This is a genomic window from Chitinophaga sp. MM2321 (genome assembly GCF_964033635.1).
GTDB lineage: Bacteria > Bacteroidota > Bacteroidia > Chitinophagales > Chitinophagaceae > Chitinophaga.
Genome location: NZ_OZ035533.1, coordinates 3,921,654 through 4,036,996, shown reverse-complemented (window position 1 = coordinate 4,036,996; position 115,343 = coordinate 3,921,654). Strand labels below are relative to the sequence as shown.

Annotated in this window: 77 protein-coding genes and 2 tRNA genes (2 of these 79 cut by a window edge); 57 read left to right on the top strand and 22 right to left on the bottom strand. The window is 45.0% G+C overall.

The features are described from left to right. The 5 genes from ABQ275_RS15555 to ABQ275_RS15535 all read left to right on the top strand — a co-directional run. Positions 1–25, top strand: the final stretch of a protein-coding gene (locus ABQ275_RS15555) for a DUF5017 domain-containing protein (RefSeq protein ID WP_349314066.1). Its footprint begins 362 nt before the window's first position; the window shows 25 of its 387 coding nt (coding positions 363–387); the start codon falls outside the window, past its left edge; its stop codon occupies positions 23–25. Between the two features lie 118 nt (positions 26–143). After that, positions 144–2,099 (top strand): heparinase II/III family protein, encoded by a 1,956-nt coding sequence (locus ABQ275_RS15550; protein WP_349314065.1) that lies wholly within the window; start codon positions 144–146, stop codon positions 2,097–2,099. Between the two features lie 37 nt (positions 2,100–2,136). Next, a complete protein-coding gene (locus tag ABQ275_RS15545; RefSeq protein WP_349314064.1) occupies positions 2,137–4,377 on the top strand; it encodes a glycoside hydrolase family 2 TIM barrel-domain containing protein in 2,241 nt (746 codons plus the stop codon). 151 nt (positions 4,378–4,528) lie between these two features. Beyond that, complete coding sequence (locus ABQ275_RS15540; RefSeq protein WP_349314063.1) at positions 4,529–8,530, top strand: two-component regulator propeller domain-containing protein; 4,002 nt, start codon at positions 4,529–4,531, stop codon at positions 8,528–8,530. 114 nt (positions 8,531–8,644) lie between these two features. After that, positions 8,645–11,557, top strand: a complete 2,913-nt coding sequence (locus ABQ275_RS15535) for a polysaccharide lyase family 8 super-sandwich domain-containing protein (protein WP_349314062.1) — start codon at positions 8,645–8,647, stop codon at positions 11,555–11,557. 703 nt (positions 11,558–12,260) lie between these two features. Here the strand turns inward: ABQ275_RS15535 and ABQ275_RS15530 are convergent. Continuing rightward, positions 12,261–12,334: transfer RNA gene (locus ABQ275_RS15530), tRNA-Pro, on the bottom strand. A 185-nt stretch (positions 12,335–12,519) separates the two neighbouring features. Between ABQ275_RS15530 and ABQ275_RS15525 the strand changes: the two genes are divergently transcribed. The 7 genes from ABQ275_RS15525 (at position 12,520) to ABQ275_RS15495 (ending at position 23,931) form a co-directional block, all read left to right on the top strand. Next, a complete protein-coding gene (locus ABQ275_RS15525) occupies positions 12,520–14,511 on the top strand; it encodes a hypothetical protein (protein ID WP_349314061.1) in 1,992 nt (663 codons plus the stop codon). Between the two features lie 46 nt (positions 14,512–14,557). Then, complete coding sequence (locus tag ABQ275_RS15520; RefSeq protein ID WP_349314060.1) at positions 14,558–15,073, top strand: hypothetical protein; 516 nt, start codon at positions 14,558–14,560, stop codon at positions 15,071–15,073. Positions 15,074–15,119: 46 nt separating this feature from the next. Next, positions 15,120–16,004 (top strand): LytTR family transcriptional regulator DNA-binding domain-containing protein, encoded by an 885-nt coding sequence (locus tag ABQ275_RS15515; protein ID WP_349314059.1) that lies wholly within the window; start codon positions 15,120–15,122, stop codon positions 16,002–16,004. 154 nt (positions 16,005–16,158) lie between these two features. Next, on the top strand, positions 16,159–18,906 hold the full coding sequence (locus ABQ275_RS15510; protein WP_349314058.1) for a carboxypeptidase-like regulatory domain-containing protein: 2,748 nt from the start codon (positions 16,159–16,161) through the stop codon (positions 18,904–18,906). 25 nt (positions 18,907–18,931) lie between these two features. Further along, positions 18,932–20,221 carry a parallel beta-helix domain-containing protein gene (locus tag ABQ275_RS15505; RefSeq protein WP_349314057.1) on the top strand — a complete coding sequence of 430 codons (1,290 nt, stop codon included), beginning with the start codon at positions 18,932–18,934 and terminating at the stop codon, positions 20,219–20,221. 23 nt (positions 20,222–20,244) lie between these two features. Continuing rightward, positions 20,245–21,297, top strand: coding sequence for an SO2930 family diheme c-type cytochrome (locus tag ABQ275_RS15500; RefSeq protein WP_349314056.1), 1,053 nt, complete (start codon positions 20,245–20,247; stop codon positions 21,295–21,297). 285 nt (positions 21,298–21,582) lie between these two features. Beyond that, positions 21,583–23,931: a TonB-dependent receptor gene (locus tag ABQ275_RS15495; RefSeq protein WP_349314055.1), complete on the top strand. Its 2,349-nt coding sequence runs from the start codon at positions 21,583–21,585 to the stop codon at positions 23,929–23,931. 237 nt (positions 23,932–24,168) lie between these two features. Here the strand turns inward: ABQ275_RS15495 and ABQ275_RS15490 are convergent, their stop codons facing one another. Then, a complete protein-coding gene (locus ABQ275_RS15490; RefSeq protein WP_349314054.1) occupies positions 24,169–24,627 on the bottom strand; it encodes a hypothetical protein in 459 nt (152 codons plus the stop codon). Positions 24,628–24,697: 70 nt separating this feature from the next. Here ABQ275_RS15490 and ABQ275_RS15485 point away from each other — a divergent pair, with 70 nt between their 5' ends. Then, on the top strand, positions 24,698–25,633 hold the full coding sequence (locus ABQ275_RS15485) for a DUF6528 family protein (RefSeq protein WP_349314053.1): 936 nt from the start codon (positions 24,698–24,700) through the stop codon (positions 25,631–25,633). A gap of 47 nt (positions 25,634–25,680) precedes the next feature. Here ABQ275_RS15485 and ABQ275_RS15480 read toward each other — a convergent pair whose 3' ends face one another. Beyond that, positions 25,681–26,214, bottom strand: a complete 534-nt coding sequence (locus tag ABQ275_RS15480) for a sigma-70 family RNA polymerase sigma factor (protein ID WP_349314052.1) — start codon at positions 26,212–26,214, stop codon at positions 25,681–25,683. Positions 26,215–26,418: 204 nt separating this feature from the next. Here ABQ275_RS15480 and ABQ275_RS15475 point away from each other — a divergent pair, with 204 nt between their 5' ends. From ABQ275_RS15475 to ABQ275_RS15450, 6 genes are all read left to right on the top strand, one after another. Continuing rightward, the gene (locus tag ABQ275_RS15475) at positions 26,419–27,435 is read left to right on the top strand and encodes a FecR domain-containing protein (protein ID WP_349314051.1); all 1,017 of its coding nucleotides are present in this window, start codon (positions 26,419–26,421) and stop codon (positions 27,433–27,435) included. Between the two features lie 258 nt (positions 27,436–27,693). Continuing rightward, the gene (locus tag ABQ275_RS15470) at positions 27,694–30,954 is read left to right on the top strand and encodes a TonB-dependent receptor (RefSeq protein ID WP_349314050.1); all 3,261 of its coding nucleotides are present in this window, start codon (positions 27,694–27,696) and stop codon (positions 30,952–30,954) included. 22 nt (positions 30,955–30,976) lie between these two features. Beyond that, positions 30,977–32,629 carry a RagB/SusD family nutrient uptake outer membrane protein gene (locus ABQ275_RS15465; RefSeq protein ID WP_349314049.1) on the top strand — a complete coding sequence of 551 codons (1,653 nt, stop codon included), beginning with the start codon at positions 30,977–30,979 and terminating at the stop codon, positions 32,627–32,629. A 38-nt stretch (positions 32,630–32,667) separates the two neighbouring features. Beyond that, complete coding sequence (locus tag ABQ275_RS15460; protein ID WP_349314048.1) at positions 32,668–33,945, top strand: IPT/TIG domain-containing protein; 1,278 nt, start codon at positions 32,668–32,670, stop codon at positions 33,943–33,945. Positions 33,946–33,985: 40 nt separating this feature from the next. Next, positions 33,986–35,125: a family 20 glycosylhydrolase gene (locus tag ABQ275_RS15455; protein ID WP_349314047.1), complete on the top strand. Its 1,140-nt coding sequence runs from the start codon at positions 33,986–33,988 to the stop codon at positions 35,123–35,125. Between the two features lie 183 nt (positions 35,126–35,308). Continuing rightward, positions 35,309–36,640 carry a DEAD/DEAH box helicase gene (locus ABQ275_RS15450; protein WP_349314046.1) on the top strand — a complete coding sequence of 444 codons (1,332 nt, stop codon included), beginning with the start codon at positions 35,309–35,311 and terminating at the stop codon, positions 36,638–36,640. A 144-nt stretch (positions 36,641–36,784) separates the two neighbouring features. Here the strand turns inward: ABQ275_RS15450 and ABQ275_RS15445 are convergent, their stop codons facing one another. Further along, entirely contained in the window at positions 36,785–37,372 is a 588-nt protein-coding gene (locus ABQ275_RS15445) for a TetR/AcrR family transcriptional regulator (RefSeq protein ID WP_349314045.1), read from the bottom strand. Between the two features lie 54 nt (positions 37,373–37,426). Further along, positions 37,427–38,134 carry a dipeptidase PepE gene (gene pepE / locus ABQ275_RS15440; RefSeq protein WP_349314044.1) on the bottom strand — a complete coding sequence of 236 codons (708 nt, stop codon included), beginning with the start codon at positions 38,132–38,134 and terminating at the stop codon, positions 37,427–37,429. A 289-nt stretch (positions 38,135–38,423) separates the two neighbouring features. On the opposite strand from pepE, the gene ABQ275_RS15435 reads away from it, so the two are divergent. The 6 genes from ABQ275_RS15435 to ABQ275_RS15410 all read left to right on the top strand — a co-directional run bounded on the left by ABQ275_RS15435 (position 38,424) and on the right by ABQ275_RS15410 (position 46,205). Next, positions 38,424–40,091 (top strand): ribulokinase, encoded by a 1,668-nt coding sequence (locus ABQ275_RS15435; protein WP_349314043.1) that lies wholly within the window; start codon positions 38,424–38,426, stop codon positions 40,089–40,091. Between the two features lie 6 nt (positions 40,092–40,097). Continuing rightward, on the top strand, positions 40,098–40,799 hold the full coding sequence (locus tag ABQ275_RS15430) for an L-ribulose-5-phosphate 4-epimerase (protein ID WP_349314042.1): 702 nt from the start codon (positions 40,098–40,100) through the stop codon (positions 40,797–40,799). A gap of 53 nt (positions 40,800–40,852) precedes the next feature. After that, complete coding sequence (gene araA, locus ABQ275_RS15425; RefSeq protein ID WP_349314041.1) at positions 40,853–42,343, top strand: L-arabinose isomerase; 1,491 nt, start codon at positions 40,853–40,855, stop codon at positions 42,341–42,343. A 49-nt stretch (positions 42,344–42,392) separates the two neighbouring features. Next, a complete protein-coding gene (locus ABQ275_RS15420; RefSeq protein ID WP_349314040.1) occupies positions 42,393–44,075 on the top strand; it encodes a sodium:solute symporter family transporter in 1,683 nt (560 codons plus the stop codon). Between the two features lie 67 nt (positions 44,076–44,142). After that, complete coding sequence (locus ABQ275_RS15415) at positions 44,143–44,841, top strand: NUDIX hydrolase (RefSeq protein ID WP_349314039.1); 699 nt, start codon at positions 44,143–44,145, stop codon at positions 44,839–44,841. Positions 44,842–45,047: 206 nt separating this feature from the next. Beyond that, complete coding sequence (locus tag ABQ275_RS15410) at positions 45,048–46,205, top strand: aldose epimerase family protein (RefSeq protein WP_349314038.1); 1,158 nt, start codon at positions 45,048–45,050, stop codon at positions 46,203–46,205. Between the two features lie 136 nt (positions 46,206–46,341). On the opposite strand, the gene ABQ275_RS15405 is transcribed toward ABQ275_RS15410, so the two are convergent. From ABQ275_RS15405 to ABQ275_RS15395, 3 genes are all read right to left on the bottom strand, one after another. After that, positions 46,342–47,820 (bottom strand): RagB/SusD family nutrient uptake outer membrane protein, encoded by a 1,479-nt coding sequence (locus ABQ275_RS15405; RefSeq protein WP_349314037.1) that lies wholly within the window; start codon positions 47,818–47,820, stop codon positions 46,342–46,344. Between the two features lie 26 nt (positions 47,821–47,846). Then, positions 47,847–50,915 (bottom strand): TonB-dependent receptor, encoded by a 3,069-nt coding sequence (locus tag ABQ275_RS15400; RefSeq protein ID WP_349314036.1) that lies wholly within the window; start codon positions 50,913–50,915, stop codon positions 47,847–47,849. Positions 50,916–51,278: 363 nt separating this feature from the next. After that, the gene (locus ABQ275_RS15395) at positions 51,279–52,739 is read right to left on the bottom strand and encodes an MFS transporter (RefSeq protein WP_349314035.1); all 1,461 of its coding nucleotides are present in this window, start codon (positions 52,737–52,739) and stop codon (positions 51,279–51,281) included. 130 nt (positions 52,740–52,869) lie between these two features. On the opposite strand from ABQ275_RS15395, the gene ABQ275_RS15390 reads away from it, so the two are divergent. Next, entirely contained in the window at positions 52,870–55,146 is a 2,277-nt protein-coding gene (locus tag ABQ275_RS15390; protein ID WP_349314034.1) for a patatin-like phospholipase family protein, read from the top strand. A gap of 101 nt (positions 55,147–55,247) precedes the next feature. Here ABQ275_RS15390 and ABQ275_RS15385 read toward each other — a convergent pair whose 3' ends face one another. Beyond that, positions 55,248–55,844 (bottom strand): tRNA-(ms[2]io[6]A)-hydroxylase, encoded by a 597-nt coding sequence (locus ABQ275_RS15385; RefSeq protein ID WP_349314033.1) that lies wholly within the window; start codon positions 55,842–55,844, stop codon positions 55,248–55,250. A 77-nt stretch (positions 55,845–55,921) separates the two neighbouring features. On the opposite strand from ABQ275_RS15385, the gene ABQ275_RS15380 reads away from it, so the two are divergent. From ABQ275_RS15380 to ABQ275_RS15370, 3 genes are all read left to right on the top strand, one after another. Next, entirely contained in the window at positions 55,922–57,028 is a 1,107-nt protein-coding gene (locus ABQ275_RS15380; RefSeq protein WP_349314032.1) for a pyridoxal phosphate-dependent aminotransferase family protein, read from the top strand. Positions 57,029–57,183: 155 nt separating this feature from the next. Beyond that, on the top strand, positions 57,184–58,497 hold the full coding sequence (locus ABQ275_RS15375) for a glycoside hydrolase family 2 TIM barrel-domain containing protein (protein ID WP_349314031.1): 1,314 nt from the start codon (positions 57,184–57,186) through the stop codon (positions 58,495–58,497). Further along, positions 58,494–62,288, top strand: a complete 3,795-nt coding sequence (locus ABQ275_RS15370; protein ID WP_349314030.1) for a glycosyltransferase family 2 protein — start codon at positions 58,494–58,496, stop codon at positions 62,286–62,288. The genes ABQ275_RS15375 and ABQ275_RS15370 overlap by 4 nt, the downstream gene beginning before the upstream one ends. Before the next feature lie 9 nt (positions 62,289–62,297). Here the strand turns inward: ABQ275_RS15370 and ABQ275_RS15365 are convergent, their stop codons facing one another. Beyond that, positions 62,298–62,999 carry a DUF2461 domain-containing protein gene (locus ABQ275_RS15365; protein ID WP_349314029.1) on the bottom strand — a complete coding sequence of 234 codons (702 nt, stop codon included), beginning with the start codon at positions 62,997–62,999 and terminating at the stop codon, positions 62,298–62,300. 77 nt (positions 63,000–63,076) lie between these two features. After that, positions 63,077–63,940, bottom strand: a complete 864-nt coding sequence (locus ABQ275_RS15360; RefSeq protein ID WP_349314028.1) for an AraC family transcriptional regulator — start codon at positions 63,938–63,940, stop codon at positions 63,077–63,079. 127 nt (positions 63,941–64,067) lie between these two features. Between ABQ275_RS15360 and ABQ275_RS15355 the strand changes: the two genes are divergently transcribed. The 6 genes from ABQ275_RS15355 (at position 64,068) to ABQ275_RS15330 (ending at position 73,623) form a co-directional block, all read left to right on the top strand. Next, the gene (locus ABQ275_RS15355) at positions 64,068–65,618 is read left to right on the top strand and encodes a beta-N-acetylhexosaminidase (protein ID WP_349314027.1); all 1,551 of its coding nucleotides are present in this window, start codon (positions 64,068–64,070) and stop codon (positions 65,616–65,618) included. Between the two features lie 119 nt (positions 65,619–65,737). Continuing rightward, positions 65,738–68,950, top strand: coding sequence for a TonB-dependent receptor (locus ABQ275_RS15350; protein ID WP_349314026.1), 3,213 nt, complete (start codon positions 65,738–65,740; stop codon positions 68,948–68,950). 12 nt (positions 68,951–68,962) lie between these two features. Then, entirely contained in the window at positions 68,963–70,708 is a 1,746-nt protein-coding gene (locus ABQ275_RS15345) for a RagB/SusD family nutrient uptake outer membrane protein (protein WP_349314025.1), read from the top strand. 23 nt (positions 70,709–70,731) lie between these two features. Beyond that, positions 70,732–71,544: a sugar phosphate isomerase/epimerase gene (locus ABQ275_RS15340; protein ID WP_349314024.1), complete on the top strand. Its 813-nt coding sequence runs from the start codon at positions 70,732–70,734 to the stop codon at positions 71,542–71,544. An 11-nt stretch (positions 71,545–71,555) separates the two neighbouring features. Further along, positions 71,556–72,335, top strand: a complete 780-nt coding sequence (locus ABQ275_RS15335) for a phytanoyl-CoA dioxygenase family protein (RefSeq protein ID WP_349314023.1) — start codon at positions 71,556–71,558, stop codon at positions 72,333–72,335. 10 nt (positions 72,336–72,345) lie between these two features. After that, positions 72,346–73,623: a sugar MFS transporter gene (locus ABQ275_RS15330; protein WP_349314022.1), complete on the top strand. Its 1,278-nt coding sequence runs from the start codon at positions 72,346–72,348 to the stop codon at positions 73,621–73,623. A gap of 64 nt (positions 73,624–73,687) precedes the next feature. Here the strand turns inward: ABQ275_RS15330 and ABQ275_RS15325 are convergent, their stop codons facing one another. Then, positions 73,688–75,031 carry an amidohydrolase gene (locus ABQ275_RS15325; protein ID WP_349314021.1) on the bottom strand — a complete coding sequence of 448 codons (1,344 nt, stop codon included), beginning with the start codon at positions 75,029–75,031 and terminating at the stop codon, positions 73,688–73,690. 178 nt (positions 75,032–75,209) lie between these two features. Here ABQ275_RS15325 and ABQ275_RS15320 point away from each other — a divergent pair, with 178 nt between their 5' ends. From ABQ275_RS15320 to ABQ275_RS15310, 3 genes are all read left to right on the top strand, one after another. Then, positions 75,210–75,932 (top strand): hypothetical protein, encoded by a 723-nt coding sequence (locus ABQ275_RS15320; RefSeq protein ID WP_349314020.1) that lies wholly within the window; start codon positions 75,210–75,212, stop codon positions 75,930–75,932. Positions 75,933–75,985: 53 nt separating this feature from the next. After that, entirely contained in the window at positions 75,986–77,251 is a 1,266-nt protein-coding gene (locus tag ABQ275_RS15315; protein ID WP_349314019.1) for a hypothetical protein, read from the top strand. A 169-nt stretch (positions 77,252–77,420) separates the two neighbouring features. Continuing rightward, a complete protein-coding gene (locus ABQ275_RS15310) occupies positions 77,421–78,152 on the top strand; it encodes a DUF1080 domain-containing protein (RefSeq protein ID WP_349314018.1) in 732 nt (243 codons plus the stop codon). Between the two features lie 88 nt (positions 78,153–78,240). Here ABQ275_RS15310 and ABQ275_RS15305 read toward each other — a convergent pair whose 3' ends face one another. After that, positions 78,241–79,728, bottom strand: coding sequence for an FAD-dependent oxidoreductase (locus ABQ275_RS15305; RefSeq protein ID WP_349314017.1), 1,488 nt, complete (start codon positions 79,726–79,728; stop codon positions 78,241–78,243). 75 nt (positions 79,729–79,803) lie between these two features. Then, positions 79,804–80,292: an SRPBCC domain-containing protein gene (locus ABQ275_RS15300; RefSeq protein WP_349314016.1), complete on the bottom strand. Its 489-nt coding sequence runs from the start codon at positions 80,290–80,292 to the stop codon at positions 79,804–79,806. A gap of 123 nt (positions 80,293–80,415) precedes the next feature. Here ABQ275_RS15300 and ABQ275_RS15295 point away from each other — a divergent pair, with 123 nt between their 5' ends. Beyond that, complete coding sequence (locus ABQ275_RS15295) at positions 80,416–81,393, top strand: helix-turn-helix domain-containing protein (RefSeq protein ID WP_349314015.1); 978 nt, start codon at positions 80,416–80,418, stop codon at positions 81,391–81,393. A gap of 7 nt (positions 81,394–81,400) precedes the next feature. Here ABQ275_RS15295 and bla read toward each other — a convergent pair whose 3' ends face one another. Further along, positions 81,401–82,246 (bottom strand): subclass B3 metallo-beta-lactamase, encoded by an 846-nt coding sequence (bla, locus tag ABQ275_RS15290; RefSeq protein ID WP_349314014.1) that lies wholly within the window; start codon positions 82,244–82,246, stop codon positions 81,401–81,403. Positions 82,247–82,563: 317 nt separating this feature from the next. On the opposite strand from bla, the gene ABQ275_RS15285 reads away from it, so the two are divergent. From ABQ275_RS15285 to ABQ275_RS15265, 5 genes are all read left to right on the top strand, one after another. After that, complete coding sequence (locus ABQ275_RS15285) at positions 82,564–83,115, top strand: RNA 2'-phosphotransferase (protein WP_349314013.1); 552 nt, start codon at positions 82,564–82,566, stop codon at positions 83,113–83,115. Positions 83,116–83,160: 45 nt separating this feature from the next. Beyond that, entirely contained in the window at positions 83,161–84,267 is a 1,107-nt protein-coding gene (locus ABQ275_RS15280; protein ID WP_349314012.1) for a two-component regulator propeller domain-containing protein, read from the top strand. Positions 84,268–84,343: 76 nt separating this feature from the next. Continuing rightward, the gene (locus ABQ275_RS15275; RefSeq protein ID WP_349314011.1) at positions 84,344–85,267 is read left to right on the top strand and encodes a Dyp-type peroxidase; all 924 of its coding nucleotides are present in this window, start codon (positions 84,344–84,346) and stop codon (positions 85,265–85,267) included. 19 nt (positions 85,268–85,286) lie between these two features. Then, positions 85,287–85,823 (top strand): DUF488 domain-containing protein, encoded by a 537-nt coding sequence (locus ABQ275_RS15270; RefSeq protein ID WP_349314010.1) that lies wholly within the window; start codon positions 85,287–85,289, stop codon positions 85,821–85,823. A 92-nt stretch (positions 85,824–85,915) separates the two neighbouring features. Next, a complete protein-coding gene (locus tag ABQ275_RS15265; protein WP_349314009.1) occupies positions 85,916–86,755 on the top strand; it encodes a maleylpyruvate isomerase N-terminal domain-containing protein in 840 nt (279 codons plus the stop codon). Positions 86,756–86,893: 138 nt separating this feature from the next. Here the strand turns inward: ABQ275_RS15265 and ABQ275_RS15260 are convergent, their stop codons facing one another. After that, on the bottom strand, positions 86,894–87,586 hold the full coding sequence (locus ABQ275_RS15260) for a hypothetical protein (protein ID WP_349314008.1): 693 nt from the start codon (positions 87,584–87,586) through the stop codon (positions 86,894–86,896). A gap of 277 nt (positions 87,587–87,863) precedes the next feature. Here ABQ275_RS15260 and ABQ275_RS15255 point away from each other — a divergent pair, with 277 nt between their 5' ends. From ABQ275_RS15255 to ABQ275_RS15240, 4 genes are all read left to right on the top strand, one after another. Continuing rightward, positions 87,864–88,304 (top strand): cupin domain-containing protein, encoded by a 441-nt coding sequence (locus tag ABQ275_RS15255; RefSeq protein WP_349314007.1) that lies wholly within the window; start codon positions 87,864–87,866, stop codon positions 88,302–88,304. Positions 88,305–88,870: 566 nt separating this feature from the next. Next, on the top strand, positions 88,871–90,493 hold the full coding sequence (locus ABQ275_RS15250) for an Eco57I restriction-modification methylase domain-containing protein (protein ID WP_349314006.1): 1,623 nt from the start codon (positions 88,871–88,873) through the stop codon (positions 90,491–90,493). Between the two features lie 192 nt (positions 90,494–90,685). Beyond that, complete coding sequence (locus ABQ275_RS15245) at positions 90,686–92,137, top strand: AAA family ATPase (RefSeq protein ID WP_349314005.1); 1,452 nt, start codon at positions 90,686–90,688, stop codon at positions 92,135–92,137. A 4-nt stretch (positions 92,138–92,141) separates the two neighbouring features. Then, the gene (locus ABQ275_RS15240) at positions 92,142–92,834 is read left to right on the top strand and encodes a hypothetical protein (RefSeq protein ID WP_349314004.1); all 693 of its coding nucleotides are present in this window, start codon (positions 92,142–92,144) and stop codon (positions 92,832–92,834) included. Between the two features lie 121 nt (positions 92,835–92,955). Here ABQ275_RS15240 and ABQ275_RS15235 read toward each other — a convergent pair whose 3' ends face one another. The 3 genes from ABQ275_RS15235 to ABQ275_RS15225 all read right to left on the bottom strand — a co-directional run bounded on the left by ABQ275_RS15235 (position 92,956) and on the right by ABQ275_RS15225 (position 94,631). After that, a complete protein-coding gene (locus ABQ275_RS15235; RefSeq protein ID WP_349314003.1) occupies positions 92,956–93,696 on the bottom strand; it encodes a hypothetical protein in 741 nt (246 codons plus the stop codon). Positions 93,697–93,877: 181 nt separating this feature from the next. Continuing rightward, the gene (locus ABQ275_RS15230) at positions 93,878–94,138 is read right to left on the bottom strand and encodes a hypothetical protein (RefSeq protein ID WP_349314002.1); all 261 of its coding nucleotides are present in this window, start codon (positions 94,136–94,138) and stop codon (positions 93,878–93,880) included. Then, complete coding sequence (locus ABQ275_RS15225; protein WP_349314001.1) at positions 94,131–94,631, bottom strand: hypothetical protein; 501 nt, start codon at positions 94,629–94,631, stop codon at positions 94,131–94,133. Before ABQ275_RS15225 ends, ABQ275_RS15230 begins: the two co-directional genes overlap by 8 nt. Before the next feature lie 450 nt (positions 94,632–95,081). On the opposite strand from ABQ275_RS15225, the gene ABQ275_RS15220 reads away from it, so the two are divergent. Next, entirely contained in the window at positions 95,082–95,309 is a 228-nt protein-coding gene (locus tag ABQ275_RS15220; protein WP_349314000.1) for a helix-turn-helix transcriptional regulator, read from the top strand. A 553-nt stretch (positions 95,310–95,862) separates the two neighbouring features. Continuing rightward, positions 95,863–96,012 carry a hypothetical protein gene (locus ABQ275_RS15215; RefSeq protein WP_168771487.1) on the top strand — a complete coding sequence of 50 codons (150 nt, stop codon included), beginning with the start codon at positions 95,863–95,865 and terminating at the stop codon, positions 96,010–96,012. A 1,496-nt stretch (positions 96,013–97,508) separates the two neighbouring features. Here ABQ275_RS15215 and ABQ275_RS15210 read toward each other — a convergent pair. From ABQ275_RS15210 to ABQ275_RS15200, 3 genes are all read right to left on the bottom strand, one after another. After that, positions 97,509–97,584, bottom strand: a tRNA-Lys gene (locus ABQ275_RS15210). A 75-nt stretch (positions 97,585–97,659) separates the two neighbouring features. Further along, positions 97,660–100,086: a penicillin acylase family protein gene (locus ABQ275_RS15205; protein WP_349313999.1), complete on the bottom strand. Its 2,427-nt coding sequence runs from the start codon at positions 100,084–100,086 to the stop codon at positions 97,660–97,662. Positions 100,087–100,509: 423 nt separating this feature from the next. Next, complete coding sequence (locus ABQ275_RS15200; RefSeq protein WP_349313998.1) at positions 100,510–101,205, bottom strand: FCD domain-containing protein; 696 nt, start codon at positions 101,203–101,205, stop codon at positions 100,510–100,512. Between the two features lie 538 nt (positions 101,206–101,743). Between ABQ275_RS15200 and ABQ275_RS15195 the strand changes: the two genes are divergently transcribed. The 7 genes from ABQ275_RS15195 to ABQ275_RS15165 form a co-directional block, all read left to right on the top strand. Beyond that, complete coding sequence (locus ABQ275_RS15195; RefSeq protein ID WP_349313997.1) at positions 101,744–104,956, top strand: TonB-dependent receptor; 3,213 nt, start codon at positions 101,744–101,746, stop codon at positions 104,954–104,956. 24 nt (positions 104,957–104,980) lie between these two features. Beyond that, positions 104,981–106,474, top strand: coding sequence for a RagB/SusD family nutrient uptake outer membrane protein (locus ABQ275_RS15190; protein ID WP_349313996.1), 1,494 nt, complete (start codon positions 104,981–104,983; stop codon positions 106,472–106,474). A 65-nt stretch (positions 106,475–106,539) separates the two neighbouring features. After that, positions 106,540–108,168, top strand: coding sequence for a hypothetical protein (locus tag ABQ275_RS15185; RefSeq protein ID WP_349313995.1), 1,629 nt, complete (start codon positions 106,540–106,542; stop codon positions 108,166–108,168). Positions 108,169–108,214: 46 nt separating this feature from the next. Beyond that, the gene (locus tag ABQ275_RS15180) at positions 108,215–109,792 is read left to right on the top strand and encodes a hypothetical protein (protein WP_349313994.1); all 1,578 of its coding nucleotides are present in this window, start codon (positions 108,215–108,217) and stop codon (positions 109,790–109,792) included. Between the two features lie 8 nt (positions 109,793–109,800). Then, positions 109,801–110,595, top strand: coding sequence for an SGNH/GDSL hydrolase family protein (locus ABQ275_RS15175; protein WP_349313993.1), 795 nt, complete (start codon positions 109,801–109,803; stop codon positions 110,593–110,595). Positions 110,596–110,636: 41 nt separating this feature from the next. After that, positions 110,637–112,538, top strand: coding sequence for a family 20 glycosylhydrolase (locus ABQ275_RS15170; RefSeq protein ID WP_349313992.1), 1,902 nt, complete (start codon positions 110,637–110,639; stop codon positions 112,536–112,538). A 10-nt stretch (positions 112,539–112,548) separates the two neighbouring features. Further along, a protein-coding gene (locus tag ABQ275_RS15165; RefSeq protein WP_349313991.1) for a hypothetical protein crosses the window boundary here: on the top strand, positions 112,549–115,343 show its 5' portion. It continues 157 nt past the right edge of the window; only the first 2,795 of its 2,952 coding nucleotides appear in the window; the start codon lies at positions 112,549–112,551; the stop codon falls past the right edge of the window.

Genomic DNA, 115,343 nt, shown 5'->3' with positions numbered 1-115,343 from the left:
AGAAATAAATATTACCGTCCAATAACGATTGGACACCTTATTGAAGATAAAATATGGGACAGGCGCGCCGGAGTGATCCTACAAGCCTGTTCCATATTTTTTTGTGCGGTAGCCATCATAGCTTATTTGTTAAAAAAATACATATGCGGAATTTATTGAATCGCTCAGTTGTTCTCCTGCTTTCTTCTCTCAGCATCCTGCATTCTTTTTGCGCGGACGCGCAGATCGTTCAACGTGATATCCTGCGAAAAGCCACGCAGCAGGAGCTTCCTGGCTCGCTTATTCCCCAGGGGCAGTTCAAGCCGTTCCCACAGACACCCGGCGAGTGGAAACAGTTGCTGCCGGATTCTGTCATCTCCTCGATCATCAGCGCCGGGAGAGCCGAGCTGAAAAAAAATTTCAGGAACATTCCCGCGACGATCGCTTTGGAATATGTGCGCAACGGCAACCGTACGGATTACGAGGAAATTTCCTTTGCGAACCGCAGGCAGTTATGGAATATGGTGTTAGCCGAAACCATGGAGGGCAAGGGCCGGTTTACAGATCATATCCTTGATGGGATATGGGCGATATGCGAGGAAACTTTTTGGGGTATCAGCGCGCACGTTCGTTATCAGAAAGCCGGCGCGGGCTTGCCGGATGTGGAAGATCCCATAGTTGATCTTTTTGAGGCAGAAACGGGAGGCTTACTGGCATTAACCGATTATTTCATCGGCGCTGAACTCGATAAAACGTCCAAACTGATCCGCCGCCGCATCCGGTATGAAATCAACAGGAGAATGCTGGCGCCCATGACAACCGCGCAATACGGCTGGATGGGTGCAGGTAAGCCCAATGCCAAACTCAATAACTGGGCTCCCTGGATCGCTTCCAACTATATACTGGCGAATTTACTGATCGAAAAAGATGAAACTAAGCGGGTGGAGGCGTTACATATTGCCATTAAAATTATTGACCGCTACATCAATGGGCTGGGGGCTGATGCAGGTTGCGACGAAGGCCCCGGTTACTGGAGTGCTGCCGGGGGCTGTGTATTCGACGCCTTAAACCTGTTGTACGATGCTACGGGCGGAAAAGTGAATGTGTATAAGGATCCCTTCATCCGAAAAATGGGCGCTTATATCCAGAAAACCCATATTGCCGGAAAGTATTTCATCAACGTAGCCGACGCGCATCCTGAAATAACGCCGGATGGTCTGATGATCTACCGGTTTGGTAAAAATGCCGGCTACGAACCCATGACGAATTTCGGCAGCCTGATGTATAATTCGTATGGCCAAACCGATGGCGTAGGTGTTTTTCACAGCATGCGGCGGGTCTATAATCTTTTGGCCATAAAAGATTGCGCGGCGTATGCTTACCACGAAAACACCTCCCCCGACGTATGGTACAGCGATGTTCAACTGATGGCAGCCCGCTCGGAAAATGGCATGTTCCTGGCCACGCACGCCGGTCACAACGGCGAAAGCCATAACCACAACGATGTAGGCGATTTTATCGTGTATGCCGATGGTTTCCCCGTGATCATAGATGTGGGCCCAGGTACCTATACCTCAAAGACTTTCTCAAAAGACCGATATACGTTATGGTTCAATACTTCTCCCTACCACAACCTGCCCACCGTAAACGGGCAGGAGCAAAAGGGCGGCACAGCCTTTACCGCCAGGGAGGTGGACTACCGCAAAACTGCGAATTCCGCGCAACTGACGATGAACATCGCGGACGCGTACCCCGCAGAAAGCGGCATAAAAAGCTGGCGGCGCAAAGTGGAAATGAATAAACGAAGCGGTGCTATCAGTATCAACGATACGTATGCAATGAATGCAAAACCTGCCAGTATCGTGCAATCGTTCATGTCGGTGTGTGACATCGATATTTCCATTCCCGGGAAAATAATTTTCAGCTTGCCCAACCAGGGTACAGTACACCTCGATTATAATAAAAAGTTGTGGGATGCAAACAAGGAAACAGTATCGCTCACCGCTCCTGAAGATCAGACCCTGAAAACATCCTGGAAAGGCCGGCCCGTATGGCGTGTGCTGCTCACGGCTAAATCGCCTGCTGCCAGCGGGTCGGTCACTTACAGCATTCATAAATAAGGGGCAACTTCCTTCTGATCAATTTAAAAACAATTGAATGAAATTAAATTTCGAAATACCACATAAAAATAAAACGGCATCCGTTGCAATTATTTTATTGCTTGCTTTTATCTCTTTCTCATTTACGCCTTTTCAATCAAAAGAGGGGCCGCGCACGGAAGTGCTCCTTGGCGGTAAGTGGAGTTTTGTGACGGTCGATAAAGACTATCCAAAAGACAAAGCGCCTGGGGATTCCGCGGCTTGGGAAATGATCAGCATTCCGCATAACTACGGCTATCTGGAGGCGGAGGCGGGAAAGGAAAATTTTCGCGGGCCGGCATGGTACCGGAAGATGATCGACATCCCGAAGGACATAAAGGGCAAACGCATCTTCGTAAAATTTGAAGCGGCTTCACTCGTTGCGGATGTCTGGATAAATGGAAAATATCTTGGGCAACATCGTGGCGGCTTTAGTGCTTTCACTTTCGAGATCTCCAATTTTGTAAAGCCGGGGGAAGAAAATAAACTGGAAGTCCGCACCGACAATGCGCCCAAGCCTGACGTTGCGCCGCTTGCCGGCGACTTCACGATCTTTGGAGGTTTATACCGTCCCGTACATCTTATCATTACTGATGAAGCCTGCATCACACCGCTCGATCACGGTTCGCCGGGCGTTTCCATCCTTCAGACAAAAGTAACAAAGAACGAAGCGGTGCTTGATATTTCCACACAGGTTTCATACCTGGCTGCGAGAACAGACCTGCGCACTCCCCGGCCGGATATCGGAATACTGGAAGCCATCACGGATGCCGCGCCGAATTCGGCCAAACGCACGCTCAGCTTTACGCTTTTTGACGCTGAAGGAAATATCGTGGTATCAGATGAACGGCCTATCGTCATCCAGCGTTTAGTGACGCCGATGTATACACAACACGTTACGGTCAGGCGCCCACATTTATGGCAGGGCCAGTCCGACCCTTATCTATACCGTGCTGTAATCGAATTAAAAAATGAGGGAACCGTTACCGATTGTGTAACGCAGTCCGTTGGCCTTCGCAATTTCCGCGTCGATCCTGAAAAAGGTTTTTTCCTGAATGATCAATACCTCAAACTTCAGGGGGTTTGTCTTCACCAGGGGCAGGACCACAAAGGCTGGGCCGTTACGGCGGAAGATGAACAGCAGGATGTAGACCTTATTGCTGAAATGGGGGGGAACGCTATTCGCGCCGTACACTACCAGCATAGCGATAACTTCTATACCATCTGCGATAAAGCTGGCATCCTGGTGTGGGCGGAACTTCCCGTCGTTAACCAGGTAAGCCTTCCCGGTACTGACCCCGGCCTTTCTTTCGCACAAACTACCACCGAACAGCTCCGCGATTTGATCCGGCAGAATATCAATCACGCCAGCATCTTTACCTGGTGCCTTTTTAACGAAGTGCAGCCCGGCGGCAAAGATCCGCATCGTGACATCCGCGACCTCAATATGCAGGCACATGGCGAAGATCCTACCCGGCCTACCATCGTTGCCGCATCGCATAACTGGTGGCCCGAGTTAAATCGCATCTCAGACTGGGTAGGCTTTAACACTTATCCTTTCTGGTACACCGGCAACGAAGCAGGAAAAAGTTTTGACGCCCGCCGCCCTATCCCGCTGATACCCGCATTTTGCATCAGCGAATACGGCGCCGGCGCCAGCATGATACAACACCAGCAGCACCTTACGCTTAAAGACAAGCCGGTAGCCACAGCCGGCAGGTGGCATCCCGAGGAGTGGCAATCGTACGCCCATGAACGCATCTGGAAAGACATTGCCGACAGGCGTTATATATGGGGCTCCTTTCTTTGGCAGATGTTCGAATCCTGCACCTGGAACCGCAGGGAGGGCGACCGTGATGGTATCAACGATAAGGGGCTGATGACCTATGACCGCCAACGGAAAAAAGACACCTACTTTTTCTACAAGGCAAACTGGAACCCGGAGCCGATGGTCTATATCACCAGCAGGCGGCATGTTCGCCGTGGACAGGCCATTACGCCGGTGCGGGTATATTCCAATGCTTCTTTGGTGGAGTTAAAGGTAAACGGCAAGTCAATCGGCGCGCGGAAAACCAACGACATCCGCATTGCGGAATGGCAAGAGGTTAATCTCGCCCCGGGAAAAAACACGATAGCAGTTTCAGCGAAATGGGGTAGCAAAGTGGTTACGGATTCGTGTGAGTGGGAATATGTTCCGGGCCTGAAAGAAGTTTATCCGACGCCGGGTGATAAAGACGGAAAACCGGTTGTTGGGAAGTAGTAGGTTTTTGATATAATTAAAATCGTAAACGGATAGGGAAATATCCTAATCCCGTATTAATGATTTGATTACCGATCAGATGAAAAAAAGATATTCTGAAAATTCCTCTCTTATTTCCGGAAATAAAATATCCGAGTGCTTATATGTATGTATGATTTTCAGGCAGGTGGTGTGCTTATACCTGGTAATTTTACTTGCTTTTACGTCAACCAAAGGACAGAATATTGCATTTAACCACCTGACAGTGGAAAACGGCCTGTCCCATAATTCTGTAATCTCCATTGCGCAGGATGCAAGAGGTTTTATCTGGTATGGCACCCGTTACGGTCTCAATCGTTACGATGGTCTGCGGTTCAAAATTTACCAACAGCGCGAGGGAGATTCCACCGGCCTTCCGGGAAACACTATCCCCGCCATTTACGCTGATTCCCGGAAAGTCCTTTGGATAGGCACCTCCGTGGGCCTCTGCCGGTACGACCCCGAAAAGGACTCGTTCGAACGCATCCCACTCACACCCGGGATGCATGAAAATGTGAACACCATTTTCGAAGACCGTAAAGGGCGGCTATGGGTAGCGACCAACAGCGGATTGTATCTGGAAACCGATTCGCTCTTCCACTTCCGGAAATTCACGCACGCACAGGGCCAACTGGCCGGATATAGGGCGCGTAGCATCTGCCAGGACAAACGGGGCGACATCTGGGTGGGTACCAATAACGGCCTCAACCGCATCCGCGGAACTGGTGGTCAATTCCGCTTCGAGACCTTCCGGCACGAAGAAGGCAACGCCGCCAGCCTCGGTATGAACTACATCACCTCGCTTGCGGAAGACCCGGCCGGTCGCATCTGGATAGGTACGCAATATGCCGGGATTGACATTTACGATCCGATCACCAGTACCTTCACCCACCTCACCGAGCCAGGGTTGGCGCACAATTTCGTGCGCAGCATCATTAGCGATAAAGCGGGCAAAATGTGGGTGGGCACGCAGGAAGGACTCAACGTGATCGATCCCGTTAAGCTGGAAGCGGCTACCTACCGCTACGATCCCGGCAACAAAAACAGCCTTTCCCAAAATTCCATCCATTCCCTTTTTGAGGACAACAACGGCACCGTTTGGATCGGCACTTATTTTGGCGGGGTGAACATGGTGCATTCCTACAGTACCTTCTTCACTACCTGGCAGAACAGTAAGGTACAGCCCGGCATCAGCGATGATGTGGTAAGCTACATCCTTGAAGACAGGCAGCAGAACCTTTGGATCTGTACCGAAGGTGGCGGCCTGAATTACTACAACCGTAAAACCGGCGCCTATACTTATTATAAGCATGCTCCCGATGATCCCGGCTCCATTGGTTCCAATCTTGTGAAGATCGTATACGAAGACGCCGATCATAACATCTGGACCGGCACACATGGCGGCGGGTTGGACGTAATGGCAAAAGGCACAGGGCGTTTTAAAAGATATTTCTACGATCAGCAGGACCCGAACGCTTTCCCGCGCGAAATCACTTCGCTGATGGAGGACAACGAGGGCCGCTTCTGGATCGGTTCAAACACCGGCCTGCACATTATGCAGCGCAAAGGAACTGAATTGTTTCCCCTGAACGATTCCGCGCTTACCGGGCCAACCGCCAAACAGTCTATCCGTTATCTTTTCCAGGATTCGCGCGGCAGATACTGGGCAGGCGCTACCAGGGGGTTGTACATGAGCCAGGGTGGGAAGATGAAGGCTGTCCTCAAGAAATACATCAATGCCGTGCAGGAAGATTCGCGGGGCAACATCTGGGTGAGCCTGTATTACGGCGGCCTGGTGCGATACAGTCCGGATTTGCGGCAACATACCATGTACACGGAAAAAGACGGGCTCCCGCACAACAATGTGATGGGCCTGCTGGAAGACGAGCATCACCAGTTCTGGATCAGCACAGGCAATGGCCTTGTGAAGTTCGACCCGGAGAAAAAATCCTTCCAGACATACACCATCAGCGATGGCATAGCGGCCAACACTTTTAATTACAATGCCTTCCTGAAAGACAGCCGGGGCGAAATGTACTTCGGCGGGTTCAACGGCATCACCAGTTTCTTCCCTGGCAGGATAGCGGCGAATACCTACTCCGCTCCCGTACTTTTCACCGGCCTGCAGCTGTTCAACCAACCGGTGAACATCGGCGGGAAAAATGGCCTTCTGAAAAAAGATATCGGTTATCTGCGCAAGCTCAGTTTCCGGCACGACCAGGAAGTGTTCACCATCGAATTCGCCTTACTCAACTACATCAAAAGCGGCAAAAACCGCTATGCATACAAGCTGGAAGACGCAGACCGCGACTGGATAGAAACCAGCACCCCGTCTGTGACCTATGCCAACCTGTCGTCCGGCAGCTACACACTTTGGGTGAAAGGCGCCAATAACGATGGCGTATGGAGTACGCCTGTGTTTATGGACATTACCGTTCAGCCGCCGTTCTGGCGCACCTGGTGGGCATATTGCCTGTATGCGGTGTTGCTGGCGCTGCTGTTCTTCGTCGTTACCCGGTACTTTTTCATGCGGGCATTGCTGCTGAAGGAAGAAGACCTGCACCAGGTAAAACTCAACTTCTTCACCCATGTATCCCACGAAATTCGCACCCACCTTACGCTGCTGATGGCGCCGGTGGAAAAGATGATCCATACACTTAAACATGATGACCCGATGCGGCCGCAGCTGTCCACCGTGCGCAACAATGCGGACAGGCTACTGAAGCTCGTCAGCGAACTGATGGACTTCCGCAAAGCGGAAACCAATCACCTCAAACTGCATGTGGCGGAGCAAGACCTTATTCCTTTCCTGGAAAACATCGGCGGTAATTTCAGGGAATTGTCGCGGCGCAGGCGGATCAAAACGGCTTTCAGTTATGATATACAACAAGCTCCCGCGTATTTCGACCGCGAGCAGCTGGACAAGGTGTTCTTTAACCTGTTAAGCAATGCGTTCAAGTTCACGCCAGATGGCGGTTGCATCAGCCTGCATGTGGCGCAGCATAAAAACACGTACATCATAACGGTCACGGATAATGGTCGCGGCATAGCCCCGGAATACCTGGGCAAGCTGTTCACCAATTTTTTCCAGGTGGCCGATCACGGGTTCCAGAACACCGGTTACGGCATTGGGCTGGCGCTGTCCAGAAATATTGTGGAGCTGCACAAAGGCACGCTGACCGTGGAAAGCGCGCCGCTGGCAGATGGAAGGGAAGGCAGAACGTGCTTTACCGTTACCCTGCAACTGGGCAGCGCGCATTTTGAAGGCACGCAACATGTGATCGGCAAGCATGAAGCGATGGAAATACCTCCTGTCCGCGTGATGGAAGAAGACATCCAACCGGCGCAGCCGGAAGAAAACCACCCGCTCACGGTGCATATCGTGGAAGACAACCCGAAACTGCGCGAACTGGTAAGGGAGACCTTCAGCGGACAATACCTCGTGCTGGAGAGTGAGAACGGCGCCGAAGGGCTTGCGCTCGCCACCTCGCAAATACCAGACATCGTGATCAGCGATGTGATGATGCCTGAAATGGACGGCCTGCGCTTCTGCTATCTGTTAAAAACCGATGAACGCACCAGTCACATCCCCGTGATACTGCTCACTGCCAAAAGCTCGCAGGAAGACCAGTTGAGCGGCCTGGAAACCGGTGCAGACTTGTATCTTACCAAACCATTCAGCACCCGCGTGCTGGAGTTGAACGTGCGTAACCTGCTGGCTTCCAGGGAAAAGATGCAGCAGAAATACGGACGGCAGCTAAAGGCCGAACGGCCGGACGTTCCCGCTGCCGCGCTTCCCAATTCGCTGGACAACGCCTTCCTCGAAAAGCTGGTGGAGCTCGTACACGAGCATATGGACGACCCGGAATTCGGTGTAGACATGCTGGCCCGCAAGGTAGCTATGAGCCAGCCAGTATTGTACAAAAAACTGAAAGCCCTCACCAATATGTCCGTAAACGATTTCGTAAAATCCCTCCGCCTCAGAAAAGCGGCCGAGCTGCTCCGGAAAAAACAGCATACGGTGTACGAAGTGGCGTATATGGTTGGGTATAACGACCGGAAATATTTCAGCCGGGAGTTCAAAAAACAGTTCGGCAAGACCCCTACAGCCTATGCAGGCGAGCCGGATTTATAAATTTCCCCCCTTTTAGTTATAAAATTCACCCCCCACCTCCGGAGTGCTCGCTTAGATTTGTTTATACATAGACTATGAAAATTTTTCACCTAATTCTACCAAAATCATACGCATATGAAATGCAGACTGTTACTCTTTATTTTTTTCTGTACCTGTTCGCTGGCATCCATCGCCCAAACGGATTACACGCTGGTGATGGATCGCGTCCGCGAGGAACAGCTATCCTCGGCGGGGTCGATTACCACGCTGAATAGCAATGTGGCGGCTACGCTGGCCACCCTTAAAACGAATGGCTCCTGGCCGGACATCATCTATAGCAATGTCTCCAACTACCAGGCGGCCACCCACATCAACCGGGTGAAAACTTTTGCGCTTGGATATATGCACCCCAGCAGTGCCTACTATCACAACGACACCCTTTTTGACGCCATTACCCGTTCGCTGGACTACTGGGACACCCGCGATCCGATAAGCTCGAACTGGTTTCACAACGAGATATCCAACCCGCAGCGGATCGGGGAAATACTCATCACGCTGGAAACCGCGCCTCTCTCCCTGCCCTCCACCCTGCGGAGCAACCTGATATCGCAGATGAACCGGGGCAATCCCGCCAACCAAACAGGCGCGAACAAACTGGACGTTGCCACACATTTCATTTACCGCGCCTGCCTCACCGCAAACGCCACGCTCATGAACACGGGGGTCACACAAGCGTTCCAACCCATCGTCATCACTACCGGAGAGGGCATCCAGCCAGACATGACCTTCCAGCAGCATGGCCCCCAGCTGTATATGTCCGGTTATGGCCAGGGATTTTTAGCCGGCGAGGTAAAAGTTGCCACCTATCTGCGCGGTACAACCTGGGCATTGTCCAGCACCAAGCTCACCCTCCTCAGCAATTTTGTGCGCAATGGATTTTTGAAGGTCCTGCGCGGCAGGTATATCGATTTCAGCGTAAGCGGCCGCAGCATAAGCAAGGTCAATCATCTCTCCCAGCCAAACACCGGCACGATTACGAAGATGAAGGCGCTGGATACCACACATGCGGCAGAATACGATGCAGCCATTGCCCGCCACGGCGGCAGCCAGCCGCCCTCTTACATGATAACGCCCCTGCATAGACATTACTGGCATTCCGATTATACGGTGCATCACCGCCCGGGTTATTTCTTTGGTCTGCGGAACGTATCCACGCGTACCGCCAAGTCCGAGAACGGTAACAAGGAAAACCTGAAAGGGTATTATCTCTCTGAAGGCGCAACCAGCATCCAGGTGAATGGCCCGGAATACTATAATATTTTCCCCGTGTGGGACTGGGCGCGGATACCCGGTACTACAGTACCTGTTATCACTACGTTCCCGCTTCGCGCGGAATGGGGCGATGATATTGATAATCGCGGCAAGGCATCCTATTCCGGCGGCGTTTCCGATTCTGTATACGGCGCAATAGCGTTGGCTTTTAACGACTACAACACACAGGCACGCAAATCCTGGTTCTTTTTTGACAACGAAGTGGTTTGCCTTGGCGGGAACATAAAGTCCACCGCCTCGCAAGCCATCAATACCACCGTGAACCAGTGCCTGCTCAACGGCAATGTGACCGTATTCGAGGGTGGCTCGCAAAGCACACTGGCTACCGGCTCGTACACTTATAACAATACGCTGAAATGGGCATCGCACGACGGTGTCGGGTATTATTTCCCTTCGGGTGGCAACATACGCCTGACCAACCAGGCCCAGTCCGGCACCTGGAATAGCATCAACAACAACGGCGGCTCCACCGCCACACAAACCATGAACGTATTCAAGCTCTGGTTCGACCATGGCACTGCCCCCACGAACGACAGTTATGCATACTATGTGGTGCCCGGGCAGGATATGGCCACTTACGACACCTCGCAGGTGCGCATACAATACAATACCAGCGGTATACAGGCAGTGCGCCATGTGGGTCTGAATGTCTGGCAGATGATGTTTTACACAGCCGGTACTTTCACCAAAGACTCCGTAACCATTACGGTGGACAGGGCTTGCGCCATTATGCTGAAAGGCGTGGGAACTACCAATGTGACCATGCACATAGCAAGTCCTTCGCAGTCCTCCACCGCGGTAAAGGTATATCTTGATCTTCCGAACATTCCGCAGACAAGGCTTCTCAACTGCACCATGCCTTCAGGTAACTCAGCCGGCTCTTCGGTCGTTTATAACGTCAATCTTTCGACACCGATACACGGAACGAGCGGTTCGATACCCGCGATTGCGGACTCATATGTGCGCGACGGCGCTACTTACGAAAATGCGAACTTCGGCACCGTCACCTCACTGATGGTCAAAAAAGACGGGGTAGGTTATACGCGCGAAACCTTCTTCAAGTTTAATGTATCCAGCTTACCTTCCAATACACAACAGGTGAAATTGCGGCTGCGTGTGAACTATGCAAACACCGACATCACTACCGTGCCGTGGATAGCCCAGTACGTAAGCGACGACAGCTGGACGGAAACCGGCATCACCTGGAACAATATGCCCGCCGTTACTTCCAACCTCGATACCATACAGGCATTGGCCGCAGGCAACTATGCAGAATGGGACGTGACCGATATCGCGATAGCCCAGCAATCGGCGGACGGGATACTTACCCTCAAGGTCGTTTCCAATGGTACCGGCGCTTTGACGGACGCAAACTTCAGTTCAAGAGAAACCACCGAGACGGACAGGCGGCCTTCGCTGGTATACACTTCCAGTCCTCCTCTTCAGCTCAGGATGCAGTCGGCAATATCCAAAGAAACAATTTACCAGGGCACAAAAGTATTCCCCGTTCCGGCAGGAAATTTTGTGCGGGTACAAACGGATCGCGTGTACAATAAAGCGGAATTGAGAGACGTTTCCGGACGTGTAGTAAAACTGGAAATATTAGATGGTAGTCAGCAGTTCGAGATCAATCTTCAGCAGCTGCCGGCAGGCTTGTACTTCCTGCAGCTGAGCGGGCCGGAGAGAAATGAAACCAGGAAGGTGGTGAAGAAGTAAAAGCTGAATTGTTTTTTCTAATGAAATTCCCATAAACTATGCCCTCTACTTTTTTAAAATGAGCGTAGATAATCTATTTCCTTGCGATGTAATTTCAATCCTGATGGTATAAATATATTTACCATAACATGACGTAAGACGCAATACGGCCGCTTCCTGAGAGCGGCCGTATTGCGTCTTACGTCATGTTGTGTTTTTCTGTATATCTTTCCCTCGATATCTTTTTTACTCAGCAATGCGGAGCTGCTTATAAACCTGTCGGTTGTGAATGGAGATTATTTTTTGCAATTCCTTAAGCATGAAGAATTTCAAAGGCAAAAGAACAAATTATGCACCGGTGCAATTCAATCAGCAATTTCAAACACAGGGATTAAAAAATACTCGTTCCTATTCCTGAATATAATGACCAACTCCGCATTGCCAATCTCTTAAGCAAAGCCGAAAACCTGATAATCCAACGTAAGGAGAGCATCCGATTGCTCGATGAATTTTTGAAAAGCAGTTTCTCTAACTTCTTTGATAACCCTATTACCAATAGAGCAAAACTAAAAGTTGTTAAATTAAAAGAGTTGACTACTTTTTTAACCAGCGGAGGCAGAGGTTGGGGAGAATAACATATTTTAGAAATTACCAAAAAACACAAGTAGGATCGAATTAAAAAAACCGCTACTAGAGCGGGTTTTAAAAAATGAGCTAAAAATAGTCGGGATGACAGGATTCGAACCTGCGGCCTCGTCGTCCCGAACGACGCGCGCTACCGGGCTGCGCTACATCCCGATTCTTTTAGTAGCTATTCAAATGTAAGAAGGATTTTATTTATTTGCCAACATTTTACCCGGAAAATTCTTTTCAGACCAATTTCCGCAATGCGTGATAGTGTAGTCATTCCCGTTGAATTAAATGATAATTTAAAAGGGGAAAACCGTAGTTTTAAAAGATCTACGCTTTATCAAAATAAAAAAATGGGAAGAACTTATTTAATCGCTTCACTGCTCTTATTACTTTTGGTACAAAGCCATTTATCTGCCCAGAACCGGTGGGAGCTGGTACTGGATCGTGGTATTTCCTGGAAAGTTGGAAATAATGATGTGCATACCGATCATATAGAAATGAGCGGAAAACAGGTCTCCGTCATTCTTACTTATGGTACAGATAAAGATGGGATGCTGGTCAGTAGTAAACAACTGATCTTCCCTATGCTCAGAACGATCCCCAATAATACACATGCACACACCATGTACACGTTCGGGACAGAAATAAGCCCGATAATAAAAATTAACGGCAGGATAATAAAGGAGAAAGTAAAGGAGTGCTATCTGAAAGGATGGCTGCGCATGGATTCCGATGCCGGTAATAAAGTACAGATCTCCCGGATATTTGCGCCTTCCGTTGACCAGGCATTTGCTGTTGAGCAATTTATATTAACCAACAACGGGGAAAAGGAGATAGCAGTAGAAGTAGAGGACTTTGAAAAGAATTCCAGAAGCAGTGCAGAGAAAAGTGTGTACGGTGTATATGAACTGAAGGCCGGATCACAGCACAGCGGTGTGTATAAACTAGCGTCCGGTGATTCCATTAAGTTTTCGATGGTTTATTCCGGCAGAAAAATAACAGCGCCCGCATTTGGTGAGGTGGATGTTACTGCTGAAATCGGAAAGCGACAGGCATTTGTTGAAAAGATGTTTGGCAACCTGCGTTTTAGCAGCCCCGATCCTGTAATTAACAGGATGTTTGATTTCGCCAAGATCCGGGCGATGGAAAGTATCTTTGCCACCAAGGGAGGACTGGTACATAGTCCTGGCGGTGGCAGCTATTATGCGGCTATCTGGGCAAATGATCAGGCAGAATATGCCAATCCCTTTTTTGCGTATTCCGGCTACGAAACAGCTATTGAAAGTGGGTTGACTTCCTGGAGGTGGTTTTCAAAATGGATGAACCCCGCTTATAAGCCCATTCCCAGTTCTATTATTGCCGAAGGCGATGGTTACTGGAACGGCGCCGGCGACCGGGGCGATCAGGCTATGATAGCTTATGGTGCCTCCCGGTTTGCCCTGGCGCTTGGCGATAAAGCCAAAGCAAAGGAAATATGGCCCCTGATAGCCTGGTGCCTGGAATATTGTAAAAGACAGATCAATAAAGATGGTGTGGTAACTTCCGACAGTGATGAACTGGAAGGTCGCTTTCCTGCGGGGAAGGCCAATCTGAGTACCTCTTCCCTGTACTACGATGCCCTGATCCATGCTGCGAAGTTAGGAAGGGATCTGGGGGTTGATAAAAAACAATTGCTTGAATATGAACATACCGCTGCACAGTTAAAACAGCATATCAACACTTTCTTTTCAGCAAATGTAGAGGGCTTTGATACCTACCGGTATTACGCCGGCAATACCAAACTCCGCTCCTGGATTTGTGTACCGCTGACAATGAATATTTTTGACCGTGCCAAAGGAACACTTGATGCTTTGTTTTCTCCTTTATTATGGACGGATGACGGATTGCTCACACAATCCGGTGATAATACTTTCTGGGATCGATCCACGCTTTATGGTTTACGGGGAGCCTTTGCGGCAGGCGCCACGGAGAAAGCCCTTTTGTTTTTAACGAAATATTCCAACCGGCGGTTGTTGGGAGCGCATGTACCATATGCGGTAGAAGCCTGGCCGGAAGGGAATCAGCGGCATTTGTCTGCTGAAAGTGCGCTCTATTGCAGAACCATCACAGAAGGGTTGTTTGGCTTTGAGCCGGAAGGGCTTTCGCAGTTTTCTGTAACTCCACATTTGCCGGAAGAGTGGAAGGGGATGTCGCTCAAAAACATGGTGGCATTTGGTGGTAAATCTATTGATATACTTATTGAAAGAGCGGGTAAAAATATTCAGACCAATGTATATGTGAATGGTAAACTACATAAGTCTGTCACCCGCAAACCGGGTACGCCCGTACAGATCAGCATGTAATTACCCGGGCAGGTAGTGATTTATTGATAATTTGTATCTTCCCGGTATGAAAATGAGTCACTACCTGCGACAGGGGAAATCCGAAAACTATCAGGATGCAGAAGAGAAAGGGCTGCTGAAGGCAGGGGCAGTAGCTACGTTATTGTCAAAGCAATTGGGAATGAAGATTACGGCAAAGGAGCTGGAAGTATTTGCAACGGAATGGCATCATGCCGGTGTGTTCAAGCGGGGCGATGGCCAGTCTTTCCAGGGAAGAAAGGTATATTTCTTTTCACCTGCCGGTATAGAGAAAATAACACGGGAGAAAATTCAGGCCAACCGGGATAAAGCGGCTAAGAAAGCACCACCCGATACGCGACATGTGCAGGGCTGGTACACACAGTATTTTCGTATAACCGACCCCGTTAGCCGCCGGAGCTATAATAAACCTTTTATTGGCATCTATACCGGCCCGGTAAATAAGGCGCCTAAAGGATTCAGGGCATTGGCTGATGAGGCCTTTGCTGCGGCTGAGAAACTGCGCGGAAAAGAACTGAAGGCAGGAGAGATCCCCCGGTTTTAATATTCCGGCTTTTTGCTTACCTTAAATGAGGAAAATTACCGATGGTATGAAAAGCTTACATACGTTGCCACTTATATTAAAATATACTTCGGAACAACCCCGGTTTAGTTTGCTGGACTCTGTAAAGAACAGGATCACCTTGATAGCATTCTGTAGTGCTTTCAGTTTTCTGTTCATGTATATTTTTCTGCCGTTTAATATTAACATGTGGTATGAAGGTCAGCAGATAGCACTGGCGCAATTATTCGGGATCTTTACCTTATGCGGCGTTGTGGCTATGTGTATCTCACAGTTCCTGCTGGTCCGGATAAAATGGCGGGAAAAGCTGACCAACGCCACCTACCTGTTCTGGTTCCTGGGGGAAATTGTGCTGATTACCACTATTGTGACGATAGTAGATGTGATGGTAACAGATACCCTTTTCCTCTCCTGGGCCGAGTTTGTCAGTACACTCCGTTATACCGCCCTTATTATACCCCTTCCTTATTTTATTGCCCTGCTCTGGTTTTATACCCGGGAGAAATGTGCCCTGCTGAAAACACTGGAAGAAGTACAGCAGTCTGCCGATAAAACCGGCACCGGCAAAGATACCTGTCTGCTGATCCGGGATGAACATGATAAGCCGGTGCTTACCCTGCACCCCGCAAGATTATTGCTCATCAAAGCAGAAGATAATTATGTGCACATATTTTATATGTCGGGTAGTACAGTCAGCAAAGAACTGGTACGCACTTCCCTGAAAAAACTGGAAGCACAGTTAGCTGCTTCCGGCTTCACCCGTGCACATCGTTCCTACCTGGTCAATATCTCCAAAGTGGTACTTTTTAAGAAAAATGCAAAAGGACATTACCTGCACATTGAAGGATTGGATGATGTAGTGGTGCCGGTATCCAATACCTGTTTACCTGTTTTCCAGGAACACTTCCGTTAATTCTTCTGACTTTCGCCCCTCATAACCCTGTTTTCACCCCAAATACGCTGTCATCGCACATGTAGCTGGTTGGTTTTTGTTAATATCGCCGTAGTACTTAGCACAATTTCACGGTGTAAAACAACCATCAACCAGTCTAAAATTTTTGCTGCCGATGATCAGAACCATCCTTTTAAGTGCATTATGTGTTGTTGCTATGCATACCCTGCAGGCACAAAGTATCCTTTCCGGGAATGTCCGTAACAGCGTGACCAAAGAAGTGGTACCTGCTGTATCGGTGACCATGAAAGAAGCACCCAATGGTGACTATACCAATGACCAGGGGAATTTTAAATTCTCCACAAAAAAAAGTTATCCTGTTATCCTGATCTTTTCATCCCTTGGATTTGAAACAAAAGAGCTCACCGTTACGGCTGCCGGATTTCAGCGGATAGAGCTGTTACCCGCTTCTGTACTGGGTCGGGAGGTGGTGGTATCCGCCAGCCGCAGCGTACAGAAAAAAATTGAATCCCCTGTTACCATTGAAAGAATCAGCACCAAAGACATCATCAATTCACCCCAACCCAGTTATTACAATATGTTGCAGGGGCTGAAAGGGGTGGACATTACTACTTCCAGTCTCACTTTTACCACAGTCACTACCCGCGGTTTCAATACCAGCGGCAACACCAATTTCACACAGATCGTGGATGGGATGGACAACCAGGCGCCCGGTCTTAACTTCCCCCTGGGCTCGGCTATCGGACTAACAGAGCTGGATGTAGATAACCTGGAAGTGCTATCGGGTGCATCTTCCGCCTTGTATGGTTCCCGTGGCCTCAATGGCACCCTGGTAATGACCGGCAAGGACCCTTTTAAATACCAGGGACTAAGTGCACAGATCACCCAGGGAGTGAACCACGTCAGCAAGGGTGTGTCCAATGACCCGTTGGGACCTTCACCTTATTACGACTGGACTGTGCGCTGGGCTAAGAAAGTAAATGAGAAATTCGCCTTCAAAATAAATGTACAGTACACCCAGGCAAAAGACTGGATTGCTACAGACACTTCCAATACCAATGGCCCGGGTGGCCCCCTCACGGACCCCAACTACAACGGGGTAAATCTTTATGGCAGCAAAACTTCGGTAGACATAAATCCTTTCCTGCAGGGCGCACTGGCAATGGTGCCTGAGCTGGCACCGATCATCGATCCATTACTGGAAAACGGCAGCAACTATGTGGCTCGCACCGGCTACCCCGAATATGGGTATTTAAGCAGCGATGCCAAACTCTTTAAAGCCAACATAGAGTTGCGGTATAAGATAAGGCCCAGGCTGGAAGCGATCCTCTCAGGTACTTTCGGCAAAGGAAATGCTGTATACAGTAATGATACACGCTACGCCTTAACAGGTTTCCGGCTTGGGCAATACCGCGCCGAACTGAAAGCGGAGCATTGGTTTGTCCGCGCTTATACCAGCCAGGAGAATTCCGGTAACACCATTATCGCCAGTCCTACTGCGCAACTGCTCAACGAAGCCTGGAAGGAAAGCTACAATGCCAATACCCAGGATGGCTGGTATCCGCAATATACTGGCGCACTGCTGGAGGCAATGGCTGCCGGTAAAAGCTATCAGGAGGCCAGCGTTATGGCCCGCGGTTTTGCCGACCAGGGCAGGCCGGAAGCTGGTAGTCCGCTTTTCCTGCACCTGAAAGATAGTATCGCTTCCCGTCCCACCTCGCAGGGAGGTACGCTATTCCTGGATAAAAGCAAACTGTATAATGTAGAAGGACAATACAACTTCTCTCATCTTATCAAATTTGCAGAACTGATTGCGGGGCTGAACTATCGCCTGTACCGGCTGGATTCAAAAGGGACCCTTTTCCCGGATACGGACGGCCCTATCGATGTAGCTGAATATAGTGCGTATGCCCATCTCTCTAAAAAAATTATCAGTGATAAACTATCCCTGAGTGCAGCTTTTCGTTATGATAAAAATACCCTGTTCGAAAAAGCCCGCATCACTACCCGGGTATCGGCAGTAGCGGAGGTGAACAAGGAAAGTTTTATCCGCTTCTCTTATCAGAATGCTTACAGCTTCCCGTCTAATATCCAGTCGCTGCAAAGCACGCCGATAGACTATAACAGCTACGCTTCCGGAGGCTCTGCGCGTTTGCTGGACGGGGTCTATCATTTTAATCAGTACCCCGCGTATACACTCAACAGCGTAAATAAATACCAGCAAAGTAATAACCCTGCTGACCTGGAAAAATTTACCCTGAACGATATCAAACCACAATCCGTAGATGCGTTCGAGTTAGGTTACTCTTCCCTGATCGCCAAATGTGTACTCATCGATGTATTGGGATATTATTCTACCTGGAAAAATTTTATCGGCTATGTAAATGTGGCTAATACCCCCGGTACGGATGACGTAACGGCTTTCAAAGATCACAGCACTTATGTGGCCTATAACATCGCTTACAATGGGGCGGAAAAAGTAAATACCTACGGGTATGCTGCCAGCGTGAGCGTAGATCTGTCGCATAATTTCCTGGCAAAGGTCAATTTCTCTTCTGACTTTCTGAAGAACAGGAACAACAGTCAGGTGAATAATTTCAACACGCCGAACTATAAGTTTAATATCGATTTTGGTAACAGCGGATTTGGAAAAAAAGAACGATATTCATTTAACACAACTTTCCGCTACAGACCGGGTTATTATTACCAGATAGGCTTCGGCAGCGGCACAGTGCCGGCTTCTGCTGTCATCGATGCACAGGTTAGTTACCGCCTCCTTCAGGCGCATTCAACAATAAAACTAGGCGCTACCAATATCACCAATAAGTATTACAGGACCGGCTTCGGAAGCCCGGCTATTGGCGGTATGTATTACGTAACCTATGCCTACAACGTATTTTAATTTGTCAAACAAAAAAAACATGTATATGAAAGTACTTGGCAGAAATTATTTTTATCTGCTCCTGATCGGCCTGGGATGCTCACTGGCGGCTTGTTATACGCCGGTGGAAGAAAACAGTGGGGGATATAAAACAAAGCTGACCTTTGGCCCCGGCGATGAAACCAAAATAGCCGAAGCCTTTCTGTCGCTGACAGACAGCAGCAGTATTTCCTTAAAAGCAGGTACCTATAAGTTCGATAATCTCAGTATAGCACAGGTAAAACATATCCTGATCCAGGGAGAAGGTGCTGATAAAACTATCCTGGATTTTTCCGCTCAAAGTCAGGGTGGTGAAGGTATCCGGGTAACAGATGTAAAGGGTTTCAGTATTGATGGCATGACCCTGCGCGACTCCAAAGGTGACCTGATCAAGATCAATAAAAGTGAAAATGTGGTGATCACCAATCTCCATGCTATCTGGACGGTATCTGATTCTACCAGCGGCGGTTATGCGATCTATCCCGTGCTGTGCAAAAATGTGCTGGTAGAAAACTGCTACGCACAGGGAGCTTCTGATGCCGGTATTTACGTAGGACAATCAGACAGCGCCATCGTCAGAAAATGCAAAGCCTATAAAAATGTGGCCGGCTGCGAAATTGAAAATACCTCCAATGCAGAAGTGTATGACAACGAATTTTATGGCAATACGGCCGGCTTCCTGATCTTCGATCTGCCGGACCTGTCAAAACGTGGGGGACATGTAAAAGCATATAACAACAACTTTCATGACAACAATGAAAAGAATTTTGCCAAGTCCGGCAGCTTCGGATCTACGTGGGGAGTGGGCAATGCCGCACCTGGCAGCGGTGTAGTGATCCTGGCAGCATCGGATATCGAGATATATAATAACAAGATCACCAACAATAACTCAAGCGCAATTTCTATTGTATCAGGATTTTTTATAGATGAGAATGCCGGCGCCAAAATGAATGAACATTATTTCCCTATACCTAAAAATGTTCATATCCACGACAATATACTGGAAGTGGGTAGCGCCTTCCCGGAAGTGATGTATGAACATCATACCGGTAAATTACTGGCAGGAATCCAGCAAAAATTAAATGCGCTGGACCCCTCCCGCAAAAACGAACGGCTGCCGGCTATCATCTATGATGGTATTTCTACCAACATCCTGACTAAAGGTACTACTGCCAACCCGGATTCCATCTGTATTCAGCAACAGGGCACCAACCTGTTTGTAAATGCAGATGCATTGCACATGATGTCAAAAGACTGGCGTCCAAATACGGATATCACACCTTTTGTTTGTAAGTAAGTTTTTTTTAATTTTTTAGAGAGATGAGGAAGTCTTGTTTAATATTAGTGTTGGTTGTTCTTTTTATTGCCGGTATGCACAGCTGCAAACAGAAACCAGCGAAAACCAGCCAGCAAACAGCTTTTCAGTTTAAAGATAAATTATCTGCTTATGGGTTTTTTACAGGGGTATTAAAAGAATTGTTACCCCGGAAAGGAGTAGTCAACTATGAGTTGACTACTCCCTTATTCACCGACTATGCAGTAAAAGACCGCTTCATTGCGTTGCCGGAAGGTAAGGTCATTAATTATACGGAGCATGGTTCGCTGGATTTTCCGGATTCGACATTCATCATTAAAAACTTCGCCTATACCAATCCTGCTCATCAGAAAGTGATGATCGAAACCCGGTTGCTCTTTAAAGATCCGGCGGATCAGACCTGGAAAGTAATGAACTACCTCTGGAATGAGCAGCAAACGGAAGCCGTGAAGTGGATCATGGGAAAGAAAATACCTGTCACCTTACTGGACGACCACGGAGAAGAGGTATCCACCGTTTACCAGGTGCCCAATACAAACGACTGCAAACGCTGTCACATCAATAACAGTGTCCTGACACCTATCGGCCCCAAAGCGCGCAACCTGAATTTTGTGCGCGCCGGCCAGTCTGAAAACCAGTTGATGCAGTGGGCTACCAGCGGCATCCTGCATGGGTTGCCGGTTATTGAAAAGGTACCGCGGCTACCGGATTGGCGGGACAGCACCCATTATAATGTGGCAGAACGCGCCCGGGCTTACCTGGATGTCAACTGCGCCCATTGTCATACCAAAGGGGGCGATGCCTTTAATACGGGTCTGTTCCTGGAATACGAACAAACCAACAGGGACCATATCGGTATCATGAAATCGCCTGTTTCCGCAGGTGGTGGCGCCGGTGGTCTCGACTACGACATTATCCCCGGCGATGCCATCCATTCCATCCTGTTTTACCGGATGAACAGCACCGAACCCGGCACCGCGATGCCGGAACTGGCCCGCACCCTCATCCATAAAGAAGGTGTGACCCTGATCAAAAGATGGATTGACGAGATGAAGTAAAGCGAAATATTATTAATAAAACATATTCATTGCTGCAATCGGTCCCGGAGGGACCGCACCTTGGTAAGCCGGGGTTTTAACCCCGGCACATAATACTGGTAGCGGGTTTCAGCCTATATCCCCCCTGGTGGGAATTAAATTCCTGTTAAAATTTTCCCGATTTCGCAAATCGTTTTCCCGATCCGCGCGCATTTAAAGTTCAGCCCGGTGTTCCTTTGCGTAAAATTTATAGGGTTGAAACATATATACTTAATCATCAGTCTGGTCTTGGTAAATCTTTCGGTAATGGCACAAAATGGTGCCATCAAAGGTAAGATCAGTACGGCTGACGGCGAGCCCGCAGCATTTGTGACCATCGGTCTGAAAGACACAAAGAAAGGAACATTAACAAACGAAGACGGTGTTTTTACCTTGAAGAATGTAAAACCCGGTTCATATACACTGGTAATATCATATACAGGTACCCAGACTATCAATAAAGAGGTGTCTGTAACAGCGGATCACGCAACAGACGTTGCTTTTTCCCTGCAGGCTACTTCCAGCCAGCTGAATGAAGTAGTAGTGGATGGTACCAGAACAAGGACCATTAACAGGAAACCGGTTACCATAGGCAAAATGCCGGTACCGGTGATGGACTTACCGCAAAGCGTGGCTATCATTGGTCATGAAGTACTGGAAGATCAGCAGGCACAGCGCATGAGCGATGTGGTGAAAAATATCAATGGCGTGTACATGGCCTCTCAGCGGGCAGGTACACAGGAAACCTTTAACGCACGTGGTTACGGGTTCTCCAGCACCAATATGTTTAAAAACGGTGTTCGTGTTAACTCTGGCGCCATGCCGGAAATGAGCTCACTGGAAAGGGTAGAAGTACTGAAAGGCAGCGCCGCTATTTTATATGGTAACGTAGCTCCCGGTGCAGTGCTGAATATGGTGACCAAACAGCCTAAGTTTACTTCCGGTGGGGAAGTAAACCTGAGAGCAGGTAGCTATGGTCTTTTAAAGCCTGCGGTAGATTTCTACGGTCCTCTCTCTTCAAAAATAGCTTACCGCGTAAACGGTACTTTTGAAACAGCTGACAGCTACCGCGATCAGGTGCATTCAAAACGTTATTATGTAAATCCTTCCCTGTTGTTCAAACCGAGCGATCGTACCGAAATACTGTTGCAAGCGGATTACCTGAAACATGATTTTACCCCTGATTTTGGCATTGGCTCTATCGCAGATACCAGTATTATCAAGGTGCCCCGCAATACATTCTTTGGCGCGCCCTGGCAGTATGCTCATACACAGCAAACGACCGCTTCTGCCAATATCAAACATAAACTGAATGACAACTGGAGCATCAATGGTATCGTTTCCTATTCAAAATATGACAGGGACTACTATTCCCTGGAAAGAATCCAGGCTAAAGGCGATAGCACCTGGCAGCGCCCTTTGGGAAGAAATGCTACCAACGAAGATTATTATGCAGCACAGATCGACCTGACCGGTAAATTCAGGACCGGTTCCCTGGAACATACTGTGCTGGCTGGTGTTGATGCCGACAGGTACCTGACAGGCAGCTATGCTTACGGTCTTCCTTCTATCAACAAAACTGCCGGTATCTACGATATCGTAAACGTATATGACCTGGATAAATTACCCCGTCGTACAGATATGCCTGTTGATACCCTGAAAACCAGGACCAACGCTCCTATTAACCGTTTTGGCGCCTACATACAGGACCTGGTAAGCATCTCTGAAAAACTGAAATTACTGGCGGGTGTTCGTTTCTCTTACCTGGAAACAGCATCACCGATGGCATATGATTTTGCGTCAGGAACCAGTAAAGCAAACAGTGTTGCCAAATATGACCACGCATTTTCTCCCCGCGTAGGACTGGTATACAAGCCGATTGCTTCAACCGCCATCTTCGCCAGCTATTCCAACTCCTTTACGCCGAATACAGGATTTGATATCGATAGCCAGGCACTGAAGCCTTCTATTATTGAGCAATATGAAGTAGGTGTTAAGAATGATTTCTTCCACGGACTGTTGTCAGCTAACCTGACCTTATACCGTATCAGGAATAATAACTTTTCTCAGACTGCACCGTTTGCAAAAGACGGATCACAGAACAATAACACCAGCCTGAAAGCATTGATAGGTGAAACCCTCAGCCAGGGTGTGGAAGTGGATATCGCCGGTCATCCGTTACCAGGACTGGATGTGATTGCAGGCTACAGCTATAACAGCATGACCATTGAAAATACACCTGATGTAAAAGGTGCGACCATTGCGGGTCAGCGTTTGGTAGGAAACCCTAACCATACTGCTAATGCCAGCGTATTCTATACTTTCCAGGAAACGAAAGTGAAAGGGCTGAAACTGGGCGCCGGTTTCTATTACATTGGTCAGCGTTTCTCCGGTTGGAACAATACGATTGGTCAGACACAGACCTACGACAGAATGATTTCTATTCCTGGTTATTCCACCCTGGATTTCTCCGCAGGATATGCTTTCAAACGTTTTGCTGTATTGGGTAAAGTTTCCAACATCACCAACACATACAGTTATTATGTGCATGAAAACTACAGCGTAAACCCGATTCCTCCTACACAGTTTGTAGGCACGGTATCGTATAAATTTTAGGATTTAAATTGCCCCCTCCCAGCCTCCCCCGAAGGGGGAGGAGAAAGGAAATTGGTCTTATTTTGACCTTTGATTACAATCATTTTTCGGATAATACGGGAGTATCTTATTTGACCAGATTGACATAATATTACCTACCTACATTAGATAGCCACCTCTACGACGAAAATAAGCCCTCGCTTCCTTTCTCCTCCCCCTTCGGGGGAGGCGGGGAGGGGGCAATTTAATAGCACATCTCTAAATACATTCCCCTTCTACCAACGGTGTCGTATCAAATTTAAGAGCCTTGTCGTCACTGTTAAATACCGGGATTCCTTCGCTATTTACACTATCTGTTAGTGCTTCAAATGCCTGGTTGCCGGAAATCCTGAATACCACTGGTCGTGTGCTGAGGGTGCCTTCACTCATAAACTGGTAAGCGGCACGTAGAATACCATCGTGGATGCTGCCGTTGATCTCTCCCGTATTTTTATCTTTCTCAAAATAATTATATATTAATTTACCGCTAACGGTGGTGTCCTGTATGTTTACATGCAGGCTGACAGAGTCTTTGCCGGTAACTTTTATATAACAGGCGTTGGTATTTGTACTGACGGTTTTTATAGTGTCAGTATTTTTATTAGTTTGGGTGCCCGTCTGGTTGCAGGACATAACAGCAAAAACAGTGAGTGATGAGAGCAGGTGTAGTGTTTTCATATACTGAATATAACGAAAAGCGGTAAATACGGCAGCCGGTATAAGGATTAAATTGATAAAAATTTCCAGGATGAAGTTCCCATTGATTGTATTAACGGGCCTGTTGTTATATACAACAGCCTGTTCAGGTAAAGCTGGCATAGCGATATCACAACCCGTTGAAAAGCCCGATACACCTACAGTAGCCGCCTGTAACCGTTGCGTGGTGGTAGCGGAACAGTCGCAACACCGCATTACCATTGCAGACCTCTCTTCCGGCGCTGTCATATGGGAGTGGAAACCGTCTGCATCCAATGTGGATACTGCGCATATAAAATGGTTTAATAATCCCAGCGATGTGAAGCCGGTATATCATAATAAATTTATACTGATGACTGCCTCCGGTGGGGCGGTAGCACTCATTCGTATTGCTGACAAGAAAGTAGTGTTTTATGCCTATGCGGGCGGGAATACGCATTCCGCCGAGATCCTGCCGGATGGTAATATTGTGAGTGCCTCCAGTACCGGCAATCACCTGACCTTGTTCAGAACGGACACCACAGCCTTTCCCGGTAACGTATATACGAAAACGGTACCGGTAGATTTTGGGCATAACGTGGTATGGGATGCGGATCATCAGCGGTTGTGGTCTGCCGACAGACATAAAATGTGGTCTTTCAAATACAATTTCAACCGCGAAGCGCCCGATCTGATCGTGGATACCTCCTTTACTTTACCGGGTGAGGAAGCGCATGACCTGTACCCCGTGTATGGTGAAAAAACATTGTGGCTTACCAATACTACCCATGTTTATAAATTTGATATAAATACCCTGCAACTCAAACCGGCAGGAATTATACAGGATAACATCAAAAGTGTGTCTTCCGGCCCTGCGGGTTATCCTACCATCGTAGCAAAGCCCAATGAATCGTGGTGGACAGACGAAATACTGGATGGAAACGGGAAGCGTATATTTAAGCAAAAAGGCTGGAAGATATATAAAGTTCGTTGGCTGATTCCTGAATAGCTCGGATGATGCCCCATAAAATGCAGCTCCTTTGGGGCTGCATTTTTTTAATGCCAGAAAACGGCTGTCAGGGCAACAATTAGCCCATAATCCTTAAACTCCTGGCGCATTACCTGCAACGACTTACCCATATGTTTTTCCACTGCTTTAACGGAGATGCCTAAACGATGGGCAATTTCCTTGTTGGAAAGGTTATCCCGCCGGCTGAGCAGAAAAACCTCCCTGCTGCGTGCTGTTAGTCTGTCGAGGGCTGCCGCAAATCTTTTCTCCAGTAATTTGAAGTCGTAGCCATTTTCGGTTTCGGATATTTGCGCTACGGGGAGCTGTTTATGGTGTTGTTCATGGATCAGTGAATTTCTCAGTTCATTCAGGATCCTGTTCCGGAGTGCACTATGGAGATATGCTTTGATGTTTTGTATGTCTGTGAGGGTAGAACGTTTTTTATAAAGCGCAATAAATATCTCCTGTAGCATATCTTCCAGCAGGTGGGGGACCGGAAATTTTTTGTATGCGCTGCCATACAGCGCAGGTGCATGCCGCTGGTACAAGGTTTCAAAGGCCTTGTTATCATTGTTCGCCATCAATTTTATCAGAGCCTGATCCTCTAGTGCGGTATACTCAGTCATGCTATCCACTTATGGCGGCGCTGGTTGATTTCCGCCTTGCTTTAAACCCATAAGATAGGTAAAAACCGACTTTTCTCATAAACCGGGCGAAAAATAAATTTACAGGTGGGGGTAGGGTTAAAGAAAATTGGTGTGTCTTAGTATCAGACAAATAGTAAAATGAGCGACCAACAACTGATTCGGTTACTGGAAAAATACCTGGAAGGCGATTGTACGGCGGAAGAAAGAGCAGCGATGGAATCCTGGTATGATAGATTTAAATCTTCGAAAGCATCGGACGAGGGGGCTCAGTTGCCTGACCTGATGCAGGTATATAACGATATTACCGATAAACTGAAAAAAGAAGGGGAGTGGCAGGAAGCGCCAGGGGAGCCGGTTGTACATAACATAAAGAGAGGCTGGTGGCGCGCCGCCGCTGCTATAGTTATACTGCTAACAGGCGCCGGTGTGTGGATGATGCTGGCCCGTCCGGCCAAACAGTTGGTGCTGGATACCCCAAGTGGTGTCAGGAAAAAGATCCTGCTGGAAGACGGCACCCGGGTATGGCTGAATGTGAGCAGCGAGCTGACCTATCCTGCTGATATTGCTACCCGCAAGCGGGAAGTATATCTGAAAGGGGAAGCTTATTTTGAAGTAGCGAAGAAAGATGCCCACCCCTTCATTATACATACTGCCGACATGAGCGTAAAGGTGCTGGGCACCCGCTTCAATGTGAAGGCTTACCAGGGCGATGCAACCATCGAAACAACTTTGTTGGAAGGTAAGGTAGCAGTGGGCATGAACAAACAGCCCGATAAAAATCTATTGCTGGCACCCGGCGAAAAACTCACACTCAAAAGAAAAGACAAGACTGCAACTGATCCGGCTACAGCGGGGCGGATCATCGATTGGGGCGAATTCCTGGCTATTGTACAACCCGTAAAACCGCAGGTGCCCGCCGAAACCGTATGGATGGACAACAGGTTGGAATTTAAGGATAAATCCTTCCAGGAGCTGGTAAAGCTCATGAGCCGCTGGTATGGCAAAAAAATAGTTTTGCAGGATAGCACCCTGAATGATAACATCTTCACCGGTACTTTCAAACGGGAAACTGTGGAAGAAGTGCTGAAAGTGATGCAGTTAACTGCCGATTTCAAATACACGATCAAAGGAGATACTATTTACATACACAATTAATCAACCAAGTCAAAAGCTAATAATTATGAAGAAGTTTACCAGGGTTATCACTGAACCCGTATAACCACACTTTCCGCTAATAAAAAAAGGGAAGTGCGGCAACACTCCCCTTTAAAGCCAAACATGGAACGAAACAAGTAGTCCGTGCGGGATTTCCTTTGTTTCAAATGTCTAACGTTCAATACCAAAAGTATGAAAAAAAAGCTGTGTTTAAAAACAGCCCTTTCCAACGATTTCCTGAGAAAAACATTCATGTGTATGAAGCTCTGTTTAATTCTTATTGCTGCTTCAATTTTACAGGTGCGTGCTGACGTCTATTCACAAAGCAAATTTACGCTTACCAGCAAGCAGATAGCCCTGCATAAGCTGCTTTCGTGGGTGGAAACAAAAAGCGACTACAGGTTCCTGTATAACGACAAAACCTTTCCGAAAGAGGAAAGGGTAGATGTTAATTTCCATGATGCTACCCTGCCGGAAATCCTGGACAAAGTACTGGATAAAGGTTTTAAGTATAAGATCCTGGATGACGGTCTGGTGGCTATCTCCGAAAGGTCCGCCGATATCCCCGTTACGGGTAAGGTAACCGGTGAGAACGACCTGGAACTGCTGGGGGTGAGTATACAACTCAAAGGTACCAGCAGGGGAACTACCACCGATGTTGATGGCAACTTTAAGATCACGGTACCTGAAAACGGGGTGCTGATTATTTCCTATCTGGGATATGAAGCACAGGAAGTACCCGTGAAAGGTAACGGCCAGCTGCCTGTTATCAAACTGAAACCGTCTGATGCCGGTTTGAATGAAGTAGTTGTATTAGGATATGGACAGAAGCAGACGAAACAGAGTATTACCGGTGCTGTATCCAGTATTCAGACGAAAGAGCTGAAACAGAGTCCTGTAGGTAACCTGACCAATGCGCTCGCAGGAAGGCTGCCAGGGCTTATCACCGCGCAGTATTCCGGCCGGCCGGGTGATGACTATTCGCAGTTATTTATCCGGGGATTGAATACCACCGGGTATTCCGATCCATTGATTGTTATTGATGGCTTGCCCCGTGGAAATGCTAATCTCGGGCAGTTGGATGCCAACGAAATTGAATCGGTGACCATTCTGAAAGATGCTTCTTCTGCTGCATTATACGGGATCCAGGGCGCCAATGGTATTGTACTGGTAACCACTCGCCGTGGTAGAAATGGCCCGCCAAATATCCAGGTAAATATGCAGTATGCCTTGCAGCAGCCAACCAATTTTCCACGTTTCCTGGATTCTTACCAGTCAGGACTGCTGGAAAATGAAGCCGCCAGGAATGACGGTCTCCCGGTTGTATTTACCGATCAGGAACTGGAATATTACAAAACAGGACTTAAACCATATGATTACCCCAACACCGATTGGTATAAAGAGTCCATCAGGAAAAATTCACCGCAGAAAACGGCGAACATCAATATCAGTGGCGGTTCCAAATTCATGCGATACTTTGTATCCGGTTCTTACCTGCGGCAGGAGCCGGTATATAATCATGCCAATGACAATGTGTATGGAATAAAGTATAAGTATGACCGTTATAATTTCCGCTCCAATGTGGATATTACTTTAGATAAAAATACAGACCTGCAGGTAGATCTGGCTTCCAGGCTGGAAGACCGTACCAGTCCTTCTCTGGACAGGGCAGGTGGTGAATTTTTCTGGGTACTGTTGTCGCAGATGAATAACCATCTTACACCTGTAAAAAATCCTGATGGCAGCATCGCTTCCGGGAATATGCGGGAAGATTTTTATAACCTGTACGGTGTACTTACACAGAATGGTTTCCTGGATGCCTATTGGCACAGTACCAACGGTAGTGTGGCCCTTTCCCGTAAACTGGATTTTATTACACCGGGGTTAAAAGTAAAGGGACTGTTTACTTTTGAAAACTATGGTGCTATCAATGTTGCAGAAGACCAGGATTTTGATTCTTACCGTTACAAATCCGTACCGGGCGGTGAAGGTACCTATACACAACACAGGGCAGCCACCAGCTTACAATACTCAGGCTCCAACAGCGGAGAAAGATATTATTACTATGATGTGAAATTAATGTATGACCGCGATTTTGGTAAACATGCCGTGAGCGGCTTATTCCTCTTTAACCGCAACTACCGTTCCCAGTCGGGCTATCTGCCACGGGTATACGAAGGTTATGTAGGACGCGTAGCCTATAATTATGCCGCTAAATATTACCTGGAATTTAATGCAGGTTTTAATGGTTCAGAAAACTTTCCTCCGGGCAGACGTTATGGATTTTTCCCGGCATTGTCTGCTGCATGGATGGTCAGCAATGAGGACTTTATGAAAAAACAAGCCTTGTTCAGCTTCCTGAAACTACGTTTCTCTCACGGTTATGTAGGAAATGATCAGATTGGTGGTAACCGTTGGTTGTATTTGTCCGATTACTCCAAAGGTGATGGTTTTGTATTTGGTAGTGTAGGCGCAAGCGTTGGTGGTTACTCCGAAAACAGGGTAGGTAATACCGCTATCACCTGGGAGAAGGCTGCCAAAACCAACCTGGGGATTGAAACCGGCTTCCTGAAAGACAAGATAAAATTTAACCTGGATGTGTTCAATGAACTGCGTACCAACATTCTTACGGCTGCGGGCACCATACCTGCGTACCTGGGTATAACAGCGTCGCTCAACAGGAACCTGGGTAGCATCCGCAACAGGGGTGTGGAACTGGAACTGAACGTGAATACCAATGTAGGTGCAGTAGGCGTATTTACAAAAATGAACTATCAGTATGTAAAGAATAAAATACTGGAAATGGATGAACCTGAGCTGGCCTACCAGTATCAGAGTGCTGTTGGATATCCTATTGGCTACTACCTGGGATATGAGTCATTGGGACTTTTCCAGAGCCAGGATGAAATCAATAAGAGTGCGAAGCAAACTTTTTCGCCGACGATACCGGGAGATATCAAATATAAAGATATCAACGGGGATGGGCTGATAGATGAAGTAGACAGGGTCAGGTTACCGATGTTGAATGTACCTACCAGTTATTTTGGCGCCACCTTCGGGCTTGACTATAAAGGAATAGATGTAAGTGTATTGTTTCAGGGTGCCGGCGGCGGACGTCAGATCTTTTCTTCCCAGCTAACCGCCAATTACAGGGAGAGCTATCGTCCGTTTATGCAGGACAGGTGGACACCGGAAAATGCTGCGAATGCGAAGTATCCGGTACTGCATCTCTCGGAAAGTAATATGGGTAACAATGCTGTCAGCTCCAGTTACTGGATCAGGAAAACAGATTACGTAAAATTAAAGAATGCTGAAATAGGTTATCGTTTACCGGTATCCCTGCTTAAACCGCTGAAGATAAAGAATGCCCGTATTTATGTAAATGCGATGAACCTCATCAGCTGGGATAATGTAAAAGAGCTGGGGATAGATCCTGAGTCAAATACCGGTGGCCGTTGGGGTTGGCAGCCTTATCCTATTATGCGCGTGTATAACGTCGGTATTACTATCAATCTTTAATCATCTGTCATAAAATATAAAAATGAGAACTTTCTTTTTAAGGACAGGTACGGCAGCATTACTGATCTTGTGTGCAACTGCCTGCAAAAAAAACTACCTGGACAGGCAGCCCAGTGATCTGATAACAGATAAAGAAGTATTTGGCAAAATTGAAAATGCAGAGAAATTTGTCAACGTTATTTACCAGAGTTTGCCCAACATGTTCCAACCCGGTTCGGGGTGGATGCTGAGCAGTGCAACAGATGAATCTAACCAGGCAGCTGATAACTCGGCAGCTTACCCTGATGCGGGTAATTTTAATACGGGTTCTATGAGCCCGTCTAACTTCCCTATGCAAAGCCTGTGGACAGATTATTATGGCAAGATCCGCTCCTGCAATAAATTCCTGGGCAACTATGATATGATAAAGGAAGATCCTAACTATCCGGCGCGTCGCACCCGGTTGAAAGGGGAAGTATTGACATTGCGCGCCTATTACTATTTTGAATTGCTGCGTACCTGGGGTGGCGTGCCATTGGTGCTCACAGAAAAAAATCCTTTCGATGATCCTGCGGGCATCTATTTTAAACGTAACACCATTGAGGAAGTAGTAGCCAGTATCCTGAGCGATCTGGACGAAGCGTCAACCCTGTTGCCCGTTAATTACAGCGACCGCCCGGCCAACTGGGGCAGGGCTACCAAAATGATTGCTATGGCATTGAAAGGAAGACTGCTGTTGTACAATGCCAGCCCGCTTTTTAATACAGCCAACGATAAAAGCCGGTGGCAAACGGCAGCTGTGGCTTGTAAGGCAGCATTAGACACTGCTATCGCCAACGGATATACGTTGAATGATAATTACGGTGATATATTTACGCAATACTTTAACCGGGAAGTCATCTGGAGCCGCCCGGCCCCCGGTGCTTTTGGTGATGGTGGTATAGACCGGGAAATGAATCCCCGCAGCGCCAACGGTTACGGAAACATAACACCACTGCAGGAACTGGTAGATGATTATGAAATGCAAAGCACAGGTTTGCCTGTTACCGATCCTGCATCCGGGTATATTACTGATCAGCCCTATAAAGGAAGAGATCCGCGCTTTTATGCTACCATCCTGTATCCCGGTGCCAGCTGGAAAGGAAAAGTATTAGATCCCAATGGTGCGGATGCACCACGATCCGGACAAATATCTACCAACTACTGGCCGCGCAAATTCCTGTTACCTTCTGTTGACCTGTTTGCCTCCAGTGGCGCAACAGATCGTAAATGGATACTGATCAGAACAGCAGAATTATATCTCAATTATGCAGAAGCACAAAATGAAGCTGGCGGCGATGATGCCGGCGTGATCAGTGCAGTGAATGCTATTCGTAAAAGGGCTGCCATGCCTGATATCAGCGGTGGATCACCCGAAGTCCTGCGCGCAAAGATCCGTCATGAAAGGAGGATTGAACTGGCGCTGGAAGGCTACCGTTTCTGGGATGTACGTCGCTGGAAAACAGCTGAAATAGTGGACAACAAAGAGGTACATGGAGTAACAGTATCTGGTACCGGAAATGTTACCTATACCTATCCGGTAATTGAAAAGCGGGCATTTGATCCGAAAAGAAACTACTGGTTACCAATACCACAAAGCGAGATGGATAAGGTAAGCAGCCAGAATGAAGGGTTTACACAGAATATTGGCTGGTAAAAGTATTACAAACCCCATATGGGCATAAATAAAAACAAATGAAAACTATCATATATAGTCTGCAACTTTCATTGCTCTTGTTCGCAGCGATGGGTTGTAAAAAAGATAAAGGCTTTGTGCATGATAATAATGCGCCGGTTGTTATTGACAAATTTACACCGGAAGCCGGTGCTGCCGGCACGGAAGTGTTGATCTATGGCAGTAATTTCAGTACCGATACCACGGGCGTTACGGTAACGGTGAATGGTGTAAAGGCACTGATCACGGGTATCATCAGTGATCATATACTGGTAGTGATACCGGTAAAAGCAGGTACCGGTAAAGTAATGGTGTCCATCAACGGGAAAACAGCGGAGGGCGCAAAAGATTTCCAATACCAGGCCTCTTATAAGGTAACCACCCTGGCAGGTAATGGTACTGCGGGTTTTGCCGATGGTATAGGCACAAAGGCGTTGTTTAATTTTGAAGACAGATGTGGGTTGGATGTAGATGATGAAGGAAACCTGTATGTAGCAGACAGCAAAAATTATAGTGTGAGAAAAATAACACCTGATGGAACCGTCACCACTTTGGCCGGCAACGGAGAATTTGGCTACCAGGAAGGAAAGGGAGATGCCGCAAGGTTCCAGTTGCCAACAGATGTTGCCGTAGATAAAGATGGAAATGTATTTGTATCAGATCCTTTTTCATGGGCGCTCCGGAAAATTTCACCGGATGGTACTACCACACTGATTGACTGGGTACAGGCCTGGGGACTGGGGGTGGACAAAAGGAACGGTACATTATACTGTGTAAATTCAACAAGCGGTAAAATCTACCAGGTGCCGCCGGGAGGAAGCCCACAGGAGATTATCTCCGGCCTCAATAATCCTGCAGATGTGGCAGTAGATGACCAGGGAAATTTATTTGTAACAGAATCCGGCAGTTCCCTTATCAAAAAATTTACAGCAGGAACCTGGGAGCCGGCTGTTATTGCCGGGGATGCCAGTGGCACCGGTCTGGTGAATGGAGTGGGTAGTGCGGCGCGGTTTGAATATCCATGGGGAATTGCTATAGATGCGCAAAACAACCTGTTTATTGCCGGTAATGGCAGTAAAGATGCGCCTTCTTCAAACAGTAATCAATGTATCCGCTTTATCACTGCCAATACCTGGAATGTAAGCACCTATATTGGTGGCACCACTGCCGGCTTTGCTGATGGCACCGGAGCAGCAGGGCTTTTTAACGTACCCACCGGTGTAGCGGTAGACAAAAACAACACCGTATACGTAGTGGATAGGGTTAATAACCGTATCAGGATGATCACATCGGAATAGGAACAATAACGCTGGACATCAAACAAAATTTATTTTTCTCATGAAATATTTAATAGGCCGGGCAGCTGTATGCATGCTGCTGTTGCTGGTAAGTACCGCAACGATGGCACAACATAATAAGGATTTCAAATGGAATGTACTGCCGGTAAAGGGGTTGTTGCTGAGTGTACCGAAATCGCAGGATGTACCATTGTTATGCCGTTTTATAAAAGAAGCACTGGTGGCGGAAGGAGTGAATACACTGGCATTAAGGATTGAGTACGTATACAAATTTAAATCGGACCCTGAGCTGGCAGATAATAATGCCATTTCAGAAAAGGAACTGAAGCAGATTGCGAAAGCCTGTAAGGAGGCGGGCATACGGCTTATACCTACTATGAACCTGCTGGCGCATCAATCCGAACAAACAGAGATGTTACCCCTGTTGAAAAAATATCCACAGCTGGATGAATCACCGGATTTTAATCCGCCGGTACCCTGGAAAGATGGGGGGATGTTTGACTTCTACAGTAAAAGTATCTGTCCTTTACATCCTGATCTGTTTAAGATCATATTTCCTTTAATGGATGAACTGATTGATGTATGTGGTGCAGATGCTTTCCATGTAGGACTGGACGAAGCATGGATTCTCGGCTATGATAAATGCCCACGTTGCGGTGGCAGGGATAAGGCGGAAATATTGGCCGGCTATATAACTGCATTACACAATCATCTGAAAGAGAAAAAGTGCCGGATGTGGATGTGGAGCGACCGGCTGATAGATGGTAAGGAAACTAACCTGCTGGGATGGCAGGCCAGCATGAATAATACCGCCAGAGCCATCGACCTGATACCGAAGGATATCATGATCTGTGACTGGAAGTATGAAGATGCACCGCCCACACCGGCCTATTTTGCTATCAAAGGGTTTAACGTGCTACCATCTGCCTGTGCCAAGGAAGAAGTAGCACTGGCCCAACTGGAGCAGGTATATGCCGCCCGTAAGAATGCTGCCCGCGCGGATTTCTCTCTTACTTTATCTGAACGCATGCCAGGTGTATTTGAAACCATGTGGGTAAATACCCGCGAGTTTATTGATGCCTATTATAACCGCCCAGGTGTGCGTAAAGGGGTACAGGATAATGCAGATACATTTAAAGCATTGTTTAAAGAAATCAGGAGAAATGAACAGTTAAATTAGATTTTGAGATTTTGGGATTTTGAGATTTGTAAATGCAGCGGAGGTAATGGTCTTTATTTAGGTAAAGGTTGATCTCCACTGCATTTACAAATCTCAAAATCCCAAAATCTCAAAATTCGTAAATCTAATCCGGTCCAAACCCTGTTGGATAGCCCAAATTTAATTTCCGTATTTTCGCGTCAAATGCATAAAGAAAAATACTCATTAGGAAATATTCTTTCCAATCTCAAGATCGATTCACTCAATGAAATGCAGCTGGCATCGGTAGAAGCAAACAAGCAACACCAGGACGTGATCCTGTTGTCTGCTACCGGTTCCGGCAAAACGCTGGCCTTCATGTTGCCGGTATTGTCACAGCTGGACCCTGCCAATAAAAGCACCCAGGCCCTGATTGTTGTGCCTTCCCGCGAGCTGGCCCTGCAAATAGAAAAGGTGTTCAAGCTGATGGGAACAGGCTATAAGATCACTGCCTGTTATGGCGGACATCTGAGAGAAACTGAAGAAAATAATCTCGTTCAGCCACCAGCTGTGATTGTAGGTACCCCCGGCCGTTTAGGGGATCATATTCGCCGTGGTAATATTACTGTGGCCGCTATCGAAACGCTGGTACTCGATGAATTTGATAAAACACTGGAACTGGGCTTCCAGGAAGAGGTGTCATTCATCGTGGAATCCGTGCCTAACGTTAAAAAGCGCATCCTCACTTCCGCTACGGAATCTGTGGACATCCCTGCTTTCCTTAAACTGGACAACCCGGAGAAGCTCGATTTTCTGCCTGAAGAAGGTACACCGCCTGCCAGGTTGACTATCAAACAGGTTTTATCTCCCGAAAATGATAAAGTAAATACCCTGTTCCGCCTCATCTGTTACCTGGGTAACCGTTCTACCATTGTGTTCTGCAATCACCGCGAAGCAGTGGAACGTACCAGTGTGCTGTTGTCGGATAAAGGGATCATCAACGAATTCTATCATGGCGCCATGGAACAGCAGGAACGCGACAGCGCCCTCTGCAAGTTCAGAAATGGTACCGTGAACGTGCTGGTAACCACCGATCTGGCCGCACGTGGCCTGGATATTCCCAATATCCGCTATATCGTGCACTTCCACCTGCCACATACAGAAGACAGCTGGACACACCGCAACGGCCGTACAGCCAGAATGGAAGCGAGTGGTACCGCCATCGTGATCCTGTCGCCGGATGAGAAGCTGATGCCGTACATCGTCGATGAAGTAGTGGAAGACATTAACCTCCCCGAAACATCCACTTTGCCCGATAAGCCCAAATGGACAACCCTGTTCATCGCCGCGGGTAAAAAAGATAAAGTGAATAAGGTAGATATTGTCGGCTTCCTCACCAACAGGGGCATGCTGAAAAAAGAAGATATCGGCTTGATCGAGGTAAAAGACTTCTTCTCATTCGTAGCCGTGGTGAAATCCAAAGTAGGTAATACTTTAGAGATGATCAAGGAACACCGGATCAAGAACAAGAAAGTGAAGATAGAGGTAGCAAAATAAAACCAGGATTAAAAGATTACAGGATTTGCCAGGATGGGTGCAGTAGATATAAAAGGAGATCAACAATTATTTTATCTTAATAATTACTCTTCTTATATATCTACTGCACCCATCCTGGCAAATCCTGTAATCCTTCAATCCTGGTCACGGTTTTAGTGCTTTCATTACCCGCTCAAATGTTTGTTTCATTTTCTGCTCACTCAGCGAAAATGGTTTGCCTGACATCGCGCTGTTATCCAGGTGGAATTTAACCAGTATATAAAAGGGGCCGTAGGCCAGCGACCAGAATATTTCTGCGGGCAGGTCTGCCAGTTGCTTTCTTTGTACGGCTTGTTTTACAAACTTGTGCATGGCGGTACGGAAGGGGTCTTCCCGTGCTTCCTGTTGCCGGATCAGGGGAGAGTTGCGGAATTGCTCTGAAAAATGGTAGTGCAGGGGATATTGAAGGATGTAACGATAACGGTTATTCCATTGCAGCCATAACCCCGCTTCAAAGTCCATTTCCGGGTCAAAATTTTGGAGTGTTTCTTTCACAAACAGGTCTGCCACCGCTATGTACAGCTGGTTCAACAGATCTTCCCTGTTTTTAAAGTAGATGTAAATAGTGGAAGCAGATATATTGGCTGCTTTGGCCAGTTTATGCATGCTCAATCCGTCAAAGCCTTCATTTACGATCATCTCGATAGCTTTCTCGCGGATGGCGATTTCTTTATTTTCGTCTCTTATACGCATGATCTTATAAAGATAAACGAATACTTGTTCGTTTAATCAGCCGGGCGGGATTTTTTAGCGGAGGTAGGTGAGACTGGTACCACTTTCTATTTCGTAAGCCGCTTTGCCGGCTTCAAAAATGCGGGCAGGTAAAGACCCCTCCAGGGTTATTGCCTGATCTTTTACATAGATCCAGCTGCCTTCCCGCAGGCCCACAACGGGTGTGGAGTACTGTGTATGGTATTCCCTGATGCGTGCTTCCCTGGTTTCTCCCATATGAGGCAGATCGGGAATAGGATCGAGGTAGTGGGGGTTCAGGTTGAACGGGACCAGCCCCATAGTCTGAAAACCGGGCGGGTATACAATGGGCATATCATTGGTGGTTTGCATGGACACACCGCCTATATTACTGCCGGCGCTGCAACCCAGGTAAGGACGGCCCATTTCAACGGCCGCCTTTAAAACATCCATCAGTCCCTGTTCTTTCAGTTCCTTTACCAGGAGGAAGGTATTGCCGCCGCCGGTGAAAAACGCCGCCCCCGTTTGTATCGCCGCCGCCGGATTTGCAAAGGTATGCAACCCCCGCACCCGGATATTTAAGGGCGCAAATGCGGCTGCCGCCCGTTCCGTATAATCGTCGTGAGAGATGCCGCCGGGCCGTGCATACGGCACAAATATCATTTCATGGATTCCGCTGAATAACGGTTTTATTACCGGCTGCAAGTAGGCCAGGTAAGCGTCTCCGAATAGGGTAGACGTACTCGCCAGTACAATATGCTTCATGCGCAATTTTTTAATCTGCTGAAAATCAAAAGTAAATCATCTTCCTCAGAAAAATTTAAGGGAACAATATACAGACAGGATATTAAAAAAAACAGCCTACGGGGGATACCTTGTTTTATTTTAAAAATTTTAATTGTAATTATGACAATTATTTTGTTCTTTTGGATTACACACCGGGAAATACGGTTTGCTATCCACGATATATGAAAGCTTTTATTTCAGGCTTCCCTCCGGGAAGATTTGAAAGGCCGCTGTTATTCTTTTTAAATAAGTGTCAATCATACAATATATGAGCTATGTTATAGGGGTGGACTTTGGTACAGACTCCGTACGTTCCATCATCGTGGATGTTCGCAATGGTAAAGAAGTGGCGGCGGCTGTTTTTTATTATCCCCGCTGGAAGGATGGTCTTTTCTGTAACCCCGCGCAGAGTCGTTTCCGGCAACATCCGCTGGATTATATAGAAGGATTGGAAGCAACGATCAGGGAATGTCTGCAACAGGCCGGTGCAGCAGTGACGGCAGAAATAAAAGCAATATCCGTTGATACCACCGGATCTACACCTGTAGCGGTAGATGAAACAGGTACGCCACTGGCATTGTTGCCTGCTTTCAAAGACAATCCCAACGCTATGTTTGTGCTGTGGAAGGATCATACGGCTCTGAAAGAAGCGGCAGCAATCAATGCTACAGCGGCCACTTTCAAAGAAAACTACCTGCGCTTCGTAGGTGGTATCTATTCTTCCGAATGGTTCTGGGCTAAACTGCTGCATATTCTTCGTGCAGACGAATCCGTTAGAGGAGCAGTCCATTCCTGGGTAGAACATTGCGATTGGATCCCGTTCCTGCTTTCCGGTGGAAAGCAGGCCAGTCAGCTGAAACGCGGCATTTGCAGCGCCGGTCACAAAGCATTGTTTGCGGCGGAATTTGGTGGATTGCCACCGGATCATTTCTTTACCGCCATTGATCCTTTGCTAAAAGGGTTCACCAATCGATTATTTACACAAACCTATACTGCCAGCGAAGCCGCCGGCCACCTTTGCCCGGAATGGTCAGAACGACTGGGACTCCCTGTCAGCGTGGTGATTGGCATCGGCGCCTTCGACGCGCACATGGGCGCCGTAGGCGGACAAATAGCCCCTTACCATCTCAGCAAAGTAATGGGTACTTCTACCTGCGATATGCTGGTGGCGCCCATGGAAGAAATGAAGGATACACTGGTAAAGGGCATCTGCGGACAGGTACCCGGTTCCGTTATCCCCGGTATGATGGGCATGGAAGCCGGTCAGTCGGCCTTTGGCGATGCCTATGCCTGGTTCAGCAGGATCCTGTCGTGGCCACTGGAACAGCTGTTGCCCGCCTCTGCACTCATTGATGCAGAGCTGGCCGCCCGGCTGACCAAAGAAGCGACCGGTAATATGATCCGGGAACTTAGCCGGCAGGCAGCAGCGATCCCGCCGGAAGAACACACAGAGCTGGCCCTGGACTGGCTCAACGGAAGGCGTACACCCGATGCAGACCAGTCGCTCAAAGGCGCCATCACGGGTCTTAACCTGGCAACGGATGCGCCACGCCTCTTCCGCACTATCGCTGAATCTACCTGTTTCGGCGCCAAAGCCATCGTAGAACGTTTTAACCGCGAAGGCGTACCGGTAAAAGGGTTGATCGGTATCGGCGGTGTGGCAAAAAAATCACCCTTCATCATGCAGATGATGGCAGACGTGATGAATATGCCCATCCGCATCCATCGCTCCGAACAAACCTGCGCACTCGGCGCGGCCATGTTTGCCGCTACGGCCGCAGGGTTGTTTGAGAAAGTGGAAGATGCCATGGAGGCTATGGGACAAGGATTTGAAACAACCTGGTATCCTGATGTACAACGTACATCTATATACGAAAAAAGGTATGCTGAATATAAGGCACTCGGTGCTTTCACTGCTTCTATCACCATTCATTAATTCGTTATGCAGCAATATCAAGATATCCGGCAGGCGGCCTATGAAGCCAATATGCAACTGCCCGCACTGGGGCTGGTGCTCTTCACCTTTGGCAATGTAAGCGCAGCAGACAGGCAACTCGGTGTATTTGCCATCAAACCCAGCGGGGTGCCTTACACGGAACTATCTCCTGAAAAAATGGTGATCGTGGATTTTGAAGGTAAAACCGTTGACGGCTCCCTGCGCCCATCTTCAGATACCCTCACCCATGCCGTACTATATAAGCACTGGCCCAACATCGGAGGCATTGTACATACTCATTCCACTTACGCCACTGCATGGGCCCAAAGCCAGCGGGATATTCCCATTTATGGCACCACACATGCAGATCACAATACCACCGACATTCTCTGCGCACCACCCATGTCTGATGAGATGATAGCAGGTGATTATGAATACCAGACCGGTTTTCAAATCATGAATGCCCTGAAGGAACGCGGCCTGAGCTATGAAGAACTGGAGATGATCCTCGTAGGAAACCATGCCCCGTTTACCTGGGCTGCAACACCCGCCAAAGCAGTGTACAACAGTGCTGTACTGGAATCGGTGGCGCAAATGGCCTATCTCACAGAAATGCTCAACAACAATGTACCACGACTTAAAGATGCTCTCATCAGGAAGCACTTTGAACGTAAACACGGCGGCAACTCCTACTACGGTCAGGAATAAACGAATTCAAAACCCCATTCAAATCAACAATCAACAATCGAAATATTGCCTTTATGTCGGACCTGAAAAAATTAGAAATCTGGTTTGTTACCGGAAGCCAGCACTTATATGGTGATGAAACATTGCGACAGGTAGCTACCCACAGCACAGCGATTGCAGCATTCTTCAACAGTCATGAACGTATGCCCGTTACCGTTGTATATAAGCCTACTGTTAAAACACCGGAAGAAATTTATGCGGTATGTATGGAAGCGAATGCCATCCCGAATTGTATCGGCATCGTTACCTGGATGCATACTTTTTCCCCCGCTAAAATGTGGATCGCTGGTCTGAAAGCATTACAGAAACCGGTATGCCACCTGCACACGCAGTTCAACCGGGATATTCCGTGGAGCGAAATAGATATGGACTTCATGAACCTGAACCAGAGCGCGCATGGCGACCGGGAGTTTGGATTTATGATGAGCCGCATGCGGTTGAACAGAAAGGTAGTTACCGGTCACTGGCAGGATCCGGAAGTACTGGCTGAAGTGGCCATGTGGACAAGGGCGGCAGCTGGCTGGCACGACTGGCAGGGTGCACGTTTTGTGCGTTTTGGTGATAACATGCGGTATGTAGCGGTTACCGATGGTGATAAAGTGGAGGCAGAAAGTAAGTTCGGGTTCTCTGTAAATACTTACGGTATCGGTGATTTGGTGCAGGTGATCAACGGTATTTCCGATGCAGCAGTAGCAACACTCGTAAAAGAATACGGCGACGCCTATACGATGTCGTCCTCCTTGTTACAGGACCCTGCGCTGAAAGATGCGGCCAGGATAGAACTGGGTTTGAAAGCATTCCTGGAAGACGGCAACTTCAAAGGATTTTCTGACACCTTTGAAGACCTGCACGGAATGACGCAGTTGCCTGGAATTGCGGTGCAGCGGCTGATGCAGGCGGGCTATGGTTTTGCCGGCGAAGGCGATTGGAAAACAGCCGCACTGGTACGGGCCATGAAAGTAATGGGCAGCGGCCTGCCGGGTGGCAACTCTTTCATGGAAGATTATACTTATCATTTTGATCCGCAAAACCCGATGGTACTGGGGGCGCATATGCTGGAAATATGTTCGTCCATTGCTGCAGGCAAACCTTCCTGTGAAAAGCATCCATTAGGGATTGGTGGCAAATCCGATCCGGTGCGGCTGGTGTTCAATGTAGGCGCAGGCCCGGCTATCAACGCCTCCGTAGTGGATATGGGCAACCGTTTCCGGTTGATCGTAAATGAAGTGGAAGCAGTAGCGCCGCCACAGGACCTACCCAAACTACCCGTGGCCCGTGTATTGTGGAAACCTTACCCGGATATGAAGAAAGGTTGCACCGCCTGGATTCTGGCGGGAGGAGCACACCATACCTGCTTCAGTCAGAACCTCAGCGCAGCGCATATGCAGGACTTTGCAGATATCGCCGGCATAGAACTGGCCCTGATAGGAAAAGACACAGACCTGCGGCAGTTCAGGAATGAGCTGCGCTGGAGTGAAGTGTATTATAAACTTTATCAATCCTGAGATAACAATTACGGCTATACGCGTTTATAACCATCCAACTTTCCCCGTTATGCATACAACACTTTCCATCGGAGATATCATCGTCTTCGTGATCTATTTTGTAATAGTAGCCGGTTATGGCTTCTGGATCTATCAGAAAAAGAAGAAAGATAAAACGGATACCAAAGATTTTTTTCTGGCGGAAGGATCGCTCACCTGGTGGGCTATAGGCGCATCGCTGATCGCCTCAAATATTTCGGCGGAACAATTTATCGGGATGAGTGGAGATGGTTTTTTTGTGGGTATAGCCGTAGCAGCCTATGAGTGGATTGCAGCCATCGCACTTATTATTATCGCGGTATGGTTTATTCCTATCTATCTTAAGAATAAGATTTATACCATGCCGCAATTCCTGAAAACCCGCTACAATGAAACGGTGGCATTGATCATGGCGGTTTTCTGGTTATTTCTTTATGTGTTTGTAAACCTTACCTCTATTTTATATCTCGGCGCCCTCGCTATCAACGGCTTGCTGGGCGGCGATTACCTGCATGTGGTGATGATTGCCTTGTCGGTTTTCGCTGTCATTATTACCCTGGGTGGTATGAAGGTGATTGGCTATACGGATGTGATCCAGGTGAGTGTGCTGATCATTGGCGGCCTGGCCACCACTTATATGGCCCTCACATTGGTGAGTGAGAAGTTTGGGCTGGGACGCGATGCCATCGCTGGTTTCAACGCCCTCCTGAAAGATGCGCCGGATCATTTTCATATGATCCTGGATAAGCCGGATGCCGCTTCTCCACAGGAGTACATCAATAAATACCTGGTACTTCCCGGTATCCTGATGTATGCAGCCGGACAGTGGATCGTTAACCTCAACTACTGGGGTTGTAACCAATACATCACGCAACGTGCACTGGGAGCCAACCTGGAGACGGCACGCAAGGGCATCCTCTTTGCCGGCCTCCTGAAAATTATGATGCCGCTTATCGTGATGCTGCCAGGTATTGCGGCGTATGTACTGCACAAGAACGGGCATTTGCCTGGTCTCACGAGCAAGGATGGCGCTTACGCGGCCATTCTTGGTTTTTTGCCATCGGGCCTGAAAGGGTTGTCTATAGCGGCTTTGACGGCAGCCATCGTGGCTTCGCTGGCGGGAAAGGCCAATAGTATCGCGACTATTTTTACACTGGATGTATACCGTAAATATATCAGGAAGGGCGCCTCCGAAGCCAGCCAGGTATGGACAGGCCGCATCACCGTAGTGGTAGCCATGTTGCTGGGTATCCTTTTTACCTGGAACGATCTCCTGGGAATAGGCGGTGAGGGCGGGTTTACGTTTATTCAAAAATATACCGGTTTCATAAGTCCAGGTGTATTTGCGATGTTCCTCCTGGGTATGTTCTGGAAACGTACTACCGGTGCGGCGGCCGTAGCGGGTATTATCACCGGTTTTGGACTATGCGTGTTCTTCAACCAGTTTGCGCCACAGGTATTGGGTCATGAAACGTTTTTCTATACAGCCTATCCCAATGGGAAGGGTGGATATGAAATTCCGTTCCTCATCTGTATGGGGCTGTCCTTTATGTTCACTATGATCGTGATGATCGCTATCAGCTTTACGGGTCCTAAGGTGAATCCGAAAGCATTTATACTGGATAAGGCTATGTTTAAGATCTCGCCGGCTACTACGGTACTCATTGTAATTACCCTGTTATTACTATCGGCCTTGTATATACGTTTTTGGTAGATCGCAGGTTTGACCCATGATAAATGGCGTGTTTTAAATTTGTACATTTGACCAATAACATTCCATTATGAAAAGATATTCGCAGCAGACCCGATTGCTATTTGCCGTTGATTGTATCATATTCGGGTTCGACGGGCTGGAACTCAAACTGCTGCTGATACAAAGAGGATTTGAACCTTGCAAAGGGCAATGGAGCCTGGTGGGTGGCTTTGTGCAGGAGGACGAAAGTGCCGATGAAGCTGCCGCCAGGGTGCTAAGGAACCTGAGTGGACTGGATGGCGTGTACATGGAACAACTGCATACCTTCAGCTCACCACAGCGGGATACGGTAGAGCGCACTGTATCGCTGGCATTTACCGCCCTGATAGATATTCAGAAATATAAACAGCAGCTCAATGAAGATTTTCATGCGGTATGGTTTCCCATCAACCAGCATCCTGATCTGATCTTTGATCATGTGGCCATGGTAGAACAGGCCAAAGTGCGGTTGCGGTATAAGGCTGCGCTGCACCCGTTATTGCTGGAGTTACTACCGGGTAAATTCACGCTCCCGCAGTTGCAGCACCTTTATGAATGTGTGTACAATATCAATTTCGATAAGGGCAACTTCAGCCGTAAGATCCTATCTACAAAGCTGCTGGTGAAGCTGAACGATAAAGACAAGCTCAGCTCCAGGAAGGGCGCCTTTTATTATAAAGTAGATAAGAAAAAGTATAACGCCAATATCCATTCCTTCCTCAACTTTGTGCCGGACCCGCATGTATAATTGTGAAATCCTTTGAAGCAGCGCCTGATAGTAACCCGCTCTTAAAATCAAATCCGGCATTCGTGTTTTCCTATATCCGTACCGGATTCAACAGCTTGATTAAGTGTTGCTTTGACAATAAAATAGTAAAAAAATATATTTGTGTTTAGCTGGATTATCCCGATATTTAGAGATACTTTTCACTCAACTTAAAATACGTTATGGAAATGAATTTCAGGGCAATCACGGCTCTTATGATCTCTGGCGGCGTTACGCTGGCCTCGTGTAACGGTAATACGTCTCCAAAACAGGAAGGTGCGGAAGGTGCACAGGATACTGCGTCCACTACGCCTGCGACTGCACGTAGTTTTGGGCAGGTAGACGGGCAGGAGGTATTGCAATATACGCTTACAAATGCCAGTGGGATGCAGGTGAGGATCCTCAATTATGGTGGCATCATCACGGATATTATCACCGCCGATAAACAAGGCAGGAAAGGTAATGTGGTATTGTCATGCAATACACTGGCCGGTTACCAGCAAAAAGGCATGCCTTATTTCGGCGCACTGGTAGGCCGTTATGCCAACCGTATTGCAAACGCTACATTTAAACTGGACGGCAAAGAATATACCCTCGCTGCCAATAATAATGGCAACAGCCTGCATGGCGGTCTTAAAGGATTTGATAAAGTGGTTTGGGCCGCTACGCCTGTGGGCGACAGCGTGCTGGAACTGAAATATACCAGCAAAGACGGAGAAGAAGGCTATCCCGGCAATCTGCAGGTGACCGTTGTATACACGCTTACACCGGACAACGCCCTGGAGATCTCTTATAAAGCTACTACTGATAAAGCAACACCAATAAACCTGACGAATCACACCTATTTTAATTTATCTGCCGGCAATGATAGCACCATCCTGGGGCATATCGTATCACTGAAAGCTGATAAATATACACCGGTAAATGATAAACTGATTCCTATCGGCACTCTGGCGCCGGTAAAAGGAACACCAATGGATTTTACTTCTCCCAAAAAAGTAGGGGATGATATCGCTAAAGTAAAAGGCGGTGGCTACGATCATAACTATGTACTCAATAAAAAGGAAGGTGCATTGGAAACAATAGCTACCCTGTATGACCCAACCAGCGGTCGTTTCATGGAAGTGTCCACTACGCAACCCGGTATCCAGTTCTATACCGGCAACTTCCTCGATGGCACTTTAACAGACACCCATGAAGGTAGAAAATACATCCAGCATGGTGCGCTTTGCCTGGAAACACAGCACTTCCCTGATTCTCCGAATCAACCCAACTTCCCAAATGTAATCCTGAAACCAGGAGACACATTTGCGGAAACAACAGTGTATAAGTTTTCCACTAAATAAAATATTTAGGGATTTACGGATTTTTTGATTTACGAATTTTGGGATTTGAAAATGAGCAAAGATTATATGATATATCACAATCTTTACTCATTTTCAAATCCCAAAATTCGTAAATCAAAAAATCCGTAAATACTTATTAATAGTTCGGATTCTGTATCAGCGTCCCCTTGCTTCTATCTATTTCCTGTTGGGGCATAGGGAAATAGTAATGTTTCGGGCGGGTGAATGTACGTGGTGCACCGCCTCTTGTTACTACTTGTCCGTCGAAAGCCAGTTTAGGCTTGCTGTACAGGGCAGCAATATCTACCAGTTTGGCTTTATCCCAACGCAGGAGGTCCTGGTGACGCTCATTTTCTCCACACAATTCTATACGACGTTCATGCATCAGCTCTTTCATGCCGGCACCTGAAACGGACGGCAGCGTGAGGGAAGCACGGTTGCGTACAGCATTTATTTCTGTGTCACCAGCACCGGTGCCATTCAAGCGGATCTTCGCTTCTGCTACCAGCAGGTATATATCTGCTGATCTCATCAACGGTGTTTTCAGGGAGTAGTCTAAACCGCCGGAAGGTTTCCAGCTGCAAAACTTATTGTAGTGATAGCCTGTCCAGGAAAGGTCTGCGGTATAAGTCGCTATTTCTGTTCCGATGTTGATCTTGTCACCGGGTTTCATGATGCAGATATCCTTGCGGGGATCGCCGGTTTCGAATTCATCCACCAGCCCTTTGGTAGGGTAGAAGAAGCTCCAGCCATTCCATTTGCGGGGGGCATGGTAGGTGATGAAGTCGGAATAGCCGTTGCCATCCACTGTTTGTACAGCCAGCAGCATTTCGGAATTATTACCAGTGGCAGTTTTGAAATTGTCTTCGTAGTGCGTGGCTAATTTATAATTAGGATTACTGACTACTTTACTGCCGTATTCGATTGCTTTGTCCAGCTTTTCCCAGTTCATATACAATTTGCAGAGCAAACCCCAGGCGGTGCCTTTGCTGACACGTCCTTTGTCGCCGCTGCCGTAGGTTTCCGGCAGTTCATCGGCAGCTGCCAGCAGGTCTGTTTCAATTTGCTGACGTAGTTCATCCGCACTTACTTTAGGTTTGTTATAGGAAGATTTGGCTACATCGTCTTCTGTGATGATAGGTGCTTCTCCATATACCAGCAGTAACCGCCAGTAAGAGAAGGCGCGGAAAAAATGCGCTTCACCAAGACAACGGTTTTTGATGTCTGCATCTATGTCTGTGATTTTGGGGATATACATCAATGCATTGTTAGCACGGTTGATGGTTTCGTATTTCCATCTCCAGCCTACTCTTACGCTGTAGGTAGAAGCATCATAGGTGAAATCTTCTATCATGGCATCATAATCATGATCGCCACCACGCACCTGGTCATCGGAGCAGTTATCGAATACAAATTCATTGAAGCCGGTATAATCTTCTTCCAGCAGTACATTATAGACACCGGTAATACCATCTACGGCATCGCTTTGGTTGCGCCAGTAGTTGCCGGTGGTGTAGTTACCCTGTGGTTTTACATCCAGTACGCTTTTGCACGCTGTGAGAGACAATGCAGTGCTGATACCCAGTAACAGCGTTATATTTTTGATCTGTTGCATAGTAGTTTGTTTTAGGTCCGCCTGAATTAAAAATTGAGTGTAGCGCCAAAAGTGAAGCTCCTGGCCTGCGGATAGGCCGCCACATCCACGCCGCGTTGCCGGTTGCCGTCCGGGGTACCGTTGTAACCCAGTTGCGGTGTTAATCCGGAGTAGTTGGTGAGGATGAACAGGTTCTGCGATGCTACATATACATGCACATCAGAGATCCCGGAACGGCCCCATACTTTTGCGGGGATGGTGTAACCCAGCGATACATTTCTCAAAGAGAAATAATCGCCGCTTTCTACAAAGCGGTCTGACGTGCGGTTGTTCTGATTGGCATTACCCAATGTCATGCGGGGAACACTGTTGCCCGTGCCGGGTCCATGCCAGCGGTTCAATGCATCTGCATACATATTATAGGGGTAGTTGGCATCCATACCCTGCATCTTGTCGGCATTATATAATTTTATACCGCTTACACCGGCAAACGAGAGGTTCAGGTCAAACCCTTTGTAGCCGGCACTTGCCTGGATACCATATACTACTTTGGGATTGGGGTTGCCCAGGTTTACACGGTCCTGTTCATTTACAGCGCCATCGCCGTTGGTATCGAGGAAGCGTACATCTCCCGGTTTTATATTGATCTTGTTGGGATCTTTGGAGATGTTGATATCATTGTTAATCTCCTCCTGCGTTTGATAGATACCACCTGTTTTCCAGCCATAGAAAGATGCCAGTGGCTCTCCCTCGTAGGTGCGTGATATTTCCTGCTGTTGCCTGCCATAGAGGGTGGAAGAGATGTAAGAACCGCGGTCATATAATTTCGTTACTTCATTTTTTATGAACGATGCATTGGCGCCAATACTGTAATGGAACTTGTCATTACCGCCCTGGTAGTTGGCTTCCAGTTCCCAGCCTTTGTTATTCAGTTCGCCGATATTGCGGTCGGGGATGGCGGCGGTGCCATGAAGATCCATTTCCGGCGCGGGTACCAGCATGTCGCGCGTGTTCTTGTTAAACCAGGTGATGGTGGTCGTCAGTTTGTTCTGGAAGAATCCTGCTTCGACGCTGATGTTGGTCATTTCTGCTTTTTCCCAGGTGATGTCTGGGTTAGCGAGACGGGAGTTCCACACACCGGTGTAAGAAACGTCACCGAAGTTGTAGCGTCTGTCTTTATTCACAGGTGCGAGGTATTGGAAATCATTTACGTTCTGATTACCCAGTTGTCCCCAGCCACCGGTTACTTTCAGGTTGCTGACAAATTTTACATTGTCTTTGAAGAAGCTTTCGTCAGAGATGCGCCAGCCGGCAGAGACGGCAGGGAAGTAACCCCAACGGTTTTCGGGAGCAAACCTGGAAGAGCCATCTGCGCGGAAGGTGAGGGTCAGCAGATATTTATCTTTAAAGCCATAAAAGCCTCTCACAAACCCGGAAGCGAGTGCCTGCTGCGGTTTAAAGTTGCCCGATGCATTGTGAATATCATTGCCGTTATCCAGCACGCGCTGATCAGGTGCTTCATCATTATATCCCCAGCGGTCGCCGCGGAAAAAATAACCGTTCCATGTTTGTTGTGAGTAACCGCCTGTTACGGTGATGTGGTGTACCTGCGCCAGTACCTTATTATAGGTAAGAAATATTTCACTGAGCTGCGAGTTGTTGGTTTCGCTGCGGTTCCATAGTTCTGCGTGATCGGTGGCCCGTGTTTGATCCAGCACTTTTGGAGAGAAGCTGTATTGATTATTCAGGCTGCCGTCAAATCCGTAGTTGGCGCGGAGTGTTAAGCCGTCCATAATTTCCAGCTCTGCATATGCGTTGGCGAGCATGCGGTAGTTCTTATTCCAGCCATCCAGCGATTCAGCCGTAAATACGGGGTTGTTGATGTCTCCCAGTTCATTGCTGGCTTTGGAAGAGCCATAACTGCCGTCGGGATTATGAACAGGGATAGCCGGGTTGAAGCGCAGGGCGCTGAAAATAAGACCGGTTTGTGCAGAGTAAGTGTCGAAGCCATTACCCTGACGGTAAGTGAGCTGCAGGTTTTCGCCTATTTTGAGTCGTTTGCCCAGCTTATGTTCTGAATTGATGCGTACTGTATATCTTTTAAAATAACTGTTTTCGATGATCCCTTTTTCATCATAGTAGCCGGCACTGAACATGTAGTTGGAACTGCTACTACCGCCACGCAGACTTACATCAGCATTGGTCACCTGGCCGGAGCGGAGTAAAGCCCGCTGCCAGTCGGTACGCTGTACAGCATAGTAGGGGTCCTGCCAGAAGGCATCTACCGGTACGCCGTCGTTGGTATAACGTTCCTGTTTCAGTTTCACCAGGTCCGGTGCTGTAAGCATGGGGATATAACGGAGGGTATTGGAAACGCCGCGGTATACGTTGGCAGATGCTTTGAGCTTCTCCCCGTAATTACCTTTTTTGGTGGTGATGATAATCACGCCATTGGCGGCCCTTGTACCATAGATGGCAGAGGACGAGGCGTCTTTCAGTATTTCCATGGAAGCGATGTCGTTGGGATTTACATCGCTGATTCCCTCGGCTGGTACACCGTCGATAATGACAAGCGGTTCCGCGTTATTGATGGTGCCGGTACCGCGGATCCTGATACTGGGTGCTGTTCCCGGTGATCCGTCGGAGCGAACGATGTCTACGCCGGTTACACGGCCCTGCATGGCCTGGGCGGCATCGCTGACGGGTAGGTTTTTAATGTCGGCGCCTTTCAGGGAGGAGATGGTGCCGGTTACGTCCCGGCGGTTCTGTACACCATAACCTACCACTACTACTTCGCCCAGCCCTTTGGTGGTGGCTTGCAGGGATACATTGATTGTAGTTTGTGTGCCGATGGTAATGGTTTGGGGCTGATAGCCCAGGAAAGAGAAGCTCAGCGTGGTGCCGGCTGCCGGTACCTGTACGCTGAAATTGCCTTTGGCGTCTGTGTTGGCGCCGCTGTTGGTGCCGGGTACGGTGACGGTCACCCCTGGAAGGGCGGCTCCGTCTTCGGCGGCAGTTACCTTTCCGGTAATTGTTTTTTGAGCTATAGCTGCGCTGGTGACCAGGCACAGGCCGAGCATCAAGGAGCATAGCTTGCTTGGTAATGAGTTCCTCATAATGAAAAAATGATACGTGAGCTGAATAAATTGTTCTGTTCCTGTTGCGATGTGATGATTCTTTTGCTAAATCGTTATAGCATTACAGTCTGATTTTGGTTGTTAATTTGGTTTCAAAAAAGATGTTCGACGGATACTTAATACGATGTTTTAAATGGATTTGCCTAACATGCTGTTTGTAATATAGTGAATATTATAAAGGTAAGATAGTATTTTGCGCGCGTTGATTAATTGTATATTAACAATTCAGAAAATGGGGAAATCGCGGCTCATTAGGGGTAAGAATATCAGTATATAAAAGTAAAAACCCGCCCGGTATATTACCAGGCGGGTTTTTACTTTTATTTCCGGGTTTCGCTATAGCTACATAGCTACTTCCTTTTTCTCTTTGATATATATCATCCCGACTACAAAACAGATCAATGCCACCGCAATGGGATATACCAATCCCGCCAGGTGGTTGCCGGTGCTGGTAACCATGATGGTGGATATGGCCGGTAGTAAGCCACCGAATACGCCGTTGCCGATATGATATGGCAGCGACATGGAAGTATAGCGTATCCGTGTGGGAAACAGCTCTACCAGGAAAGCGGCGATAGGTGCATATACCATGGTTACAAACAACACCTGTATAAACACAAGGATGACAAGGTATGCCATACGTGTGCGGCTCACCGTTAGTTCCTTTTTGTCGCCGGTTTCTTTGAGGATACTGCCATCTGTATAAGCATGTACACGGGTAGTATGTGTAATGGTTTCGCCCGCATCATTTTTAGACTGGTCGGTTTCTATCCGGTACTGGTCGGTGACTTCCGTCTTCTGTTTGATATCACCGATATTATCCATGGCCTTGTAAATAGGATAGTAGGCGAGCGCAGCGAAGAGCATACCGGCCATCATGATCTTTTTACGGCCGATGCGGTCAGACAGCGATCCGAAATAAATAAACAGCGGCGTGCCCAGCAGCAAGGCAATAGCGATGATGATATTGGATTGCACAAATTCTATGTTCATGGTCTTTTGCAGGAACGAGAGCGCATAGAACTGACCGGTATACCATACTACGCCTTGTCCCATGGCAGCTCCGAAGAGAGCTATCATCACCAGCTTCAGGTTTTCTTTATTACCGAAACTTTCCTTGATAGGGTTGGTGGAGGTTTTTCCTTCCTTTTTCATTTGCAGGAAAAGAGGAGATTCGTGCAGCCGTATCCGTATGTAATATGACATGATCACCAGGACCACAGATAAGAGGAAAGGTATACGCCAGCCGTAGTTGCTGAAGTTATCAGGTGTCATAACAGACCGGGTAATGAGGATTACGCCCAGCGATACAAACAGCCCCAGTGTGGCAGTGGTTTGAATAAAGCTGGTGTAGTAGCCACGGCGGTTATCCGGCGAATGTTCGGCCACATAGGTAGCAGCGCCGCCATATTCGCCACCGAGTGCCAGCCCTTGTAATAAACGCAGAATCAACACCAGTATAGGCGCCACAATGCCAATGGTATGATAGCTTGGAATGAGGCCTATGGCGAAAGTAGAGCCACCCATGATCAACAGGGTGAGGAGGAAAGTGTACTTTCGTCCAACCATATCTCCCAGTCTTCCGAATACAATAGCGCCGAAGGGGCGTACAATGAATCCTACCGCGAAAGTGGCCAGGGTAGCGATATATGCCAGCTGTGGATTGCTGGGTGGAAAGAATTTTTCAGCAATGATAACAGACAAGCTGCCGAAGATATAGAAGTCATACCATTCTATGAGGGTACCGGCCGACGAGGCCATGATCACTTGCCAGATATTTTTTGTGGCGCTTGAGTTTTGCATACGTGGTTTTATAGTTAATGCGAAAAAGATACAGAATAAATATTATGAGTGCAACTTCCTCTTCTTTCAAAATCTCAAAATCTGTAAATATTTAAAAGCCTTATCTTTAATAACGGGGTAATTTTATACCATGAATCCAGGACAGTTACTTTATATCGGCAGGGTTACGTGCTTAATATTATTAAGCATCCTCCTTTTGCATCAGCAGGCGGCAGCGCAGCAATCCGGTCAGGGGCGGCCTAAGATCGGGCTGACACTCAGTGGTGGCGGGGCCCGCGGGTTAGCGCATATCGGTATCCTGGAGGCGATAGACAGTGCCGGGCTCAAGATAGACTACATAACGGGTACGAGTATGGGAAGTATTGTAGGGGCCTTGTACGCAATGGGATATGCCGGTGATTCCATTGAAGCCATCGCCCACAGGCTCGACTGGAATAGCCTTTTCAGTAATCAGCCGGTGCTCACAGATATATCTTATGAAGAAAAAAACGAGTACAACAAATACATTATTGAAATCCCATTTGAATATGGCAAGCCGAAACTGGCTTCCGGCGTGATTTCCGGCGAAGCCCTCTGGCTGGAACTGGCGAGATTAGGATGGCCGGTAAGAGATCAGAAGGACTTCACCAAATTCAACATCCCCTTTAAATGCATCGCTACAGACGTGGCCACCGGCGAAATAGTAACGCTCGACAGCGGCGAGATCGTAACGAGTATGCGTGCCAGTATGGCCATACCATCCGTTTTTACCGCCGTGAAAATTGGCGACCGTAAACTGGTAGATGGTGGTGTGGTACGCAATTTTCCGGTCATCACCGCCAAGGAAATGGGGGCCGACATTGTGATCGGCTCCAATGTGAGCGGTGGATTACGGAAAGCGGACCAGTTGATAACACCCATTGATATCCTTTACCAGCTGGGATTTTATAAGGACGCGGAAGATTTTAAAGAAGCGCGTAAACAATGCGATATTTATATTTCGGTTAATAAATACCTGCGGAATTATTCAGCGGCCGCCTTTGGCAGCGTGGATTCTATCATCGAAGCCGGCCGCCGGAGAGGGCGGGAGTTTTACCCTGTCTTCAAACACCTGGCGGATTCCCTGAATGCCCTTTATCCTACCACACCATTTGTTGCCAACAGGTTGCCTTTTGCCGCAGACGTAGAACTCAGCGGTATCAACGTTTCGGGGCTGGTACATGCTGACAGGAAGTTTTTTCTGCAACGCCTGCATCTGAAGCCAGGCGGTTGTTATTCAAGAGAACAATTGCGCAATGCTATCCTGAAGGTATACGGTACCCGCTTTTTCAACCTGATTACTTACAACCTTGTTCCTGAAGGATATGGTAAAAGCAGGATGGATATTACAGCCGTGGAAAACCCGCTCACCTATGTAAAATTTGCGTTGAACTATAACACCTTCACCGGCGCCAGTGCTATCCTCAACCTGACGCAACGTAATTTTATTGTGCCTAACTCCCGTTCATTTGTAACGGCCGCCATTAGCGAGAACCCACGCCTGGAAGCACAATACTTTAAGTATATGGGGCGTAGCCGCGATTTCGGCTTCGGACTAAGCACCTATTATGAAAATAGCGGGCTTACTTTTTATGATGAAGATTTTGGCAAGATGCAGCAGTATCGTAATAAATATGCCAATGTAAACGTGAACTTTCAGTATAGCCCTGGCCGTAATATGTCGATGGGTGCCGGCACCCGCTGGGAGTACATCAAATATAAACCGCAGTTCTCTCCCTTCATGGAGGTGAGCGGCAGTACCAATCAGCTGAATAGCTATGTTTATTACGGAATAAATTCGCTCAACCGTAAAATGTATCCTACCAGCGGGCTGTTGCTGAACCTGGAAGGCGGTTATATCTACAATCAACATCCGGGTATCAAGGTAAATACGAACGGGCAACCGCTGGACCTGGATAGTGCCGGTGTAAAGTTTAACGATTATCAGCGTATTATGCTGATGACGAAATACTACATTCCTTTGGGTCAAAGCCATCGATCGGCGCTGGAACTGGATGGTGGACTGGGTTTGAACCTCGGCTACAATGAATCTGCTGTGAATGCATTTGTTGTAGGGGGGATGACCAATGTAACCCGGAACCAGATCCCCTTTGTCGGGCTATACGAAGGAGAGGTGATTTCATCCAGTGTGGGTGCATTGCAGGTGGCCTGGCAGTATGAAGTGATCAGAAATATATTTGCGATTCCGCGTATAGGCGCTGCCGTTTATGATGCTGATGTATTCAACGCGGGACGATTTAAATACCTCAGTGGTTATGGCCTGGGAGCCGGCTACAGCAGCCGCCTCGGACCTATAGAAGCTACCATGATGTACAGCGACCAGTCAGGGAAATTGAAGTTCTATGTAAACATGGGATTCAATTTCTGATTTTCTGATTTACGAATTTATGAATTTTGAGATTTTATTTTCGCGTATATCTTCCAGAAAATAAAATCTCAAAATTCATAAATTCGTAAATCAAAAAATATTTAGTGCATTCTGTCTCCTCTGACTTCTATATTTTGTAGGATTTTGGCTTCCATTTTGAGCCATTCCTGCCAGCGTGTTTTTACTTTTTCTTCGGGGAAATATTCATTGGCAAGATCGATGAACAGGCGGTAATGTCCTGCTTCTGAAATCATGAAGCGGCGATAGAATTCGCGCATGTATTCATCTTCCAGTCCTTCGCTTAACAAGCGGAAACGCTCGCAGCTGCGCGCTTCGATCAATGCAAAAATGAGGAGGGCGTCGAGGAAGGCATTGTCTGCATGACCACCTTTTACACGGTTCTCCATTAATGCATTCACGTAGTCATCTTTACGCTGCCGGCCTAATGCCAGTCCGCGCTTTTTCATTTCAGCCAGTACCTGGCGGAAATGCCCCCATTCTTCCGTTACAATAGGCGCCAGTTCCTCCACCAGTCTTTCCCTTTCAGGGTTGCGCTGGATCAGGGAGATAGCGGAGGAAGCAGCCTTTTGTTCGCAATAGGCGTGGTCGGTGAGGATCTCCTGTAGAGAGATCTCTGCGAGATTAACCCAGCGGGGATCTGTGGGCAACTTTAATCCGAGTATAGATACTTTGCTCATGTGCAGTGGGCGCTTAGCTTTTTTTGCGAAGATAAGGGGGAATGATTTAATTTGCCAAAAGCTAAGGTATACAGCTTATGTCAGTACATTTTCTAGCACAACACCTGTTGCAACGCCGGGAGCAGCACGCTTTCCGGGAGTTGCGGCTACCGGGGCAGCAAATTGATTTCTGTTCCAATGACTACCTGGGACTGGCCCGCAGCACAGCTTTGCAGGAAGCAGTACATACACTGTTACAGGAAAGGCCCGTGATGCATGGCAGCACAGGGTCGCGGTTGCTGGCAGGTAATTATGAATGGATAAATTCGGTAGAAAGTGATCTGGCGGCGTTTCATCATGCCGCTGCTGCATTGATCTATAATTCCGGCTATGATGCCAATGTGGGTTTATTTTCCTGCGTGCCGCAAAAAGGGGATACCGTGATCTATGATCAGCTGATCCATGCATCTATCCGTGATGGAATGCGGTTGTCGCGGGCGCAGACATTTTCTTTTTTCCACAACGACGTACAGGATCTGGAGAAGAAGCTGCAACATGCTACCGGCAATATTTTCGTTGCCGTGGAATCTGTTTATTCGATGGATGGAGATATGGCGCCGGTGGCGGCCATAGCGGATATTTGCAGGCAACATGGTGCGCATCTGATTGTAGATGAAGCGCATGCCACCGGTGTGGTGGGCAACAGGGGAGAAGGACTGATCCAGCACCTGGGACTGGAACACGCCTGTTTTGCCCGTGTTCATACCTTTGGTAAAGCAGTGGGCTGTCATGGTGCCGTGATATTAGGCGATAGCGTGCTGCGTGATTTTCTCATCAACTTTTCCCGGCCATTTATTTATACCACTGCATTGCCACCTACCGCTATTGCAGCCATAGAAGCCAGTTATAGCCTGTTCCCCTATATGCAGGAAGCGCGTACACAGCTGGCCGCATTGATTTATCATTTCAGAACCGGTGTGCAAAAGCTGGAATTGTTGCCCAGTGAAACGCCTATCCAGGTGGTGCTGACGCGCGGTAATGAACATACCCGCGCTGTTGCAGCGGCCCTGCAGCAGGCTGGACTGGACGTGCGGGCCATCCTGCACCCAACAGTAGCAAAAGGACAGGAGCGGCTGAGGATCGTCATACATAGTTTTAATACCACGGAAGAAATAGACTTGCTGATAAAAGTTTTATTGCAATAAACAGGAGCGTATAATTAATTTTTTATGGCAGATCTTATAAGCAGATGTTAACTGAATTATCAACAATAATATATCAATCGTTCATTTGAAAATTATCAATGCTCTTTATATATTATATTTGATGTAGGATAGTGATTTTATTATATCTCTGATGAATGATTAAGAAATCCTGGTTCCATATCCATATAGCTGCTTTGCTTGTAATTCTTGCGGGGTGTACTTCTTCACCCACACCCAACCATAACCGGAAAGTCTTTATCAGCAAGGAGGGCGCGCAGTATACACTTTACCGTGATGGTAGCCCATATATGATAAAAGGCGCAGCCGGTTTTGAAGATCTGCGGAAACTGCATGATGCGGGCGGCAACACTATCCGTACCTGGGATACCTTAAACCTCGGCAAGATCCTGGATGATGCTTACGCAAATAATATTGCCGTCATCGCAGGTTTCCCCATGCCTGTCAGCAACTTCCTGTTTTTCTACCAGGATACGTCGAAGGTAGCAGCGCAATATGCTGCTTTCAGGGATATTGTGAACCGGTATAAATCTCATCCGGCGTTATTAATGTGGTGCCTCGGAAACGAAGTGGATTTCCCGTACAAACCCAGCTTCAGGGACTTTTACAAAGCGTATAACCATTTGCTGGAAATGATCCATACCATAGATCCCGACCATCCCGTGACCACTGCATTAATAAATCTCAACAGAAGATGCATTTATAATATACGATGGAAAGTGCCGGACCTGGATCTGATCTCTATAAATATCTTCGGAGAACTACAACAGCTGCAAAACGATCTTAAAAAGTTTTCATGGTTCTGGGACGGTCCGTTCCTGATCACGGAATGGGGCATCAATGGACCCTGGGAATCAGAATTTACTGCATGGGGCGCTCCAATTGAGAATACGAGTACGAAGAAAGCAGCACAATACCAGCAGCTGTATGAGCAGTTTATGCCGGTTAAAAACCCACGTTTCCTTGGTTCCTGCGTTTTCTATTGGGGCAATAAGCAGGAAGTGACACATACCTGGTTTAGCATGTTTACGAAAGAAGGCGCTGCATCAGAAACAGTAAACGTAATGCAGTATTTGTGGACCGGCAAACGACCGGCGATAGAGGCGCCGGCACTAAAGTACATGCTGCTGGCAGGTAAAGGTGCCAGGGATAATATCATGTTCAATCCCAATAGTGTGCAGACAGCTGAAATACTTTTTCAAAACGTTACCAGTGATTCTTTACGTATTCAATGGGAAATTCTGGAAGAAGACTGGCATGCAAAGAAAATGTATGAAACCAATACAGAAAAACCTGCGTCTTTTGATAGTCTAATCCTTTTCAGCGGAGAACATAAAGTAACATTCCGTTCCCCTGCAAAGGAAGGCCCTTACAGGATTTTTGCAACAGTTTTCGACAACAACGGGCATTTTGCCTCCACCAATACACCTTTTTATGTAGTCAGTAAATGATAGGATCAACGCCCATTTCCCCGCCATCGCGGTTGGAACGTTTTACTTTACGGCTGATGATCGTGCTGGGCACGTGCAGTATGGCCTATCTGTTGTATTGTCTGTTTGACGATGCACAGATCGGTTATGCGCCCTTTTACTGGATATTAATGGGAAGTCTTACTTTCAACTGCCTGCGGATATTGCATGAATGGTATCATTACTTCTCCATTTCCATTCCTGCTACACCTGCACTACAACATCCTTTTACAGTTGATATCTTTACTACTTTCTGTCCTGGTGAGCCATACGCCATGATAGTGGAAACACTAACAGCTATACAGGCAATCAGGTATCCGCATACTACCTATCTCTGTGATGAGGCGAACGATCCTTACCTGGTAGCGGTGTGCCGCCAACTGGGCGTACGGCATGTAACACGTCATACCAGGGAAAATGCGAAAGCCGGCAACATCAATAATGCGTTGCGGCATGCTACTGGTGAGCTTTGTGTAGTAATGGATCCTGACCATGTTCCCGCTCCGGATTTCCTGGATGTGATCATTTCTCATTTCAATAATCCGGAAGTAGGCTTTGTACAGATTGTGCAGGCATACAGCAACCTGGGTGACAGCCTGGTAGCCAAGGGCGCGGCACAACAAACCTTTCAGTTCTATGGCCCTATCATGGCCACGATGAATAGTTATGGCACCGTACTCGCCATTGGTGCGAATTGTACTTTCCGCAGAAGTGCACTGGATTCCATCGGAGGACATGCCAGCGGTCTGGCGGAAGATATGCATACGGCCATGCAGCTACATGCCAAAGGTTGGAAATCTGTGTATGTGCCCGCAGTATTGACGCGGGGACTTGTACCCGCAACGATGTCTGCCTATTATGCGCAGCAACTGAAATGGGCGAGGGGCACGCTGGAGTTGCTGGTGACTGCCTATCCCAGGCTGTTCCGGCATTTTACATGGAGGCAGCAGTTGCACTATGGCACTATTCCGCTTCATTATCTTTCCGGTGTTGTCTTCTTCATAAATTTTCTGATCCCTGTACTTTCGCTGTTAACGGGCCGGATACCCTTTCATGTGGATATGATAGATTTTGCCCTGTTGGGATTGCCCACTATCACATCCATCATCGTGATCCGTCATTTTGTGCAGCGATGGGTGATGGAAGAAACAGAAAGGGGCTTTCATGTAGTAGGAGGACTGCTGCTGATCGGTACCTGGTGGATCTATATACTCGGACTCATTTATACGCTGATCCGGAAAAAAGTCCCTTACATTCCAACACCCAAAGATGATAGCGGACCGGATAACTGGACTTTGAACATCCCCAATATTATGGTGATACTGGTGTCGCTGGGAGCGATCATTTATGGGTTGTCATACGACTGGAACCCTTATTCGCTGGTGATGGCCGGCATAGCCGGTATTAACTGCCTGATCATGGCTTTCAATATTGTTGCAAGCCTGAGACTCCGCCGCTTATCTATGCGCTTTCCCTGGATAAGTACGATACTCGTATATCCGTTACTGTTAAAAAAACAATTCTGGCTGTTCCGGCATCTGCATTTGTATACCGTTTTCCGTAAACTGGCATTACCCTTACTTTTGATAGCTGTTTTTATGACATGGTATACCATGGGTATTAACCCCGAACCTGTTACCCGGCTCCATGAACCGGTAGGCAGACAAAGGGCATTTTATAACGGTATATACAGTCCCGATGAAACAGATGGTCTTACTTCTCTTGAACAGGTAAAAGATTACCAGCAGCAGTTTAATACCCATTTCAACATTATATCGCTCTATATACCATGGGGAGATGCACAACAGTGTTATTTGCCCGACTCCCTGATGCAGGCTATTTACCGCAACGGATCATTGCCTATGATCACCTGGGAACCCTGGACCTCTTTATTTGGTAGTGCTGCTGCTGACAAAGAATTAAGAAACGGGCAAAAGGTTTTCGCCCATATCAGTGCCGGTTTTTTTGATCATTATCTCCTCCGGTTTGCCGGCCAGATAAAATCATTGAATCGTCCGGTATACATTCGTTTTGCACATGAGGCGGATAATCCTGCTTATCCCTGGTCGCAGGCGGGTAATAATACTGCTGAAGAATTCAAAGCTGCCTGGAAATATGTATACAACTTCTTTAGTCATCATGGTGTCAATAACGCCATATGGGTCTGGAACCCCTGGCAGCCTGCTGCGGCGGCAGACTACTTTCCCGGTACGGCATATGTTGACTGGATGGGTGTTACCAGTTTGAATTACGGCCCGCAAAATGAAAATGGGGAATCGTTTTCCTTTAAAGCATTATACACACCTTTCCATCGCCTGCCGGTTTTCAGGTCGGGGTTACCGGTTATGATAGCTGAAATGGGTTCGCTCGCCATGGCGGGGAACCAGGATCTATGGCTGGAAGACGCATTCAACGTGATCAATAAGGACTTCCCTGAAATTCATGCATTCGTATTTTTCAACAGCAGCCAGGATAAAAATATTCTTCGTCCGCTTGCGGGGAATACACTGGACTGGAAACTACAATACCCGGGAAAAGTATTTGCTGCTGAAGAGAAATATGCCCGTATCAGTAAAAAAGAAGATGCAGTGAACTATGGGGATGTTATGGTTGCCAACACACCTGTTCAGGAAGCAACGGGGAGGAAACAGCTTGCGCTGCCGGATACTATCAGAGGACTCAACTATCATACTGGCGAGAACTGGTTCAGAAATTTACACGCACTTACAAGACGGAAGATTACACAGGATTTCACAGGTATGAAAGCACTTGGCGTGAATACTATCCGTCGTTTTGGCCCGGGTGTGTATGACAGGAATATCCTGCGTGTTGCAGCAGAACAAGGTATGAACATCCATTATGGTTTTTGGATACCACAGATTACAGATATGAATAAGGACGCGGAAATGCTTGCCACACTGGAGAAAACAATTATTCAAGGTGTGCGGGAATTGAAACAAAACCCTTCTATTGTAGCCTGGAATATCGGTAATACTACCTGGCAGCAACTCGGTAAGCAATACTTTAAACCGCGCCTGCTCTATCAGCAAAGAGATTATCTCCTTTGGCTGAAAAAGCTGCTGACAGCAATTAAAGCCATTGATACTACCAGGCCATTGACAATTGATGTAGACCTTACCGGTAATATTGCCAATACCTTGCAGGTACTACAGCAGGAATTACCACAGGCAGATGCTTTCGGTGTGATTGTAGGAAAGGATACAACCGGTTTAGCACAACTGGAGGAAGTAACCATTCCGCATTATATCAGTCAGATCCCGGTAGCAGCTTATGCACATTTGAAAGATAGCCGGGTATCCGCTTTCATCACTACCTGGCAGGACCTGGAAACGAGAGATTATGTAACCTTTGATGGCCTGACTGATCATTGGGGCCGCTACAAACCATCCTACTACCAGTTGGAATATCTTTGGGGTAAAACCAGCCATCAGTCAGACATTCCCAACATTCATATATTACGGCCGGCCAGAATGACTTATCCCAACAGCCTGCTGACCTATCATGCACTTGTTTACAGCAACGATGCATGGAAACTGGCAGGTGCAGCCAACAATGATTTGAAGTTTGAATGGTATCTTATAAAAACAGATAACTATGGTGACGACATATTCTTAAAGAAACTGGGTACCGGAACTTCCATCACTATCAGTATACCCGAAAACCCGGATCGCTACAGGCTTTATCTGGAAGCTGTAAAAGGTGACCACGTGGCTACTGCGCATGCTGTCTTGAATATACCGCTGTCAGACTAACTTTATCTGCTATCCGGCCTGCCCATTGGTATCTGTTGTTAATACTTCGCTCATGTAATCGAAAAAAGGCCGCATTTCCTGAAAGGTCTGGCTAACCTCTTTTAAAAAATGGTTACTTAAAACTTCTTCATCCGAAAACGGTCTTACGAGCAGGAATTGTTTATAACGCAACAGATCAATGGCCTCGTGAGCTGTATCGAAACCTTTGGGGGCAGTTTTTAATTGTTCTCCCTTCAATGTTTTAAAGGTGGATATAAATGATTTGTTGTTCAGTATTTTTCTTAGGGGGGTAGCATCAAAAGAGATATCATCCCTGATCCGTTTCAGATCTTGTGGAACGGGACCCCAAAAGCCGCCTGAAACAAAGCTGTTGCCCGGTTGAATATGGAAATAGTATCCGCCCCTGCGATATTTGGTGGCACGTTTAAAGCTGCCGCTCCAGTATGTTTTATAAGGTGTTTTATCGTTGGAGAAACGCGTGTCCCTGTAAATGCGGTACAGACTTTTCTTTCCTGAAGGTGTTTCTATCAGATCATGTGCCGAGAGTTGCGCTAATAGTGCTTCCGCAAAGATTTCTATATGATCCAGTTCTTTTTGATATGCTGTTTTATGTGCGTTGAACCAGTCCCTGTTATTGTTTTCTTTTAATGAATTTAAAAAGTCAAACCCAGCCTGATCTATCCGCGGATGTGCTGTATGATCGCTTGTCATGGAGTGTTATGGTAGTTATTAAGTATTAAGAAATCTGATATTAATATAAATACTTTAGTGAATCAAGATAAGCTCTTTTAGCTTCTTAGCTCGCCGGGAGATTTTCCCGTAAATTTTTTCACCACTGTTGAAAAATATTGCTGCGAGGAAAAATTCAATTCATAGGCGAGGTCCTTGATACTGGTAGATGGCGATTCCTTTAATTTCTGAATCGCATAATCTACTCTCTTTCGCTGCACGTAATCTACGGGCGTAAACCCGGATAATTCTTTAAACCAGTTTTTGAAGCGCGACTGCGACAAGTTTGCTTCCTTGGCCAAATCGGCTATGGTTATGTATTCAGTGAGTCTGGAATCGATAAGATGATACACTTTCTGCAGGCGTTCATTGTCTGTATCATTACTTTTTTTATTCGCATATTCCATTATTTTTAGCAGGAATAATTGTGTTAGTAAAGCAATTCTTATCTTTTTTATCTGTTGTGTTTCTCCCTTTGCTTTAATGGCATTAAATACATCTTCCAACATTTTTTTTAAGACGAAACCTCCCCTGAAATGTCTTCTCTTCAAATTAACTAATTCGTTGACCAGGTAACCAATGTTCTCATGATCACCCTGGTGTCTTTTTGATTTATTAGCTTTTATAATAAACCAGTAAAGACAGCCTTTCGCTTCCGGGAAGCCTCCCGAGCCATGTACTTCACCCGGGAAGTGAATAAAAATATCTCCTCCTCTTACAAGATATCTGTTATGATTTACAGCAAACCATTGGCTCCCTTTATCATAATAGCATATCTCAATCATATCATTGTGTACATGATCTTCCAGGTTGTTCTCTACCCGGTTGTAATTGTATTTTCCCAGCACAATTAATTCATGAACACCTATTCCTTTGAAATCAGTAATGACCCTGGTTTTCGTGGTTTTTACATCAATCTTCATCGGCAAAGGTTTTATAAAATAGTACTATGGTACAAATTAATGAATCTTTTATTTATAAATACCGGAATTTAGCAAATAACATCTATCCCTTAAAACAGCTTATTCAAAAAAAGGATAAAACAGAACTATGATCAAAGCACTTTACACTGTTATTAGCGGAATGTTTTTATTCATGACGGTTGCTGCACAGCAGATAATCCCGCTTCCACAAAAAATGACTGCGGGAAAAGGCGCCTTCATCATTAACGCAGCCACCACTATACAGGCTCCGCAAGAATTGGAAAGCGAAGCAGGTATTCTTCAGCAGGAGATACAAATGATTACCGGCAATCAGCTGGCGATTGAAAAAAAAGCATCCGGAAAAAATGCCATTATCCTGGTAAAGACAAAAGAGCAGGCACCTGCGGAATCCTATCGTTTAGATATTTCAGCTACGGGCGTCACTATCAGTGCTGCTGATCATACAGGGATCTTCTATGGATGTATGTCCCTGCTTCAACTGTTACCGGCACAGGATTGGAAGAGCGATATGGCGGCAGCTCCTGTCAACATTCCATCCATCAATGTTACTGACTTTCCGCGCTTTAAATGGCGTGGCCTGATGCTGGATCTTTCCCGTACGTTTATGTCACCGGATTATATTAAAAGAACGATCAGGAGAATGGCTTTTTACAAATTAAATGTACTGCACCTTCATTTAACAGATGATCAGGGATGGCGTATTCCGATAAACGGATATCCGCTGCTGGCAGAAAAAGCTACCACTTTCGACCCTTCTTTTCATGAACCCAAGGAGTTTCAGGGATATTATACGGTTGCAGATATACAGGATTTGAATAATTATGCAAAACAGATGCATGTTGACTTAGTTCCTGAAATTGAATCTCCGGGTCATAGCCACGCAGCACTGTTTGCATATCCTGACTTATCATGTAGTGGTAATATTGCACCCATCTTTCCTTTTTTTAGTGGAGATGGTGTTACGCGTGATGTTTTTTGCGTAGGCAATCCCGGAAGTGCGAAATTTTTCCGTACAGCCATTACGGAAACCGCTGCCATGTTCCCTTCCCGCTATATTCACCTGGGAGGTGATGAGGTGCCAAGAACCGAATGGGAACAATGTCCCAAATGCCAGGCACTTGTTAAATCTGCAAAGCTGGACAACACTGGTGCCCTGCAAGGTTATTTTATGCAGCAGCTACGCGATCAGGCGGTTAAAGAAGGAAAACGGCCGGTTGCCTGGGATGAGATTCTGCATGATAATAAGAGCCTGACAAAAGACTGGGTGATCATGAGCTGGACGGGTAGCAAACCTGGTATGGAAGCGGCTGCAAAAGGGTATGATGTGGTGATGACACCTACTTCCCACATGTATTTCGATTATACGTACAATAGTATTAATACGAAGAAAGTTTTTGAATTTGATCCTTTTTCGGGTAACCAGGATGAAAATGTTACCCGTCATATTCTGGGTATCCAGGCCAATTTCTGGTCGCATATCGATCGTACCCAAGCCCGGATTGATGCGCAGCTTTTCCCACGTTTACTGGCGCTTGCGGAAAGAGCCTGGTCATCCGCTGATGATAAAGACTACGAAAAATTCAATACACGCAAGATGTATCACAGAAACTGGCTCAAGTACATGGATGTAAAATATTACAGAGGCGATTTTAAATAGTTATAGAGATTCAATCAACCATAAATCATCTACTGTTATCCCGCAAGCGATAACCCGGGAATCTTATTCCCGGATATCAACCATCATCTACATATTCATTCTTTAAACACAAGCGCATTATGAGGCAACACTCGTTTTTGGCTTACCCGATCATATGGGTACTGTTAATAGCCTGCTCATCGTATTCATTGTATGCACAGGAAACAGCTGGTCCGGGTCCCGGCACTGTTATAACCGGAAAAATACTGGCTGCAACAGGTGAGCCACTTGAAATGGTCAGCATCCAGGAAAAGAATACAAGTAATGGTACTGCCACGGATGCAGCAGGAAATTTTTCTATCCGGCTGAAAGGATCATCACATACTTTGATGATTTCCTATGTAGGATACAAAACAAAAGAAGTACTGTTGAAAAATAATGCACCGGTACAGGAGCAGTTGGAAGCAGCTGTGAACTCACTGGAAGATGTGGTGGTAGTGGGTTATGGACAACGAAAAAAAGTGAATCTTACAGGTGCTGTGGCAGCTGTTTCTTCCAAAGATCTTCAGAACAGACCAGTTACTAATATTGGTCAGGCTTTACAGGGCCAGGTAGCCAGTTTAAATATTACACAAACAACAAGCGGTGGCGCACCCGATGCGCGACCAGGAATAAACGTCAGGGGATACACCGGGTTTGGTGTTTCAGCTGGCCCACTTGTAGTGATTGACGGCGTACCCGGAGGTGATATTAATACCATCAGTCCTGCAGACATAGAAAGTATTTCAATTTTGAAAGATGCCGCTTCTTCCGCCATTTATGGCTCCAGCGTCCCTTATGGTGTAATGCTCATTACTACCAAACAAGGCAAGAAGGACCATAAACCATCTGTTACTTATAATAATAATCTTTCGTTTTCCCAGGTAATTAATCTTCCTAAAATGGTTAATTCCCTTGATTTTGCAAATATTTATAATGAGGCCTTTGTCAACTCAGGACGGGCACCCTGGTTTGATGAAGAAACCCTTCAACGTATCCGGGATTACCAGTCCGGGAAAATGAAAGATGAAACCATCAAGGATCCTAACAGGGATGATTGGTATGGATCAGGCATCGGCTATTTTTCCGGTGCAGGCCCTAATAAAGGAAATGGTAATAACGATTGGTTCGACCTGTATTTTAAGCCCTGGGCCTTCAGTCAACAGCATAACCTCGGCGTTTCCGGTGGTAGTAAAAGTACCTCCTATTATCTGGGTGCAGGATATATGGACAAGCAAGGGATGTATAATTTTATGAGCGATACTTACAAACGCTATAATCTCAGGGCGAATGTATTATCATCTGTAACATCCTGGCTCGACTTAAATTTCCGTAGTTCCTTTTCCCGAGAATTGAACAATACACCAGCTACTTATAACGATGCAACCGGGGGTAATTACATGCACCAGATTGCAAGGAAGTTGCCAACTACGCCATTCAAAAACCCGGACGGTTTTTATTCTGATTATTCCAACATCGGATTGTTTACAGAAGGAGGCAGAAAAACCTATACAGACGATAAATCCATGATGACAGGAGAAATCGTATTAAAACCTGTAAAGGGGCTGAATATTACTGCCAACTTTACGTATGATGGCAGGAACTATAATGATGAGAACTTCAACAAAGTTGTTTATTCAACTTTGCCTAGTGGAAATAAAGTAGTGATGTTTCAGACCAACCCGAATAATTCACTGCAGAAATCCTACATAAAACAGGACCATTACGTGATGAACCTGTATGCCAACTATGAAAAGAATGTAGGGGCGCATAATTTTCAGGTACTGGGTGGATTTATCAAAGATTACAGGACATTGAAATCATTGAATGCAGGCAATTCCCTGTTGTATTCCAATGATATCCCTTCTCTGAATCTTACTTATAATCCGAATCCTTCTGTGGGGGATAATGATATACGCCTGGCTATTGAAGGGTTCTTCGGAAGGTTCAACTATAACTATAAGGAAAAATATCTTCTGGAAGTGAACGGGCGGTATGATGCCTCTTCCAGGTTCCTGCAAAACAGCCGGTGGAACCTGTATCCATCTGTATCGGCAGGATATGTTGTTTCAAAAGAAGTATTCTGGAATGAGTTGTCCAAAGTGGTGAATGTATTCAAAATAAGGGGTTCGTATGGAACACTCGGGGATCAATGGGGTGATAACGCCGCTCAGAATAATTATTATCCGTTCTACCCTGGTCTCGGCACCGTATCGCCAACGTCTAGTAACTGGATATTCAGTGATGGCCGGCAGGCATACATCACGCCACCTGGTTTGGTGAACCCAGTGCTTACCTGGGCTACCATAAAGTCACTTGATTTCGGCATTGATGCGGAATTATTGGATAACCGGCTTTCGGCATCTTTCGATTGGTATAAAAGAGATGCGGAAGATTTCGTAGGCCCCGCACAGGCATTACCAGTGGTATTGGGTACAGCGGTACCAAAGGCCAATAATGCAGCGATGCGCACAAAAGGATTTGAATTAACGCTGGGCTGGAATGACCAGATAGGAGACGTTAATTATTTTGTGAAGGGGGTATTGAGTAATTACAACAGCACAGTCATTAAATATCCCAATCCAACCGGCTTGTTATCCGATTGGTATAAGGGTATGCAGATGGGAGAAATATGGGGATATGAAACCAGCGGCCTTTTTCAATCCACCGATGAAGTAGCGAAATCACCTGGTCAGGGAAAAGTTTTTGGTGGTAACTGGACACCGGGAGATGTTCGTTATAAAGATATCAATGGCGATGGTAGCGTGGATTTTGGTACCAATACATTAAGTGATCCCGGTGATAGGAAAAGGATTGGAAATAATACACCGCAATATGCTTACGGGCTTTCTTTAGGTGGCTCCTATAAAGGGTTGGATCTGTCTGTTTTCTTCCAGGGGGTTGCAAAGCGCGATGTATGGATCTCTTCCGCTATGTACTGGGGTATCGTGGGTAGTGAGTGGCAGGGCACCGTGATTGAGCAGAACCTGGACCGGTGGACAACAACAACGCCGGACGGTTTTTTTCCTAAATACTATATGACCGGTGAGATGAGTAAAAACATGCAGGTACAAACAAGATATCTGCAGAATGCTGCTTACATGCGGATTAAAAATATCCAGGTGGGATACAATCTCTCTCCACAATTAGTTTCAAAAATGGGCTTGCAACGTTTACGGGTATACGTGAGTGGCGACAACCTGGCTACTTTCACAAAACTGCAAAAATCACTGGATCCGGAACTGGCCGTGGGCGATGCGAAAATTTATCCTATGCAGCGCACTTTCTCTTTTGGGCTAAATGTTACCCTTTAAAATTTAATAAGTATGAAAGCTAGATATTTTTTCTCCCTGATAATTTATTGCATACTTGCTGTTTCCTGTCAGAAAAATTTCCTGGACCAAACACCACAGGTGATTATAAGCGAGCATGAATTCTGGAAAACTTCCAATGACCTTAAACTATATGCGAATAATTATTACAACACCATGCTGCCTTCCTATGCAGGGTATTTTGAGGTAGGATATTATGGCCTGGACGCTGATCTGGGTAGTGATAACATGATCAAATCGCCTTATAATACAGAGCTCAATGGGGAAGCTGTTGTACCTGCCAGCGGTGGGGGATGGGACTGGACAACACTGCGTACCCTCAACTATTTTATGGCTAATTACGGAAAGGTAAACGACACCTGGGATAATGTAAAACCATATGTAGGGGAGACGCTGTTTTTCAGGGCATACTTTTACTTCAATATGCTTAAACGCTTTGGTGGCCTACCCTGGATAAATGAGCCCCTGAGTAGCCAGGATAGCCTTAAATTATATGGCGCCAGGTTGCCACGCAACATTATTGTGGATTCTATATTGCATGATCTTGATCAGGCCATTGCATATCTTCCGGCCAGGGCCGAAGGACCTGCTGCCCGGCTTAACCGGGAAACAGCGATGCTTTTTCAATCCAGGGTAGCTTTATATGAAGGTACCTGGGAAAAATATCATGCCGGCACACCATTCGGCGTAACAGGACAGAATGGAACCGTTTACCTGCAAAAAGCAGCTACGGTAGCTGGTGAATTGCTGAACAATTCCGGTGGCTATAGCCTGGATAACGTGGGTGTACCCAATGCTTACCGTGAAATATTTAACCAGAGTGATTACGGTAACAGCAAAGAGGTGATGCTATGGCGGAAGTTTGATAATGCACAGGGTTTATCGAACCGTTGGTATCTCTTTGTTCCATTGGGGCTCGACAGAGGCATTACAAAGAGCCTGGTAGATGATTACCTGTGTACTGACGGGCAGCCTATCAGCAGCAGTTCCCGCTACAAAGGCGACGATTCATTGTTACATGTTGTTGCCAACAGAGACCCGCGCCTGAGCCAGACCATCTTTGTCCCCGGTTCAATCATTACCAGCAACCGTCCTGGCAATGCGCAGAATATCATTTTCCAGCAACCGGACCTGGCCAATTCTGCCAATGCACCTACCGGCTATGAATTATTGAAGGGGCATATGACTACAGCCTCCCAACAAGTGGAAAATTCAACACAGGCACTGATATACTTCAGGTTTGGAGAAGTATTACTGAACTACGCAGAGGCGCTGGCTGAACTGGGAACACTTTCACAGGCAGACGTAGATAAAAGCATTAACAAATTGCGGGAAAGAGTAGGCATGGTGCCGCTGCAACTTGGTAGTATCACACCTGATCCTAACTGGTTATTTCCGGGACTTTCCCCTGTTATCAATGAGGTGCGCCGGGAAAGAAGAGTGGAGCTGGCTTGTGAGGGCTTTCGTCATGACGATATTTTCAGGTGGGCCGCTGCCGGATCACAGATCCTGAATTGGAAACCGAAAGGCGCTAAACTAAAACAATGGGCTACTCTTTTTCCAGCAGAAGTATTAAATAAATATCCGGTAGATGATCAGGGATATATTGAATTTTTCAAAAACATACCGGCGATGTCAGCAGGATATAAGTTTAAAGTGAACAGGGATTATCTCTCACCGCTTCCTGCCGATCAGCTGGTACTTAATCCCGCGTTGGGCGGTAACAATCCCGGATGGTGAGTGCCGGTATAATTTTTCTGAAAATGGATTTACTCTTTTTTTGTCCTATGTGGGGCATGGCTGATGGGTCGCTTCGGGACATGCTGTTAAAAATAAAGCAGGCTGGCTATGATGGAATTGAATTTGGTTTCAGACCAGGCGATCCGCAACGGGAAACATTTATGGAACTGGCCAGGGAGCTGGATCTTATTACTATCGGTCAACAATGTTTTGCAGCAGGAAAGGATTTTGCCAGCTACCGGGAAAGTTACCGGGAGCACCTTGAATGGCTGGTTTCTTTTGAACCCTATTTCATCAATTGCCATACAGGTAAGGACTATTATAGTTTTGAACAGAACGCGGCGTTAATCGGGATAGCTGTTGAGATAGAAAAGATATCAGGTGTAAAGATTGTACATGAAACGCACAGGGGTACATTTTCGTTTTGCGTCGCGCAGTGCGGAGCCTATCTCAATACATTCCCGGCGCTGAATTTTACGGCAGATTTTTCACATTTCTGTACGGTTTCAGAATCTTACCTGGAAGATCAGCAGGAGTTGCTTGTGCCCATTATGGAAAGATCCCATCATATCCATGCAAGGGTGGGGCATCCGCAAGGGGCGCAGGTAACGGACCCCCGTCTTCCCGAATGGGCATTTGCTGTAGAGAAACACCTGGCCTGGTGGGATACTGTAGTTGATATAGGTAAACAAAAAAAGCATCGCGGCATAACAATCACACCCGAATTTGGACCTGCGCCTTATATGGCTGCTGCTCCGTTTACGCAGCAGCCACTGGCGAACCAATGGGAAATAAACCTTTATATGATGCAACTGCTCAAATCACGCTACAATTAAAAAATAACGATATGAATCAAATCCATCAACTGACCGCGGCACAGAAAGATTTTTTCAACACCAACGGGTACCTGGTAGTAGAAGATATTATTTCACCTGAAGAAGTGGCTAGCTATCTTAAAATTTATAACCGGTTCCTGGACGGCAGCATAGATACCGGTAAAAACCGGACCGATCTCGGCGTGGGGCTGGGGAATAATAAAAAGGTCGAGAATATTACACAGATTATGTGGCCAAGTGACTTTGCTCCGGAAGTACTTGGTATGACTTATCACAAAAGAGCCCTTGATATAGCCCGGGACCTGCAAGGCCCCGATATGCAAATGGATTTTGATATGCTCATAAACAAGGCTCCCCAAACGGCCACTATTACGCCCTGGCATCAGGATGCGGCGTACTGGATTAATATGCCGGATAAGAGAGCCGTAAGCTGCTGGCTTGCACTGGATGAAGCCACACTCAATAATGGCTGTATGTGGTATATACCAGGCTCGCAGCTATTACCACTACGGCCTCACCGTAATGCCGGTGGAGAGGGCAGTGCCCTCTCCTGTGACGCAACAGAAGCCGAAGGAGTGGGAATTGAATTAAAAGCGGGATCTTGTGTTTTACACCATGGCGCCACCCTGCATTATAGCCGGGGTAACAACACCGATAGTTACCGTCGTGCTTTCATTATTAATTTCCGGCCGGAAGAAATGATTGCACTGGAAAGAAAAGAGGGATTTGATCATGGCAGAAGCGGGAATGCTGCTGAGAGAAAGATAAGGAACGAGGGTTTTAAAAAATAAAAAAAAGGATATGCTGCAAAAGAAATTTTTACCTCCCATGATGATCATTGGGTTTCTTTTTTTTGTTTTTGGGTTTGTTAGCTGGTTAAATGCTATTCTTATTCCATACTTCAAACTATCGTTGCAGTTATCTTTAAGCGAGGCCATGATGGTGGCCTTTGCTTTTTATATTTCCTATTTTATCATGGCTCTTCCTTCCTCCTGGATATTGGAGCGGACGGGTTTGAAAAAAGGAATGATGCTGGGTCTTTTTGTGATGGCTTTGGGTGCCCTGTTATTTATTCCTGCGGCCCATTTCAGGAACTACCCGATGTTTCTTGTGGGATTATTTGTGCAGGCTACGGGGCTTACACTGTTACAAACCGCCGCCAATCCGTATGTTACCATACTGGGGCCAATTGAAAGTGCTGCCAGCCGTATGAGTTTGATGGGCGTATGCAATAAGGTTGCCGGCGCAGTAGCCCCGCTGATACTGCTCAAAATGGTAACAAAAAGTCCACAGGAAATAGATGACATTAAAAGCGCATTACCAGGTCTGTTACCACAACAGGCAACCGATGTTTTACAGCAATTGATCCTCCGGTTGCAGACGCCTTACGGCGTGATGGCAGCCGTACTTATCTTGCTCGGGTTAATTATTTATTTTTCCGGGTTGCCGGATATTAAGCAAGCGCAAAAAAGTAATATTGAAAAAGAAAGTATTTTCCGCTTTCCCCATCTGATGCTGGGCACTTTCGCCATTTTTTGTGGCGTAAGTGTAGAAGTCCTGGCGGTTGATTCAGTTATCAGCTATGCAGAATTTCATGGCTTTTCTTTCTTACATGCGAGGTACTTTGCTACTTATACGCTGGTAGTGATGATAACAGGATATTTGTTTGGCATAGCTGCTATTCCCCGTTATATCAGTCAGCGGAATACTTTGATTGGCTGTGCGGGCCTGGGAATGATTTTAACCCTTGTTATCCTGGTTACACCCGGCAGTTTTTCCGTATGGAGCGTGGTGATGCTGGGGCTTTGCAATGCGTTGATCTGGCCAGCCATCTGGCCGCTGGCATTGAAAGGATTGGGCGCCTACACCGAACGGGGTGCTGCTTTTTTAATCATGGGTATTGTAGGGGGAGCAATAACGCCCACGCTATTTGGGGCAATAGCTGTTAAAAGTAACTTGCAGCAGGCATATGTGATATTGTTGCCGCTTTACTTTTTCCTGTTGTATTATGGCTATACAGGTTGCAGAAAAGGTAAGCGTATAAAGGTGGCACAGGTTGTTTTACAAGAACAGAGCTGAAAGAGGGTTATTAGCACTCTTTCAGCTCTGTTGTCACCAGGCGGCGCGATCCGCATATAGATGATTAACTATACTGATAAACGCATTTGCCGTTATGATAAAGAGCCTTGATAGTTGACGTACGTGCAACGGCTTCTGCAGAACAGCTTGCCTCCACCAAATTAAAATCTGCTTTATCTCCGGCTTTGGGCCATTGTTGTTTACCATTATTGTCTAATGGCAAAACATCATTGGTTGCAATACGCAAACATCTTGATAGCTCCAGTTCAGAAGAGAAGCCATAAAGTTGCGCCATCAGGTTGGCTTTCTGCAGCATGCTGCCTGTTCCGAAAGGACTCCAATGGTCAACAACACTGTCGGTGCCCGTCATAACCTTTATGCCATGTCGATGTAAGGTGGGGATAGGCATGATCAAATGTCCGAAAGGAATGGTGGAAATGATGCCTATTTGTGCCTCCGCTAATTGTTCGCAGGTTTCCTGCAAAACTTTTCCTTCCAGTTTTCCCAGCACGAAGCAATGACTCAGGAATGTTTTCCCCTTTAAAGCAGGGTTCTCCTTCACTTTGTTGATCAGGTATTGTACCGTTTTGAGTCCGCTTTCTCCGGATTCGTGTAAATGAATATCGATGCCCCGCTTGTAATCCAATGCCAGTTGAACCGTAAAGTCTAAAGATCGTTCTATACTGCCGTCAATGGAAAAGGGGTCCAATCCGCCAATAAAATCAATATCCATTTGAGCGGCTTCCTTCATCAGGGTCTCTGACCCGGAATTGAAAATTCCATGTTGAGGGAAGGCAACGATTTCTACGCCAAAAACGGCACGTTTATTTTCAATGGCTTTCTGTAAATTCTTCAGCGAGTTTAATTGCGAAGTAGGTTCAATATTAACATGGCTTCTTGCAAAGTCGGAGCCTTTGGACTGTAAAAGCTCAATGATTTTTTCCGCCCGTTCTGTAGATGTTTTTAATAATTCGGGCAGGATCTTTTCTTCCAGGGTAATCATATCCCTCACACCGTGTTGGCGCTTTGAGCGTGCTTTCCACGGACCGCCGTAAAAGGTTTTATCCAGGTGGATGTGCATGTCTTTCATAGCCGGTAACAACAAATAGCCCTTTGCATCTATGGCGCCGGCTATATCGCTGTTGGGCTGTATTGCTTTTATTTCCCCGTTTTCTATCACCATAGAAAATAGTTCCGTTTTGGTGCCGGTTACTTCAAAATCATCTCTGTAAAACCCGGTTTCCATCCGGACATTTTTAAATGTTACCTGGTCTGTTGTTCCTTGTTTATGTAAGTTTCCCATTGCAAATATTGATTTAGGCAGTGCGCCGGACAATAATCCGTATCCCATTACGCTGGTTGCCGTTTGTTGTATAAATCTTTTACGGGTAAGGTCTTTTCTGCTCATATGCTGCCGCGTTCTATTAAAAAAACAAATAAAAATAGTGATTAGTTTATTCACAACATCTTTTCAAGTCCGTATTTCAGTTTTTGTAGTACTAAAATTGTATTACATTGGAAATACTATCCACCCACCATTGGTTTGTAGCAGGAAGTACGGGTTTATATCCATAATATTGAAGTATATGAGATCTTTTCAGTTTTTCGTTTTATTTATATCCTTTGGCTATTTATTGTCATCATGTAAAAAAGATCAGCAGCCCGATAAAATCCAGCTGAGCAGCCATCAGGTTGAACTATGGGCTGGACAGGATACTGTTATCTCCATTTCAGGGGCTCCCAAACAATATACCGTTTCCTCTGAAAATGAAGAAATCGCCCGTGTCGTTATACAGGACAACCGTATCCTGATTACAACAGATCTTCCGGGGTCAACCATCATCCATATAACGGATGGCGCTAATAATACTTCAACGATTAAGTTGAGAGCATTATCTGTTATCGGAACCTGGAGAAGGGCAGAAGGGGACGAATCTTTGAAAGCCCGCATCTTTGTTGAGACAGGCGACCCCGTTTTTGCAGATGAATTGCAACGTCAATTATTTGAAGCAACAATAAAGCAACCAGGCACCAATTATATGATTCATTTCAGCACCGATCCTGTAATGACTTTTACAGAAAGACAGCAAAATACAGTGCTCAGAGAAGGCGAGTTTTTGTTCAGAAACCTTACCCTGACATTAACACACAATGCTATTGAAGATGTGTATAAAATAAAGCCACTTGATTATGGCGTTATCGGTCTTGAACAGGATTTGACAGCGCATTACAAAGCGTTACATCCTGACAAGGACATTAAAAAGGTAGTTATCGTAACGCATGTACGTAAAGCTACATTCCCCGGGTAATTCCTTTTAGAAATAGCTTCTCAATAATAATTACATCGTTAATAAATATGAAAATGAGATCCCTTTTAGCATGCCTGTTTGTATTGTTAAGTACATATAGCTCCTGGGCACAGGACCGTAATACGCCGGTTAAACGGGCGGCTGAAAAAGATAAATTCCTGATCGGTATTTTCTGGCCTCCTGTATGGGCGTTTACCAATGATGAACAATACCAGCTAATGAAGGACGCGCACATTGACGTTATACAGAATGTAAGTAGTACAGACCTGTATACAGTGGAGAAAAACCGGAAGATGCTTGATCTTGCGTATAAGCATGGTTTAAAGGTATTGGTGGCAGACCCGAGAGTACATGGATCGGTCAGCGAAATAAAAGCGATGGTGAATGATTTTAAATCGCACCCGGCCCTGGCAGGTTATTATATCATGGATGAACCGGATACCGCAAAACTCAGCTGGTGTGCGGCTACGAATAAAACAATCATGGAAGCGGATCCCACAAAGATGGCGCATGTGAACCTTTTCCCGGTATATGCGCTGGGGGAACAGTTAGGTAATATTAATTATGAAAAAGAATATGTAGAGAGATGGATAGAGATGGCAGGGCCCGATCAGCTGGGATATTTATCTTTTGACCATTACCCGTTTAATGATAAGGGCGGTTTCCGTACTTCCTATTATAACAACCTGGATATAATCCGTCGGGCAGGTCTGAAATATGGTCTTAAAACATCTGCTTATCTGCAATCTTTTGGGATACCGGGTGCCTTCCGTCGCCCAAACCAAGGGGAACTGCGTTACAATGTATATTCCTTGCTGGCGTATGGTATTAAGTATCCTGTTTGGTTTACCTATTGGACCCCTTCCGGTCAGGGAGATAAATTTCTTCCGGGTGTTATTGATACAGCCGGTAACAAAACGGATTTTTATGCATACACACAACAGTTGAATAAGGAGATGAAACAACTGGGGAAGACGCTGATAGCACTGGATGCAAGGGAGATATATCACACTGGTACTGAACTGCCTGAAAACGTGGTAGCATTACCGGAAGATACCTGGCTGCAGCCCACAGATCAATCGGTAGCATTAATAGTTACTTACTTTGTGCATCAGCAAAATGGAAACCGGTATATCATGCTGGTCAACAAATCTTACAAAGACAAACAATCTGTTCAGCTTCGTGTAAATGAAAAAGTAAAAAGATTGAGTAGTATCGGGAAAGACAATGATAAAGTACAGAAAATAAAGTGGAACCAGGACCGGGAAATAACCGTAGATTTTTTGCCTGGAGAGGGTAAGTTATATCGTGTGGAGTAGTTATCTGAAATGAGTAAAAGCGTGTATGCAGACTATGCTTTTACTCATTTTATTGTAAGTGTTACATCACTAATTCCTTAAACAGTAAATAATGATGCGGTTCTTTTCATACCTGAGCAAAACTATATGCTTAACCCTGGTTGTATGGTTAGCATGTTCTGGCAATACTATGGGCAACCCACCGGATTCAACAACGATACGCCTTTTCAATGGTCAAAACCTCGATGGATGGTACACCTTTCTGCATGGCCGTGGGCGCGACGCTGATCCAAAAAAAGTATTCACCGTAAACAAGGGAATGCTGCGCGTTTCCGGAGAGGAGTTTGGGTGTATCACGAGTGATAAGGAATATGATAATTACAAACTGATAGTAGAATTCAGGTGGGGCGATAGAACTTTTTCCCCAAGAACGAACAATGCAAGAGACAATGGAATCCTGATGCATTCTACGGGTGCAGACGGTGCTTTTGATGGTACGTGGATGCATTCTTTTGAATGTCAGCTTATCGAGGGCGGTTCCGGTGATTTCATCGTAGTAGGTGATGGAACAGATAAATACACTTTGTCCACGAAGGTATTACCGGAAAAGCAGGGAGGGTGCTATGTTTTTTCACCCAGCGGAGATTCCGTTACTGTAAATGGTGGACGTATTAACTGGTATGGCCGTGATCCGGAGTGGAAAGATGTATTAGGATTTCGTGGCAAACAGGATGTGGAAAGAACCCCGGGCAAATGGAACCGTATGGAATGCATTTGCCGGGGGGATGAGATTTTTATAGTACTTAACGGTAAACTGGTCAATCACGCATTCCGGGTAAAACCTTCGAGAGGACGTATTCAGATTCAATCGGAAGGTGCCGAAATATTCTTTAGGCGCATCGATCTCCGGGAGCTGAAGTAAGCGTACAAAGATAAAGCAGCATTTTATTTTGTAGGGCATATTCCTGAAGGCACCTGCACTAAATCCATTCTAACAAGAAAGCGTTAGTCTAATGTGTTGCCTGTATGGACAAGGCATGATGAAATATGTTCAACGGGTCCCATTTGCTTTTTACTTTCTGCAACCGTGGATAATTGTCCTTGTAGTAAAGCGTGTGCCATGGAACGCCTGACTTATTCCATTCAGGGTTTGCGAGATCTGTATCCGGATGATTAATCATGCAGCCATTGGTCTGTTCATTGGGCAGGGGTACACCTCCGGAGCCTTCAAAAAACTCCATATAAAAAGAACGGATCCAGGCGAGGGTAGTCGTTTCACCTTTCGGATCACCCCAGCCTGCGCTCCAGGCCACATCAAGAATGGAATCCCTCTGGGCCGAAGCTGTGGCTTCCGGTGATACGGTATTCACTTTGCCGCCATAGGTCGCCATGCCCATTCCTCCTCCTATACTTTCATTTGCAGTCAGATATTTATAGGCTGTCGCGATCTGGCGGTCAGTAAGCGGTTGACGGAAGAAAGCGTCCTTTATTTTTGCCTGTACATTATCGAAACCCGGTTGGAATAATTCAGGAAACGGATTCAGGGCAAAGCGGAGCCAGGGCGTTTCCTCGATCTGCCTTGTATAAGGTAGTCCGATAGGGTCTGCGATGGCAGCCAGGTGTTCATCTATAAGCTGGATAGCCTTTGGCCCGGCTGTGGAGACGCCTTTCATCTCCAGCTTGCCCAGGTTACGGTGGTTAAGAAAAAGCAGGCTGAATAACTGTGTGTAAGGAGAGTCAGGAGCACTGTTCTGCTGGCTCCATTCCCCGAAATTTCGCATGAGACGGGAAAACAACGTTTCATCAAAGTCCTTCCAGTCCCATGACACCCGAAAGGTGGTAATGGATGCCGGTGCTTTTGGCAACGCAGCAGCGGGGTCAGATCCAGTAGCCCCAGCAGACCGGAGCCAGTAGCGGGTAACGATGCCGAAGTTGCCTCCGCCACCTCCTGTATGCGCCCACCAGAGCTCACGGTTGGGATCAGTAGCTTCCCGGGTAGCTATAACAATATTGGCCTTCCCCGCTGCATCGACTGTCACCACTTCTATACCATAAAGATGATCAGCCGCCAGTCCATATTCCCGGCAAAGGAAGCCAAAAGCACCACCCAGTACATGCCCGCCGATACCTATGTTAGGATGCTCTCCTGCGGGAAGGACCACTCCCCAACCGAGGAACAGCCTGCGATACATTTCACCAACTGTTGCACCGGCTTCCACCGTAAAGGCTGACCTTTCAGTATCATAACTGATGTCCGCCATCAAAGACATATCTACAAGCACCTGCACAGTTGGGTCCGCCACGAAACCCTCCAGGCAATAGCCGCCACTGCGTACTACCAGCCGCCGTTTGCTGTCTACCGCCTCCTGTACAGCCTCCACCACATCTTTGGTGGATTTTGCCAGCCGGATATATTCGGGCTTACCTGTAAAGCGTTTGTTGAACCTTTTTCCTGCAAGATCTGGATATCGTATATCCGTGGGTGTGATCTTTTCCATAGTTAAATTTATAAAAAAATAACTATTCCCAACTCAATCTTCGGTTTCAATATTCTCTTTCCCGAAATACAGCAACTACTTATGGGCAGAACCCAGTTTCTCCTCGTCAGCCGTTGTTGGATGGCCGGTGCTGTTGGGCTGTCCTTTACCTTTGGTGATCAGGCTAAACAAACTTTGCTGTATATATTGGGTCCATGCATTTTTACAGATATCGAAACACTCATATTCAGGAACTAAACCCAGGTGCGTGAAGCGGAGTTGCGTTTTGTTGTCCTGTCTGGAAATTTCAAAACTAACTTTTGTGCCTATCCATTCGCTTTTGTCCTTCGTAAATTGAAAATAGTTGTCCAGCACCAGCCAAACTACTTTTTCATTCGGGACAAATTCTATTATTCTCATTTTGCAGCGATGCACATCTTCGTAATGATATAAAAACTCCTCATTGAGTTTGTCTGTGCTGCCTTCAATTTCTTCCGACCACCATCCGCGAACATTATTGACGGCATTGAAGACTTCTTGGGGGCTTTGATCTACCATAATGGTAGTAGTGAAATCTGTTTTCATTTTTATGGATTTTATATTACACCAAAACTACAGTCTTAATCTGGTAGTAATGGGGTGTGAAATAGACAATTTACGGGGGTAATTTGGACAGCATAAAATACTATCTTTACCAAAAGATTATCAATGAAACAGGTAACCATTATTGTTCCGAAAGGAGATGTCAATCTTAGCAGCATAACAGGTACGTTTGAAATCCTGAGCAGAGCAAATGCGTATTGGCAAAAGATGGGCAACCAGCCAATGATGGAGATCCATATAGCCGGTTTTGTGACAGAACTGAAATTGGATGCCGGCTTCTTTTCAGTTTATCCTGAAAATATCAAAGACATAAAAAAAACTGACCTGCTGATCATACCTTCTGTCTCTTATGATCCTGAGGTAATGGAAGAGAATGCGGCACTGATTACCTGGGTCACGGAACAATATAAAGCAGGCGCTGAAGTTGCGAGTATGTGCTCCGGTGCATTTCTACTGGCCGCTACCGGCTTGCTGGATGGCAAGAGTTGTTGCACGCATTGGAATATGTCGACCGATTTCAAGCGACTGTTTCCAGATGTTCATCTTCAAACCGATAAACTGATCACGGTTGAAAAAGGAATATATACCAACGGTGGCGGGTACTCGTTTTTAAACCTGATCCTTTTTTTAGTAGAGAAATATTTTGACAGGCAGATAGCTATTTACTGTTCAAAAATTTTTCAAATTGATATTGAAAGATCATCACAATCACCTTTTCATATTTTTCAAACGCAAAAGAACCATGGTGATGAATTGATTTGCCAGGCACAAACTTATATTGAAGAAAATCTGTGTGAAAAAATTTCATTCGAAGAACTGGCTTCAAAACTTGCAACCAGCAGGCGGAATTTTGACAGACGTTTTATCAAAGCTACCGGTAATACCCCGGTGGAATATTTACAGCGTGTGAAAGTAGAAGTGGCCAAGAACACCTTAGAAAGAGGCAGGAAAAGCATTTTTGAGGTAATGATGGAAGTTGGCTATTCAGATGATAAAGCGTTCAGAGAAGTGTTTAAAAAAATAACCGGCTTATCCCCTTTGGATTACAGGGCGAAGTATAATAAGGAAGCGATTTTGTCTTAGTGCCTACCTACCTCTCCTTTACTTTTTTGGAAAACTGAAGTTGCAAATCCTTCAGTGCTGCATCATACCCGGCTTTATCCATAAACGCAGCAGGATTATACTTGTCGCCGGGTTTATGTTTGGAATGAAGTCCGAACTGGCTGGCATGCGAAGCAAGCCATATATCGAAGGATAATTTCTTCATTTCACGCAGGGTATATGCATAGTCGCTGGCGATTCCCGGGTATGCAGGTATTTCCGAAAACTTTTTCGCAGTAACAATAGTGGGCATATTGGCTATCAATACACGATAGGATCTCTGCTCATCCCTGACATCAAATAAAAAACTGCAGGAACCTTTTGTATGGCCAGGATGATGGAGCATTACCAACCGTGCATCTCCCAGCTTTATGGTGTCTCCATTATTCAGTAGCCGGTCAATCTTAACGGGTTCATAGGTAGTGTTCAGGGCGTAATCAGACTTTCCTCCATCCGCGACTACAGATGAATCGCCCCTGTCAACCATCATTTTGGCGCCGGTAAGGCGCTGAATGGCTGCTGTTCCGGCCATATGGTCATAATGCGCCTGTGTTGTCAATAATATACGGGTATCGGCAGGCCTGAAGCCTAATGTCTCAATGTTTTTATTGATCATAGCTGCCGAAGCAGCAAGCCCTGTATTGATAAGTATATTCCCTTCTGAGGTGGTGATAAGATAACACGCCAGATCGTAGGTGCCAACATAGTACAGATTACCGGCTATACGGAACGGCTGATAAGGGGCAGACCATTCCGGCGGTGTATTTTCAGGTCCTGATACCGTTTGAGCGTTTGCGAAGTAACCGGTAAACAATATACCGGCTATTAGTACCATATTTTTAAAAATTGGTCTGAGCATGGTTGCAAATGAATGAAAAGCGAAGATAGCCAAACATGGCTATTAATGAAGGATTCAATAATAACTATTGTTTTCAGATAGCAGTAAGAGGTCGTTAAAACATTTACTCCGTTCTTAAACTCTTAACCGGATTTGTAAGCGCCGCTTTGATGCAGGTAAGCACGATATGCAATAAGTTTTATAATTCATCGATGGGACTTAGTATATTTAATTTAATTAGAATAAATTATATCTTGTAAAATCCTTTCACCTGATTTTCATTAATTTGTATCACTACGACCTTATAACAGAAAATGATTAGTGAAAAAGAAAATAAAAGGATCAGCAAATTTCTAAGCTTTGTGCTAAGACATCAACCCGGAATTATTGGGATTACATTAGATAAGCATGGTTGGACAGATGTTGAAACTTTAATAGAGAAATCAAATGAAAATGGTGTTCATTTTGACAGAATTATTTTGAACCATATTGTAGAAACGAACGCCAAAAAAAGATTTTCATTTAATGAAAGTAACGAGAAAATAAGGGCGAGTCAAGGGCATTCAGTTGAAATCGAACTTGCTTATATTGCTCAAAAACCGCCAGCAATTCTATATCACGGTACAGGGCAAAAATCTGTAACTTCAATAAAATTAACAGGACTTGAAAAACGAGAGCGACATCATGTACATTTAAGTATAGACATTGAAACAGCTATAGCGGTTGGAGGCAGACACGGGAAACCATTTGTTTTTGAAGTCCTGGCAGAACAAATGTATGTGGATAAGTATGAATTCTTTTTATCGGAAAACGGAGTTTGGCTGACTGATAATGTGCCGATAATATATTTGAGAGAGTATAAATGAAAAGAAGAATACCATCAGCCAATAAGGAAAATAAACCACTGATAAATGACTAAGTTATACTTAGATAATCCATTTTACTCTCTGCTTTTAGTATTGATGTTTTTTACTTGCTGTAACGGACCAAACAAAACTCAACCACAAGAAATTGCAAGTGAACAAAAAACATTCCCGGACAGACATCCGAAACTTATAAAAACCCAGGGCTCACACCAATCTGCTAATGTTCGTTGTGGGCTGCAGGATAAAGCAGGGAACCTATGGTTCGGCACCATAGGAGAAGGGGTTTATCGCTACGATGGGAAATTATTTACACAATTTACTGTGAAAGATGGGCTGAATAGCAATTTAGTTTGGTCCATTTTAGAGGATACAACAGGGAACATTTGGTTCGGAACTTCGGATGGTATCTGTCGCTACGATGGGAAAAAAATGACCGAAATTCCAATCTCTGTGACGAATGGTAGTAATCTATTTTCCAATACTTTACAAAATCATAACCCACAAGAGAGAAATGAGGTTTTTAGTATAATACAGGATAAAAGTGGAATAATTTGGTTTGGCACAACTGCTGGCGTCTATTGCTGCAATGGAAAATCTTTTACCCGTTTTTTAGATGGCGACAGCATTATAAATAAGAATGGGCTTAGTCTTAAAAGTGTTCAGTGTATGTTGCAGGATAAAAATGGTAACGTTTGGTTCGGCTCAGGGCCAATGGCATTTGAAGGCATTTGCCTGTATGATGGAAAATCCCTGACCAATTTTAAACCGAAAGATGAAGGATGGATTCGTAATATATTGGAAGATAAAAAAGGAAATATTTGGTTCGGTACAAGACACTATGGTGCGTGCCGTTATGATGGCACAACCTTTACTTATTTGACAGAGAAAGAAGGTATTGGTAATCCTATGTTAGTAGATAAGGCAGGAAATATTTGGTTCGGTGGCGGTGAAAAGCTGCATACCATAGAAAGTAATGGCGGGATTTGGTGTTATGATGGTAAGTCCTATAAAAATTTTAATACTAAAGACGGTTTGGGTAATTATTCAGTTTGGAGTATTATGGAAGATAAAGCTGGCAACATCTGGGTAGGCACAAGAAATAATGGATTGTATCGTTACGATGGGAAAACCTTTACCAGTTTTTCGGAATAGCAACAAGTAGATGACGACTATTCATCTATCTTTAGGTTATCGGTCATTGCAAAAAGACAGCTGGCAAACTCATTTTATGAATATTAATTCTCAAAACGTAATAGATTATCCGAATAACAATACCATTTTTATGGTATGGAATTTCAAAGAAAACAGTGATATAAAACCTGTTTTTGAACGTATATGTGCGCTGATGAGCAATCTTAATAATTCTGCTCAGGTGCGTGCCACAACTTCAAGAGCAAGTGTGGTGATGGGAATCAGTCACCGGGCATGGAAAAAACTGAGCTTGCCGGAACCGCTTCCAAAAGAATTGCTTGAATTTGAATCCATAACAGGACAGAAACATACCGCCATTTCCACACCGGGCGATTTGCATTTTCATATTCGGGCTGACGACAAGAGTTATTACATCGATATGGCTGCCGATATTGCCGTTATATTATCGCAGGCGGCAACTTGTTCCGAAGAAGTACACGGCTTCAGGTATTGGGATGGAAGAAGTATTTTAGGCTTTGTAGATGGCACTGAAAACCCGAATGGAGCAGATCGCGGTTTTTTTGGTATCATTGGAGATGAGGACGAAAAATATAAAGGCGGAAGTTATCTTTTTGTTCAGAAATATATCCACGATTTAAATGCCTGGAGGGCTTTGTCTGTTCCGGAGCAAGAGAAAGTATTTGGAAGGAGTAAAGCTAATGATATTGAAATGGCGGATGATGTAAAACCGTCCAATTCGCATTCCGCTTTGGCGAATGTAGGGGATGACCTGAAAATCGTTCGGGACAATATGCCCTTTGGTAATATAGCGAATAATGAAATGGGAACTTACTTTATCGCCTATGCAAGTACATTCCTTACAGTTACCAAAATGCTTAACCGAATGTTTGTAGGTGAACCAGAGGGTAATTACGACAGAATTTTAGATTTTAGTACAGCAAAAACAGGAACTTTATTCTTTTGCCCTTCGATGAATATGCTGAAAGATTTTGTAGGATAAAAAAGTGGAATAATTACAAATGAAAAAATCAGAGAATCATTCCATCTATACCATAGGTCATTCGACTCACAGTCTGGCTGAATTTTTGGCTATGCTGCAATCCTTTGATATTAAAATTCTGGTCGATATACGCAGGTTGCCCGGCTCCCGCAAATTTCCACAATTCGACCAGGAAAATTTAAAAATATCCTTAGAAGAAAACGGAATAAAATATATACATCTGGCTGATTTGGGTGGACGAAGAAAGGCGAAGAAAGATTCGAAAAACAACCGGTGGAATAATGACTATTTCAGAGGTTATGCCGATTATATGGAAACCGAAGAATTTGAGAAGGCCATTGTTAAACTGGAACATATTGCCTTAGAGCAGCCAACAGCTTATATGTGCTCTGAAGCGGTTTGGTGGAGATGTCATCGTTCCCTGGTGTCTGATTATCTGAAAGCTAAAGGCTGGACCGTATTGCATATTATGGCGACAGGAAAAATTCTGGAGCATGCTTATACATCTCCTGCAAGAGTGGTGGGCGATCATGTTTTTTATTCTGACATAGATTAATCAATATATCTGTTTATGCAAACGGATTCTCTCACCCATTTCCTATATTTGAGTTGATGAAATAGTAACCCATAACGACAACAAAAACTACAATGGCCCTCAAAACGAACATTCCGATTGACGTAGTTCATTTGATACCAATGCTGGACAGGAAATTGTTGGACCTGCTGAAATCGCTTAAACCGAACGAATGGCAAAAACAGACCGTAGCGAAACTGTGGACTGTCAAAGACGTAGTTGCCCATTTGGTTGATGGTAATATTCGCATGCTTTCTATCCTTCGTGATAACTATTTCGGTGAACAAATAACAGCAAATTCCTACCAGGATTTAGTAAATTTTCTGAACGGACTGAATGCTGATTGGGTAAAAGCTATGAAAAGAGTAAGTCCGCAAATGCTTATTTTTCTTCTTGAAATAACCAATCAGCCATATTACGACTATCTCAAATCTTTAGATCCTTTTGATAAATCGGTTTTAGCAGTCAGTTGGGCGGGGGAGGCGGAGAGCAAAAACTGGATGGAAATAGCCCGTCAGTACACAGAAAAATGGCTGCATCAACAGCAGATAAGAGACGCGGTAAATATGCCCGGCTTAATGATGCCTGAACTTTATTATCCTTTCATTGACATTTTTATGCTTGCGCTTCCATACACATACCGATCAATGACTGCTGATAATGGTACAATTGTAAAGGTTACCATAACAACAGAGATTGGTGGGTCGTGGTATTTGCTGCGAACTGATAATACCTGGAATTTAGAGAAAAATCTCACAGCAGCGCCAACAGCTGAAATTATTATTGATCCAGACACTTCCTGGAAGCTGTTTTCAAAAAGCTTACGACCAGAACAAGTGAAAGATAAAGTGAAAATTCATGGAGAGGAAAAACTTGGAGCAACAGCATTGACCATGCTTTCTGTGATGGCATGATCATCAAAATATACCAGCTATGATATCGATAGCGGTATTGATTGGTTTAGAAGCGCGATACAACGATCCTGTTGTTGTGATCCTTATGACGCAAAAATGGGATTAATTTTTGACAGCTTCATTGTCTGGCGTCAGAAATTATAAATGGCTATCCATGAGTTTGAAAAATAAATTCCAGCATATAACTGTCAACACTATTCCGGATATAATCATCCACTTACCCTGATTCCGTGTTTTTAATGAGAATGCATTTATACGGGAACCATCTGGCAGTGTTTTTTTTGTCAGGCGAACAAATGCACCTATAAAGATTCCAATAAAGGAGAAAATAGTAGAAAAGGGAATAGGTAAAAACAACAGAAGGGGAGAAAGATAGCCTATTAACAGCCAGATGGCAGACAGGTCCTGCGGTTGAGAAAGTGTTTCTAACCGGCTGTCCCCGAGAAGCTGTAATTGTTCCGGGGAGTATGAAATACCTTGCTTTTCCAGCAGTTTTAGTGCAAGCGCATAATCAAAGTCGCCCCATTCATCTTTTTTGATAATTACTTCCTTCAGTTCTTCAGTGGAAAAGGACAACAGGTAATAGTCTGGTTCTACATCTTCAAGGGATACGTTGATCCGGCTTTTCAGCAGTGTATCTGCCTGAGAGAAATAACCGGCAGGAATTTTCACCAGGTGTCGCTGATCAAAGTTCTGGCCTACATAGATTTTATCCATGAGCAGGACTTCTTCTTCATATTGCACGGGGATATTATGTTCCTGCAATAGGGAAATAATTTCAGCAGCCTGTTCTGCTGTATGAAATCTTTTAAAGGCAAGTAATTGTTTCATAGGTATTCTATAGGTTATGAAGATACTGTTTCGCAAATATTACCGGTAAAAAATGTTTATCATTCAGCCCAAAATCATTCATCTCTGATGAAATTTCTGTTACATTTGGAGCAAAAGAATAAAAATGAGAAGACTTTTAGCATTCACATACGCAGCAAACTCTATACTTCAGAAGAACAGGACAAAAAAATCGCAACTCAGCTTTTAACAGTAAATTAAATTATCGCTCTATTTTTATAGCTTGGAACACTATTGCAACTTTTTAAAAATATCCCTTATGAAACTAAATATAATTACATTATGCTGCATTGCTTTTTTATTTCTTTTTGCCTGTAAACAAAATAAAGCCGCTAAGATCGAGGCAGTTACCTTAATAGAAACAAACAAAAGTTGGAATGGCAGCGACTTGCCAAAATACCCTGATGGGAAACCTAAAATTACGGTTTTAAAAATAACGATACCACCGCATTCTAAATTGAATATTCATAAACATCTGGTAATTAACGCAGGTGTGTTGACAAAAGGAGAATTAACAGTGGTTGATGAACAACATAATACCTTGAATCTAAAAGCAGGTGATGCTTTAGTTGAACTTGTAAACACTTATCACTATGGTGAGAATAAAGGAAATGTACCTGCTGAAATCATTGTTTTCTATGCAGGTACAGAAAACTTACCAATCACTGTTACTAAAAACAATGAATTAAGAGATCATTAAATCATTCGATTTTAATATGATACGGAAAGTGATTTCTCTAATAACCCTAATTTTTGAGGATAAATTAGCATGAAATGAGAAAACGCAAAAATATTGAATGAAGAGCGATTTATAAAAGGAAAGCCTCAACGTAAGTTGAGGCTTTCAGTGATCCCTGTGGTACAGAAATCGAACCATCTCCTACCCGATTTGATGATGTTACCCACACATAATATGCGCACACGATTAAATATATAAATAATAAATATATTTAATTATTCACCAAGACTTGTTTACACCCTCAGTATCTCAAACATCTCCTTATGGCATCAAAAATACATTTCTATTGTTATTTGTATAACTTTAGCCTTTTATTACTATTAAATTTTAAATATTATTATATTAAATTATTAATCAAGATATTAAATATTAAAATTCAAATATTAAAAGATTCCTTATTATTTATAGCATCTTTGAAATTGCGCTTTCTTTAATATAACAAATTGAAAAAAAATTCATTTTATATTGAGGGCTCTTTAATATGTCCAATTGATAATAAGTAAATTGCACTTCTAAGGGAAAAATAAATGAAACTTGCAAAAAAAACAGAATTATACCCAACACCACATACGGATGAAAGTCCATCAGAATATGCAGACAGATTGGGGGTCATCTATACATCAAAAGTTACATTAGACCATAAAAAAAATTTAGGCCAATATTTCACTCCAGCCAAAGTGGCGAACTTTATGGGAGAATTTGGAGAAATTTTCAAGAGTAGCATTCGCATTTTAGATCCAGGATGCGGAATTGGGATTCTCTCTTGTTCATTAATTGAGAAGCTTGTATCGTCTAACTCAAATATTAAGGAGATCAACCTCGTCGCTTTTGAAAATGACAATGAAATACTCTCGTATACAGATTTATGTTTTAGCTATCTCTTCTTATGGCTAGAAGAAAAGGGAATAATTTTTTCTTATTTCCTCTGTAAAAATGATTTTATTCTACATAATTCTGCCATTTTAAAAAGTGCCGATTCTGAAGACGAAGAAAAATATGATTTAATCATCACTAATCCTCCATATTTTAAACTTAACAAAGATGATGCGAGGGCCGTTGCCGCTAAATCTATAATAAATGGTCAAACTAATATCTATTCTATTTTTTTAATTATTTCTGCAAGACTACTTAGTGAAAATGGGAAGTTGATCTTTATCACTCCTAGAAGCTTTACTTCAGGAAGTTATTTTAAGCTATTCAGAGAAAAATTTCTCTCCATGATGGATCTAACAAAAATTCATCTTTTCATTTCAAGAAAAGATGCTTTTGAAAGAGATAAGGTCTTACAAGAAAACATCATAGTTGTTTCTGAGAAAAAATCGGCACCTATCCCAAATCAATTGGAGATAGATTTTCCGGATCAGTCAGCTTCCACAATTTACATCTCCTATTCTCATGGAATAAATGATTTAGATAGCAGAAACATCAAAGAATACGTAATTACCGAGTTAGTTAACCTTCAAAGTGATCAAAAGATTATCCACATTCCTATTGTCCCTAATGATGAAAAAGCAATTCAAATTTTTAAATTATGGACACACAATCTAGCTAGTTTTGATTTAAAAGTCTCAACAGGACCAGTAGTAGACTTTCGCAGTCTTGATTTTATAAAAGAGAAAGCCTCAAAACATTCAGTACCTTTAATATACCTGCATAACGTTAATAAAATGCAATTCCAGTGGCCCCTCGAAAAAAGAAACAAAGGAAAAATTAAAGGTGAGTACATAATATCTAATGAATTATCTTCATCACGACTAGTAGCAAATAAAGACTATATTCTAATGAGGAGATTTAGCTCAAAGGATGACAATAGCAAATTAATCGCGAGTCCTTATTTTGCTAAATGGCTTTCCGAATATTCCTTAATAGGAATTGAGAATCACTTAAACTATATTTATAGGGAAAATAAGGATTTCAAAGAAGTAGAGATTTTAGGGTTGTCTGGTCTCTTAAATAGTCGATTGTTTGATATCTACTTCAGAACTTTCAATGGGAATATCAATGTCAGTGCAACGGAATTGCGAGATCTACCACTTCCTCCCGCAAGTGATATCATAAAAATTGGAAAAAAAATGATAAAGCTTGTTAGCTACGATCAAGATGCAATTAATAATATTGTAGAAAGCCATTTTAAAATAATTTTTAATTAATGGAACGTACAGAATTAATACAGGAAAAAATATTCCAGGCCTCTGATATTTTAAAGGCATTAGGCCTAGAAATTGGGAAGCAAAATATGGTTGCGCCTCTAACACTTCTAGCTCTATGTAATATAACTCCAGAAGAGAATTGGGAAAATTCCATACGAAGTAGTCTGATCATATCAAAGGATATCATTCCCTTTGCAAATAGGTATTACAATTCCGATTATAAAACAAATACAAGAGAATCTTTTAGAAAACAAGCTGCATGAATTTATAAAGTATAATATAGCTGAATTGAATCCAGATGATCCATCTCTCCCTCCCCAAAGTGGGAAGACCCACTATGCTATTTCAGCTATCTGTCTGAATACAATCCGAAAATATGGTCAATCCGACTGGGAAATTGCAGTAGAAAATTTCAGAAAATTTAATAGCCAGCAAACAGCAGCAAAAGAGGTTGATGCAATTTTAAGAAATTTAGAAATCCAAGGGTTTAAATCAATAGCCAACGACCACATTGAGCTAGGGAGGGTTAATGTCTTCATTGGTGCGAATGGATCAGGAAAGACAAATATACTAGAGGCAATCGCCTTAGCAGGAGCAGCAAGGGCTAATGACTTAAATTATGAGAGTTTCTATTCAAGGGGAGTTCGAGTAGCCAGACCGGACCAAATAATAAGTTCTTTTGTTGATTCTTCACAAGGAAATAGCATTGATCTGAAGTTAAACTTTCTTGAAAAAAATGAAAAATTTATCTATGAATTCACTCTAACTCCTGCGCATATGCAGGATGTATATACACGATGGATTGACCTCTCTGAAGAGGAAATGATGCCAGAAATATTGCTTCAACACTTTAAGGAAATAACTCAAAAGACGCCAAATATTAGCGGCAACGAATTGTTATCTAGAGCAAATGATCTGTTAGCACAAAGAGGACTCAACAAATCAAGGAGATATGATCCTATCTTAACAGAATATGCAATTTTCGACATAAATACTAAATCATTACGAGGAATCGCTCCAAGTGAAAGTAAAAAATCTCCATTAGGGATTAATGGGGAGGGCCTTGATCTATTTATTGCAAGTTTAAATAAGGAGGAGAAAACCATATTAAATAGAAGTAAATTTTTATTTGATTGGCTTGATGATATAATAAGTGATAAAGAAGACAAGTTAAAATTATCAGGGCTTAAGGCAGGTAAAAGTATATCCACTCTATATTTCAGAGACCTATATATGAATTCAAAAAACAACACATTATCTGCCGAGAATTCAAATGAAGGTATTTTGCATATACTCTTTTACATAGCCCTATTCTTGAGTGATAAAACACCCAAATTGTTTGCCATCGACAATATTGAAACAGCGTTAAATCCCTTATTATGTCAAACTTTAATAGAACAAATAGTTAGTTTATCAGAAGATAACGGTAAACAAGTTTTGATTACAACACATAATCCCGCAATACTTGATGGCCTTAATTTATTTGATGACGAACAACGGTTATTCGAAGTATTTCGTGATGATTCTGGACATACTTGTACCAGAAGAATCAAATTTAAATCCGATTTAAGTGATAAGCAAGGCTTGAAATTATCCGATATGTGGATGTCTGGCTTGCTAGGAGCTGTTCCTAAAAATTTTTAATAACATGAGGATTGGTATCATTTCTGAAGGTGGTGCAGACACAGCAGTTATAACAAATATTCTTAAAGGAATTACTGGGTTAGACAGTTCCAACTTTGTTCCGATTCGTCCTAGATTATCTTTTGACAATACAACTTTGCAACATCTAGATCCTGATCAAAAAGGTGGATGGAGTTTAGTTCAATTAGAATGCCAAGAAAAGAAAAAAATCGATGACTTCTTTTCACTGGAAGATGCCACGCATATCATAGTACACATAGATAGCGCAGAGGCCGAACAGTATGGTATAAGGCGATCAGATAAAAGCCATCATGAATATTGCACAGAGCTTAGGACAGAAATCATAAATAAAATTAAAGAATGGTTGAATCATAAATATGAAGAAAAGATATTATATGCAATAGCCATTGAAGAAATAGATGCCTGGGTTTTGGTAATGTATCATGACAAGGCAACATGCCAAATTACAAACCCTAAGGGAAAATTGCAGTACATACTCAATAAAAAGGGGGAGATTTCCACCAGCAATTATAAAAACTACTTCAGATTAACAAAGCCCTTTTCTAAAAAAAATGCCTTAATAAAGGAGGGCTACCTCGATTTAAATTGTAGTCTGAAAATGTTCTATGATGATGCAACAGCTGTATTTATTCCTCCTCAAAAAAATATCATTGAGGATCCCAATATCAACAATTAATGATATCAAGTGTAAAGTGCATAAAAAAGAATTTTTCGACGAACCGTTTTTCTCAGAATCCCATTCATCACATAAGTAAACGAATATGATTTATTCTATATCCTACAAGCACAGGATTTAGTCAGGGCTGAATCTCCGATTTCTCAATATGGCCAGCCGCAACTATTGCGTTATCGAATGTTTCTATCAGCATAGTAATCGTCTCTTTTGCTTGAGTGATCATCTCATAGCCTAAGTTAAGGTCCTTACCATCCCGGGCATGGACCGTGGGATAATTCTTACAAAAATCCTTATCCGCTTTTCCCTCCGAATGAACCAAAAGATGGCGCATTTCCAAATAGGGTAATGCTTTATCGATGACATTTTCGGGAATTTTTAATCCCAATTTTTTACTCATTTTTATAATCAGCGACTTAGTATTCTTCTCGTTTTCCAATTGCCGGAAAATTTGAGATGAAATTCTGTCTACTATTTTAGAAAAATTCCCTAAAGCAATAAGTTCCTTACTGGTAAACGTTATCAAATGTTCTCCAATTAATCTGTCAGTGTCCAGCCCTTTTTTTGTAGCTGCTTTAAGAATATCCTGAAAGTAATTAGTTGTTGCCTCGTACATACTTTTAATAAATGCTTCCCTAATAGTACCGGCTAAATGATTCGCAGCAATATTTCGGCTATGATCAGAATTTCGGCGAGCAGAAAGTTTTTTATGTCTAGTCTTGTCAGCATCATCAAATAAAAGCTTGGTACCAGGGGAATTTAACCTGTTTTTCTTAACCGCGCTCTTAATTACATCAACAAGTTCAAGATCAGCATCCAAATGGGCAGACTTGTTCAAAAACTTTACAAAATATTTTGTTTTCATTTGATAGGGACATTAGGGCATAGAAGTTACAATTTTTTAGGTAAAAAATCTAATTGCAGACAAAGAGTAGGTTACTTTACTATCATTGTTAGGCTCAACAAAAAACAAATAGTTGAATCGAATAAAAAACACAAAAGCCGCTGAGAACAGCGGCTCCCGAATCTCCCTTATCCATAAAATATCATTTTCCCTCCATCAAATCCAATACCGAACTTTCCAACTCCCCTCTAACCTCTTCTGCAATCTCTTGGATCTTACCCTTTTCAGCATTACTAAGTACAGAGATCAACCTACCATTTTCAATTCTATCCCACCTCCTAACCTTCCTATAAAAAGTAGGAACACTATAATTACACTCCTCACAAACACGCTCCCTAAAACGAATAGCACTAGCAGTAAATGCAGTATGAAGTTTATTCAATACATTCATTTCGTTACCCATAAATCAAGGTTTTATTGTTTAAAAATTGAGTTGCCATACAAATACGTGCCTCTATATTGAGATCCTGCACCATCAGGAAAAAAGATTTAAAATAACCTGCCCCAAACTCCACCCTTACTGTATTCAGGAAGCACTCTTGCTGGTCTATAAGTATCTCCACATACTCGTCAATCGTTTCATTCAGTTCATGCTGATCAACAACGGAGGCAAATTCTACCAAATCATCCAGTGCTTCCGCCAGTTGGATACGCAAAACCTCATTCAAGTCCTGAGCCTCAGCCTTAATCAGCGCATCCCGAACTGTGAAAACCGCTCTCGCTGTTGCAATGAAAAAATTGGTAAGTGACATAAAATGATCCCTCTTATCAGATGACCAGGCATCCGCTTCTTTACTGCTTATCACCTTACTCAACTGATACCAGCAAAGCTCAATGAACCCTCTTTCTGAGCCATAAGGGGTAATTTTCTTTAGAACTGCTAATAAACTTTCCATAATAAAATGCTTTTAAAACTTGGTTTGACAATGCATATCTATCCGGTTTAAGCCAAAAAAATCCCCTTTCGGATCAGGTGATCCGACTATCAATTCCTTATGATCTAGCTTGATTTCTCTATTAGTCAAAGGGCGCACGGTGGGGTCAAAACAAAAAGCGCAGGCCCAGCATTACCCGTCTTGGAGGCCCTGAGAAGCCTTAGGGAACGAGTAAGTGGGCCCACGCATAGCATGGGCCATTCACTTATCGTCCTCATTCCCTTTAGAATTTCTCAGGTTCCCAAGATGAGGATTAAGCGAAAGCCTTAATAACATTAAGGTTTCGCGAAAATACTCATTATTAAATGAATACTTTCAATGCAAAGATAAGAATTCCTTTTAACAATTTGTGTTATAAACCAGATTTTTTATAAGATTTTTCGACCACTTTACTCACTCAATTTGATCGAAATGGCTACAGATAGATATTCAGAAGAACTTACTAAACTCGGTGAACATATTCGTAAATTAAGAAAGGAGCGCAAATTAACGCAGCTTGATCTTGAAGTAAGATCGGGAATCGACAATGGTGATATTAGCCGGATTGAGAATGGACAAAAGAACATAGAATTTCATTCCATTGTGAAATTAGCTATTGCACTTGACGTAGAACTACACCAATTTTTCCCGAAAAAATGACCCTATTTACCATCTTTCAAAAAGCGTTTTTGAAAGAAAATCTCTTATTCCCTCTCGCATTTTATCTCTAAATCTGATTTTAACCCCTTTAAAATTTGTTGGGGTTAAAAATATTTCCACTCCCGAACAAGACTTCTTATCAGGTACTTTCATCTGTACTCTAATGCTATTTTCACTTCTTTAATTCTCAACCCATCGACTTTGGAGGAATGGGTAATTTTAGGTTGTGATACAACCTGTAATCTTGCAGATTTTTACGAAGCTGAAAATCTCAAAGAAAGTGGCTGTAATACAATCTGACATTTAATGTATTTCAGGAATTAAAAACCAATAGGACAAAGGCTTTCGCACACCTCACCTATTGTCAATGACAAAAAACTATCAATTTATCACCATTGTTTGAAACCCCTGCCGGGGGGCGCAGGGGGCGCGGCAGCAGCGCCCCCGCACGTAACTATTCTCAGTGATCCAAACAACTATTTCATTTCGTATATTCGTTGTTCATCTCTACGCATAGGAGAGCAAGTGTCGTTGATTTAAAGTGAAATGTGTTATGGAAAAGTTGACCCCCAAAATGGCAGTGGACCTACTGCGTAAAGAAGGCTTAAACGTCACGTTAGAAGAAGCCGAAGAAATTCTGATTGTAATTTATATTCTGGCAGAAATTGCCGTTAACCAAATTTTACGTCATGAGAATTGCTGACTTATACATTCGCGTTAGTACAGATGAACAGGCTTATAAAGGTTATTCTCAACGTAACCAGGAAGAAGTACTACGCAGGTATTGTGACATGAATTACATTCAGGTTCGTAAAGTGGTTTATGAAGATCATTCTGCCAAAACTTTTAATCGTCCTGCATGGTCAAGACTATTAGCAGACCTGCGGAAGAGCAAAGGCAAATCCGATTTGATCATCTTTACAAAATGGGATCGGTTCAGCCGCAACGCGGGAGACGCCTACCAGATGATTAACCAACTAAGGAGTTTAAGTGTAGAACCACAGGCAATAGAGCAACCCCTCGACATGTCCATTCCTGAAAACAAAATTATGCTGGCGGTATATCTGGCGACACCAGAAGTAGAGAACGACCGCAGGGCGCTGAATGTATTCCACGGAATGCGCCGGGCCAGGAAAGAAGGACGATGGATGGGAACGGCTCCGATTGGATATAAAAACAGGACGATGGAAAATGGTGATAAGTACATCGGTCCAAAAGAACCGGAAGCCGGCATTATGAAGTGGGTATTTCAGACGATTGCAGAAGGTATATACAACACTGAGCAGATATGGAAAAGCGCCCGCCGGAAGGGCTTAAAATGCAGCAAGAATAATTTCTGGATGGCCATCCGCAACCCTGCGTATTGTGGCAAAATCCATGTTCCTAAATATAAGGATGAAGAAAGCATGTTCGTGCAGGGTAAACATCTGCCGATTATCTCCGAGGGGCTGTACTACGAAGTTCAGCAAGTACTCGATGGTAGAAGAAAGAAACAACGGACCAAAACCGTGGTTGACGATATGCTACCTTTAAGAGGTTTTCTTGCCTGCCCTAAATGCGGAAAGATGCTCACAGGCAGTGCATCAAAAGGACACACTAAACACTATCATTACTACCACTGCGTTTCTTCCTGCGGAAGCCGTTACAACGCAGACAACGCCAATGAGCTATTTACTACTGAAATAAAAAAGTATGTCCCCCGCCCTGCTTTCCGGGAAATATACAAACAAGCTATTCTCTTCGCCTTCAAATCTCAAACAAAAACCAACTACGACGAGAGGAAACAACTTCTAAACACAATAAACGCCTTATCCTATCAAATCAAGGAGGCCAGAAACCTACTATTCTCAAAAGAAATTGATCCCGCTGATTACAGGGAAAGCAAAGCCGACTATGAAAGACAAATATCAGACCTCGAAGCACGTCTATCCGAAGTACCACAAAACAATCACAACATCGAAGGTATCGTTAGCAAGGCGCTGGAAATCCTTTGCCAGTTGGATATTCTGTATAACAACGGCACCATTGAAGAAAAAAGAAAGATCATTAGTTCAATATTCCCCGAAAAGATAATTTTTGACGGAACACATTATCGAACTACCAGAATAAATGAAGCGGCTAATTTAATATACACGCTGGAGCAGCGTTTGGGCGAAAAAGAAAAAGGGACAAACCTTTCTGAAAAAGATTTGTCCCTTATGGTGATCCCGCTGGGACTCGAACCCAGGACCCATACATTAAAAGTGTATTGCTCTACCAACTGAGCTACAGAATCATTCCCCGTTTTGTAATGGGAGTGCAAAGATAGGAATTATTTATTTTCTACCAAATAATCTTAAAGGAAAATTTATTACTTCCCTGTAAATACCATCTTGTAGCGGATTACAGGGTCATCTTTTTCCTGCAGATCAAAAATATGGAGTAGATAATATTTACCGGAAACCCAATCATTCACCGCATTATCGTAGTACGGACTTCCGGGATTACCGCTTTGTCCGCCGGGATAAATACCATATGCTTCTGTTTTATCACTGAGTTCTACTACCATGCGCCAGGAAGGACCATGCGTTTTCTGCGTGGCATTTACGATGTTCCTGCCACCGCCGGTATGCAGGTTCATGGCACTGAAAGCAGGGAGGGCGCGTGTAAGGTGACGGATATCTGTGCCGCGTGCCTTGCCCAGCTCCAGGTTGCCGGCTTTATTCTGCTCTGCCAGTTCTTTTACGCTGGTAGCAAAAGCGCCCTGTACCAATTGTGACAACGTTTCTTTCTCTGGTGTATGAATGTTATCAATAAAGTGAACAGCTGTATCGCGCAACAGCAGCTGCAGCGTAGTGGTGGATTGCGGATAAGCTAGGATGGTAGTATCCTGCGGCCTTAGCTCATCCTGCCAGATCGTATCTTCTAAGTGTGACCAGAAAGTATTAAAGATATTAGCTGCTTTGCTGTCGGCAGTGGCTATAAAGTCCCAGCTGGAAAGTAGTTCCCAGTAAGGCTTCTGCGCGGGTGTGAGTGCAAGGGTGTCCAGGTGCTTTCTCAGCAGGGGCATGGCGGCGGCGGCAAACAGGTTCTTGTCATCATTCTGCAAAGCCATCATATCCTGCGGTGTAATCTGACTCATCTCCGATAACCTGTTGTTGATGCGCTCTCCCCGGAAAAGATCGAACTGACCATACAGTGGATATGGATAAGTATTGTCTGTAGGCCGTTGATTGGCGGAGCTTACAAAGCCTCGTGCCGGGTTTTTGATATTGGGTAGCTCGCCATGCGGGATGTAGCCCTGCCAGGCGTAGGTGCTATCGCTGCCAGGCATGATCCATTTGCCCTGATCTTTCCATCTTACCGGGAACTGGCCATTATGCCAGATCGCGATATCACCGCTTTTGGCGGCAAAAACAAAGTTCTGGGCAGGACAGGTATAATGTTGCAGGGCATCGAGGTATTCATCGTAGTTACGGGCTTTATTCAGTTTATAAAACGTAAGCAGCTCATTGGAAGGGTCCAATGCTTTCCAGTGCATGGCTAAGAATTGTTGTCCGCTTACCTTTTCGGGGAAAGTATTGTCAAAAACCACCGGGCCCCAAACAGTGTAGGCAACGGTGTCATGAACAGTCGCACCTCCTCTTACTTTAATATCTTCTACCCGCAGGGTGGCCGGGCGATAGCTGCCGTTAAACAGGTATTCCTGCCTGCCGTTGCGGAACTGCATGCGGTAGTAATCTTTTACATCCTCTTCGCCATTGGTAACTCCCCATGCGATATGATCATTGAAGCCGATGATTACGCCGGGTGCACCTGGTAGGGAGGCGCCATACACGTTCATCTCCGGGGTATGAATCTGCACTTCGTACCACAGTGAAGGGAGACTGAGCCCCAGGTGCGGATCGCTGCAGAGAATAGGAGCGCCGGACCTGGTTTTGCTGCCGGCTACAGCCCAGTTGTTACTCCCGTTTTCCGGGTTGGGCTTATCCATTTTGAATTTCATGAACGCTGCATCCACTGCCAGCAGGCTGTCCGGTGGCGCTACTGCTTTTACAGAGGCGACGGCGTAAGGGGTGCCGCGTGGAATGATAGGGTCCAGTGTGTCCTGGAAATCGGGGTACATCAGGTTGAAATCCTGCATGGAAAACAGGCGGCGTGCATTGGTGTATTCGAGGTCATTGCAGAATCCTGCCAGATCGCTGGCCATGTATTTCAACAGCAGCGCGGATTTGATCACATCCCATTTTTCCGGTTTATAATCCAGTATTTTATATTCAACGGGTAAGGTAGCAGGCGTAAGTGTGCTGATGAATGCATTTACACCGGCTGCATAGGCTGTCAGCGCCGTTTTGGTGGCGGGATCGGCTTCCATGGCTTTTACTGTCAGCTCGGCGCCATATACCATGCCTTCTCTTCGTTTGGTACGGTCATACGTCACCATAGTGGGACCGAGGATCTCCGACAAGCGGCCGGCTGCTGCCATCGCTTGTAGCTCCATTTGCCAGAGACGGTCACGCGCGGTAATATAGCCTTGTACATAGTAGGCGTCTGCATCATTATCTGCAAATACATGTGGTACCATCCGGTCATCAAACCATACCTCTGCTTTGCCGGTAAGCCCCGGCAACACCATTTTCTCATGCGGATGCTCTCCGATAGCTTCTGCATTTTGCCAGAAGCCGGTCTGCGGACTTAACAGCTTTCCCAACGGAGGAATCTGTCCTAATTTGGTACTGAACGCGTAGGTGAGCGATAATGTGATAGCAGCGGTGATAACAGCGGGGATGATTCTCATAATGTAGTATCAGATATGATATGTAAAATACGGCAAATTTAAAACAAAACCATAGCCGGGTTTAATGACCTGGGGGCTTAAAAAACAGGAAAGGAACCAGCTGCTGTATTGTTTTAGGATGGGAAGTTTAAAGTAATAAACGACGCGGAAGTATCAGGGTAGGTATACATCTCCCAATATTCGTTTATCCGCTACAGTTATTATATAGAGAGGGGAAAACAATCCTGCAGATGATCATCCATTAACCCCTCTGAACAGGGGAGTAATATATCATTGGCATAAGTACTACATATTGTACCCGCAGGTCGTTTTGATTTGTTATAGCGGTATTGTTGTAGGTTAGCATTAAAAAGAAGTCCATGGGTTATGATAATAAGCTTTAATGATTTTGAGGTATGATCATCCATGAAATAAAAAGCGCGCTTATTTTACTTTTTCAAAATAATTGATCAGGTGTAGTCTCATTTTATTCCTGAATAATTCCGGTGTACCATTCCTTAATGTTTCTAAAAGGGTTTTGTGTGATACGTAGGTAGGGTATTCTACCTTGGGAACATGCAGCCCGTTATCCACGTAATCAAATATGGGTAATAACATTTTCTGGAAACGCTGAATAGTGGTGTTGCCTGATATCTTATATAACATGGAGTGGAACTCAACGTCATATTTCAGGCGTTCAATTTTGTTTTTTGTTTTCTCTTCCTTGTTTACGATCTCCTGCAGCTTTTCCAGGCTCTCATCTGTTTTTCGTAAAAAAAGCAGGTCGCATATACCCATTTCAAGTACAAGTCGCATTTCAAAAATTTCCTGCATGGTATCTCCATCTAACAACTGAGAGTCTAAAACTCTTTGCATATTATTAAATACATCAGGACGGGCTATAATCATACCCCTGTTTTTCCGGGAATCGATAATCCCCAGGGTTTTAAATCTTGAAATGGCTTCTCGGATAGCGGTGCGACTTACACCCATTGCTGCTGCAAGTTCCATTTCCTTGGGAATAGCATCTCCCGGCAGAAAATTTTCTTTCCGGAAGTATTCCTGGAGTGCTTTTTCAATTTTGTCTACCTGGGTCAGTGTGACAATCGGTTGCAGTTTAGATATTGAAGTCTTCGGCATTTAAATTCAATTTTCATGGCAAAGTTATGAAAGGAGAAAGATATTTCCGAGTTTAAAAAAAATATGTAAGACTTTTTTAGAAATAATTTGGACGGGAAAGAAAAAGGATATATTTTTATACATATGTAGTACATATTACTTAATGTGATACGAATATTACACAACCAGAGAACGGGTATATCCGTCTGCAGCGGATGTATGTAGAAAGGAAGAAATAATATAATACTGAAAACAAGCTGACCAGAATCATCATATTAATACAAGAGAGGGAAAGAGAATGCTTATTCCCGGTGCTTTCCAGTACAGGTGGTTGTTAATAAATGACGGGCTATTTCATCCGTGAATGATATTGAATTTTTTATGCAACATGCGTTTGCACCAGGAAATCTTTCCCGGTGCTACAATGCAGCAAATTGTATGTAGTGAAATAATGCCAGCATCTGTGGTATCGAACCAATCATTTATAAAAACGAATACTTGTTTAGAATAGCTGTCTGCGAATCTTTAAATCTAAATTTTATCCTTAACTAGATCGGTTATGAAAATTTTTCTGATAACGCCATCAACTTACAGGTTGATGTGGCTGCGTAAAAAATTTAACGGGAAGTCCTTCCTGGTTTTGCTGGCGCTTCAGCTGTTTTGTTGTGCTGCTTTTGCACAAAGAACTATTTCAGGACTGGTAACTGACCAGGAAGGGAAACCCTTACAGGGCACCTCTGTCAGCCTGAAAGGAACATCAATGGCAACAGCTACCGATGCCAAAGGAAATTATACCATCAGCACACCCGGGGAATCAGGTGTACTCGTTTTTTCTTTTATCGGTTTTCTTAAACAGGAAATAGCTTTTACCCGGAACACGGCTATCAATGTTGAAATGCAAGCCGATCGTACCAGTCTAAGCGGTGTAGTGGTCGTAGGTTATGGAACGCAATCGCGCGATCTGGTGACGACCTCCATTTCCAAGTTAGACTCCAACGTGTTAAAGAACATCCCTTACAGCAACCCTGCTTACGCCTTGCAGGGTACCTTACCAGGTGTGCGCGTTACTTCCAGATCTGGCCAGCCTGGTGCTGCGCCCATGGTGGTGTTACGCGGTGGTACCTCACTGGACCCAAACACCTCGTATCCTTTATATATTATTGATGGGGTGATCTCCCCCGATTTAACTGGTATCAACTCCACAGACATTGAATCCATGCAGGTATTAAAAGATGCGGCGTCCACTGCTATCTACGGTGCCAGGGGTTCAAACGGCGTTATTATTATTACAACAAAGTCGGGGCATAAAGGCAGATCCGTTATTAACTATAACTACAGCTTATCCTTTTCAAAGTATAAATCTGTTATGGAGATGTTGTCTGCCAGAGATTTTATTTACTACAACAGGCTGGGACTTAAAGCCGCCGCAGTCAAAACCCCGGCCTTCGAAGGTATTCTATCCAGTGCTTCCAGCGCAGGAACCGGAAATGACCTCACCAATAATACTTTCTACACTACCCAATACCTTACGCCGGAAAATGAACACAAACTGAATGAAGGTTGGGAAAGTATGCAGGACCCCATTGACCCTACTAAAACCATCATTTTTAAAGGTACGGACTGGCGCGATGTGATGTTCAGAACAGCGGTTTCGCATGACCATAATATTTCTGCTTCCGGTGGTACAGATAAAGCCACCTACAGCCTGTCTCTCGGATACCTGAATAATTCCGGCGTTACTATTCAAACAGGCTACAAACGCTTATCATTGAATACAAAAGGCGATGTCAAAGTGAGAGACAATGTGAAAATTTTCTCCCGCGTAATGTATATTTCTGATGAATCAAAAGGTGTTTCTGATGAGTCCAATATATTTGGCAGGATGATGCAGGTAGCACCTACTGTAAAATTTGCATTTGAAGACGGTACCCTGTCGCAAGGACCAAATGGTAATAAAGGCAACCCGTTATATCGCACAAATATTATCAATAGCAGCGGTACCATGGTTAAATCTACCTTCACCGTTGGCGGTGAGTGGAAGATCCTGCCTAACCTCACTTTTACGCCGCAAGTGTCTCTCCTCACGAGAACAATTGATTCCAGAAGCTTTACAAAATCAAATATGAACGGGCTTAGCCTGGATGAAACCCGCAGCGCATCGGAAGGTGTGAGAGGATACAAACAGCAGGGTGCAGATGCGGTATTTGCTTATAATAAATCCTTTAAAAATGTGCACAACCTGGATGTAACCGCTGGTTATTCTTACCTGAAAACGGAAGAATCAAGGTTAAGTGCAGCAGGTAGAGGTGCCGCTACAGATCTGATTCCTACATTGAATGCTTCTGCTATTCCGGTAGGTGTAAGCAGTTCCAGGGACTATTTTACTTACATGGGCTTTTTCAGCAGGGTGAACTATAACTACAAACAGAAATACCTGTTCTCCCTGAATTCACGCTACGATGCTTCTTCCAATCTGGGTAATGATTATAAATGGGGTTTCTTCCCGGGGATATCTGCCGGCTGGAACCTGCACCACGAAGATTTCTGGCAATCCATCGCGCCAACTATTTCTCAACTGAAATTAAGAGGTAGCTATGGGGTGAATGGTAATGTGAACGGCATTGGTGCTTATCAGGCCCAGGGCTCTTATAGTGGTGGCGCTCTCTATGGTGGGCGAGGTGGTATCGTTAATACAGGACTAGCCAATGCACAGCTGAAATGGGAACAAACCAAAACATTGGATCTGGGTCTTGACCTGGGCCTGATCGATAACAGGATTGGTTTTACTTTCGACATCTTCAGAAAGATAACAGATAACCTGCTGTCTACCCGCACATTGCCGCAATCAACCGGCTTTGGCGGTGTACTGACTAATTTAGGCTCCGTACAAAACAAAGGAATGGAATTGTCTTTAAATCTCCAGGTTTTCCCTTCTTCCAGTGCTTTCCAGTGGAACGCCGCAATAAATGGCGCTATTGTTAAAAATAAAATCCTGAAACTGCCTGATAACGGCGCCCTGTATAACAGGATCGGCGGAGAATATGTATGGGACCCTAAAACCAATGATTATGCCTGGTTAGGTGGTTTACAGGAAGGTCAGACTATGGGCGATGTATACGGCTACAAACAGATCGGTCTCTATCAAACGGATGCAGAAGCAGCAGCCGGTCCTTATGATGTACTACAGGAAACCGTTGATAAAACAAAATTTGGTGGTGATGTGAAATGGTTCGATGCAGACAAAAATGATACCATCGATACAAGAGATCGCGTGTACATGGGGAATTATTATCCTACATGGACAGGTGGTCTTGTCAATTCATTTTCTTACAAAGGATTTTCACTGACCATACGTTTTGATTTTGCTATTGGTCAAACGATCTACAATTACATGAGAGCTACTACAACAGGTCAGTTCGCCGGTGATCTGGGCTTGTCTTCCTATGCAGGTCAGTCCTGGTTGAAAGAAGGCGACCAGACAAATATTCCAAGACTGTACTATGGCGATTATCAGGCGAATCTGAGCAGGGGAAGTTCACTCATGTATGAAAAGGGTGATTACCTGGCACTGAGAGAATTGTCGCTCTCTTATGAACTCCCAGCCAGGTTATTGCAACAAATAAAAATTAGTAATCTGAGATTTAATCTCTCTGGTCATAATCTTCATTATTTCACTAATTATAAAGGAATAAATCCTGAAAATGGAGGTACAGATAATGGCTCCTATCCAATTTCCGCAGATATCATATTCGGAGCCTCGGTTTCTTTTTAACTAATAATGAAAATGATTATCACGATGAAAAAGATATTTATAATATTCGTTTGCATTACCGGTATTTCAAGTGTCTCCTGTAAAAATGAGCTGAACCTGGCACCGGTGAGTGAAATATCCAATACTTCCTTCTGGAAAACAGAGTCCGATGCAGAGGGCGCCAACGTGGGGATGTATACTGCATTAAGAGGGGAGTCTTCCAGTAATTTATTTATGTGGGGAGAGTCGAGAAGTGATGCCATGGGGCCGAATGTTGGTTCGCCTGTATTCCAGAACTGGGACCAGAACTCGCTGACACCTACCAATTCCGCAGCTATTTTCACAGGTGCGCCCACCAGTTGGGGAGGCATGTATAGCCTCGTACATACCTGTAACCTGATCCTGCATTATGTGCCGGGTATCTCTTTTACGAATGAGACCAAGAAGAATAACATCCTGGCACAGGCGCATGCCATGCGCGCTTTCGCTTACTTTGTGATGGCAAAAACATGGGGCGATCTTCCGCTTATTACGGAACCTACTATTGACCTGGGCAATGTGCAGCGGGAAAGGTCTCCGGTAGCAGATATCTTCAAACTGATCAAAGAAGATATTGATGCAGCGGTTAATCTTTTCCCGGACAATACTTTCCGCAATGGAAGGGATATGTGGTCATTACCTTCCACCAATGCATTGAAAGCGGATGTTTATTTGTGGACAGGCAAAAGAATGAATGGAGGCGATGCCGATTTCACCACTGCACTAAATGCCCTGAATGCCATTGATGGGGTAGATGTAAGCCTCCTGCCCAATTTTGGCGATGTGTTTAATTATGATAACAAAGCCAACAAAGAAATCCTTTTTGCCATCAGGTGGTCTTACGAAGAATCTCCCGGAGGTACTATGTATGCGTATATGTACATGCTTTCCAATTTTATTCCGCCTTCTGTAGACGCTGAAACCGTGGCTGCAATAGAACCTACTGCCGGCGCACCTTTCTGGTCACCTTCTGCTATTGCGCGTAATAAGTTTACCGCAGATGATACACGTAAAAAAGCTTCCATGATCGAACTCTATGAACAGGGGCCGGGAGGAACAAAAACTTTTTATGCGGCTGTTGTATCCAAGTATAATGGTGCTGTTATCGCCGGACAACGCTACTTCATTGATGATTATATCATCTACAGATATGCAGATGTTTTATTGATGAAAGCAGAAGCAAAAAATGCACTGAGCCAGGATCCTTCTTTCGAAATCAACGAGGTGAGAAAAAGGGCTTATGGCGCTAACTATGCAAGCCATGTTTATGCGAACGCCGGAAAAGTACAAAATGATGTAGCTATCCTGGATGAAAGGTTCCGTGAGCTGATGTTTGAAGGCAAACGCTGGTGGGATCTGGTACGGTTCGGTAAAGCTTTTGAACTGGTACCATCTTTACAAACGCAGGCAGGAAAAGATTACCTGTTGCTATTCCCGATTGCACCAAGTACATTAAGCCTGGAAACAAAAGTCAAACAGAATCCTGGTTACGGTAATTAATCATTCATCATAACATTATATTATTTCCATGCTGAGGCAGGATCGTTAAAACCTAAATTACAGACATGCTTAGACGATTTATAGAAAGTAGAAAACGGGAATTTATTACATACACTGTAACTGCAGGACTTTGTGTTACCGCAATGGGGATGAATAACCCCAATACAACGAGTGCTGATTCAGCGCATATATACAGCTATAAAGAGAAGGCTGATTCTGCATCACCACGGCTACCCAAAGGGCCCGTGGTGATAGGATCAGATCTTCAGTTATTTGTAGATGATTATATCACGGAACGTTTAGGCGGAAAAGCGCAATTACAATTACATCACCCGGTGATGAAAGAAATTGTAATTAAACATGATGCCCCCTGGGAAGGTAGCGGCTCCAATTTTCATAGTATTTTTAAAGACGGAGATATCTATCGCATGTATTACAGTGCATGGAACCTCAGTTTTAAAGAAGATGGCAAGATCACAGATGGTACCCATCCCTTTTTTCTGTGTTATGCAGAAAGTAAAGATGGTATACATTGGGTGAAGCCGAACCTGGGCCTTCATGAATACCAGGGTTCCAAAGACAATAATATTGTAATGGTCAGCGGCAAGCTGGGCCCGGTGTATCCTGATTTAGGCCATCCGGCAGTATTCCTGGACAAAAATCCGGATGTTACACCTGATGCCAAATACAAAGCCATTATCCGTGATTACTCTGCGGAAAGTGGATTAAAAGGATTACTGGCATTTAAATCTCCTGATGGCATTCATTGGACGTTGATGGCTGATCATGCCGTGATTACGGATGGCGCCTTTGATTCACAGAACCTTGCTTTCTGGGATGAAAGCAGGAAAGAATACAGGGCTTACTGGAGATGGATGTCGCCACTTCGTGCTATCCGGACAGCCAGTTCAAAGGATTTTATTCATTGGACCAATCAGGCGGATCTTACCTATGTTAATTCTCCGGTAGAACAGTTATATATCAACGTTATTAAAACCTATGAACGCGCACCGCAGCTCCTCATGGGATTCCCGGTGCGTTATACGGAACATCCCTGGTCTCCATCCATGGAGGCACTGCCCGAACTGGAACATCGTAAAAAACGCTCCCAAACAGAAACACGTTTCGGAACAGCGATCAGTGAAGCCCTGTTTATGGTAAGCCGCGATGGGGTAAAATTCAAACGCTGGAATGAAGCATTTTTAAGACCAGGCATTGAAAGGAAAGGTACCTGGAATTATGGGCATCAATATATGGGCTGGCATGTTGTTCAAACAAAATCAGACCTCGAAGGTGCGCCGGATGAATTGTCTCTTTACACGGTAGAAAGTTACTGGACAGATAACAGTAGTGAATTGCGTCGTTATACTTTGCGGCTCGACGGGTTTGTATCTGTGAATGCGCCTATGTCTGGCGGGGAAGTGGTAACAAGGCCCGTTACGTTCACCGGTAAAAATCTCCTGCTGAATTTTTCTACCTCCGCTGCCGGAGAAATCAAAGTGGAGTTGCAGGATAAGCATGGTAAACCCATTCCAGGGTTTACGCTCAACGACTGCGAACCTGTTTTTGGTGATACTATTGAGCGCCCGGTATATTGGAAAAAAGGTGCTGATGTTTCGAAGTTAAAAGGTAAAACCATCCGTGTGCGGTTTGTGATGAAAGACGCGGATCTATATGCTTTCAGATTTAAATAAATAATCCGGAAACCCTTTAGTTATTATTATCTACCAGTTTTTAAACATGAAAAATTTTAGTTTATATAGGCCTTTACTAGCCTGTTCCATCAGTTTTGTGATGATGGGTATGGCCAGGCAAGAGGCCGCCGCAGTAATGCCTGTAAAGGATACTGTGGTGAAAGTAATAGATATCAGTACGCGCAGGCAATTGTTTGTTGATAATTACCTGATAGATCATTTGGGTGGTGGTGCACAAATGCAAATGAACCACCCTGAGGCTAAAGAAGTGGTGATTGAACATGGTGAACCCTGGGAAGGAAGCTATTGTAATAACCACAGCATTTTTAAGGACGGGGATATTTACCGCATGTACTATGCAGCAGTGCATTACAATGTACAGCAGGGAAAGGTGATAGACAACGAACATCCTTTTTATCTTTGTTATGCAGAAAGTAATGATGGTATTCACTGGCGCAAACCCAATCTGGGATTGTATGAGTTCCGCGGATCAAAGCAGAACAATATCATCATGACAGAGGATAAAATGGGGGATGTGCGTCCCGGTGCCAGTTCGGCCGCTATGTTTATTGATGATAACCCCGATGCTGCGCCGGATGCCAAATACAAAGCTATTATCGGCGACTACACTGAAATAGGGGGTAGTCCGCAGGGTGCCCTCGCCTTCAAATCCAGGGACGCTATTCATTGGGTGCCTATGCACAATAAACCGGTCATAAGCGGCGGCTCCTTTGATTCGCAGAACCTTGGTTTCTGGGATGCTGCACACAAGGAATACCGTGCCTACTGGCGATATATGGCCGGGGAAGAAAAGGTGCGTTCTATCCGGACCGCTTCTTCCAAAGATTTTATAAACTGGAGTAATTATGCGGATCTTAAATACGTTAATTCTCCGGAAGAACACCTGTATAATAATGTCATCAAATCATATCCCCGCTCTCCGGATATCATTATGGGTTTTCCGATACGTTATATAGAGCGGCCATGGTCGGCATCCATGCGTGCCTTACCGGAACCGGAACATCGTAAAATGCGTTCTTCTTCCGTAGACAGATTTGGTACTGCATTAACAGAAGGCTTGTTTATGACCAGCAGGGATGGCGTAACTTTCAACCGTTGGAATGAGGCCTTTCTCCGTCCTGGCATTGAACGTCCCGGTACCTGGAATTACGGACAGCAGTTTATCGGCTGGACCATGGTAGAAACAAAATCAGCATTGGAGGGCGCGCCGGATGAATTGTCTTTTTACGCTACAGAAAGCTGTTGGACCGGTAACAGCACGCTCCTGCGCAGGTTTACGATGCGCATGGACGGATTTGTATCCATAACAGCTCCTTTGAGCGGTGGAGAATTAGTGACCAAACCCGTTACCTTTAAAGGAACACATTTATCCTTGAATGTTTCCACCTCTGCTGCGGGCAGCGTTAGAATAGAATTGCAGGATGAGCAGGGAAAACCGATTCCGGGATTTACACTGGAAGATAGCCAGGAATTGTATGGCGATAACCTGGATAAAAAAGTATACTGGAAAAACGGATCGGATATTTCTTCTTTGCAGGGCTTACCGGTTCGCATCAGATTTATATTGAAAGATGCTGCACTTTTTTCATTCAGGTGTCAGTAAATAATAGCATGAATCAGCACCGCGTGTGGCGGCAAACGAATTATCAGAACATGAGTAATCAATATTCAAGAAGAACGTTTCTGCAAATGTCTTCGTTTGCTGCTATACTTCCGGGGATGCTTTCCTCTGTAGCACCCGGACCGGAGCTGGAAATACTCAAAGCGTTATTCAAAAAGGAGGACCCGGTATTGTGGCTTTTCGCCGGTGATAGCGTTACACAGGGTGCCCATCATACGTATGGTCATCGCTGTTATCCTGAAATATTTGCGGAAAGGGTAAGATGGGAGATGAGACGTATTACGGATATTGTTGTTAACAGTGGCGTTAATGGCACCAATACATCTTACTTGTCAGGTGCCTTCGATTGGTTGGTTGGCAAGTTTAAACCTTCCGTTGTATCTGTTATGTTTGGCATAAATGATTGCCAGGTGAAGGAAATTACGCCCGCTGTTTTTGAACAAAACCTGGAACAGATCATAGAAAAGATCAGGGCATTAAAGGCCATCCCGCTACTACAAACACCGAATGGCATTGACCAGAATGGCGTAGCACACATGAAAACCGCTTCCAGGGCCAGGTTACCGGAATATGTGGAAATAATCAGAAAGGTGGCTGCAAATAAAAGTGTTATTTTAATAGATAACTGGCAATATTGGAACAACGGAGGATTGGATCATTTCAAAAACTGGCTCGATGATCCCATGCATCCTAACGCAGAAGGGCACACGCAGATCGCACGTTTGATTTTCAGGGAGCTTTCCATATTTGATATGGAAGCTTTTACCTGTTCCGGCAAAAAGTAACCTGTTTTAACTAATAGAAACATCACTGAATATAGACTGGCATGAAAAAACTTACTTTATTATTTACATCCTGGCTAATAGCCGGCGTCTGTATGGCACAAACGGCCGGTCAACAGCCGGTGTTGCACATTGTACCCGAACCTGTATCCGCATCCGTGAAGGATGGCTATTTTTCTGTAAACGCAGGCACGCGCATTACGGCCGGCGCAAAGGAAGCTATGGATATAGCCGGTATGCTGGCTGATATGCTGAATACACCTACTGGTTTTAAGCTGTCTGCTACGCAAGGCAATGTGGGTAAATCTGCAAACGCTATCGTATTTACTATTAATAGCGCGAAAGATAAAACTTTGGGAGATGAAGGCTATACCCTGAAAGTTTCACAAAACCAGGTAGTGATTGCAGCCAACAAACCGCAAGGATTATTTTACGGAATGCAATCATTGCTGCAAATGCTGCCACCAGCTATTGCCAGTGATCAGGTAAGCAAAAATATGACATGGCGTATTCCCTGCGCAGAGATTACAGACTATCCGCGGTTCGGCTGGCGTGGCCTGATGCTGGACGTAAGCCGTCATTTCTTTTCAAAAGACTTCCTGAAGAAATACATTGATGAAATGGTGAAGTATAAGTTCAATGTATTTCATATTCACCTGACGGATGATCAGGGTTGGAGAATTGAAATAAAAGGCATGCCTAAGTTAACAGAACTAGGCGCCTGGAGAGTACCGCGCCAGGGAAGCTGGTGGTCATTCCTACCTCCGCAGCCGGGAGAACCGGCCACATATGGCGGATTTTATACCCAGGAGGATATGAAGGAAATCATCCGGTATGCGCAGGATCGAAATGTTACCATATTGCCGGAAATAGATATTCCCGGTCATAGCCTGGCAGCCTTGACGGCTTACCCAGAACTTGCCTGCGTAGCAGATGATTATCATGTAAATCCAGGCAGCAGGTTCTATGGACAAATCTGCAATGCGCTTTGCGCGGGAAATGAGAAAACTTTTGAATTCTTAGATGTGGTGTACACCGAAATGGCAGCACTATTTCCAGGAGAATACATCCACGTTGGCGGAGATGAAGCCTTTAAGGGATTTTGGGAGAAATGTCCGAAATGTCAAAAGCGGATGAAAGAGGAAGGATTAAAGAATACGGAGGAACTACAAAGTTACTTCATCAAACGCGTCGAGAAAATATTACATGCAAAAGGGAAAAAGCTGATTGGCTGGGATGAAATCCTGGAAGGCGGACTGGCGCCGGATGCTACAGTAATGAGCTGGCGCGGTATGCAGGGTGGTATCAATGCGGCGAAGATGGGACACAAGGTAATCATGACCCCCAGTAAAAATACATATCTCGATCTTTACCAGGGAGATCCTACAGTAGAGCCGGAAACCTATAGCATGCTGCGCTTAACGAACTGTTACAATTTTGATCCCGTTCCCAATGGTATAGATCCCAAACTCATTCTGGGCGGACAAGGTAATTTATGGACAGAATCTGTACCTACAGAACGGCACGCGGAATACATGACCTGGCCCCGGGCCCTTGCACTGTCTGAAGTGTTCTGGTCACCAAAAGTAAAACGAAACTGGCTGAGCTTTACCAACAGGATGGAATGGCAGTTTAAATATATGGATCAAAGCAAAGTAAACTATGCCCGCAGTGTATATGATGTAGTAATCACCGGTGTTAAAGGCGCAGATGATTCCCTGAAAATAAAACTCGCAACAGAAATACCGGGATATGACATCTATTACACTTTTGATGGTACCAATCCGGATATCTATCAGAAAAAATACCAGGGCAAACCCCTGGATATACCAAAGGGTGCTTCACAGATCCGCACCAATACCTTCCGTAATGGATGGCCGGTAGGAAAACAGGTAAACTCACCCGTATCGTTCAAACTTTTTGAAGATAGAATGGAACCCAGATAAAATTGTAATTATGCCAAAGACGAATCGATGCCATGCAAAACGTTTGCCTGGAACGCTACTGATGATATGTTGTCTGCTCCTTACTGCCTATAGCGCCATGGCGGCGAATATTGTAATCAGCAGCAGGAACTATGTTTATGAACTGGATCATACCGGCAGAAATATTCATTTTAAAGATAAAGCCACCGGAACAGATTACCTGAACAGACAGGAGATTTCCTACTGCGCCAGCATAAAGCGGGATGGGAAAGAGTTTAACGTGAGTGCAGCTGCTATGATAAATAAAGACCTGCTGAAACTGACATTCGGTGAAGCGGGCGTAACGGCTGTTATCCGTATAAAAAAAGAAAAAGACTATGTAACGTTTGAAGTAACGGAAGTAAACGGAACGCTGGAATCACTAACGTTCATGAATATACCATTACGGCTGAACGGTATGCCTGATGAACCTTTCAGTGCCTGTGTGCTGTCGCTCAATCCATATACCCATGTACGGCAACTGCCGGCGCTGCAAACGCATCTCTGGGCTACTTGCTATACGCGGTTTAAGCTGAAAGGGGCAAAGATTGCCTTACTCGGCGTACCGGTGAAAAACATGCTGCCGTTGATACAGCAGGTAATGCGTGCCACAAAGGAAATTCCACTTTCTACTGCTGGTGGTGCATGGGCGCAAACGAATAAAGAGGGATATGGTTCCTACATCATGAGCTTTGGCGGCCTGACAGAACAAACCGTAGACACCTGGATAGAGATGTGTAAGGATCTTGGATTTAACCAGATAGATAACCACGGTGGTGGTTTCTTTAACTTTGGCGAATTGAAGATAGATCCAAAAATTTATCCGGGAGGCTGGTCTGATTTCAAAAAGGTGAATAATAAACTGAATGCAGCCGGTATCTCTTCCATATTTCATACCTACGCTTATTTTATAGACAAGACCTCAAAGTATATAACGCCGGTTATGCATCCCGACCTGGGATATTTTAATGCTTTTACACTGGCGCAGCCCATCGGCAAAGATGATTCTGTGATTGTGGTAAATGAATCCACGGCAAATGTTTCTACCACTATCGGTTTTTTTGTGCGGAACAGTGTTTCGCTGCGCATAGGCGGGGAGCTGGTGGAATTTACAGGTGTAACTACTACGCCTCCGTATAAATTCACCGGTTGTAAAAGAGGGGTGTTTAATACCACGGTAACGGCGCATCCGGCTAATGAGAAGGCGTATCATATGAAAGAAGTATATGGCCGTTTTATTCCCGATCCTGAATCCGCACTCTTTAAGGAAATTGCAAAAAAAACAGCAGATGTAGTCAATGAAGCGGAGTTCAACGGCATCTACCTGGATGCAGTGGATGGTGGAGATGTATTGGGTGGCGGAGAAAATTTCTGGTATTATCCTTCGCTGTTTATATTTGAAATTGCGAAAAACCTGAAGCGCCCGGTGGGTATGGAAATGGCATCTATGTCGCATTTCTGGTGGCATTACCGCTCCCGCTGGCAGGCGTGGGATACCCCTTTCCGCGGATATAAACGGTTTATAGATATTCACCTGGCAGCCATTAAATCACCGAATATTTTCCTTCAACCGAAAATCAAATCAAATGATTTTGAGCATGGGGTATGGCAGGGTGATACCGCATTGATTAATAAGTATGCGCCTTTGCCAAACGGATCACTCATGCTGCCGCTTAACCTTGGCTGGTGGGGAAACCAGATCGGAGAATCCCCGCAAACGGAAACAACGTTTACGGATGACATTGAATACATGTGTTGCAAACTCCTTGGCAACAATGCCGGAACAGCCATCCTGGGCGGTTTTGATAAAGGCACACTGAAAAGTATACCGCTTTATCATAAACTGGATTCTATCATCAGGCAATATGAAATATTACGTCACGGAAAATATTTCAGTGATAGTATCCTGGCTTTACTTCGTCAACCCGGGAAAGAGTTTCAGCTTTTCAAACAAACGGATGGAAAATGGAATTTCAAGCCTACTGTTTATCAGCCGCATAAAGTAGGGGGATTGGATCAACCTTCCTCTACCTGGACAATCAACAACACGTTTGCTGCGCAACCGCTAAAACTACGCATCGAGGCGTTGATGTCGGTGAAGGGCTACGACGATCCAGAAAGCGTGGTAATCGCGGATTTCCCGGGAGCTGATAAATTTGTAAAAGATTCCGCCGCCGATGGAGTAACCGGTAGCATCACCAATTCAACAGACGGTTTCAGGAGTGGCCAATCTAGTGGTAGCTTCTCTGCTACAAGTACAGGCGCTTCGGTGAGAAGAGGATCATGGATCAATATGCAGCAAAAATATGAACCGATACTGAATATTGAAAAGAACCAGGCATTAGGAGTATGGGTGAAGGGAGATGGGAAGGGCCAGCTGTTGAATCTACGGTTAGAAAGCCCTAAACATCTGTCGCATGGCGCGAGGGGAGATCATTTTATAAAAATTGATTTTACGGGCTGGCGGTATTTTGAACTGGTTGAACTGGAATCTTCGGAATTCAGCAACTACATATGGCCTAATTCAGATTTTTATGTGTACGATTCCTACCGGCATAATGTGGGTTTTAAAACCATCGACAAACTGCAGTTTTGGTACAATAACCTGCCAAAAGGTGAAACGGTGAATTGTTTGATAAGCCCGGTGAAAGCTTTACCGATGGTAGCAGGAGAAATAAAGAATCCGGCTATCACGATCGGTGGAACAAAAATTGTTTTCCCGGTGACCATGAAGTCGGGTATGTATTTGGAATTTAATTCACCCACTGATTGTAAACTGTACAGTGC

Coding starts and splice junctions, on each gene's coding strand:
- ABQ275_RS15550 (WP_349314065.1), top strand. CDS start 144: ATGCGGAATTTATTGAATCGCTCAGTTGTTCTCCTGCTTTCTTCTCTC.
- ABQ275_RS15545 (WP_349314064.1), top strand. CDS start 2,137: ATGAAATTAAATTTCGAAATACCACATAAAAATAAAACGGCATCCGTT.
- ABQ275_RS15540 (WP_349314063.1), top strand. CDS start 4,529: ATGATTTTCAGGCAGGTGGTGTGCTTATACCTGGTAATTTTACTTGCT.
- ABQ275_RS15535 (WP_349314062.1), top strand. CDS start 8,645: ATGAAATGCAGACTGTTACTCTTTATTTTTTTCTGTACCTGTTCGCTG.
- ABQ275_RS15525 (WP_349314061.1), top strand. CDS start 12,520: ATGGGAAGAACTTATTTAATCGCTTCACTGCTCTTATTACTTTTGGTA.
- ABQ275_RS15520 (WP_349314060.1), top strand. CDS start 14,558: ATGAAAATGAGTCACTACCTGCGACAGGGGAAATCCGAAAACTATCAG.
- ABQ275_RS15515 (WP_349314059.1), top strand. CDS start 15,120: ATGAAAAGCTTACATACGTTGCCACTTATATTAAAATATACTTCGGAA.
- ABQ275_RS15510 (WP_349314058.1), top strand. CDS start 16,159: ATGATCAGAACCATCCTTTTAAGTGCATTATGTGTTGTTGCTATGCAT.
- ABQ275_RS15505 (WP_349314057.1), top strand. CDS start 18,932: ATGAAAGTACTTGGCAGAAATTATTTTTATCTGCTCCTGATCGGCCTG.
- ABQ275_RS15500 (WP_349314056.1), top strand. CDS start 20,245: ATGAGGAAGTCTTGTTTAATATTAGTGTTGGTTGTTCTTTTTATTGCC.
- ABQ275_RS15495 (WP_349314055.1), top strand. CDS start 21,583: ATGGCACAAAATGGTGCCATCAAAGGTAAGATCAGTACGGCTGACGGC.
- ABQ275_RS15490 (WP_349314054.1), bottom strand. CDS start 24,627: ATGAAAACACTACACCTGCTCTCATCACTCACTGTTTTTGCTGTTATG.
- ABQ275_RS15485 (WP_349314053.1), top strand. CDS start 24,698: ATGAAGTTCCCATTGATTGTATTAACGGGCCTGTTGTTATATACAACA.
- ABQ275_RS15480 (WP_349314052.1), bottom strand. CDS start 26,214: ATGGCGAACAATGATAACAAGGCCTTTGAAACCTTGTACCAGCGGCAT.
- ABQ275_RS15475 (WP_349314051.1), top strand. CDS start 26,419: ATGAGCGACCAACAACTGATTCGGTTACTGGAAAAATACCTGGAAGGC.
- ABQ275_RS15470 (WP_349314050.1), top strand. CDS start 27,694: ATGAAGCTCTGTTTAATTCTTATTGCTGCTTCAATTTTACAGGTGCGT.
- ABQ275_RS15465 (WP_349314049.1), top strand. CDS start 30,977: ATGAGAACTTTCTTTTTAAGGACAGGTACGGCAGCATTACTGATCTTG.
- ABQ275_RS15460 (WP_349314048.1), top strand. CDS start 32,668: ATGAAAACTATCATATATAGTCTGCAACTTTCATTGCTCTTGTTCGCA.
- ABQ275_RS15455 (WP_349314047.1), top strand. CDS start 33,986: ATGAAATATTTAATAGGCCGGGCAGCTGTATGCATGCTGCTGTTGCTG.
- ABQ275_RS15450 (WP_349314046.1), top strand. CDS start 35,309: ATGCATAAAGAAAAATACTCATTAGGAAATATTCTTTCCAATCTCAAG.
- ABQ275_RS15445 (WP_349314045.1), bottom strand. CDS start 37,372: ATGCGTATAAGAGACGAAAATAAAGAAATCGCCATCCGCGAGAAAGCT.
- pepE (WP_349314044.1), bottom strand. CDS start 38,134: ATGAAGCATATTGTACTGGCGAGTACGTCTACCCTATTCGGAGACGCT.
- ABQ275_RS15435 (WP_349314043.1), top strand. CDS start 38,424: ATGAGCTATGTTATAGGGGTGGACTTTGGTACAGACTCCGTACGTTCC.
- ABQ275_RS15430 (WP_349314042.1), top strand. CDS start 40,098: ATGCAGCAATATCAAGATATCCGGCAGGCGGCCTATGAAGCCAATATG.
- araA (WP_349314041.1), top strand. CDS start 40,853: ATGTCGGACCTGAAAAAATTAGAAATCTGGTTTGTTACCGGAAGCCAG.
- ABQ275_RS15420 (WP_349314040.1), top strand. CDS start 42,393: ATGCATACAACACTTTCCATCGGAGATATCATCGTCTTCGTGATCTAT.
- ABQ275_RS15415 (WP_349314039.1), top strand. CDS start 44,143: ATGAAAAGATATTCGCAGCAGACCCGATTGCTATTTGCCGTTGATTGT.
- ABQ275_RS15410 (WP_349314038.1), top strand. CDS start 45,048: ATGAATTTCAGGGCAATCACGGCTCTTATGATCTCTGGCGGCGTTACG.
- ABQ275_RS15405 (WP_349314037.1), bottom strand. CDS start 47,820: ATGCAACAGATCAAAAATATAACGCTGTTACTGGGTATCAGCACTGCA.
- ABQ275_RS15400 (WP_349314036.1), bottom strand. CDS start 50,915: ATGAGGAACTCATTACCAAGCAAGCTATGCTCCTTGATGCTCGGCCTG.
- ABQ275_RS15395 (WP_349314035.1), bottom strand. CDS start 52,739: ATGCAAAACTCAAGCGCCACAAAAAATATCTGGCAAGTGATCATGGCC.
- ABQ275_RS15390 (WP_349314034.1), top strand. CDS start 52,870: ATGAATCCAGGACAGTTACTTTATATCGGCAGGGTTACGTGCTTAATA.
- ABQ275_RS15385 (WP_349314033.1), bottom strand. CDS start 55,844: ATGAGCAAAGTATCTATACTCGGATTAAAGTTGCCCACAGATCCCCGC.
- ABQ275_RS15380 (WP_349314032.1), top strand. CDS start 55,922: ATGTCAGTACATTTTCTAGCACAACACCTGTTGCAACGCCGGGAGCAG.
- ABQ275_RS15375 (WP_349314031.1), top strand. CDS start 57,184: ATGATTAAGAAATCCTGGTTCCATATCCATATAGCTGCTTTGCTTGTA.
- ABQ275_RS15370 (WP_349314030.1), top strand. CDS start 58,494: ATGATAGGATCAACGCCCATTTCCCCGCCATCGCGGTTGGAACGTTTT.
- ABQ275_RS15365 (WP_349314029.1), bottom strand. CDS start 62,999: ATGACAAGCGATCATACAGCACATCCGCGGATAGATCAGGCTGGGTTT.
- ABQ275_RS15360 (WP_349314028.1), bottom strand. CDS start 63,940: ATGAAGATTGATGTAAAAACCACGAAAACCAGGGTCATTACTGATTTC.
- ABQ275_RS15355 (WP_349314027.1), top strand. CDS start 64,068: ATGATCAAAGCACTTTACACTGTTATTAGCGGAATGTTTTTATTCATG.
- ABQ275_RS15350 (WP_349314026.1), top strand. CDS start 65,738: ATGAGGCAACACTCGTTTTTGGCTTACCCGATCATATGGGTACTGTTA.
- ABQ275_RS15345 (WP_349314025.1), top strand. CDS start 68,963: ATGAAAGCTAGATATTTTTTCTCCCTGATAATTTATTGCATACTTGCT.
- ABQ275_RS15340 (WP_349314024.1), top strand. CDS start 70,732: ATGGATTTACTCTTTTTTTGTCCTATGTGGGGCATGGCTGATGGGTCG.
- ABQ275_RS15335 (WP_349314023.1), top strand. CDS start 71,556: ATGAATCAAATCCATCAACTGACCGCGGCACAGAAAGATTTTTTCAAC.
- ABQ275_RS15330 (WP_349314022.1), top strand. CDS start 72,346: ATGCTGCAAAAGAAATTTTTACCTCCCATGATGATCATTGGGTTTCTT.
- ABQ275_RS15325 (WP_349314021.1), bottom strand. CDS start 75,031: ATGAGCAGAAAAGACCTTACCCGTAAAAGATTTATACAACAAACGGCA.
- ABQ275_RS15320 (WP_349314020.1), top strand. CDS start 75,210: ATGAGATCTTTTCAGTTTTTCGTTTTATTTATATCCTTTGGCTATTTA.
- ABQ275_RS15315 (WP_349314019.1), top strand. CDS start 75,986: ATGAGATCCCTTTTAGCATGCCTGTTTGTATTGTTAAGTACATATAGC.
- ABQ275_RS15310 (WP_349314018.1), top strand. CDS start 77,421: ATGGGCAACCCACCGGATTCAACAACGATACGCCTTTTCAATGGTCAA.
- ABQ275_RS15305 (WP_349314017.1), bottom strand. CDS start 79,728: ATGGAAAAGATCACACCCACGGATATACGATATCCAGATCTTGCAGGA.
- ABQ275_RS15300 (WP_349314016.1), bottom strand. CDS start 80,292: ATGAAAACAGATTTCACTACTACCATTATGGTAGATCAAAGCCCCCAA.
- ABQ275_RS15295 (WP_349314015.1), top strand. CDS start 80,416: ATGAAACAGGTAACCATTATTGTTCCGAAAGGAGATGTCAATCTTAGC.
- bla (WP_349314014.1), bottom strand. CDS start 82,246: ATGGTACTAATAGCCGGTATATTGTTTACCGGTTACTTCGCAAACGCT.
- ABQ275_RS15285 (WP_349314013.1), top strand. CDS start 82,564: ATGATTAGTGAAAAAGAAAATAAAAGGATCAGCAAATTTCTAAGCTTT.
- ABQ275_RS15280 (WP_349314012.1), top strand. CDS start 83,161: ATGACTAAGTTATACTTAGATAATCCATTTTACTCTCTGCTTTTAGTA.
- ABQ275_RS15275 (WP_349314011.1), top strand. CDS start 84,344: ATGAATATTAATTCTCAAAACGTAATAGATTATCCGAATAACAATACC.
- ABQ275_RS15270 (WP_349314010.1), top strand. CDS start 85,287: ATGAAAAAATCAGAGAATCATTCCATCTATACCATAGGTCATTCGACT.
- ABQ275_RS15265 (WP_349314009.1), top strand. CDS start 85,916: ATGGCCCTCAAAACGAACATTCCGATTGACGTAGTTCATTTGATACCA.
- ABQ275_RS15260 (WP_349314008.1), bottom strand. CDS start 87,586: ATGAAACAATTACTTGCCTTTAAAAGATTTCATACAGCAGAACAGGCT.
- ABQ275_RS15255 (WP_349314007.1), top strand. CDS start 87,864: ATGAAACTAAATATAATTACATTATGCTGCATTGCTTTTTTATTTCTT.
- ABQ275_RS15250 (WP_349314006.1), top strand. CDS start 88,871: ATGAAACTTGCAAAAAAAACAGAATTATACCCAACACCACATACGGAT.
- ABQ275_RS15240 (WP_349314004.1), top strand. CDS start 92,142: ATGAGGATTGGTATCATTTCTGAAGGTGGTGCAGACACAGCAGTTATA.
- ABQ275_RS15235 (WP_349314003.1), bottom strand. CDS start 93,696: ATGAAAACAAAATATTTTGTAAAGTTTTTGAACAAGTCTGCCCATTTG.
- ABQ275_RS15230 (WP_349314002.1), bottom strand. CDS start 94,138: ATGGGTAACGAAATGAATGTATTGAATAAACTTCATACTGCATTTACT.
- ABQ275_RS15225 (WP_349314001.1), bottom strand. CDS start 94,631: ATGGAAAGTTTATTAGCAGTTCTAAAGAAAATTACCCCTTATGGCTCA.
- ABQ275_RS15220 (WP_349314000.1), top strand. CDS start 95,082: ATGGCTACAGATAGATATTCAGAAGAACTTACTAAACTCGGTGAACAT.
- ABQ275_RS15215 (WP_168771487.1), top strand. CDS start 95,863: ATGGAAAAGTTGACCCCCAAAATGGCAGTGGACCTACTGCGTAAAGAA.
- ABQ275_RS15205 (WP_349313999.1), bottom strand. CDS start 100,086: ATGAGAATCATCCCCGCTGTTATCACCGCTGCTATCACATTATCGCTC.
- ABQ275_RS15200 (WP_349313998.1), bottom strand. CDS start 101,205: ATGCCGAAGACTTCAATATCTAAACTGCAACCGATTGTCACACTGACC.
- ABQ275_RS15195 (WP_349313997.1), top strand. CDS start 101,744: ATGAAAATTTTTCTGATAACGCCATCAACTTACAGGTTGATGTGGCTG.
- ABQ275_RS15190 (WP_349313996.1), top strand. CDS start 104,981: ATGAAAAAGATATTTATAATATTCGTTTGCATTACCGGTATTTCAAGT.
- ABQ275_RS15185 (WP_349313995.1), top strand. CDS start 106,540: ATGCTTAGACGATTTATAGAAAGTAGAAAACGGGAATTTATTACATAC.
- ABQ275_RS15180 (WP_349313994.1), top strand. CDS start 108,215: ATGAAAAATTTTAGTTTATATAGGCCTTTACTAGCCTGTTCCATCAGT.
- ABQ275_RS15175 (WP_349313993.1), top strand. CDS start 109,801: ATGAATCAGCACCGCGTGTGGCGGCAAACGAATTATCAGAACATGAGT.
- ABQ275_RS15170 (WP_349313992.1), top strand. CDS start 110,637: ATGAAAAAACTTACTTTATTATTTACATCCTGGCTAATAGCCGGCGTC.